119 protein-coding genes and 1 pseudogene (1 of these 120 only partly in view) are annotated in these 108,882 nt (G+C 68.3%); 63 read left to right on the forward strand and 57 right to left on the reverse strand.

Annotated features, from left to right (window positions below):
- Window positions 1-5 precede the first annotated feature (5 nt).
- The 12 genes from rpsJ to WG902_RS21090 all read left to right on the forward strand — a co-directional run bounded on the left by rpsJ (window position 6) and on the right by WG902_RS21090 (window position 6,125).
- Window positions 6-317 carry a 30S ribosomal protein S10 gene (gene rpsJ / locus WG902_RS21035; protein ID WP_340062389.1) on the forward strand — a complete coding sequence of 104 codons (312 nt, stop codon included), beginning with the start codon at window positions 6-8 and terminating at the stop codon, window positions 315-317.
- Window positions 318-516: 199 nt separating this feature from the next.
- Window positions 517-1,218 (forward strand): 50S ribosomal protein L3, encoded by a 702-nt coding sequence (gene rplC, locus WG902_RS21040; RefSeq protein WP_340062180.1) that lies wholly within the window; start codon window positions 517-519, stop codon window positions 1,216-1,218.
- On the forward strand, window positions 1,219-1,839 hold the full coding sequence (gene rplD / locus WG902_RS21045) for a 50S ribosomal protein L4 (RefSeq protein WP_340062181.1): 621 nt from the start codon (window positions 1,219-1,221) through the stop codon (window positions 1,837-1,839).
- The gene (gene rplW / locus WG902_RS21050; protein ID WP_445263716.1) at window positions 1,836-2,174 is read left to right on the forward strand and encodes a 50S ribosomal protein L23; all 339 of its coding nucleotides are present in this window, start codon (window positions 1,836-1,838) and stop codon (window positions 2,172-2,174) included. The genes rplD and rplW overlap by 4 nt, the downstream gene beginning before the upstream one ends.
- Before the next feature lie 2 nt (window positions 2,175-2,176).
- Window positions 2,177-3,001, forward strand: a complete 825-nt coding sequence (gene rplB / locus WG902_RS21055; RefSeq protein WP_340062182.1) for a 50S ribosomal protein L2 — start codon at window positions 2,177-2,179, stop codon at window positions 2,999-3,001.
- Window positions 3,002-3,015: 14 nt separating this feature from the next.
- Complete coding sequence (gene rpsS / locus WG902_RS21060) at window positions 3,016-3,294, forward strand: 30S ribosomal protein S19 (RefSeq protein ID WP_340062183.1); 279 nt, start codon at window positions 3,016-3,018, stop codon at window positions 3,292-3,294.
- 9 nt (window positions 3,295-3,303) lie between these two features.
- Window positions 3,304-3,636 carry a 50S ribosomal protein L22 gene (gene rplV, locus WG902_RS21065; RefSeq protein WP_340062184.1) on the forward strand — a complete coding sequence of 111 codons (333 nt, stop codon included), beginning with the start codon at window positions 3,304-3,306 and terminating at the stop codon, window positions 3,634-3,636.
- Window positions 3,637-3,644: 8 nt separating this feature from the next.
- Entirely contained in the window at window positions 3,645-4,616 is a 972-nt protein-coding gene (gene rpsC / locus WG902_RS21070) for a 30S ribosomal protein S3 (protein ID WP_340062185.1), read from the forward strand.
- 2 nt (window positions 4,617-4,618) lie between these two features.
- Entirely contained in the window at window positions 4,619-5,035 is a 417-nt protein-coding gene (gene rplP, locus WG902_RS21075) for a 50S ribosomal protein L16 (protein ID WP_340062186.1), read from the forward strand.
- 12 nt (window positions 5,036-5,047) lie between these two features.
- A complete protein-coding gene (gene rpmC, locus WG902_RS21080; RefSeq protein ID WP_340062187.1) occupies window positions 5,048-5,260 on the forward strand; it encodes a 50S ribosomal protein L29 in 213 nt (70 codons plus the stop codon).
- Between the two features lie 5 nt (window positions 5,261-5,265).
- Window positions 5,266-5,535, forward strand: a complete 270-nt coding sequence (gene rpsQ, locus WG902_RS21085; RefSeq protein WP_340062188.1) for a 30S ribosomal protein S17 — start codon at window positions 5,266-5,268, stop codon at window positions 5,533-5,535.
- An 83-nt stretch (window positions 5,536-5,618) separates the two neighbouring features.
- Window positions 5,619-6,125, forward strand: a complete 507-nt coding sequence (locus WG902_RS21090; protein ID WP_340062189.1) for a peroxiredoxin — start codon at window positions 5,619-5,621, stop codon at window positions 6,123-6,125.
- A gap of 107 nt (window positions 6,126-6,232) precedes the next feature.
- On the opposite strand, the gene WG902_RS21095 is transcribed toward WG902_RS21090, so the two are convergent.
- Window positions 6,233-6,763, reverse strand: coding sequence for a GNAT family N-acetyltransferase (locus WG902_RS21095; RefSeq protein WP_340062190.1), 531 nt, complete (start codon window positions 6,761-6,763; stop codon window positions 6,233-6,235).
- Between the two features lie 54 nt (window positions 6,764-6,817).
- Window positions 6,818-7,489, reverse strand: a complete 672-nt coding sequence (locus tag WG902_RS21100; RefSeq protein WP_340062191.1) for a cytochrome b/b6 domain-containing protein — start codon at window positions 7,487-7,489, stop codon at window positions 6,818-6,820.
- Window positions 7,490-7,642: 153 nt separating this feature from the next.
- Here WG902_RS21100 and WG902_RS21105 point away from each other — a divergent pair, with 153 nt between their 5' ends.
- Window positions 7,643-8,098 carry a c-type cytochrome gene (locus tag WG902_RS21105; protein WP_340062192.1) on the forward strand — a complete coding sequence of 152 codons (456 nt, stop codon included), beginning with the start codon at window positions 7,643-7,645 and terminating at the stop codon, window positions 8,096-8,098.
- Window positions 8,099-8,208: 110 nt separating this feature from the next.
- Window positions 8,209-9,348 (forward strand): YceI family protein, encoded by a 1,140-nt coding sequence (locus tag WG902_RS21110; protein WP_340062193.1) that lies wholly within the window; start codon window positions 8,209-8,211, stop codon window positions 9,346-9,348.
- Window positions 9,349-9,373: 25 nt separating this feature from the next.
- On the opposite strand, the gene WG902_RS21115 is transcribed toward WG902_RS21110, so the two are convergent.
- From WG902_RS21115 to WG902_RS21125, 3 genes are all read right to left on the reverse strand, one after another.
- Entirely contained in the window at window positions 9,374-9,856 is a 483-nt protein-coding gene (locus tag WG902_RS21115) for a TlpA family protein disulfide reductase (protein WP_340062194.1), read from the reverse strand.
- Window positions 9,857-9,971: 115 nt separating this feature from the next.
- The gene (locus tag WG902_RS21120; RefSeq protein WP_340062195.1) at window positions 9,972-10,706 is read right to left on the reverse strand and encodes an alpha/beta hydrolase; all 735 of its coding nucleotides are present in this window, start codon (window positions 10,704-10,706) and stop codon (window positions 9,972-9,974) included.
- Window positions 10,706-11,941 carry a CaiB/BaiF CoA transferase family protein gene (locus tag WG902_RS21125; protein ID WP_340062196.1) on the reverse strand — a complete coding sequence of 412 codons (1,236 nt, stop codon included), beginning with the start codon at window positions 11,939-11,941 and terminating at the stop codon, window positions 10,706-10,708. The genes WG902_RS21120 and WG902_RS21125 overlap by 1 nt, the downstream gene beginning before the upstream one ends.
- Window positions 11,942-12,015: 74 nt before the next feature.
- Between WG902_RS21125 and WG902_RS21130 the strand changes: the two genes are divergently transcribed.
- From WG902_RS21130 to ptsP, 4 genes are all read left to right on the forward strand, one after another.
- On the forward strand, window positions 12,016-13,239 hold the full coding sequence (locus tag WG902_RS21130) for an MFS transporter (RefSeq protein ID WP_340062197.1): 1,224 nt from the start codon (window positions 12,016-12,018) through the stop codon (window positions 13,237-13,239).
- Window positions 13,236-13,691, forward strand: a complete 456-nt coding sequence (locus tag WG902_RS21135) for a PTS sugar transporter subunit IIA (protein ID WP_340062198.1) — start codon at window positions 13,236-13,238, stop codon at window positions 13,689-13,691. Before WG902_RS21130 ends, WG902_RS21135 begins: the two co-directional genes overlap by 4 nt.
- Window positions 13,660-13,929, forward strand: coding sequence for an HPr family phosphocarrier protein (locus WG902_RS21140; protein WP_340062199.1), 270 nt, complete (start codon window positions 13,660-13,662; stop codon window positions 13,927-13,929). Before WG902_RS21135 ends, WG902_RS21140 begins: the two co-directional genes overlap by 32 nt.
- Window positions 13,930-14,033: 104 nt before the next feature.
- Entirely contained in the window at window positions 14,034-15,800 is a 1,767-nt protein-coding gene (gene ptsP / locus WG902_RS21145; RefSeq protein WP_340062200.1) for a phosphoenolpyruvate--protein phosphotransferase, read from the forward strand.
- Window positions 15,801-15,892: 92 nt separating this feature from the next.
- Here ptsP and WG902_RS21150 read toward each other — a convergent pair whose 3' ends face one another.
- The 6 genes from WG902_RS21150 to WG902_RS21175 all read right to left on the reverse strand — a co-directional run bounded on the left by WG902_RS21150 (window position 15,893) and on the right by WG902_RS21175 (window position 20,382).
- Window positions 15,893-16,714: a DMT family transporter gene (locus WG902_RS21150; RefSeq protein WP_340062201.1), complete on the reverse strand. Its 822-nt coding sequence runs from the start codon at window positions 16,712-16,714 to the stop codon at window positions 15,893-15,895.
- A gap of 96 nt (window positions 16,715-16,810) precedes the next feature.
- The gene (gene lipA / locus WG902_RS21155) at window positions 16,811-17,797 is read right to left on the reverse strand and encodes a lipoyl synthase (RefSeq protein WP_340062202.1); all 987 of its coding nucleotides are present in this window, start codon (window positions 17,795-17,797) and stop codon (window positions 16,811-16,813) included.
- A gap of 99 nt (window positions 17,798-17,896) precedes the next feature.
- Window positions 17,897-18,631 carry a lipoyl(octanoyl) transferase LipB gene (lipB, locus tag WG902_RS21160; RefSeq protein ID WP_340062203.1) on the reverse strand — a complete coding sequence of 245 codons (735 nt, stop codon included), beginning with the start codon at window positions 18,629-18,631 and terminating at the stop codon, window positions 17,897-17,899.
- Between the two features lie 2 nt (window positions 18,632-18,633).
- On the reverse strand, window positions 18,634-18,936 hold the full coding sequence (locus WG902_RS21165) for a YbeD family protein (RefSeq protein ID WP_340062204.1): 303 nt from the start codon (window positions 18,934-18,936) through the stop codon (window positions 18,634-18,636).
- A gap of 5 nt (window positions 18,937-18,941) precedes the next feature.
- The gene (locus WG902_RS21170; RefSeq protein ID WP_340062205.1) at window positions 18,942-19,823 is read right to left on the reverse strand and encodes an aminotransferase class IV; all 882 of its coding nucleotides are present in this window, start codon (window positions 19,821-19,823) and stop codon (window positions 18,942-18,944) included.
- Window positions 19,824-19,935: 112 nt separating this feature from the next.
- The gene (locus tag WG902_RS21175) at window positions 19,936-20,382 is read right to left on the reverse strand and encodes a CopD family protein (RefSeq protein ID WP_340062206.1); all 447 of its coding nucleotides are present in this window, start codon (window positions 20,380-20,382) and stop codon (window positions 19,936-19,938) included.
- A 162-nt stretch (window positions 20,383-20,544) separates the two neighbouring features.
- Between WG902_RS21175 and WG902_RS21180 the strand changes: the two genes are divergently transcribed.
- The 11 genes from WG902_RS21180 to WG902_RS21230 all read left to right on the forward strand — a co-directional run bounded on the left by WG902_RS21180 (window position 20,545) and on the right by WG902_RS21230 (window position 29,259).
- Window positions 20,545-21,027, forward strand: coding sequence for an ATP synthase subunit I (locus WG902_RS21180; RefSeq protein ID WP_340062207.1), 483 nt, complete (start codon window positions 20,545-20,547; stop codon window positions 21,025-21,027).
- Window positions 21,028-21,036: 9 nt separating this feature from the next.
- On the forward strand, window positions 21,037-21,909 hold the full coding sequence (atpB, locus tag WG902_RS21185) for a F0F1 ATP synthase subunit A (protein WP_340062208.1): 873 nt from the start codon (window positions 21,037-21,039) through the stop codon (window positions 21,907-21,909).
- A gap of 72 nt (window positions 21,910-21,981) precedes the next feature.
- Window positions 21,982-22,242, forward strand: a complete 261-nt coding sequence (atpE, locus tag WG902_RS21190; RefSeq protein WP_332827796.1) for a F0F1 ATP synthase subunit C — start codon at window positions 21,982-21,984, stop codon at window positions 22,240-22,242.
- A gap of 63 nt (window positions 22,243-22,305) precedes the next feature.
- Window positions 22,306-22,776, forward strand: coding sequence for a F0F1 ATP synthase subunit B (locus tag WG902_RS21195; protein ID WP_340062209.1), 471 nt, complete (start codon window positions 22,306-22,308; stop codon window positions 22,774-22,776).
- A gap of 1 nt (window position 22,777) precedes the next feature.
- Window positions 22,778-23,308, forward strand: coding sequence for a F0F1 ATP synthase subunit delta (locus tag WG902_RS21200; RefSeq protein ID WP_340062210.1), 531 nt, complete (start codon window positions 22,778-22,780; stop codon window positions 23,306-23,308).
- Between the two features lie 39 nt (window positions 23,309-23,347).
- Window positions 23,348-24,901: a F0F1 ATP synthase subunit alpha gene (atpA, locus tag WG902_RS21205; RefSeq protein WP_340062211.1), complete on the forward strand. Its 1,554-nt coding sequence runs from the start codon at window positions 23,348-23,350 to the stop codon at window positions 24,899-24,901.
- A 71-nt stretch (window positions 24,902-24,972) separates the two neighbouring features.
- Complete coding sequence (gene atpG, locus WG902_RS21210) at window positions 24,973-25,854, forward strand: F0F1 ATP synthase subunit gamma (protein ID WP_340062212.1); 882 nt, start codon at window positions 24,973-24,975, stop codon at window positions 25,852-25,854.
- 43 nt (window positions 25,855-25,897) lie between these two features.
- Window positions 25,898-27,307 (forward strand): F0F1 ATP synthase subunit beta, encoded by a 1,410-nt coding sequence (gene atpD / locus WG902_RS21215; RefSeq protein ID WP_340062213.1) that lies wholly within the window; start codon window positions 25,898-25,900, stop codon window positions 27,305-27,307.
- 22 nt (window positions 27,308-27,329) lie between these two features.
- Complete coding sequence (locus WG902_RS21220) at window positions 27,330-27,758, forward strand: F0F1 ATP synthase subunit epsilon (protein WP_340062214.1); 429 nt, start codon at window positions 27,330-27,332, stop codon at window positions 27,756-27,758.
- A gap of 185 nt (window positions 27,759-27,943) precedes the next feature.
- Entirely contained in the window at window positions 27,944-28,285 is a 342-nt protein-coding gene (locus WG902_RS21225) for a hypothetical protein (protein WP_340062215.1), read from the forward strand.
- Window positions 28,282-29,259: a DUF6910 family protein gene (locus WG902_RS21230; protein WP_340062216.1), complete on the forward strand. Its 978-nt coding sequence runs from the start codon at window positions 28,282-28,284 to the stop codon at window positions 29,257-29,259. Before WG902_RS21225 ends, WG902_RS21230 begins: the two co-directional genes overlap by 4 nt.
- A gap of 33 nt (window positions 29,260-29,292) precedes the next feature.
- Here the strand turns inward: WG902_RS21230 and WG902_RS21235 are convergent, their stop codons facing one another.
- Window positions 29,293-30,171 (reverse strand): NAD(P)H-hydrate dehydratase, encoded by an 879-nt coding sequence (locus WG902_RS21235; RefSeq protein WP_340062217.1) that lies wholly within the window; start codon window positions 30,169-30,171, stop codon window positions 29,293-29,295.
- A complete protein-coding gene (locus tag WG902_RS21240) occupies window positions 30,168-30,947 on the reverse strand; it encodes a histidine phosphatase family protein (protein WP_340062218.1) in 780 nt (259 codons plus the stop codon). Before WG902_RS21240 ends, WG902_RS21235 begins: the two co-directional genes overlap by 4 nt.
- A gap of 177 nt (window positions 30,948-31,124) precedes the next feature.
- Here WG902_RS21240 and WG902_RS21245 point away from each other — a divergent pair, with 177 nt between their 5' ends.
- A complete protein-coding gene (locus WG902_RS21245) occupies window positions 31,125-32,222 on the forward strand; it encodes an ABC transporter substrate-binding protein (RefSeq protein ID WP_340062219.1) in 1,098 nt (365 codons plus the stop codon).
- A 15-nt stretch (window positions 32,223-32,237) separates the two neighbouring features.
- Here the strand turns inward: WG902_RS21245 and WG902_RS21250 are convergent, their stop codons facing one another.
- Genes WG902_RS21250 through WG902_RS21260 form a run of 3 tightly spaced genes read right to left on the reverse strand, consistent with a single transcriptional unit; the run spans window position 32,238 to window position 34,309 of the window.
- Window positions 32,238-32,726: a TPM domain-containing protein gene (locus tag WG902_RS21250; RefSeq protein ID WP_340062220.1), complete on the reverse strand. Its 489-nt coding sequence runs from the start codon at window positions 32,724-32,726 to the stop codon at window positions 32,238-32,240.
- Between the two features lie 20 nt (window positions 32,727-32,746).
- Window positions 32,747-33,628, reverse strand: a complete 882-nt coding sequence (locus WG902_RS21255; protein ID WP_445263722.1) for a TPM domain-containing protein — start codon at window positions 33,626-33,628, stop codon at window positions 32,747-32,749.
- A gap of 15 nt (window positions 33,629-33,643) precedes the next feature.
- Window positions 33,644-34,309 (reverse strand): LemA family protein, encoded by a 666-nt coding sequence (locus WG902_RS21260; protein ID WP_340062222.1) that lies wholly within the window; start codon window positions 34,307-34,309, stop codon window positions 33,644-33,646.
- Between the two features lie 45 nt (window positions 34,310-34,354).
- Between WG902_RS21260 and WG902_RS21265 the strand changes: the two genes are divergently transcribed.
- The 3 genes from WG902_RS21265 to WG902_RS21275 are packed head-to-tail and all read left to right on the forward strand — an operon-like array spanning window position 34,355 to window position 36,597.
- Complete coding sequence (locus tag WG902_RS21265) at window positions 34,355-35,101, forward strand: hypothetical protein (RefSeq protein WP_340062223.1); 747 nt, start codon at window positions 34,355-34,357, stop codon at window positions 35,099-35,101.
- Window positions 35,102-35,134: 33 nt separating this feature from the next.
- On the forward strand, window positions 35,135-35,590 hold the full coding sequence (locus tag WG902_RS21270; protein WP_340062224.1) for a YybH family protein: 456 nt from the start codon (window positions 35,135-35,137) through the stop codon (window positions 35,588-35,590).
- Window positions 35,587-36,597 carry a YheT family hydrolase gene (locus tag WG902_RS21275; protein ID WP_340062225.1) on the forward strand — a complete coding sequence of 337 codons (1,011 nt, stop codon included), beginning with the start codon at window positions 35,587-35,589 and terminating at the stop codon, window positions 36,595-36,597. The genes WG902_RS21270 and WG902_RS21275 overlap by 4 nt, the downstream gene beginning before the upstream one ends.
- Here the strand turns inward: WG902_RS21275 and mrdA are convergent.
- The 4 genes from mrdA to WG902_RS21295 form a co-directional block, all read right to left on the reverse strand.
- Window positions 36,586-38,727 carry a penicillin-binding protein 2 gene (gene mrdA, locus WG902_RS21280; RefSeq protein WP_340062391.1) on the reverse strand — a complete coding sequence of 714 codons (2,142 nt, stop codon included), beginning with the start codon at window positions 38,725-38,727 and terminating at the stop codon, window positions 36,586-36,588. The two genes, WG902_RS21275 and mrdA, sit on opposite strands and share 12 nt — an antisense overlap.
- A gap of 150 nt (window positions 38,728-38,877) precedes the next feature.
- The gene (gene mreD / locus WG902_RS21285; RefSeq protein WP_340062226.1) at window positions 38,878-39,396 is read right to left on the reverse strand and encodes a rod shape-determining protein MreD; all 519 of its coding nucleotides are present in this window, start codon (window positions 39,394-39,396) and stop codon (window positions 38,878-38,880) included.
- A gap of 13 nt (window positions 39,397-39,409) precedes the next feature.
- Window positions 39,410-40,333 carry a rod shape-determining protein MreC gene (gene mreC / locus WG902_RS21290; protein WP_340062227.1) on the reverse strand — a complete coding sequence of 308 codons (924 nt, stop codon included), beginning with the start codon at window positions 40,331-40,333 and terminating at the stop codon, window positions 39,410-39,412.
- Window positions 40,334-40,356: 23 nt separating this feature from the next.
- Entirely contained in the window at window positions 40,357-41,400 is a 1,044-nt protein-coding gene (locus WG902_RS21295; RefSeq protein WP_340062228.1) for a rod shape-determining protein, read from the reverse strand.
- Window positions 41,401-41,570: 170 nt separating this feature from the next.
- On the opposite strand from WG902_RS21295, the gene gatC reads away from it, so the two are divergent.
- The 3 genes from gatC (at window position 41,571) to gatB (ending at window position 44,867) form a co-directional block, all read left to right on the forward strand.
- On the forward strand, window positions 41,571-41,870 hold the full coding sequence (gene gatC, locus WG902_RS21300; RefSeq protein WP_340062229.1) for an Asp-tRNA(Asn)/Glu-tRNA(Gln) amidotransferase subunit GatC: 300 nt from the start codon (window positions 41,571-41,573) through the stop codon (window positions 41,868-41,870).
- Window positions 41,867-43,333 carry an Asp-tRNA(Asn)/Glu-tRNA(Gln) amidotransferase subunit GatA gene (gatA, locus tag WG902_RS21305; protein WP_340062230.1) on the forward strand — a complete coding sequence of 489 codons (1,467 nt, stop codon included), beginning with the start codon at window positions 41,867-41,869 and terminating at the stop codon, window positions 43,331-43,333. Before gatC ends, gatA begins: the two co-directional genes overlap by 4 nt.
- A gap of 82 nt (window positions 43,334-43,415) precedes the next feature.
- Window positions 43,416-44,867 (forward strand): Asp-tRNA(Asn)/Glu-tRNA(Gln) amidotransferase subunit GatB, encoded by a 1,452-nt coding sequence (gene gatB / locus WG902_RS21310; RefSeq protein ID WP_340062231.1) that lies wholly within the window; start codon window positions 43,416-43,418, stop codon window positions 44,865-44,867.
- Here the strand turns inward: gatB and WG902_RS21315 are convergent.
- Entirely contained in the window at window positions 44,864-45,529 is a 666-nt protein-coding gene (locus WG902_RS21315) for a DUF4124 domain-containing protein (RefSeq protein ID WP_340062232.1), read from the reverse strand. The genes gatB and WG902_RS21315 overlap by 4 nt on opposite strands.
- Before the next feature lie 11 nt (window positions 45,530-45,540).
- Window positions 45,541-46,221 (reverse strand): orotate phosphoribosyltransferase, encoded by a 681-nt coding sequence (gene pyrE, locus WG902_RS21320; RefSeq protein ID WP_340062233.1) that lies wholly within the window; start codon window positions 46,219-46,221, stop codon window positions 45,541-45,543.
- Between the two features lie 10 nt (window positions 46,222-46,231).
- Between pyrE and WG902_RS21325 the strand changes: the two genes are divergently transcribed.
- Together WG902_RS21325 and WG902_RS21330 are read left to right on the forward strand one after the other, a co-directional pair.
- Window positions 46,232-47,023 carry an exodeoxyribonuclease III gene (locus WG902_RS21325; protein ID WP_340062234.1) on the forward strand — a complete coding sequence of 264 codons (792 nt, stop codon included), beginning with the start codon at window positions 46,232-46,234 and terminating at the stop codon, window positions 47,021-47,023.
- Between the two features lie 185 nt (window positions 47,024-47,208).
- Window positions 47,209-47,358, forward strand: coding sequence for a lmo0937 family membrane protein (locus WG902_RS21330; RefSeq protein WP_340062235.1), 150 nt, complete (start codon window positions 47,209-47,211; stop codon window positions 47,356-47,358).
- Between the two features lie 78 nt (window positions 47,359-47,436).
- Here WG902_RS21330 and WG902_RS21335 read toward each other — a convergent pair whose 3' ends face one another.
- From WG902_RS21335 to WG902_RS21345, 3 genes are read right to left on the reverse strand one after another with little or no spacing between them, the layout of a single operon-like run.
- Window positions 47,437-48,225, reverse strand: a complete 789-nt coding sequence (locus WG902_RS21335; protein ID WP_340062236.1) for a class I SAM-dependent methyltransferase — start codon at window positions 48,223-48,225, stop codon at window positions 47,437-47,439.
- 9 nt (window positions 48,226-48,234) lie between these two features.
- The gene (locus WG902_RS21340; RefSeq protein WP_340062237.1) at window positions 48,235-48,636 is read right to left on the reverse strand and encodes a hypothetical protein; all 402 of its coding nucleotides are present in this window, start codon (window positions 48,634-48,636) and stop codon (window positions 48,235-48,237) included.
- Entirely contained in the window at window positions 48,633-50,708 is a 2,076-nt protein-coding gene (locus WG902_RS21345; RefSeq protein WP_340062238.1) for an ATP-dependent helicase, read from the reverse strand. The genes WG902_RS21340 and WG902_RS21345 overlap by 4 nt, the downstream gene beginning before the upstream one ends.
- A gap of 78 nt (window positions 50,709-50,786) precedes the next feature.
- Between WG902_RS21345 and WG902_RS21350 the strand changes: the two genes are divergently transcribed.
- Window positions 50,787-51,752 carry an AEC family transporter gene (locus tag WG902_RS21350; RefSeq protein ID WP_340062239.1) on the forward strand — a complete coding sequence of 322 codons (966 nt, stop codon included), beginning with the start codon at window positions 50,787-50,789 and terminating at the stop codon, window positions 51,750-51,752.
- Window positions 51,753-51,808: 56 nt separating this feature from the next.
- Here the strand turns inward: WG902_RS21350 and cls are convergent, their stop codons facing one another.
- Window positions 51,809-53,068, reverse strand: coding sequence for a cardiolipin synthase (cls, locus tag WG902_RS21355; protein ID WP_340062240.1), 1,260 nt, complete (start codon window positions 53,066-53,068; stop codon window positions 51,809-51,811).
- Between the two features lie 63 nt (window positions 53,069-53,131).
- Window positions 53,132-55,000 (reverse strand): carboxyl transferase domain-containing protein, encoded by a 1,869-nt coding sequence (locus WG902_RS21360; protein WP_445263717.1) that lies wholly within the window; start codon window positions 54,998-55,000, stop codon window positions 53,132-53,134.
- Window positions 55,001-55,034: 34 nt separating this feature from the next.
- Here WG902_RS21360 and WG902_RS21365 point away from each other — a divergent pair, with 34 nt between their 5' ends.
- Entirely contained in the window at window positions 55,035-56,045 is a 1,011-nt protein-coding gene (locus WG902_RS21365; RefSeq protein WP_340062241.1) for an asparaginase, read from the forward strand.
- Between the two features lie 9 nt (window positions 56,046-56,054).
- Here the strand turns inward: WG902_RS21365 and WG902_RS21370 are convergent, their stop codons facing one another.
- Both WG902_RS21370 and WG902_RS21375 read right to left on the reverse strand, forming a co-directional pair.
- Window positions 56,055-56,594 carry a hypothetical protein gene (locus WG902_RS21370; protein ID WP_340062242.1) on the reverse strand — a complete coding sequence of 180 codons (540 nt, stop codon included), beginning with the start codon at window positions 56,592-56,594 and terminating at the stop codon, window positions 56,055-56,057.
- 11 nt (window positions 56,595-56,605) lie between these two features.
- Window positions 56,606-57,772, reverse strand: a complete 1,167-nt coding sequence (locus WG902_RS21375) for a zinc-dependent alcohol dehydrogenase (protein WP_340062243.1) — start codon at window positions 57,770-57,772, stop codon at window positions 56,606-56,608.
- A gap of 141 nt (window positions 57,773-57,913) precedes the next feature.
- On the opposite strand from WG902_RS21375, the gene rocF reads away from it, so the two are divergent.
- Together rocF and WG902_RS21385 are read left to right on the forward strand one after the other, a co-directional pair.
- Complete coding sequence (rocF, locus tag WG902_RS21380) at window positions 57,914-58,822, forward strand: arginase (RefSeq protein WP_340062244.1); 909 nt, start codon at window positions 57,914-57,916, stop codon at window positions 58,820-58,822.
- 16 nt (window positions 58,823-58,838) lie between these two features.
- On the forward strand, window positions 58,839-61,109 hold the full coding sequence (locus WG902_RS21385; protein ID WP_340062245.1) for an ATP-binding protein: 2,271 nt from the start codon (window positions 58,839-58,841) through the stop codon (window positions 61,107-61,109).
- An 11-nt stretch (window positions 61,110-61,120) separates the two neighbouring features.
- On the opposite strand, the gene WG902_RS21390 is transcribed toward WG902_RS21385, so the two are convergent.
- The 3 genes from WG902_RS21390 to WG902_RS21400 are packed head-to-tail and all read right to left on the reverse strand — an operon-like array spanning window position 61,121 to window position 64,292.
- Window positions 61,121-62,107: a Bug family tripartite tricarboxylate transporter substrate binding protein gene (locus WG902_RS21390; RefSeq protein ID WP_340062246.1), complete on the reverse strand. Its 987-nt coding sequence runs from the start codon at window positions 62,105-62,107 to the stop codon at window positions 61,121-61,123.
- Window positions 62,108-62,149: 42 nt separating this feature from the next.
- A complete protein-coding gene (locus WG902_RS21395; protein WP_340062247.1) occupies window positions 62,150-63,343 on the reverse strand; it encodes a CaiB/BaiF CoA transferase family protein in 1,194 nt (397 codons plus the stop codon).
- The gene (locus WG902_RS21400) at window positions 63,336-64,292 is read right to left on the reverse strand and encodes a hydroxymethylglutaryl-CoA lyase (RefSeq protein WP_340062248.1); all 957 of its coding nucleotides are present in this window, start codon (window positions 64,290-64,292) and stop codon (window positions 63,336-63,338) included. Before WG902_RS21400 ends, WG902_RS21395 begins: the two co-directional genes overlap by 8 nt.
- A gap of 73 nt (window positions 64,293-64,365) precedes the next feature.
- On the opposite strand from WG902_RS21400, the gene WG902_RS21405 reads away from it, so the two are divergent.
- The gene (locus tag WG902_RS21405) at window positions 64,366-65,271 is read left to right on the forward strand and encodes a LysR family transcriptional regulator (RefSeq protein WP_340062249.1); all 906 of its coding nucleotides are present in this window, start codon (window positions 64,366-64,368) and stop codon (window positions 65,269-65,271) included.
- Window positions 65,268-67,241, forward strand: a complete 1,974-nt coding sequence (locus tag WG902_RS21410; protein WP_340062250.1) for an aconitase family protein — start codon at window positions 65,268-65,270, stop codon at window positions 67,239-67,241. Before WG902_RS21405 ends, WG902_RS21410 begins: the two co-directional genes overlap by 4 nt.
- Here the strand turns inward: WG902_RS21410 and WG902_RS21415 are convergent.
- The gene (locus tag WG902_RS21415; protein WP_340062251.1) at window positions 67,238-67,870 is read right to left on the reverse strand and encodes an HAD family hydrolase; all 633 of its coding nucleotides are present in this window, start codon (window positions 67,868-67,870) and stop codon (window positions 67,238-67,240) included. The two genes, WG902_RS21410 and WG902_RS21415, sit on opposite strands and share 4 nt — an antisense overlap.
- A gap of 181 nt (window positions 67,871-68,051) precedes the next feature.
- On the opposite strand from WG902_RS21415, the gene WG902_RS21420 reads away from it, so the two are divergent.
- Both WG902_RS21420 and WG902_RS21425 read left to right on the forward strand, forming a co-directional pair.
- The gene (locus WG902_RS21420; RefSeq protein ID WP_340062252.1) at window positions 68,052-68,342 is read left to right on the forward strand and encodes a hypothetical protein; all 291 of its coding nucleotides are present in this window, start codon (window positions 68,052-68,054) and stop codon (window positions 68,340-68,342) included.
- 134 nt (window positions 68,343-68,476) lie between these two features.
- On the forward strand, window positions 68,477-68,977 hold the full coding sequence (locus WG902_RS21425; RefSeq protein WP_340062253.1) for a pyridoxamine 5'-phosphate oxidase family protein: 501 nt from the start codon (window positions 68,477-68,479) through the stop codon (window positions 68,975-68,977).
- A gap of 78 nt (window positions 68,978-69,055) precedes the next feature.
- Here the strand turns inward: WG902_RS21425 and WG902_RS21430 are convergent, their stop codons facing one another.
- The 3 genes from WG902_RS21430 to WG902_RS21440 form a co-directional block, all read right to left on the reverse strand.
- Window positions 69,056-69,610 carry a D-Ala-D-Ala carboxypeptidase family metallohydrolase gene (locus tag WG902_RS21430; protein ID WP_340062254.1) on the reverse strand — a complete coding sequence of 185 codons (555 nt, stop codon included), beginning with the start codon at window positions 69,608-69,610 and terminating at the stop codon, window positions 69,056-69,058.
- 210 nt (window positions 69,611-69,820) lie between these two features.
- The gene (locus WG902_RS21435) at window positions 69,821-71,563 is read right to left on the reverse strand and encodes a RecQ family ATP-dependent DNA helicase (protein ID WP_445263718.1); all 1,743 of its coding nucleotides are present in this window, start codon (window positions 71,561-71,563) and stop codon (window positions 69,821-69,823) included.
- 8 nt (window positions 71,564-71,571) lie between these two features.
- The gene (locus WG902_RS21440) at window positions 71,572-71,919 is read right to left on the reverse strand and encodes a hypothetical protein (RefSeq protein WP_340062256.1); all 348 of its coding nucleotides are present in this window, start codon (window positions 71,917-71,919) and stop codon (window positions 71,572-71,574) included.
- A gap of 181 nt (window positions 71,920-72,100) precedes the next feature.
- Here WG902_RS21440 and WG902_RS21445 point away from each other — a divergent pair, with 181 nt between their 5' ends.
- Both WG902_RS21445 and WG902_RS21450 read left to right on the forward strand, forming a co-directional pair.
- Complete coding sequence (locus WG902_RS21445; RefSeq protein ID WP_340062257.1) at window positions 72,101-73,579, forward strand: class I adenylate-forming enzyme family protein; 1,479 nt, start codon at window positions 72,101-72,103, stop codon at window positions 73,577-73,579.
- Window positions 73,580-73,760: 181 nt separating this feature from the next.
- Window positions 73,761-74,021, forward strand: coding sequence for a hypothetical protein (locus WG902_RS21450; RefSeq protein WP_340062258.1), 261 nt, complete (start codon window positions 73,761-73,763; stop codon window positions 74,019-74,021).
- Here WG902_RS21450 and WG902_RS21455 read toward each other — a convergent pair.
- On the reverse strand, window positions 74,018-76,999 hold the full coding sequence (locus tag WG902_RS21455) for an L-glutamate gamma-semialdehyde dehydrogenase (protein WP_340062259.1): 2,982 nt from the start codon (window positions 76,997-76,999) through the stop codon (window positions 74,018-74,020). The two genes, WG902_RS21450 and WG902_RS21455, sit on opposite strands and share 4 nt — an antisense overlap.
- Window positions 77,000-77,073: 74 nt before the next feature.
- Between WG902_RS21455 and WG902_RS21460 the strand changes: the two genes are divergently transcribed.
- Together WG902_RS21460 and WG902_RS21465 are read left to right on the forward strand one after the other, a co-directional pair.
- Window positions 77,074-77,547, forward strand: coding sequence for an Lrp/AsnC ligand binding domain-containing protein (locus tag WG902_RS21460; protein WP_340062260.1), 474 nt, complete (start codon window positions 77,074-77,076; stop codon window positions 77,545-77,547).
- Window positions 77,548-77,575: 28 nt separating this feature from the next.
- On the forward strand, window positions 77,576-78,148 hold the full coding sequence (locus WG902_RS21465; protein WP_340062261.1) for a DUF3617 domain-containing protein: 573 nt from the start codon (window positions 77,576-77,578) through the stop codon (window positions 78,146-78,148).
- Here the strand turns inward: WG902_RS21465 and WG902_RS21470 are convergent.
- On the reverse strand, window positions 78,129-78,830 hold the full coding sequence (locus tag WG902_RS21470) for a YggS family pyridoxal phosphate-dependent enzyme (protein ID WP_340062262.1): 702 nt from the start codon (window positions 78,828-78,830) through the stop codon (window positions 78,129-78,131). The two genes, WG902_RS21465 and WG902_RS21470, sit on opposite strands and share 20 nt — an antisense overlap.
- A 59-nt stretch (window positions 78,831-78,889) precedes the next feature.
- Between WG902_RS21470 and WG902_RS21475 the strand changes: the two genes are divergently transcribed.
- The 3 genes from WG902_RS21475 (at window position 78,890) to WG902_RS21485 (ending at window position 82,178) form a co-directional block, all read left to right on the forward strand.
- Window positions 78,890-79,933, forward strand: coding sequence for a type IV pilus twitching motility protein PilT (locus WG902_RS21475; RefSeq protein WP_340062263.1), 1,044 nt, complete (start codon window positions 78,890-78,892; stop codon window positions 79,931-79,933).
- A gap of 39 nt (window positions 79,934-79,972) precedes the next feature.
- The gene (locus tag WG902_RS21480; RefSeq protein ID WP_340062264.1) at window positions 79,973-81,109 is read left to right on the forward strand and encodes a PilT/PilU family type 4a pilus ATPase; all 1,137 of its coding nucleotides are present in this window, start codon (window positions 79,973-79,975) and stop codon (window positions 81,107-81,109) included.
- A 166-nt stretch (window positions 81,110-81,275) separates the two neighbouring features.
- Window positions 81,276-82,178 (forward strand): NAD(P)-dependent oxidoreductase, encoded by a 903-nt coding sequence (locus WG902_RS21485; RefSeq protein WP_340062265.1) that lies wholly within the window; start codon window positions 81,276-81,278, stop codon window positions 82,176-82,178.
- Window positions 82,179-82,184: 6 nt separating this feature from the next.
- Here WG902_RS21485 and WG902_RS21490 read toward each other — a convergent pair whose 3' ends face one another.
- Window positions 82,185-82,910 carry a BON domain-containing protein gene (locus tag WG902_RS21490; protein WP_340062266.1) on the reverse strand — a complete coding sequence of 242 codons (726 nt, stop codon included), beginning with the start codon at window positions 82,908-82,910 and terminating at the stop codon, window positions 82,185-82,187.
- On the reverse strand, window positions 82,907-83,506 hold the full coding sequence (locus tag WG902_RS21495; RefSeq protein WP_340062392.1) for a phosphoheptose isomerase: 600 nt from the start codon (window positions 83,504-83,506) through the stop codon (window positions 82,907-82,909). Before WG902_RS21495 ends, WG902_RS21490 begins: the two co-directional genes overlap by 4 nt.
- A gap of 284 nt (window positions 83,507-83,790) precedes the next feature.
- Between WG902_RS21495 and WG902_RS21500 the strand changes: the two genes are divergently transcribed.
- On the forward strand, window positions 83,791-84,159 hold the full coding sequence (locus WG902_RS21500) for a hypothetical protein (protein WP_340062267.1): 369 nt from the start codon (window positions 83,791-83,793) through the stop codon (window positions 84,157-84,159).
- A gap of 41 nt (window positions 84,160-84,200) precedes the next feature.
- On the opposite strand, the gene WG902_RS21505 is transcribed toward WG902_RS21500, so the two are convergent.
- On the reverse strand, window positions 84,201-84,557 hold the full coding sequence (locus WG902_RS21505) for a YraN family protein (RefSeq protein WP_340062268.1): 357 nt from the start codon (window positions 84,555-84,557) through the stop codon (window positions 84,201-84,203).
- A gap of 24 nt (window positions 84,558-84,581) precedes the next feature.
- Between WG902_RS21505 and rsmI the strand changes: the two genes are divergently transcribed.
- Entirely contained in the window at window positions 84,582-85,478 is an 897-nt protein-coding gene (gene rsmI / locus WG902_RS21510; protein ID WP_340062269.1) for a 16S rRNA (cytidine(1402)-2'-O)-methyltransferase, read from the forward strand.
- Window positions 85,479-85,571: 93 nt separating this feature from the next.
- On the opposite strand, the gene WG902_RS21515 is transcribed toward rsmI, so the two are convergent.
- Together WG902_RS21515 and hemE are read right to left on the reverse strand one after the other, a co-directional pair.
- On the reverse strand, window positions 85,572-87,614 hold the full coding sequence (locus WG902_RS21515; protein ID WP_340062270.1) for a primosomal protein N': 2,043 nt from the start codon (window positions 87,612-87,614) through the stop codon (window positions 85,572-85,574).
- A gap of 366 nt (window positions 87,615-87,980) precedes the next feature.
- Complete coding sequence (hemE, locus tag WG902_RS21520; RefSeq protein ID WP_340062271.1) at window positions 87,981-89,078, reverse strand: uroporphyrinogen decarboxylase; 1,098 nt, start codon at window positions 89,076-89,078, stop codon at window positions 87,981-87,983.
- A gap of 47 nt (window positions 89,079-89,125) precedes the next feature.
- Between hemE and WG902_RS21525 the strand changes: the two genes are divergently transcribed.
- A complete protein-coding gene (locus tag WG902_RS21525) occupies window positions 89,126-90,217 on the forward strand; it encodes a tetratricopeptide repeat protein (RefSeq protein ID WP_340062272.1) in 1,092 nt (363 codons plus the stop codon).
- A gap of 45 nt (window positions 90,218-90,262) precedes the next feature.
- Here the strand turns inward: WG902_RS21525 and WG902_RS21530 are convergent, their stop codons facing one another.
- The 5 genes from WG902_RS21530 to WG902_RS21550 are packed head-to-tail and all read right to left on the reverse strand — an operon-like array spanning window position 90,263 to window position 95,211.
- The gene (locus WG902_RS21530; protein WP_340062273.1) at window positions 90,263-91,588 is read right to left on the reverse strand and encodes an O-acetylhomoserine aminocarboxypropyltransferase/cysteine synthase family protein; all 1,326 of its coding nucleotides are present in this window, start codon (window positions 91,586-91,588) and stop codon (window positions 90,263-90,265) included.
- 1 nt (window position 91,589) lies between these two features.
- Window positions 91,590-92,069 carry a CoA-binding protein gene (locus WG902_RS21535; protein WP_340062274.1) on the reverse strand — a complete coding sequence of 160 codons (480 nt, stop codon included), beginning with the start codon at window positions 92,067-92,069 and terminating at the stop codon, window positions 91,590-91,592.
- A gap of 32 nt (window positions 92,070-92,101) precedes the next feature.
- Window positions 92,102-94,234, reverse strand: a complete 2,133-nt coding sequence (locus tag WG902_RS21540) for a protein-disulfide reductase DsbD family protein (protein WP_340062275.1) — start codon at window positions 94,232-94,234, stop codon at window positions 92,102-92,104.
- Window positions 94,235-94,277: 43 nt separating this feature from the next.
- Entirely contained in the window at window positions 94,278-95,012 is a 735-nt protein-coding gene (locus WG902_RS21545; protein ID WP_340062276.1) for an alanyl-tRNA editing protein, read from the reverse strand.
- 43 nt (window positions 95,013-95,055) lie between these two features.
- Window positions 95,056-95,211, reverse strand: coding sequence for a hypothetical protein (locus WG902_RS21550; RefSeq protein WP_340062277.1), 156 nt, complete (start codon window positions 95,209-95,211; stop codon window positions 95,056-95,058).
- 181 nt (window positions 95,212-95,392) lie between these two features.
- Here WG902_RS21550 and mdeB point away from each other — a divergent pair, with 181 nt between their 5' ends.
- From mdeB to WG902_RS21575, 5 genes and pseudogenes are all read left to right on the forward strand, one after another.
- Complete coding sequence (mdeB, locus tag WG902_RS21555; RefSeq protein ID WP_340062278.1) at window positions 95,393-98,005, forward strand: alpha-ketoglutarate dehydrogenase; 2,613 nt, start codon at window positions 95,393-95,395, stop codon at window positions 98,003-98,005.
- Window positions 98,006-98,047: 42 nt separating this feature from the next.
- Entirely contained in the window at window positions 98,048-98,866 is an 819-nt protein-coding gene (locus WG902_RS21560; RefSeq protein ID WP_340062279.1) for a creatininase family protein, read from the forward strand.
- 222 nt (window positions 98,867-99,088) lie between these two features.
- A complete protein-coding gene (locus WG902_RS21565) occupies window positions 99,089-99,412 on the forward strand; it encodes a plasmid stabilization protein (protein WP_340062280.1) in 324 nt (107 codons plus the stop codon).
- Between the two features lie 111 nt (window positions 99,413-99,523).
- Window positions 99,524-99,724, forward strand: a complete 201-nt coding sequence (locus WG902_RS21570; protein ID WP_340062281.1) for a hypothetical protein — start codon at window positions 99,524-99,526, stop codon at window positions 99,722-99,724.
- Window positions 99,725-99,860: 136 nt separating this feature from the next.
- Window positions 99,861-100,064: pseudogene (locus WG902_RS21575) on the forward strand (cyanase); the annotation flags it as partial.
- Window positions 100,065-100,131: 67 nt separating this feature from the next.
- On the opposite strand, the gene WG902_RS21580 reads toward WG902_RS21575, so the two are convergent.
- The 4 genes from WG902_RS21580 to WG902_RS21595 form a co-directional block, all read right to left on the reverse strand.
- Window positions 100,132-100,383: a KGG domain-containing protein gene (locus WG902_RS21580; RefSeq protein WP_340062282.1), complete on the reverse strand. Its 252-nt coding sequence runs from the start codon at window positions 100,381-100,383 to the stop codon at window positions 100,132-100,134.
- Window positions 100,384-100,522: 139 nt separating this feature from the next.
- The gene (locus WG902_RS21585; protein WP_340062283.1) at window positions 100,523-100,903 is read right to left on the reverse strand and encodes a thioredoxin family protein; all 381 of its coding nucleotides are present in this window, start codon (window positions 100,901-100,903) and stop codon (window positions 100,523-100,525) included.
- A 20-nt stretch (window positions 100,904-100,923) separates the two neighbouring features.
- A complete protein-coding gene (locus WG902_RS21590) occupies window positions 100,924-102,642 on the reverse strand; it encodes a phosphoethanolamine transferase (protein ID WP_340062284.1) in 1,719 nt (572 codons plus the stop codon).
- Entirely contained in the window at window positions 102,561-103,244 is a 684-nt protein-coding gene (locus WG902_RS21595) for a phosphatase PAP2 family protein (RefSeq protein WP_340062285.1), read from the reverse strand. Before WG902_RS21595 ends, WG902_RS21590 begins: the two co-directional genes overlap by 82 nt.
- 53 nt (window positions 103,245-103,297) lie before the next feature.
- Between WG902_RS21595 and WG902_RS21600 the strand changes: the two genes are divergently transcribed.
- The gene (locus WG902_RS21600; RefSeq protein ID WP_340062286.1) at window positions 103,298-103,984 is read left to right on the forward strand and encodes a response regulator transcription factor; all 687 of its coding nucleotides are present in this window, start codon (window positions 103,298-103,300) and stop codon (window positions 103,982-103,984) included.
- Complete coding sequence (locus WG902_RS21605) at window positions 103,981-105,345, forward strand: ATP-binding protein (protein WP_340062287.1); 1,365 nt, start codon at window positions 103,981-103,983, stop codon at window positions 105,343-105,345. The genes WG902_RS21600 and WG902_RS21605 overlap by 4 nt, the downstream gene beginning before the upstream one ends.
- On the opposite strand, the gene WG902_RS21610 is transcribed toward WG902_RS21605, so the two are convergent.
- The 5 genes in view from WG902_RS21610 to WG902_RS21630 are tightly spaced (at most 49 nt apart) and all read right to left on the reverse strand, a layout consistent with a single transcriptional unit that may run on beyond the window.
- Window positions 105,336-106,007, reverse strand: a complete 672-nt coding sequence (locus WG902_RS21610; RefSeq protein ID WP_340062288.1) for a histidine phosphatase family protein — start codon at window positions 106,005-106,007, stop codon at window positions 105,336-105,338. The two genes, WG902_RS21605 and WG902_RS21610, sit on opposite strands and share 10 nt — an antisense overlap.
- 49 nt (window positions 106,008-106,056) lie before the next feature.
- Window positions 106,057-107,034 (reverse strand): threonine dehydratase, encoded by a 978-nt coding sequence (locus tag WG902_RS21615; protein ID WP_340062289.1) that lies wholly within the window; start codon window positions 107,032-107,034, stop codon window positions 106,057-106,059.
- 20 nt (window positions 107,035-107,054) lie between these two features.
- The gene (locus WG902_RS21620; protein WP_340062290.1) at window positions 107,055-107,732 is read right to left on the reverse strand and encodes a VOC family protein; all 678 of its coding nucleotides are present in this window, start codon (window positions 107,730-107,732) and stop codon (window positions 107,055-107,057) included.
- Between the two features lies 1 nt (window position 107,733).
- A complete protein-coding gene (locus WG902_RS21625; protein ID WP_340062291.1) occupies window positions 107,734-108,600 on the reverse strand; it encodes a PhzF family phenazine biosynthesis protein in 867 nt (288 codons plus the stop codon).
- A 2-nt stretch (window positions 108,601-108,602) separates the two neighbouring features.
- Window positions 108,603-108,882: the end of a glutathione S-transferase family protein gene (locus tag WG902_RS21630; protein ID WP_340062292.1), read on the reverse strand. It continues 344 nt past the right edge of the window; the window shows 280 of its 624 coding nt (coding positions 345-624); its start codon lies off the right edge, out of view; the stop codon is at window positions 108,603-108,605.

The raw sequence follows: 108,882 nt of genomic DNA on the forward strand, positions 1-108,882 counted from the left end.
CGACCATGGCCCAGCAAAAGATCCGCATCCGCCTGAAGGCGTTCGATTACAAGCTGATCGACCAGTCCGCCGCCGAAATCGTCGACACCGCCAAGCGCACCGGCGCCATCGTCAAGGGCCCCGTGCCCCTGCCGACGCGCATGAAGCGCTTCGACATCCTGCGTTCGCCCCACGTCAACAAGACGAGCCGCGACCAGTTCGAGATCCGCACGCACCAGCGCCTGATGGACATCGTCGACCCGACCGACAAGACGGTCGACGCCCTGATGAAGCTGGACCTGCCGGCCGGCGTGGACGTCGAGATCAAGCTGCAGTAAGTCCCTGCACCTGCTCTTCCGACAGGCCGCCTTCGGGCGGCCTTTTCGTCTCTTTGCAGGCTTGTAGGAAGACTGCTACAATTGCGGGCTTCGCTCGACTTCGGCCGGGCGGAGCTTTTATCAACCCTCTTTCGACCGCCCCCGGGCGGAACGCAGAAGCCAATTGCAGCGGCTGCGGCGAAAGCAACGGAGTAACAACATGAGTCTGAGCAGCCTCGGGTTGCTGGGCCGCAAGGTGGGCATGATGCGCCTGTTCACGGATGAAGGGGACGCAGTCCCGGTCACCGTGATCGACGTGTCGAACAACCGCGTCACCCAGGTCAAGTCCCAAGACACAGACGGCTACGTGGCCCTGCAGGTCACGTTCGGTTCGCGCAAGGCCTCTCGCGTGACCAAGCCGCAAGCCGGCCACCTCGCCAAGGCGGGTGTGGAAGCCGGTGAAATCATCCGTGAATTCCGTGTCGCAACCGACATCGCCGGCAAGTACGCCGCCGGTGCGACCGTGCCGGTCCAGGACCTCTTCAAGGTCGGCCAGCTGGTCGACGTGCAGGGCACGACCATCGGCAAGGGCTTCACGGGCACGATCAAGCGCCACCACTTCAAGTCGCAGCGCGCCTCGCACGGCAACTCCCGCTCGCACAACGTCCCCGGCTCCATCTCGATGGCGCAGGACCCGGGCCGCGTGTTCCCGGGCAAGCGCATGTCCGGCCACCTGGGCGACGACACCGTCACCACCCAGAACCTCGACGTCGTCCGCATCGACGAGGCCCGCGGCCTGCTGCTGGTCAGGGGCGCCGTTCCCGGTTCGAAGAACGGTTTCGTGACCGTCGTGTCGGCCGTCAAGGGGCAGCCGAAGCCGGTCGCCGCCAAGCCGGTCGCCGCCGAGAAGGGGAAGAAGTAAATGCAACTCGAACTCCTGAACGAGCAGGGCCAGGCCGCGTCGAAGTTTGACGCCCCCGAGACCGTGTTCGGACGCGAATACAACGAAGCGCTGATCCACCAGATCGTGGTGGCCTTCCAGGCGAATGCCCGTCAAGGCACCCGCGCCCAGAAGGACCGCGAGATGGTCAAGCACTCGACCAAGAAGCCGTTCCGCCAGAAGGGCACGGGCCGCGCCCGCGCCGGCATGACCTCCTCCCCGCTGTGGCGTGGGGGCGGCCGCATCTTCCCGAACAGCCCGGACGAGAACTTCACCCAGAAGATCAACAAGAAGATGTACCGCGCCGGCATGGCGTCCATCTTCTCCCAGCTGGCCCGCGACGGCCGCCTGGCCGTCGTCGAGTCCCTGACCGTCGACAGCCCGAAGACCAAGCAGCTGGCCGACAAATTCAAGAGGATGAACCTCGAGTCCGTGATGGTGATCGCCGACGAAGTCGACGAGAACCTGTACCTGGCTTCGCGGAACCTGGCCAACGTGCTCATCGTCGAGCCGCGTTACGCCGATCCGCTGTCCCTGGTGCACTACAAGAAGGTGCTCGTCACCAAGGGTGCCATGGACAAGCTCAAGGAGATGTTCGCATGAGCCGTACCAATCCCACCCCCCTGTCGCGCAGCCGGATGGACGAAGGCCGCCTGATGCAAGTGCTGGTCGCCCCCATCGTCTCCGAGAAGGCGACGCACGTGGCCGACAAGAGCAATGCCGTCACGTTCAAGGTCCTCCAGGACGCCACCAAGCCCGAGATCAAGGCCGCCGTCGAACTGATGTTCAAGGTGCAGGTCAAGGGCGTGTCCGTGCTCAACACCAAGGGCAAGCAGAAGAAATTCGGCCGTTCCATCGGCCGTCGCGACAACGTCCGCAAGGCCTATGTCACGCTGCAGCCCGGGCAGGAGCTGAACTTCTCCGGGGAGACCGCTTAATCATGGCAGTCATCAAGATCAAACCCACCTCGCCGGGCAACCGCGGCACGGTGAAGATTTCGCGGGACCACCTGCACAAGGGCGAGCCGTACGCGCCCCTGCTGGAACCGCAGATCCAGAAGGCCGGCCGCAACAACAACGGCCACATCACCACCCGGCACAAGGGCGGTGGCCACAAGCACCACTACCGCGTGGTCGATTTCGTCCGCAACAAGGACGGCATCCCGGCGAAGGTCGAGCGCATCGAGTACGACCCGAACCGTTCGGCCCACATCGCCCTGGTGGTGTATGCCGACGGCGAGCGCCGCTACGTGATCGCCCCGCGCGGCCTGGAAGTGGGCTCCACGATGCTCAGCGGCGCCGAAGCGCCGATCCGTGCCGGCAACACCCTGCCGATCCGGAACATCCCCGTGGGCTCCACCATCCACTGCATCGAACTGCAGCCCGGCAAGGGCGCGCAGATCGCGCGTTCCGCGGGCACCTCCGCGACGCTGCTGGCGCGCGAAGGCGTCTACGCGCAGGTCCGCATGCGCTCCGGTGAGGTCCGCAAGATCCACATCGAATGCCGCGCGACGATCGGCGAAGTCGCCAACGAGGAGCACAGCTTGCGTCAACTGGGCAAGGCCGGCGTCAAGCGCCACATGGGCATCCGCCCGACCGTTCGCGGTGTGGTGATGAACCCGGTGGACCACCCGCACGGCGGTGGCGAGGGCAAGACTGGCGAAGGCCGCCATCCTGTCGATCCGTGGGGCAACCTGACCAAGGGTTACCGCACGCGTAACAACAAGCGGACGCAGACGTTCATCGTCGCGCGCCGCAAGAAGTAAGGGGTCCGCACCAAATGACGCGTTCTCTCAAGAAGGGTCCTTTCGTGGACCACCACCTGGTGGCGAAGGTCGAGAAGGCCGTTGCCGTCAAGGACAAGAAGCCGATCAAGACCTGGTCGCGCCGCTCCATGGTCCTGCCCGATTTCATCGGCCTGACCATCGCCGTGCACAACGGCAAGCAGCACGTGCCGGTCTATGTCACCGACCAGATGGTGGGCCACAAGCTGGGCGAATTCGCCCAGACGCGCACCTTCAAGGGTCACCCCGCCGACAAAAAAGTCGTGAAGAAGTGAGGATCACAAATGGCTGAAACCAAGGCAATCCTCCGCGGCGTGCGCCTGTCTGTCGACAAGGGCCGCCTCGTCGCCGACCTGATCCGCGGCAAGAAAGTGGACCAGGCGCTCAACGTCCTGAACTTCACCCAGAAGAAGGGTGCCGTCATCATCAAGAAGGTGCTGGAGTCCGCGATCGCGAACGCCGAGCACAACGACGGTGTCGACATTGACGAGCTGAAGGTCAAGACGATTTACGTCGAGCAAGGCACCGTGCTCAAGCGCTTCACCGCGCGCGCCAAGGGCCGCGGCAACCGCATCAGCAAGGGTACGTGCCATGTGTACGTGACCGTCGGGAACTAAGGAAGAACATGGGACAGAAGATCCACCCGACCGGCTTCCGCCTGGCCGTCACCCGCAACTGGAACAGCCGCTGGTACGCGAACAACCGTGACTTCGCCGACATGCTCGGCGAGGACATCAAGGTCCGCGACTACCTGAAGACCAAGCTCAAGAACGCCGCGGTCTCCCGCGTGCTGATCGAGCGGCCCGCCAAGAACGCCCGCATCACCATCTTCTCGGCGCGTCCGGGCGTGGTGATCGGCAAGAAGGGCGAGGACATCGAGAACCTCAAGAGGGAACTCGCGCAGCGCCTGGGCGTGCCGGTGGCGGTGAACATCGAGGAAGTGCGCAAGCCCGAAGTCGATGCCCAGCTGATCGCCGACTCGATCACCCAGCAGCTCGAAAAGCGCATCATGTTCCGCCGCGCGATGAAGCGCGCCATGCAGAACGCGATGCGCCTGGGCGCGCAGGGCATCAAGATCATGTCCGCCGGCCGCCTGAACGGCATCGAGATCGCCCGCACCGAGTGGTACCGCGAAGGCCGCGTGCCGCTGCACACGCTGCGCGCCGACATCGACTACGGTTTCTCCGAAGCCAAGACCACCTACGGCGTCATCGGCGTCAAGGTTTGGGTCTACAAGGGCGACACCCTCGGCCAGCGCGATGCGCCGTCCCTGGACAGCACGCCGCGCCCCGAAGGCGAAGAGCGCCGTGGCCCGCGTGGCCCGCGCCGTGACGGCGACCGCCGTCCCGGTGGCGGTGCTCCCGGCCGTGGCGGCCCGCGCGGCCCCGGCGGCGGCACCGGTGGACCTGGCGGTCCCGGCGGCGCAGGCCGTTCGATGTCCGGCACCACCAACGTGGCACCGGCCGATGGCAGCGACAAACCTGCTGAAGCAACCCAAGGCGCTGCCGAAACGGCGCCGAAATCTACCGTTAAGCGCGTGCCCCGTAAGACGGGCACCGCGCCGGCAGCACCCGCCGCCGACGGTAAAGGAGAGTAAACATGCTGCAACCCGCTCGCCGCAAATACCGCAAAGAGCAAAAAGGCCGCAACACCGGCATCGCCACGACGGGCAACTCCGTGGCATTCGGTGACTTCGGCCTAAAGTGCACCGACCGCGGCCGCCTGACGGCCCGCCAGATCGAGGCCGCGCGTCGCGCGATCTCCCGCCACGTCAAGCGCGGCGGCCGCATCTGGATCCGCGTGTTCCCGGACAAGCCGATCTCGCAGAAGCCCGCCGAAGTGCGGATGGGCAACGGCAAGGGCAACCCCGAGTACTACGTGGCCGAAATCCAGCCGGGCAAGGTCGTGTTCGAGATCGTCGGCGTGCCCGAGGAACTCGCGCGCGAAGCGTTCAAGCTGGCTGCGGCCAAGCTGCCGCTGCGCACCACGTTCGTCAGCCGCATGATCGGCCAATAAGGAGGAGATGCAATGACCCGAGCCAATGATCTCCGCCAGAAGGACGCCGACGGCGTGCAAGCCGAAGTGAAGTCCCTGCAGAAGGCCCATTTCGGCCTGCGCATGCAGAAGGCGACGCAACAGCTGACCAACACTTCCACGCTGCGTTCCACGCGCCGTGACATCGCCCGCGCCAAGACCATCCTGGCCCAGAAGCGCGCCACTGCAACCAAGACCAAGGAGTGACCCAAATGACGGAAGCCAAGACGTCTCTGAAGCGCACCCTCGTCGGCAAGGTGGTCAGCGACAAGCGTGCCAAGACCGTGACCGTGCTGGTGGAGCGCCGCGTCAAGCACGCGCTGTACGGCAAGATCGTGATCAAGTCGAGCAAGTACCACGCCCATGACGAAAAGGGCGAGTTCCACACCGGCGACGTGATCGAGATCCAGGAAAGCAAGCCGATCTCCAAGACCAAGAACTGGGTCGTGACCCGGCTGGTCGAGAAGGCTGCCGAGGTCTAAGACCCCGCTGCCAAGCAGGCAACAATGATTCGGCCCACAATCGTGGGCCGTTTTCTTTTCCCCAACCCAACGAGGAGCACCCCATGATCAAAGTCGGCGACGCCCTGCCTGATGCCACCCTGATGGAATATTCGGAAGTCGAGGGCAACGGCTGCAGCATCGGTCCCAACCCGGTGAAGGTGCGCGATGCGGCCAAGGGCAAGACCATCGCGCTGTTCGCGCTGCCCGGGGCCTTCACGCCGACCTGCTCGGCCAAGCATGTCCCCGGGTATGTCGAGAAATTCAACGACCTCAAGTCCAGCGGCGTGGACGAGATCTGGTGCGTGAGCGTCAACGACGCCTTCGTGATGGGCGCCTGGGCGCGCGAGCAGAAGACCGCCGGCAAGGTGCGCATGCTGGCCGACGGCAGCGGCGACTTCGCCAAGGCCACCGGCCTCACGCTGGACCTCACCGCGCGCGGCATGGGCCTGCGCAGCAACCGCTATTCGATGCTGGTCAAGGACGGGAAGGTCACGAGCCTCAACGTCGAGGCACCGGGCAAGTTCGAAGTGAGCGACGCGCAGACGCTGCTGGCGCAAGCCAAGAACTGAACTGGATGGCTCCCTCTCCCCGCTGGGGAGAGGGCTGGGGTGAGGGGCCTGCGCGCGAGGCCCTCACCCCGACCCTCTCCCGCAAGCGGGAGAGGGAGTGATTCGGCTCAATATCGACTGCTCAGCGGCGCTGGACTGCTGTTCCAGAGATCCGCCTTCAGGTAGTGCGCCCCGGCGATGGGGTTGTGATAGTAGGGCGGGATCTCCTCGAAGCCCAGCTCCTCGTACAGCGCGCGGGCGGCTTCCATGTCGTCCAGCGTGTCGAGCAGCACCGTGTCGTAGCCGGCGCGGCGGGCGGCATCCAGCGCCGCCTCGGCGAGCTGGCGTCCCAGGCCGAAGCCGCGGAACGGCTTGCGCACGTACAGGCGCTTCATCTCCGCCGCGTTCGGATAGTCCGCGGTGTCCAGCGGGCGCAGCGCGCAGCAACCTGCCAGTTCCCCATCCACGCGCGCAATCAGCAAGGCGCCGCGCGGGGCGGCATAGTCACCCGGCAGGCCGGCCAGTTCCTGCTCGAAATTCTGGAAGCAGAGGTCCACGCCCAGCCCGGCGGCGTATTCGCGAAAGATCGCGCGGACCGCGTCGTGGTCGCGCTCGGCGGGTGAGCTCAGTTCGATCAGGTGGGAGGTGGCTGTGTCCAAGATCCGGGAGGGGAGCCTACGGACGGTCGATTTTAAACGCTGGCCACCGTCGAGCTAACCGGGGGGCAGGGAACCCAGCCGGACGATCCACCAGACCAGCGCCGAGCAGGCGGCCAGCACCGCCGCGGCCACCAGGCGCGAGGAGGCGTCGTCGCGCGACGGGGTCGCCGGCGTGGCGAGGTCCTTGTCGCCCACCACCATCGGCCGCACCAGCACCTGCCGCTTCTTCACGACGTAATAGGCAATGGCGGCCACGTGCAGCAGCACCAGCGAGATCACGAGCCATTGGCCGATCTGGCGGTGATACCACGTGGCCGCCACGCCTCGGTGGATCGACACGAAACGGTTCAGCGGTCCCTGGAAGCCGATTTCGTCGTCGCCGACCAGCCCCGTGACCACCTGCGCGAGCAGGACCACGAGCATCGCGAACACGGAGCCGGCGCCCAGCGGGTTGTGGCCCACCAGGTGGTCGGGATGGGCGCGACCTCGCAGGTAGGCCGCCACCGAGCGCGGTGCATACAGGAAGCTCGCGAAGCGTGACCACCGCCCGCCGATGAAGCCCCAGACGATGCGAAACAGCAGGAGTGCGAGCACCACATAGCCCGCGCGCGCGTGCCACTGCATCGCGCCGGCATAGGCGGTGGCGACCAGGAACACGACGCAGATCGCGAGTAACCAATGGAATAAACGCGTGGGCAAGTCCCACACCCGAATTCGATGCAACATGGTCTATTCTGTTGTCGGAGCCAGGCGACAGGCCCCTATTCGGCGCGGCTGGAACTCAGTAAATTCCCGCAGTGGCGTCGCGAAGGCCGAATTTTTTGCACGGACCGCACTCAGCCGCTCTGGCCCGCCACTTTAACCACCGGAGAAGAACTCATGAAGCTTGCCGCCACTCTGGCTATCGCAGCGTCCGCTTGCGCACTGTCCTCCCCCGCTTCCGCGCAGTTCGCAAAACCGGAAGATGCGGTCAAGTACCGCCAGAGCGCGATGTTCCTCATGTCGCAGCACTTCGGCCGGATCGGCGGCATGGCCAACGGGCGCATCGCGTTCGATGCCAAGGGCGCGACCGAGAATGCGGAAGTGGTGAGCGAAATGTCCAAGATGCCGTGGCAAGCCTATGTCGTCGGCACGGACAAGGTCGCGAATACGCGAGCCAAGCCCGAGATCTGGAGCGAACAGGCCAAGTTCAACGAGTACAACCAGAGATTGATGAGCGATACCACCAAGCTCGTGGCAGCCGCGAAAACCAACAACCTGGACAACCTGAAGAAGGCCTTCGGCGACACCGCTGCCACCTGCAAGGCCTGCCACGACAACTTCCGCAGGGATTGAGCCCTGCCGGTGGATGAATTCCTGAGCAATCCCGCCGTGCAGGCCGGCGTCGCGCCCTTCGTCGCCGGCCTGGCGGTCGCAGTCCCCTTGCGCAATACGCGCTGGCTGGCATGGGCCGTCGGCGCAGCGTTCCTGGTGGTCGTGTGGCTCACGATGGGTTTCGCACTGGAGCCGATGACATCGTCGCGCAAGCTGGTGCTGGCCACTCTGGGCGCGCTGCTGCTCGTCCCGCTGATCGAATACAGCTTTCCTGCCCGCCACGACGCGCGGCTTGCACTGCTTGTCGTGGCCGGCGTCGCCATCACGGCCTGGGTGCTCTCGCGGTTGCTGCTGCAACAGGAGACGCTGCCGGCGCTGGTCGCCGGGGCAGGCTCTGCGCTGTTCCTCGCGGCGCTTCTCGATGGCATGCAACGCGGCCCGTCTGGCACCCCGGTGCAGCCCGCGGCGGTGGCGGTGGTCCTGGGCCTGGGGACCGGCGCGCTCGCAGTGCTGGGAGCGTCCGCGCAGCTGGCCCAGATAGCCATCGGCATCGCCGCCGGCGCCGGTGCCGCGGTGCTGGCCCTGTCGTGGGCGCAACCTCCCCACGGGCGCGGCAGCCTTGGACTGGTCGCCGCCCTGGCCACCGGGTTGGCCGGCCTTTTGTCCGTCTTCACCGGCTCGCTGCCCTGGTACTGCTTGCTGCCCGTGTTGGCGGCGCCCTGGGCGGCCAGGCTGGTGCCAGCGAACGCAGCCCGCGCGCGTCTGCTCACGGCGTTCTTCACCTCGTGCGCGGCGGCCGTCCCCATGTTGCTCGCGGCGGCCCTGGCCTGGACCGCTGGCCGCTCATCCACCCAAGTGGCCCTTCCCAGCTTACCCGCTCTCTCGAAGTCAAGATCGCGACCGCCTCGGTCTCCACCGGCGATGCCAAGCGCACCGATGGCGTTCGCTCGCGCGATGAGCACTTGCGATCGGCGGATTTCTTCAACACCGCTGAATTCCCGGAGATGGTCTACAAGTCGACCCGCATGAACTTCAACGGCGATACGCTGGAGAGCATCGACGGCACCCTCACGCTGCTTGGCGTGACGAAGCCGGTGAAACTGGCGGTCACCACGTTCAAGTGCGGGCCCCACCCCTTCAACAAGAAGCCGATGTGCGGCGCCTACGTGGAAGGGGTGATCAAGCGCACCGACTTCGGCATGAAGTACGGCGTGCCGGGGGTCTCGGACGACGTGAAGCTGGCGATCAGCGTCGAAGCGTACCCCGAGTAGGCCCCGGGGTCCTCGCGGCGGAGGGTCAGCCCTCCGCCAGCAGCTTCTCGATCAACCGCTGCATCTCCGCGAAGTTCGGCTCGCCCACATAGCGCTTCACGATCTCGCCCTTCTTGTTGACGATGAACGAGGTGGGCGTGAGCTGGACCTCGCCCCAGGCGCGGGCGACCGCGCCGGTGTTGTCGATGGCCACGTCGAACGGCAGCTTGCGCGTCTGCGCATAGTTCACGACATAGCTCGGGGGGTCGTAGCTCATGGCGACGGCCATGTGCTGGTACCCCTTGGCGCGGTACTTCTCGTACGTGGACACCATCTTCGGCATCTCGGCGACGCAGGTCACGCAACTGGTCGCCCAGAAGTTCACCAGCGTCACCTTGCCCTTCATGTCGGCGGTGGTCTTCTTCGATCCGTCCAGCAGCACGAACGTGCTCTCCGGAGCGGCGGTCGCGCCGCCCATGGCGAGGAACGCGCCCGCGGCAGCCACCACCAAGGCGGCCACACCCATCATCCAACGCTTGCCTGCCGACATCCTGTTCACCCCATGGCCGCAGGACGCGGCCGCAATAGAGAGGGATTTTCCTCCAAGCCGGGAGTTCCCGCCCGGCGCGCGGCGGGAAGCCCTGTCAGGCGCATTCGGCCAGCACGGCCACCAGTTCCGCGGGTTCGCTGACCATCGGGTCGTGCCCCGTGGCAAGCTCCACGACCCGCACGCCGGCGCCGCCAGCCCACGCGCCGTCCCAGAAGCGCGGGTCCCGCACGCGCGGGCGGATCGCGTCGATGGTGGCCAGCTTCGGCTGGGTGCAGTCCACGAAAGTGCGAGGCACGTTTGCCACCCGCTGCGGATCGAACTGCAGCGGCGCCTGGTAGGTGTGGCCGGGATGCGGCGTCTGCCGCCGCTTCACCCAGGCATGGTCGTCCGCGGCCAGCCCGAACACGGCCGGATCGGGTGGCGGGAAGCTGTAGTCCGCAGAGGCCTGCGCTGCCGCCAGCCGCGCCTCGCGCGCAGCGCTCGCCTGCGTGCTGCTCCAGCTTTCGCCCGGCTTGGGCACCACCGCGTCCACGTACACCAGGTGCTTCAGGCGCTGCGGCATGCGGTCGGCCACGGCAGTGCCGATCATTCCGGCGTAAGAGTGCACCACCAGCACGGCGCCCTGCAGTTCCTCGGCCTCGATCAGGCCGGTGACGTCGGCGATGTGCGTCTCCAGCGTGATGAGCGAGGACATCAGGTGCGCGCGCTCGCCGACGCCGGTGAGCGTGGCCGCATGGGCGCGGTGGCCCTGCGCATGCAGGCGGTCCACCACGCGGCGCCAGCACCAGCCGCCGTGCCACGCGCCGTGAACGAGAACAAAGTCAGTCATCAGATCACCTCCTGGTCGCGCAGCGCCGCGATGCGTTCGTCATCCCATCCCAGCACGCTGGTCAGCACCTCCTGCGTGTGCTCGCCCAGCAGCGGCGGCGGCAGCTCGGTGCGCACCGGCGTCGCGCTCAACTTGATCGGGCTGGCCACCAGGTCCAGCGCCCCGGACAGCGGATGCTGCCACTGGTGGACCATGCCACGTTCGCGCACGTGCGGGTCGGCGAAGACTTCGCCCAGGTTGTTGATCGCGCCGCACGGCACCTTGGCCTGTTCCAGCGCCGACAGCCAGTCGGCCTTGCCGCGCGACGCCATGATCGCCTCCAGCATCGGCACCAGCTCGGCGCGATTGCGCACGCGGTCCTGGTTGCGGGCGAAGCGCGGGTCGGTGGCGAGGTCGGGCCGGCCGGCCACCTGGCAGTACTTGGCGAACTGGCCATCGTTGCCGACGGCGATGATCACGTGGTCCTTGCTGCCGTCCGCGGCGGGAGCGACTTCGAACACCTGGTACGGAACGATGTTCTGGTGCGCGTTGCCGGCACGGCCGGGCACCTTGCCGCTGACCAGGTAGTTGGCGCCCAGATTGGCGAGCATCGCCACCTGCGTGTCGAGCAACGCCATGTCCAGGTGCTGGCCAACGCCCGTGCGCTCCGCGTGGCGCAGGGCGGCCAGGATCCCGACGGTCGCGTACATCCCGGTGAACAGGTCGGCGACCGCCACGCCCACCTTCTGCGGCCCGCCGCCGATGTCGTCGCGTTCCCCGGTGATGCTCATCAGCCCGCCCATGCCCTGGATCGCATAGTCGTAGCCCGCGCGCTCGCGATACGGGCCGGTCTGCCCGAAGCCGGTCACGCTGCAATACACGATGCGCGGATTGATCGCCTTCAAGCTCGCGTAGTCGAGGCCGTAGCGCGCCATGTCGCCGACCTTGAAGTTCTCCACGAACACCTGGCAGTGCTGCGCCAGTTCGCGGATCAGCGCCTGGCCTTCGGGGCGTGCGATGTCGCAGGTCACCGATTGCTTGTTGCGGTTGGTGCCGAGGTAGTACGCCGCCTCGGCCGTGTCCCGGCCCTCGCGGTCCTTCAGGAACGGGGGGCCCCAGCTGCGCGTGTCGTCGCCGCCCGTGGGGCGCTCGATCTTGATGACGTCGGCGCCGAGGTCGGCCAGGGTCTGCGTGCACCAGGGGCCGGCCAGCACGCGTGACAGGTCCAGCACGCGGATTCCATCGAGGGCATTCATCCGTCCATTATCGGGAAACCGATAATGCGTGCAGCCACCCGACCGCAGAGGTGGCCTCCCTCATCCAGGAATCGATGTCGTTGCTCGCACGCCGCCAGGCGATGGTGGTCTTCTTCGCCTTCGCGTTCGCCTATTTCTTCTCCGCCCTGGTGCGCGCGATCACGGCGACGCTGTCGCCGACGCTCACGCGCGAGTTCCGGCTGGATGCCGGCGACCTCGGCCTGCTGGCCGGTGGCTATTTCCTGGGGTTCTCGGCCATCCAGTTGCCGCTGGGGAGCTTGCTCGACCGGCACGGCCCGAAGAAGGTGATCCTCGGCTTCCTGTCGGTGGCCGTGCTGGGCTGTGCGGTGTTTGCCATGGCCACCAGCTTTCCGGTGCTGCTCGCGGCGCGCGTGCTGTGCGGCGCAGGGGTCGGCGCATGCCTGATGGCGCCCCTGACCGGTTACCGGCGCTGGTTCACGCCCGCCGTGCAGCTGCGCACCAACTCCTGGATGCTGATGACCGGCTCCTTCGGCATGCTGGCGTCGACGCTGCCGGTGCAGTGGCTGGCGCCGGTGTACGGCTGGCGCCCGCTGTTCTGGGGCCTGGCGGCGCTGATCGCGCTGTCGATGCTGGTGATCGCGTGGCAAGTCCCGCACTGGGAGCATGCCAGCGACGGCACGCCGGCGCGCAAGGCCAGCTACCGCGAGGTCTGGCGCAACCGCTACTTCCGCCAGATGGCGCCGCTGGGCTTCTTCACCTATGGCGGCATGATCGCCGTGCAGACGCTGTGGGCCGGGCCCTGGATGGTGCGCGTGGCCGGGTACGACCCGCTCGCGGCCGCCGCCGGCCTGTTCACGATCAACCTGGCGATGCTGGCCACCTTCTGGACCTGGGGACTGGTGACGCCTTCGCTGGAGCGCCGCGGCATCAGGACCGACGCCGTGATCGCCTGGGGCACGCCCCTGAGCTTCGTGGCGCTCGCCGCGCTCGTCGTCGCCGGGCCGGCCGCCGGCGCCTGGACGCTGGCGCTGTTCTGCATGGCCAGCACCTTCGTCGCGCTGGCGCAGCCTGCGGTCGGACTGGTCTTCCCGGCCTCGCTCGCGGGGCGGGCCCTCTCGGCCTACAACCTGGTGATCTTCTTCGGCGTGTTCGTCGTGCAGTGGGGCATCGGCCTGGCGATCGACGGCTTCCGGGCCGGGGGATTCAGCGAGCTCGCCGCCTTCCGGGGCGCCTTCAGTGTGTTCCTCGCCACGAGCATGGTGTCCTATGGCTGGTTCCTGTGGAGCAGAAGCCATAATCGACAGGCAAGCCCATGAACGCCATCCTGCTGATCGCCCACGCACCGCTGGCCAATGCCTTGCGGCAATGCGCCTTGCACGTCTTCCCCGAATGCGGCGGCAGCGTGATGGCCGTGGACGTGCAGCCGAACCTGTCGCCCGAGGAAACCCTGGCCACTGCGCGCATCGCGATGGACCAGCTGGTGCAGCCGCCCCACATCCAGGGCGTGCTGGTGCTCACCGACATCTTCGGCGCCACGCCGAGCAACGTGGCGCAAAAGCTGGTGGACGGGGTGACTTCGCGCCTGATCACCGGCGTGAACCTGCCCATGCTGCTGCGGGCGGTGAGCTATCGCCACGAGCCGCTGGAGACACTGGTGTCCCGGGCCATGGTTGGCGGCACGCAGGGCGTGATGCAGGTGGCCATCACCGCGCCGCAGAACCAGCGCCGACGCAACCATGATCAAGAAGAACACGACCATCAGCAATAAGCTGGGCCTGCACGCCCGCGCCTCGGCCAAGCTGACCAAGCTGGCCGGCAGCTATCCGTGCGAGGTCTGGCTCAGCCGCGGCGAGCGCCGCGTCAACGCCAAGAGCATCATGGGCGTCATGATGCTGGCTGCCGGCATGGGCACCGAAGTGACCGTGGAGACCAGCGGCGAGCGCGAGGAGCAGGCCATGGAAGCCCTGCTGGCGCTGATCGCCGACAAGTTCGGGGAAGGCGAGTGAGGGTCGGCGCGAGCACCGCCGGGCTGCCCCAAGGTGCGAAGGCCCCCTCGGGGGGCAGCGCCCGTGTTCGCGCGCCGGCGCGGACTCACTAGCGTGGAGGCCCTGTGACCTTCGCGATCCACGGCATCGCAGTTGCGCGGGGCATCGCCATCGGGCGGGCCGTTGTCATGGGGTCGGGGCGCGCCGACGTCGCGCACTACTTCATCGAGCCGTCGCAGGTGGAAAGCGAAATCGAGCGCGTGCGCGTCGGGCGCGACGCGGTCAGCGACGAGATCCACCGCCTGCAGGCCACCATCGCCGGCATGGGGCCCAAGGAAGCGCCGCACGAGCTGACGGCCTTGCTCGACGTGCACCTGATGCTGCTGCAGGACGAGGACCTGATCGCCGGCGTCAAGCACTGGATCACGGACCGCCTGTACAACGCCGAATGGGCGCTGATCACGCAGCTCGAAGTGCTGTCGCGCCAGTTCGACGACATGGAGGACGAGTACCTGCGCGAGCGCAAGGCAGACCTCGAGCAGGTTGCCGAGCGCATCCTGCGCTACATGAAGGGCATGGGCTCGCCGGTGGCGCAGCCGCCCGCTCCCAAGCGCAAGACGCAGCAGGACCTGCTGCTCGACGACAGCGTCGACGTGCCGCTGGTGCTGGTTGCGCACGACCTGTCGCCGGCCGACATGCTGCAGTTCAAGCAGAGCGTCTTCGCCGGCTTCGTCACCGACGTCGGCGGCAAGACGTCGCATACCGCCATCGTGGCGCGCAGCCTGGACATCCCGGCGGTGGTGGGCGCGCGCAGCGCCAGCAACCTGGTGCGGCAGGACGACTGGGTGATCATCGACGGCGACAGCGGCGTGATGATCGTCGACCCGTCGCCGATCATCCTGGCCGAGTACGGCTTCAAGCAGCGCCAGGCAGAGCTGGAGCGCAGCCGACTGGGCCGGCTGCGCCACACGCCGGCGATGACGCTGGATTCGCAGAAGATCGAACTGCTCGCCAATATCGAGATGCCGGACGACACGGCCGCCGCACTGCGCGCGGGCGCGGTCGGCGTGGGCCTGTTCCGCAGCGAGTTCCTCTTCATGGGCCGCGAGGGCAACCTGCCGAACGAGGAGGAGCAGTACCTGGCCTACCGGGCTGCGGTGGAAGGCATGCACGGCCTGCCCGTGACGATTCGCACCGTCGACGTCGGGGCCGACAAGCCGCTGGACGAATCGCGCCGCGACGAGGCGCACCTGAACCCGGCGCTGGGCCTGCGGGCGATCCGCTGGAGCCTGTCGGAGCCGGAGATGTTCCGCACCCAGCTGCGCGCCATCCTGCGGGCCGCCGCGCACGGCAAGGTGAACCTGCTGGTGCCGATGCTGGCGCACGCCACCGAGATCCGGCAGACGCTGTCGCTGATCGACTTCGCGCGCGCCGAACTGGACAACCGCGGCATCCCGTATGGACACGTCGACATCGGCGCGATGATCGAGATCCCGGCCGCCGCGCTGTCGCTGCGCACCTTCCTCAAGTACTTCGACTTCCTGTCGATCGGCACCAACGACCTGATCCAGTACACGCTGGCGATCGACCGCGCCGACGAATCGGTCGCGCACCTGTACGACCCCTGCCATCCGGCGGTGCTTCGGCTGGTGGCCGACACCATCACCGAATGCCGGCGGCAGGGCAAGGGCGTCAGCGTGTGCGGGGAGATGGCGGGCGACACGCAGTTCACCCGCCTGTTGCTCGGGCTGGGCCTGCGCAGCTTTTCGATGCACCCGGCGCAGATCCTGGCGGTCAAGCAGGAGGTGCTGCGGGCCGACGCGAAACGCCTCGAGCCTTGGGCGCAGCAGGTGGTGGATTCCGAAGATCCCGGCCGGGCGCTGGAGGCGTGACGGATGCCGGGGTGCCTGCGGCAAGCCGGCCTGCGTGACGTCGCAATTCATTCCTCGCAGGTCGGGTTGCGCGCAGCGCACCCCGACGCCGCTCAGCGCGCGCGGGTCCCGACCACCGCCGCGCCGATGATCAGTGCGGCGGCCAGCGCAATGCTGGCGCTCATTTCACGCCCCGTCACCAGCACCAGCAGCGCGGTGGACGCCAGCGGCGTGAGGTAGCTGAGGATGCCGATGTGACGCGCGTCGCCGCCCTTGAGCGCCTTGTCCCAGAGGAAGAACGCCGCGCCCAGGGGGCCGAAACCCAGCACCGCGACCAGCAGCCAGTCGCGCTGCGACAAGTCCACGGGCTGTTCCAGCAGCGCATGGCAACCGAGCGACAGCAGGCCCGAGACCAGCCCGAACAGGCCGATCGCGGCGGTGGGAAATGCTGCAACACGGCGGGTCCAGAGCGAGTAGCTCGCCCAGATGAAGGCGGAGGCCAGAGCGGGCAGGTAGCCCCACGACCATGCGCCCTTGGCGTCACCGCCGCCGAGGATCGCGATCGCGGCACCCGCAAAGCCCGCCAGCGCGGCCAGCACGTGCGCGGCCTTCAGCCGCAGGCCCGGCAGGAACACGGGCGCCAGCACCACGATGAACAGCGGCCACAGGTAGTTGACCAGGTTCGCTTCCACCGCGGGCGCCATGCGCAACGCGATGAACAGCAGGAAGTGGTACAGGAACAGGCCGTAGATGCCGAGGGCCAGCGTGCGCGCCGGCACCTTCCACTGGCGCACCAGCGGCCATGCCGGAATGCTGCCGATCACGAGCGCCAGGCCGGTCAGCAGGAACGGCGGCACGTGGCGCAGCGCGACGCCCAGGGAGGCCAAGGAGGCCCACAGCGCGATGGCGCCAAGGGCGTAGACATTGGGATGCATGGGCGCGATGCTAACGGCGGGGTCGCTGGCGCGAACCCGCCCTACGCCGATACCGCGACTCTCGTAGGGCGGGTTCGCGCAGCGACCCCGCCATGCCTATCGAACGCCGGCCGCATGCGCCTGCTCGTCTGCGTGATACGAGCTGCGCACCATCGCGCCGACGGCGGCGTGGGTGAAGCCCATTTCGTACGCCTTCGCTTCGAACATCTTGAAGGTGTCCGGGTGCACGTAGCGGCGCACCGGCAGGTGCGAGGTGCTCGGCGAAAGGTACTGGCCGATGGTGAGCATGTCGATGTCGTGCCCGCGCATGTCGCGCATCGTCGCCAGGATCTCGTCGTCGTTCTCGCCCAGGCCCACCATCAGCCCGCTCTTGGTCGGCACGCCGGGATGCAGCGCCTTGAATTTCTTCAGCAGGTTCAGGCTGAACTGGTAGTCCGAGCCGGGCCGCGCTTCCTTGTACAGACGCGGGATCGTCTCCAGGTTGTGGTTCATCACGTCCGGCGGCGCGGCCTTCAGGATCTCCAGCGCGCGGTCGTCGCGGCCGCGGAAGTCCGGCACCAGCACTTCGATGGTGGTGCCGGGGGAGAGCTCGCGCGTCTGCCGGATGCAGTCGACGAAGTGGCCGGCACCGCCGTCGCGCAGGTCGTCGCGGTCGACGCTGGTGATCACCACGTACTTCAGCTTCAGCCGCGCGATCGTCTCCGCCAGCTTGCGCGGCTCCGCCGCGTCCAGCGGATCCGGCCGGCCGTGGCCCACGTCGCAGAACGGGCAGCGCCGGGTGCACTTGTCGCCCATGATCATGAAGGTGGCCGTGCCCTTGCCGAAGCACTCGCCGATGTTCGGGCAGGACGCTTCCTCGCACACCGTGTGCAGGTTCTGCTCGCGCAGGATCTGCTTGATCTCGTAGAAGCGCGAGCTGGCCGACCCGGCCTTCACGCGGATCCATTCCGGCTTCTTCAGGATCTCGAAACCGGCCTCCACCTTCACCGGGATGCGCGAGAGCTTGGCCGCCGCCTTCTGCTTGGCGCTGGCCTGGTACGTCTCGACGGTTTGCGCCTCGCGCACGACGGGGTTGGAGCTCATGATCGAACCTTTCGCAGAGCCGCCTCAAGGAAGGTTCGCGCCCCCTCGGGGGGCAGAGAGCGATAGCGAACGTGGGGGCTCATTTTTTTCTCTTGGGGGTCACGGGGCCAGCAGCGCCTGCAGCTTGTGGCCCAGCAGCGCGGCGGCTTCGTTCCATGGGGTGGAAACGCCGATTGTAGAAAGGTCGACCGTGCGCAGCCCGGCATGGCCACATGGGTTGATCCGCGAGAAGGGTTCCAGGTCCATCGCGACGTTCAGCGCCACCCCGTGGTAGGTGCAATTGCGACTGACCTTGATGCCGAGGGCGGCGATCTTGGCGAGGCCGGTGAAGTCGGGGCCACCCTCACCCCCGCCCACTCCCGCAAGCGGGAGAGGGAGTTTCGAGCCCCCTCTCCCGCTTGCGGGAGAGGGTTGGGGTGAGGGCAGCCGCGCATGACCAAACGGATCCTCCACCCGCACATAGATCCCCGGCGCCCCGGCGACCCGGTGTCCCGTCACGCCGTAGTCAGCCAGCGTGCGGATCACCGCCTCCTCCACGCGGTACACGTATTCCTTGACGAAGTAGCCGGCCCGCCGCAGGTCGACCAGCGGATAGGCCACCACCTGCCCGGGGCCGTGGTACGTGACCTGTCCACCGCGGTTGGTGGCCACGACCGGGATGGCGCCGGCATCGAGGACATGGTCGGCCTTGCCGGCCAGGCCCTGGGTGAACACCGGCAGGTGCTCGCAAAGCCAGAGTTCGTCGGGCGTGTCGGCGGTGCGCCCCTGCGTGAAGGCCGCCATGGCCTGGTACGTGGGCAGGTAGTCGACCTGTCCCAGCACCTTGGCCATCATGATTACAGGACGACCTTCACCATCGGGTGCGAGGACAGCGCCCGGTACAAATCGTCCAGCTGCTCCCGGCTGGTCGCGGTCACCGTGATCGTGATGCCGAGGTAATTGCCCTTGCTGCTGTCGCGCAGTTCCACCGTCGACGCGTCGAAGGCCGGGTCGAACTGGCGCGCCACCGTGGTGATCGCGTTCACGAAACCCTCCACCTTCGGGCCCATCACCTTGATGGGGAAGAGCGACGGGTATTCGATCAGCGATTCCTGGCGGGAATCGACAGCGGACTTGGGCGGGAACATCGAGGCGGACATTTTCGTCAGGAGTGTTTGGCTTGCTGGTAGCCGGCGAACAGCTTGTCGTAGATGGGGCCCGGGCGCCCGTTTCCAACTGGCTGTCCGTCCAGCAGGGTGCACGGGACCACCTCCTTGGTGGCCGAGGACACGATGATCTCGTCGGCCGCAAGCACTTCTTCACGGCTCACCGGACGCAGCTCGAACGGGATGCCGGCCTTGCGGCAGATCTCCTCGATCAGGCCGTAGCGGATGCCTTCCAGCACCAGGTTGTCCTTGAGCGGCCCCAGGACCTTGCCCCCCTTGACGACCCACACGTTCGACGCCGCCGCCTCGCTGAGCCAGCCGTCGCGAAACATGATGGTCTCGTTGGCGCCCACGTCCGCGCTCATCTGCCGGGACAGCACGGCGCCGGCCAGGCTCAGGCTCTTGATGTGCGCCTTCTTCCAGCGGAAGTCGTCCGCGGTCACGCAGGCCACGCCTTTGGCGCGTTCCTCGGGGGTATAGATATAGAGACGGTTCACCATGGCGAACACCGTGGGCTCGATGTCGGGCGGCATGATGTGGTCGCGCATCGCCACGCCGCGCGTGACCTGCAGGTACACCAGCTGGTTGGTCTCTTCGGGCTTCTTGCCGGCGTACTGCGCGTAGGCGCCGATCAGCTGGTCGACCACCTTGCGCCAGCCGGCGCGGTCCTTCGGGTTGCGGATGCGCATCTCCCCCAGGCTGCGGTCGAGCCGGGTCATGTGGTCGTCGAAGCGGAACGGCCGGCCAGCATAGGCGGGCACCACTTCGTAGACGCCGTCACCGAAGATGAAGCCGCGGTCGAGGACGCTCACCTTGGCGTCGCGCACGGTGCTCATTTCACCGTTGAGGTAGCAGGGCAGGGCGGGAATGGGTTCGCTCATGCCCTGATTGTCTCCGTTCGCGGCCGGTGGGGGCGCTGTCGCGAACCCACCCTGCCGCACGCGGCTCGTCGGCCGTAGGGCGGGTTCGCGCCAGCGACCCCGCCATGCAACATCACCGCCACAACAGCACAGCCGCGATCGCCACCCAGCCCAGCGTGAGGTTCACCTTCACCAGCAGCGTGATCTGGTTCATGCGCTTGCCGCCTTCCGGCCAGGCCTGCTGCGCCACGGCCGCCTTCAGCCGCCGCCAGGGCCCGAAATAGATGTGGCCGAACACCAGCATCATCACGACGCCGAGTCCGGCCATCGCATGCCAGCCGGCCGGCGCCTGGCCCCCGGGCACCTGCAGCAGCAGCGGCACGCCGGTGCCGAGCAGCAGGGCGATGCTGGCGATCACCAGGACGAAGAAGCGCCGCAGCACCTCCACCACCAGTGGCAGCCGCACCGGCGGCTCCTGCCGCGCATGCAGCGCGGGGCGCAACGCCAACACCATGAAGACCATGCCGCCCATCCAGAAGATGGTGCCGGCGATATGCAGGAACAGCAGCAGGTTGCGCATCGGTTTCCCCGGTTCGGACCGCTGCATTGTGTCCCCACGGGACGCACCGGCCCCGTCCATGCACGCGGCCGCACGCGGGCTGGCGAAGTGCATGGGTTTCTACTTATAATGGGAGGCTTTCCAAAATTTCCAGGCATCTGAAGCGCGGTTACATCGGCAGGTATGCCATCCAACAACATCGCCCCGCTGCCAGAAGACCTGGACGAAGTTTCCCCTGTCCGACCGCTGAGCGCCGAAGAGGCGCGCCGAGTTCGTGAGCAGAACCCCCAGGTTTCCCTGTGGTGGGTCGTGGCGGGGCAGGCAGGGGTGGGGTTGGTCGCGGCCTTGGTTGCGTGGGTCCTGACCGGGAAGCAAAACGTGGGGTGGTCCGTCGCGTATGGGGCTTTGGCCGTGGTTGTCCCCGCGGCCGTGTTCGCGCGGGGGCTCACCGGAAGGTTCGCGTCACTCAACGCGGGAACCGCGGCAGTCGGGTTCCTGTTGTGGGAGATGGTCAAGATTGCCTTGACGTTCGCCATGTTGGCGATGGCGTCGAGGCTGGTGGCGGGACTGAGCTGGCCGGCATTGCTGGTCGGCCTGGTCCTCGCGATGAAGGTTTACTGGGTGGCGCTGGCGTTCGCGCGGCGGCCCAAGACGACATCGAGCTGAAAAGAAAACATGGCTGCTGAAAACGTTGCTGCGGGGCACGGCCCCACCGCCGGCGAGTACATCGTTCACCACCTGACGTTCCTGCAGAACAAGCAGCCGTCCAACGTCGTCGACTTCTCGGTGTTCAACTGGGACTCGCTGTTCTGGTCGATCCTGCTCGGCGCGGTCACCTGCCTGCTGCTGTGGAAGGCCGCGCGCAAGGCCACCTCCGGCGTGCCGGGCCGCTTCCAGGCCGCCGTCGAGATCCTGGTGGAAATGGTCGACTCGCAGGCCAAGGGCATCGTGCACAACGCCACGAGCCGCAAGTTCGTGGCGCCCATGGCGCTGACCGTGTTCATCTGGATCTTCCTGATGAACGCGATGGACCTGCTGCCGGTGGACCTGATCCCGTACGTCTGGGAGCGCATCTACGGCGCCGCCGGCGGCGACCCGCACCATGCCTACATGCGCGTCGTGCCCACGGCCGACCTCTCCATCACCATGGGCCTGTCGCTCGGCGTGCTGCTGACCTGCCTGTTCTACAACATCAAGATCAAGGGCGCGGGCGGCTGGGCGCACGAGCTGTTCACCGCCCCGTTCGGCTCGCACCCGCTGCTGTGGCCGTTCAACTTCCTGATGCAGATGATCGAGTTCGTCGCCAAGACCGTGTCGCACGGCATGCGACTGTTCGGCAACATGTACGCCGGCGAACTGATCTTCCTGCTGATCGCCATGATGGGCGGCGCCTTTGCGCTCACCGGCACGGGCATCGGCCTGGCCATCGGCCATGTCATCGCGGGCTTCGTGTGGGCCGCCTTCCACCTGATCATCATCACCCTGCAGGCCTTCGTGTTCATGATGCTCACGCTCGTCTACATCGGCCAAGCGCACGACGCGCACTAGGCGGCGTCACCGGCACAACGCGTTTCCCTTTCCCCTTTCACGTCAACCAAAAGTCCACTAGGAGTAGAAACAATGGAACAAGTCATCAGCTTCGTCGCACTGGCCGCCGGCCTGATCATCGGCCTGGGCGCCATCGGCGCCTGCATCGGTATCGGCATCATGGGCAGCAAGTACCTCGAAGCCGCCGCCCGTCAGCCCGAGCTGATGAACGAGCTGCAGACCAAGATGTTCCTGCTGGCCGGCCTGATCGACGCTGCGTTCATTATCGGCACCGGTATCGCGCTGTGGTTCGCCACCGCCAACCCGTTCCTGGGCCAGCTGGCCGCACGCTAAGCCATCCTGTCCGCCCCAACATTTCCCGGCGCGCAATGAGCCGCCGGGAGCAAGGATGAAAAAGTGAGCATCACCGGTACCCTCATCATTCAGGTGATCGTGTTCCTGCTGCTGGTCGGGTTCACGATGAAGTTCGTGTGGCCGCCGATCGCGACCGCGCTGGACGAGCGCGCCCGCAAGATCGCCGAAGGCCTGGCTGCCGCCGACAAGGCGAAGTCCGAGCTGGCCAGCGCCAACCGTCGCGTCGAGGAGGAGCTGGCCAAGTCGCGCAACGAGACCGCCGTGCTGCTGGCCGATGCCCAGCGCCGCGGCCAGGCGATCGTCGATGAAGCCAAGGTTCGCGCCACCGAAGAGGCCAACAAGATCATCGCCGCCGCCCGTGCCGAGGCCGAGCAGCAGACGGTGAAGGCACGCGATGCCCTGCGCGAGCAGGTCGCCGCGCTGGCCGTCAAGGGCGCCGAGCAGATCCTCCGCAAGGAAGTCAACGCCGGCGTGCACGCAGAGCTGCTCAACCGCCTGCAGACCGAGCTGTAACATGGCCGAACTCGCCACCATCGCCCGCCCCTATGCCGAGGCGCTGTTCCAGAGCTCCTCGAGCGACCTGAACGGCACCATGCAGTGGCTCGACGCCCTTGCGGGCGTGGCGGGCAACCCCCAGTTGCTGCAGTTCGCAGGCAACCCCAAGGTGCAAAACCGGCAGGTGTTCGACGTCGTCAGCGACGTCGCGCGCGTGCAGTTGCCGACGGCGGGCCAGAACTTCCTGCGCCTGATCATCGACAACGGCCGCCTGGCGGCGGTCCCCGAGGTCGCACGGCAGTTCCGCGAGATGAAGAACGCGCAATCGGGCTCGTCCGATGCCGTGGTCTACAGCGCATTCCCGATCGCGGCGCAGCAACTCGGCGCCGTGGCCCAGGCGCTGGAAATGCGGTTCGGCCGCAAGCTCAATGTCACCGTGCAGGAGGACCCGTCCCTCATCGGCGGCGTTCGCGTGGTGGTGGGCGACGAGGTGCTGGACACCTCCGTGAAGGCCCGCCTGGAACAAATGAAAGTCGCCCTCACCGCGTGATTCGCGGCGTGATGCGTATAGCCAACCTAGGACAGAGTCATGCAGCTCAATCCCGCTGAAATTTCCGAACTGATCAAGAGCCGGATCGAAGGCCTCGACACCACCGCCGACATCCGCAACCAGGGCACCGTGCTGTCCGTGACCGACGGCATCGTCCGCGTGCACGGCCTGTCCGATGCCATGGCCGGCGAAATGCTGGAATTCCCGCCCACCCCCGATGGCGCCCCCACGTTCGGCCTGGCGCTGAACCTGGAGCGCGACTCCGTCGGCGCGGTGATCCTGGGTGAGTACGAGCACATCTCCGAGGGCGACACCGTCAAGTGCACGGGCCGCATCCTCGAAGTGCCGGTCGGCCCCGAGCTGATCGGCCGCGTCGTCAACGCCCTGGGCCATCCGATCGACGGCAAGGGCCCGATCAACGCCAAGATGACGGACGTGATCGAGAAGGTCGCTCCCGGCGTGATCGCGCGCCAACCGGTCGACCAGCCGGTGCAGACCGGCCTGAAGGCCATCGACTCCATGGTGCCGATCGGCCGCGGCCAGCGCGAGCTGATCATCGGCGACCGCCAGACCGGCAAGTCCGCGGTGGCGATCGACACGATCATCAACCAGAAGGGTCAGAACATGACCTGCGTGTACGTCGCCATCGGGCAGAAGGCGTCCACGATCAAGAACATCGTGCGCGCCCTGGAAGCCAACGGCGCGATGGAGTACACCATCGTCGTGGCCGCTTCGGCGTCCGAGTCGGCCGCCATGCAGTACGTGTCCGCGTACTCGGGCTGCACGATGGGCGAGTACTTCCGCGACCGCGGGCAAGACGCGCTGATCATCTATGACGACCTGTCCAAGCAGGCCGTCGCCTACCGCCAGGTCTCGCTGCTGCTGCGCCGCCCCCCGGGCCGCGAAGCGTATCCGGGCGACGTGTTCTATCTCCACAGCCGCCTGCTGGAGCGCGCCGCACGCGTGAACGTGAAGTACGTCGAGGACTTCACCAAGGGCGCCGTGAAGGGCAAGACCGGTTCGCTGACCGCGCTGCCGATCATCGAGACGCAGGCCGGCGACGTTTCCGCCTTCGTGCCGACCAACGTGATCTCGATCACCGACGGCCAGATCTTCCTGGAAACCAGCCTGTTCAACGCCGGCGTCCGTCCCGCCATCAACGCCGGTATCTCGGTGTCGCGCGTCGGTGGCGCTGCCCAGACCAAGCTGATCAAGTCGCTGTCCGGCGGTATCCGGACCGACCTGGCGCAGTACCGTGAACTGGCCGCCTTCGCGCAGTTCGCCTCCGACCTGGATGCCGCCACCCGCAAGCAGCTGGATCGCGGCGCCCGCGTGACGGAACTGCTCAAGCAGCCGCAGTACAGCCCGCTGTCCATCTCCATGATGGCCGCCTCGCTGTTCGCGGTGAACAAGGGCTACTTCGACGACATCGACGTCACGCGCGTCTTGGCGTTCGAAAGCGGCCTGCATGGCTGGCTGAAGGGCAAGAACGCGGCGCTGATCGGCCGGCTCGAGAGCGAGAAGGCGATGTCCAAGGAATCGGAAGCCGAGCTCACCGCGGCGATCGAAGCGTTCAAGAAGACCTTCGCATAGCCAATGACTTTGCGGGACAGGCCAGACAGCGAAGCGGCTGCTCTGTCCCCAACTGACCAGGACATATAGCAATGGCTGCAGGCAAGGAAATTCGCGGCAAGATCAAATCGGTGGAAAGCACCAGGAAGATCACCAAGGCCATGGAGATGGTGGCCGCGAGCAAGATGCGCAAGGCGCAGGAGCGGATGCGTTCCGCCCGCCCCTACAGCGAGAAGATCCGCAACATCGCGGCCAACCTCGGCAAGGCCAACCCCGAGTACACGCACGCGTTCATGAAGACGAACGACGCGAAGGCCGCGGGGGTCATCGTGGTCACGACCGACAAGGGCCTGTGCGGCGGCCTCAACACCAACGTGCTGCGCGCGGTGACGCAGAGGCTGCGCGAAGCGAAGGCCGCCGGCATCGACACGCAGGCGGTGGCGATCGGCAGCAAGGGCCTCGGCTTCCTGAACCGGATCGGCGCCAAGGTCGTGTCGCACGTGACCCAGCTCGGTGACGTCCCTCACCTCGACCGCCTGATCGGGCCGGTGAAGGTGCTGCTGGACCAGTATGCCGAGGGCAAGCTGAGCGCCGTGTTCATCTCGTACACGAAGTTCATCAACACCATGCGGCAGGAGCCGGTGGTGGAGCAGTTGCTGCCCCTGTCCGCCGCCAAGATGCAGGCGGACTCCCACGCCAGCGGCAGCCAGGAGCACGGCTGGGACTACATCTACGAGCCGGATGCACAGACCGTCATCGACGAGCTGCTGCTGCGTTACCTCGAGGCGCTGGTCTACCAGGCCGTGGCGGAGAACATGGCTTCCGAACAGTCTGCGCGGATGGTGGCCATGAAGGCCGCCACCGACAACGCGGGCAACCTCATCGGCGAACTCAAGCTGGTCTACAACAAGACGCGCCAGGCCGCGATCACGAAAGAGCTCTCGGAGATCGTGTCGGGTGCCGCCGCCGTTTGACGGCGGCTCCGAGCCTTCTGTTTAAATTTATCGGAGCAACCATATGGCTCAAGTCCAAGGAAAAATTGTCCAGTGCATCGGCGCCGTCGTCGACGTCGAGTTCCCGCGCGAGCAGATGCCGCGCGTGTACGACGCACTGAAGATGGAAGGCAGCGACCTGACGCTGGAGGTGCAGCAGCAGCTGGGTGACGGCGTGGTCCGCACCATTGCGCTGGGCTCGTCCGACGGCCTGCGCCGCGGCTCGATGGTCTACAACACGAAGGCGGCCATCACGGTGCCCGTGGGCAAGGCCACGCTGGGCCGCATCATGGACGTGCTCGGCAACCCGATCGACGAGCGCGGCCCGGTCGACCAGGCCCTCACGGCCCCGATCCACCGCAAGGCTCCCGCGTACGAGGAACTGTCCCCGTCGCAGGAACTGCTGGAAACCGGCATCAAGGTGATCGACCTGATGTGCCCGTTCTCCAAGGGCGGCAAGGTCGGCCTGTTCGGCGGCGCCGGCGTGGGCAAGACCGTCAACATGATGGAGTTGATCAACAACATCGCCAAGGCGCACTCGGGCCTGTCGGTGTTCGCCGGCGTCGGTGAGCGCACCCGCGAAGGCAACGACTTCTATCACGAGATGGCGGACTCCGGCGTCGTCAACCTGGAGAACCTGGGCGAGTCGAAAGTGGCCATGGTGTACGGCCAGATGAACGAGCCTCCGGGCAACCGCCTGCGCGTGGCGCTGACCGGCCTGACCATCGCCGAGTCGTTCCGCGACGAAGGCCGCGACGTGCTGTTCTTCGTGGACAACATCTACCGCTACACGCTGGCCGGCACGGAAGTGTCCGCGCTCCTGGGCCGCATGCCTTCCGCCGTGGGCTACCAGCCGACACTGGCCGAGGAGATGGGGCGCCTGCAGGAACGCATCACGTCGACCAAGGTCGGCTCGATCACCTCGATCCAGGCCGTGTACGTGCCTGCGGACGACCTGACCGACCCGTCGCCCGCCACCACCTTCGCCCACCTGGACGCCACCGTGGTGCTGTCGCGCGACATCGCCTCGCTGGGCATCTATCCGGCCATCGACCCGCTGGACTCCACCAGCCGCCAGGTCGACCCGAACGTGGTCGGCGAGGAGCACTACGGGACGACGCGTGCCGTCCAGTCCACGCTGCAGCGCTACAAGGAACTGCGCGACATCATCGCCATCCTTGGGATGGACGAACTGTCGCCGGAAGACAAGCTGGCCGTGGCCCGCGCCCGCAGGATCCAGCGTTTCCTGTCGCAGCCGTTCCACGTCGCCGAAGTGTTCACGGGCTCGCCCGGCAAGTACGTGACGCTGTCGGAAACCATCCGCGGCTTCAAGATGATCCTGGCCGGCGAATGCGACCACATGCCCGAGCAGGCTTTCTACATGGTCGGCACCATCGACGAGGCCTTCGAGAAGGCCAAGAAGATGGCTGCATAATTTGCGGGACAGACCGGACAGCATGGCCGATACCCCCCACACCATCCACGTCGACGTCGTGAGCGCCGAAGAGCTGATCTTCTCCGGCGAGGCCCGCTTCGTGGCGTTGCCGGGCGAAGCCGGCGAACTTGGCATCTACCCGCGCCACACGCCGCTGATCACGCGCGTGAAGCCCGGCTCGGTGCGCATCGAGAAGGCCGATGGCGGCGAGGAATTCGTCTTCGTCGCCGGCGGCATCCTCGAAGTGCAGCCCAATCGCGTCACCGTCCTGTCCGACACCGCCATCCGCGGCAGGGACCTGGACGAAGAGAAGGCCAACATGGCCAAGGCCGCCGCCGAAGAAGCGTTGAAGAATGCCAAGACCGACATCGACCTGGCCAAGGCCACGTCGGAGCTCGCCGTCATGGCCGCGCAGCTCGCTGCCATGCGGAAGTACACGCAGAGAAAGTAAGTCTCCTTTGCGGGACAGACCGGAAAGCGAAAGCGACCGCTCTGTCCGCAACCCAACAGAACAATAAGCGCTAAAAACCAGCGCACTCCAAGCCCCCCGCCGCAAGTCGGGGGGCTTTTTTACTTTTCCGGCAATACTGGCGCATGCTGGAGCGCGTCGTTGATCTGTTGTGGTGGCCCCGAAGAGTGGCCGCGGTCCTCTTGTTGCTCTGGGTCGCATGGAACCTGCGCGCAAGTTGGGTTCCTTCGTGGTGGGTGATCGGCATGGCGGCGGTGCACGTGATCGCCGCCATCGGCCTGTGGTATCGCCGGCGCTGGGCCTGGGGCACGGCGCTCCTGCTGCAGGTGGCGCTGCCCCTGCTCGGGTTGCTGGTCTCCGCCCGTTTGATCGGCGACGCGCGATGGTGGTTGCAGCAACTGCCGCACGTTGTCATCGCGGTGCTGCTGCTGCTGCCCGAAGGACGCCGCAGCCGCGCCACCTTGCGCGAGCCCGGGTTCGAACCGGGCGACACGACGCCGGTGAAGTGAGCCATGCTGCGGCCCGTTGTCGTCCGCGACCTGCGGTTGAAGCCGGAAATGCATTCCGGCGAGCAGTTCCATCTCAGCGCCGCGAGCGGCCTCGTGCGTGCGGGCGGTACCTGCATGTCGTCGCGGACGACGAGCATCACCTCGGCACGCTGGACCTGCAAGCGCCGGACGGCGAGCTCCAGCTGTTTCGCTTCCGTGCCGGCGACCTGCCGGCCGACCGGCACGAACGCAAGCGGTCGAAGCCGGACCTGGAGGCGCTGGCCATGCTGCCGCCGGAACCCGGCTGGCCCCAGGGTGCGCTGCTCGCATTCGGGTCGGGCTCCAGGCCGCAGCGGCAACACGCGTTCCTGCTTGCGCTGGATGCTGACGGCCGCATCGCCGGACCGCCCCGCGCGCTGGACCTGGGTCCTCTCTACGCACCACTGCGCGAGCGGTTCACCGACCTGAACATCGAAGGCGCGTTCGTGGCCGGGGGCCGCATGCACCTGCTGCAACGCGCCCATCGGCGGCAGCCGCGCAATGCTTGCGTCAGCTACGACCTGGTCGAGATGCTTTCCTGGATCGGCGTGGAGGCGTGCAGGACGGCCGCACCGTCACCGGTGCAGTGCACCGACTTCGCCCTCGGAACGGCCGCAGGTGTCCCTTACGGTTTCACCGACGGCGCGGCATGGCCGGGCGGGGGCTGGGTCTTCACCGCAGTGGCCGAAGACACCGAGGACAGCTATGCGGACGGCCGCTGCGCAGGCTCCGCGGTGGGTTGGGTGTCGGGGGTGGGAGCTCTGCTGGACCTGCAGGTGCTGGCGGGCGCCCCCAAGGTGGAGGGTGTTGCTGTCACCGAGGATTCGGGCTTGCTGCTGGTGACGGATGCGGACGATCCGCAAGTCGCCTCCCGGTTGTACGCGTTGCGCGCCGGTGCCGGGGTGCGGCTGCGCGCGCAGCCCGGCCCACGAGCGGACGGTGGCGGCGATTCGTAGGCCGGGTTTCGCGCAGCGAACCCCGGCGCCGCCTCACGCCAGCGCGTGCATGAGTGCCGGAATCTCCGCCGGGAGTTCGCGCGCGAGATAACCTAGCGTCCCGTAGCGCGCCGCCAGCACATCGCCGGCCCGCGCATGCAAGGCCACTCCCCACACCGCCGCTTGTTCCGGCGAGGCCCCGCGCGCAGCCAGGCCGGCGATGACACCGGCCAGCACGTCGCCGGAGCCTGACATCCCCAGGCCTGGCGTGTGGCACGCGTGCAGCCACGCCTCGCCGTCTGGCCGGGCCACGATGGTGGTGGCCCCCTTCAGCGCCAGCACCACCTGCCAGCGCTCGGCATGGCGGCTTGCGGCGTGCAACGGCTCTTCGCGCAGGTCGTCCTTTTCACCGCCGGTCAGGTGCGCCATCTCCCCGGCGTGCGGGGTCAGGATCACCGGCTGTGCGAGGCGGCGCGCCGTCATCACCGCATCCATCGCGATCGCGTCGAGCAGCACCGTCGCCTGCTTGAACACCGGCAACAGCCCCTGCACGAACGTCAGCGTCGATTCGCGCCCGATCATGCCCGGCCCGATCAGCAACGCCGAGGTGCTCGCGCCGAGCGCTTGCAGCAACGGCAAGCCGTGAAACGAGGGCCCGCCGTCGGATGCCTCGGGCAGCGCGATCACGCGCGCCTCCGGTACGCAGGCGGCCACCGATTGCGCGGCGGACTGCGGCGTGGCGATCACCAGCTTGCCGGCGCCGGCGCGCATCGCGGCGGTGGCGGCCAGCACCGCGGCGCCGGGCATCTCGCGGCTGCCGGCGACCACCACCACGCGGCCGCGGTCCTCCTTGTCGCCATCGGCTTGCGGCGTGGGCAGCGGCCAGGCGTGCAGCAGCGCGTCGTCGACCTCGACGGCGGCAAGCACCTTCATGGCTTGGCCGCCACCGCAGCGTCGGGCTCCACCGTCACCGGCGTGCCTGCGCGCACCAGCGGAGCGACCAGGTCCGTGAGGTCCGGCACCAATGTGCATCCGTCCTCGGAGATCCGCCACGACGTGACCCCGCAGTTGGGCACGTCACCAAGCTTGTCGATGCCCAGGATCTGCGCCTCGTCGAGGTTGTCCACCAGGTAGCGCATGCAGTTGACGATGACCTGGTGCGCCACCACCAGCACCCGCTGGCCGGCGTACTCGCGCGACATCATCTCCGTCAGGCTGCGCAGGCGCAGGATCACGTCGCACCAGCTTTCGCCGCCGGGGGGACGGAAATAGAACTTGCCCACGTGGCTGCGCTGCTCGTGCAGTTCGGGGTACTTCTGGCGGATGCCGTGCACCGTGAGCCGGTCGAGGATGCCGAACTCCTTTTCGCGCAGGCGTTCGTCCACGCGCATCTTCAGGTCCGGCCCCGGGCGCATGTCCGCTTCCTCCAGCACCAGCCGCGCCGTCTCGCGCGCGCGCACATACGGAGAGCACAGCACCACCTGCGGCCGCTGCGGCGCGGGCAGCTGCGCGAACCAGCGGCCCAGGGCGCGCGACTGCTCGACGCCAAGGTCCGACAGCGGTACGTCGATGTCGCGGTATTCCACGTCGATCAGCACCAGGCCCTCGGCCTCGGCGCGGTCGCGCGCGACGTTGCCGGCGCTCTGCCCGTGCCGCGCGATCCACAGCATCGAGGGCCACAGGGGGCGTGGGGCTTGGGGAGTGGCCATGCCCGGGAGTGTTCGGCATGGCTCGGCCTTGCCCTGTGGCAGGACAGCGCGAGGACCTGTAGGACGGAAGAAATTTCCCGCGCTCCGTAGGGGTCAGTCCGGAGTCCGGAAAGCTCTGCCGCCGATTAGGCTCGGGCGCAGACGGCGCAAAGCCGCAACAGATCGTTGGAGACTCCCATGCGCAAACTCGCTTGCATGCTGCTGGCCGCGGCCGGACCGGCACTCGCACAGGACATCGTCGTCGGCCAGTCGACGCCGCTCACCGGCGGCAATGCCGAGCTCGGCAACGACATCCGCAACGGCGCCCTGGCGTATTTCAAGAAAATCAACGACGCCGGAGGCCTGCCGCAAGGCAAGCTGAAACTGGTGACACTCGACGACCGCAACGAGACCAAGCTGTCCGCCGAGAACACCGGCAAGCTGATCAACGAGCTCAACGTGGTGGCGCTGTTCGGCTATGCGTCGTCCACCCTCAGCGTGCCCGCGATGCCGGCCGTCGCCGAGCACCGCGTGCCCTTCTTCGCGCCGTTCACCGGCGCGGACACCATCCGCAAGCAGAACGACTTCGTGTACACGGTGCGCGCGACGTATGCGGACGAGATCGTGAAGATCATCAACTTCTGGGGCAACCTGGGGAGCACCCAGGTCACGGTGCTGCATTACGACGACACCGTGGGCAAGCAGAACTTCGAGACCGTCGCCACCGTGCTGAAGAAGTTCGACCGCCAACCGGTGTCGGTCGCGATCAAGCGGAACGCGGACATCACGGAGGCCAACGTCGCGGAAGTGGTCGCGTCGAATCCCAACGTGCTGGTGGTGACCACGCTCTACGCGCCCGCAGCGCAGATGATCAAGAAGCTGAGGGCGGCCAACCGCGCGACGATGGTCACCAGCCTTTCCTTCGCCGGCGCCAGCCAGCTGGCCAAGGCGCTGGGCAAGGACGCCACCGGCGTTTCGGTGGCGATCACGGTGCCCACGCCGCGCTCCAACGGCGTTCCGGTCGTCAAGGAGTGCAACGAAGCCTGGAAAACCTCGGGCCAGCAGGAGGCCATGTCGGTGACGGCACTGGAGTCCTGCATCGCCGCCAAGGTTCTGGTCGAAGGCATGAAGCGTGCGGGCCGCGAAATCACGCGGGCGTCGCTGCACAAGTCGCTGTCCGCCCTGGGTCGCTTCGACGCCGGCGGCTATGTCGTCGACTTCAAGCCCAACTTCCGCCATGGCGGCAGCTACGTCGGCATGGCGCTGTTGAAGCCGAACGGCGAAGTGCGGGACTGACGCCGGGCTTGGCGCTCACCCCAGGATCGGCTCGTCCGGCAGTTCGTTGGGGTTCGCGGAACCTGCCGTCGCGGGGAAATGCCGCACCAGCTCCGCCGTGACCGCATCGATGGCATCGACCAGGCCTTCCTCGTGGCGCCCGGCGCGGAACGAGGCGGCCATCCGTTGCACGATCTGCTGCCAGTGCGCGGGCGCCACGTGCCGGCTGATGCCGCGGTCGGCCACGATCTCGATGGCGTGTTCGGCCAGCAGCAGGTAGATCAGCACGCCGTTGTTCTGCTCCGTGTCCCACACGCCGAGCTTGCCGAACATGGAGATCGCGCGTTCGCGCGGCGTGGCGTCCCGCCACAGGTAGCTCATGGGAAGCCCGGCTTCCACGTAGATGCGGATCTCCCCGGTGTGGCGGCGCTCGCTGTCGGCCACGCGCGCCGCGAGCTTTTGCACCAGCGCCGGCGGGATGGCGCGGCGGGTGTCCGCGTCGTCGAGCCAGCGGTGTCGGAACATGCGTTGCGCTCGCGCCATCATCACCAGTCTCCCGAGGCGCCACCGCCGCCGAAGTCGCCACCGCCACCGGAGCTGAAGCCGCCGCCACCGCCTCCGCCCCAACCGCCGCCACCGCCGCCCCCGAAGCCGCCGGGGAAGATCACCGGCCCGCGGCCGCGCCGGCCGCCCAGACCGCTGCCGCCGGACAGCATGGTGAACAGCAGCGCCAGGATGCCGGCAACACCGGCCACCGCCAGGCTGGAGGTGATCAGCATCGCGATGGCGCCGACGCCCCCGCCCGTGACCAGCGAGCCGAGCTTGCGGCCGAAGATGCCGCGCAGCATGGCCCCCGCGATCGGCACGGCGAAGAACAGGAAGATGGCCAGGTCGAACCAGTCGAAGCCGCCGCTGCCGGCGCGCTGCTGCGACGCCGGTTGGCGCGGCGCGGGCAATGCCTCGCCGCTCACGCGCGCGATCAGCTGGTCGGCCGCTGCGTTCAGCCCGCCGGCGAAGTCGTTCTGCCGGAAGCGCGGCGTGATCGCGTCGTCGATGATCTGCTTGGCGGCGAGGTCCGGCACCGCGCCCTCCAGCGTCTTCGCCACCTCGATGCGGACCTTGCGGTCCTCCTTGGCCACGATGACGAGGATGCCGTCACCCACCTCCTTGCGGCCGATCTTCCAGGCGTTGCCCACGCGGTTGGCATAGCTGGCAATGTCTTCCGGCAGCGTCGTCGGCACCAGCAGCATCACGATCTGCGTGCCCTTGGACTGCTCGAAGGCCGCCAGCTTGTCGTCCAGGCCCTTGCGCTGGATGGCGTCGAGCGTGCCCGTCTGGTCGATCACCCGTGCGGTCAGCTCCGGCACGGGCAGCACGCCCTGCGCGGCCGCGAGGGACGCGCAGAACGCCAGCAGCCAGGCGAGCAGGGCTCTCAAGTCAGCTCAGCGCGTGGGGGTGCCCGTGGCCGGTGCAGTGGTCGCCGGAGCGGCAGGGGCCGCAGGCGCCGCGGGAGCACCCGGCGCCGGCCGGCTGAAGTCCACCGTCGGCGGCACCGAGATCTGCGCTTCGTTCTGCACCGTGAAGGTGGCCTTCGGGTCGTAGTTGAAGATCATCGCCGTCAGGTTGGTCGGGAAGCTGCGCGCGAGCACGTTGTACTCCTGCACCGTCTGGATGTAGCGGTTGCGCGCCACGGTGATCCGGTTCTCGGTGCCTTCGAGCTGCACGCGCAGGTCGCGGAAGCCCTGGTTGGCCTTCAGGTCCGGGTAGCGCTCGCTCACCACCAGCAGCCGCGACAAGGCGCCGGACAGCTCGCCCTGCGCCTGCTGGAAGCGCTGCATCGCTTGCGGGTCGTTCAGCGTTTCGGGCGTCACCTGCACCGAGGTCGCCTTGGCGCGGGCTTCGACCACGCGCGTGAGCGTTTCCTGCTCGAAGTTGGCCTCGCCCTTGACGGTGGCCACGATGTTGGGCACCAGGTCCGCGCGTCGCTGGTACTGGTTGAGCACCTCGCTCCAGGCGGACTTGCTCGCCTCGTCTAGTCGCTGGAAGTCGTTGTATCCGCAGCCGGCCAGCAGCAGCGGGAAAGCCAGGATCAGCAGCCACCGTTTCATCTCTTGTTCCCTTTGGCAATGAGCGTCGAAGGTAGCATATGTGGGATGTATCAGGACGCGGTTCAAGTGCTGCAAGGCTCGATGCTTCGCAGCCCGACAGTCGGCCTGCCCCGGCTGCTCATCGCCGGCGCGACCGGCGTGCTTGGCAACGAAGTGTTGCGGCGGCTCGTGGGCGGCGGCGCCTTCTCGACGGCGCAGGTCCTGGCCCGCGAGCCCATCACCACCGGTCTGCGCGGCGTGCGGGTGACGCTGGTCCCGCCCGGCGAACCGGCCGATTGGCCGGCCGCGCAGGCCGACGTGGGCATCGTCATGTTCGAACCGCCGCGCCTGTTCCACGACCGCGAGCGTGCGCTGTGGACGCCGTCGCCGCAGCAACTCCCCGCGCTGGCGCGATGGCTGCGCGCGAGCGGTGTGCGGACGCTGGCGGTGGTGCTGCCCCATGCGCCGGGGCGCCTGCCGGACGCGCTCAAGCGCGGGCTGGCCAGCCTGGACGAGCATGCCGTGGCAAGCGCGGGATTCGATCGCCTGCTGATCCTGCGATCCGCGCAAAAGCCGGTCGAGGCAACGCAGGCCAGCGCCCCCGCGCGGTTGGCGCACTGGATGCTTTCGACCCTCAAGTACATGATCCCGAGCAGCGAGCAACCGGTGCGCGCGGCCAAGGTGGCGGAACTGCTCGCCATCGCGTTGCGCATCGCGCCGCCCGGCACCCACGTGGCTGCGCCGGAAATCGTGTGGGAGGCGGCGCAGGGCGACGGGCCGAAGGTGGCGGCGCGCTGGCTCGGGAGCCGCTGAAAACTTGGGCACAATCGGCGCGAAAGCCTTCCCATGCGCAAGAAGTCCAAGCTCCAGGCCGCCCAGCTCGATGGGGACGCCGATGACATCGAAGCCGCGTTCTACGACGCGCTGCAGAGCGGCGACATCGAAAAGCTCATGGCGTGCTGGGCCGACGAGGACGACATCTTCTGCATCCACCCCGGCGGCCCCCGCGTGATCGGCGCCACCGCCATCCGGGCGACCTTCGAGTCGATGTTCTCGGAAGGCGGCTCGGTGCGGGCCTGGCCGGAGCGGGTGCGCAAGACCGTGGCCATCGGCAGCAGCGTGCACAACGTGCTGGAGCGGGTGGAAGTGCTGTCGCCCGGCGGCCCAACCAACGCCTGGGTCATCGCAACCAACGTCTACCACCGCACCGCGCAGGGCTGGCGGCTGGTGGCGCACCACGCCAGCCCCGGCACCACGAGCGAGATCCAGGAAGTCTCGGACGCGCCGTCGATCCTCCATTGAACGCCTACCGCGCGCCCTGGTGGCTGCCCGGCGGCAACCTGCAGACGATCTGGCCCGCGCTCATGGCGCGCCGCACGCGCGGCCCGTCGCCGCATTACCGGCGCGAGCGCTGGACCACGCCGGATGGCGACTTCGTGGATGTGGACTGGCAGGTGGCGGCAAGTCCCCCGCCGGACCCCGCCTTGCAGCCGCTGCTCGTGCTGTTCCACGGACTCGAAGGTTCGTCCCGCAGCCACTATGCCGAAGCCTTCGCGGAGGTCGCCGCGCGCAGCGGCATCGCCTTCGCGGTGCCGCACTTTCGCGGCTGCAGCGGGGAGCTGAACCTGGCGCCGCGGGCCTACCACTCGGGCGACCACGAGGAGATCGGCTGGATCCTGCAGCGGCTGCGCGAGCACCATGCCGGCCCGCTGCTGGCCGTTGGCGTGTCCCTGGGCGGCAACGCCTTGATGCGCTGGGCCGGCGAACATGGAGAGTCGGCCTCGCGCCGGGTCGCCGCGGTGGCCAGCGTCTGCTCGCCGCTCGACCTGGCCGCCGGCGGCCATGCCATCGGGCGCGGCTTCAACCGGCTGGTCTACACCACGATGTTCCTGCGCTCGATGAAGCCCAAGGCGCTGCGCAAATGGGCGCAGCACCCGGGCCTGTTCGATCGCGAGGCCCTGCTCGCGGCGCGGGACCTCTACGAGTTCGACGACGTGTTCACCGCGCCGCTGCACGGCTTTCGGGGTACCGAAGATTACTGGGCGCGCGCCTCGGCCAAGCCGCACCTGGCGCGCATCCGCATCCCCGCGCTGGCGCTGAATGCGCGCAACGATCCCTTCGTGCCGGCGGCCAGCCTGCCGCTGCCGCACGAAGCCGGCGGCCACGTGACGCTGTGGCAGCCGGGGCAGGGCGGCCACGTCGGCTTTCCGGCGGGCAGGTGGCCGGGGCAGGTCTGGGCGATGCCGGAGGCGGTGACCGCATGGCTGCTGCGGTCGGCGGGACTCGGTGCGTCCGGCCTAGGGGCTTGAATTGGCGTGCGGCGCCGTGTAGCGGCGCCGGGGCACCCACGTGGTACCGGCAGTGGGGATGCCGGTTGCCGCGGTATGCGCGCCGCTGAAGGCCGCAGCGATCGTCTGGGTGGTGGTCACGGTGGCCTGCGGCGCGGTGCCGCCGGTCGACGCCGGGGCCATGCCCGCCGCGCCGCTGCTGGCTGGCGGCCAGCCGGCCTCGCTGGCCAGCCGCGGCGTGCCGACGGGGTTGGCCGCCTTGCCCTCGCGGACGGCCACCATGTCTTCCTCGCTCGGGTATTGGTTCAACAGGACAAAGTCGAAGACACGGCGGGCGATGGGCGCCGCGGCGGCCGCGCCGAACCCCGCGTTCTCCACGATCATGGCGATGGCGATCTGCGGTGCATCCGCCGGCGCGAACGCGATGTACAGCGAGTGGTCGCGCTGGTGCTCCTCCAGCTTGGAAGCGTTGTACTTCGCGCCTTGCGCCACGCCCACGGCCTGCGCGGTGCCGGTCTTGCCGCCGGACAGGTAGCTGGCGCCCTGGAACACACGGGTCGAGGTGCCTTGCTGCGTCACCGCGACCATGGCCTTGCGCACCACGGCCAGGTGCTCGGGCTTGTAGCCGAGGTTCACACCCGGTTCCCGGGGGATGGGTTTGAGCTGCTTGCTGCCGGCGTCCTGCGTCGCGACCACCAGGTGGGGCTTGTGCTTCACGCCGTCGTTGAGCATCGCGCCCAGCGCATGCGCCATCTGCAGCATCGTGAAGCTGTTGTAGCCCTGGCCGATGCCCAGCGAGATGGTCTCGCCGGCGAACCACTTCTTCTGCTCGGGACGCCGGTAATAGGTGCGCTTCCATTCCTGGCTGGGAAGCACGCCCCGGACCTCGCCGAAGATGTCGATGCCGGTGATCTGCCCGAAGCCCAGCGGCTTCATGAAGTCATGCATCAGGTCCACGCCCATGTCGTTGGCCAGCGAGTAGTAGTACACGTTGCTGGACTTCACGATGCTGGCATGCATGTCCACCGGGCCGAGCCCGTGGTCGCCGTGGCTGCGGAACACGTGGCCGCCGAAGCTCCACGAGCCGTTGTCCTGGATCACCTGGGTGGCGCTGCGCTTGCCGGTGTGCAGCGCGCCCAGGGCCATGAAGGGCTTGTACGTCGACCCCGGCGGGTAGGTGCCGCGCAGCGCGCGATTGAGCAGCGGCTTGTCGATGGACTCGTTCAGCGCGGCCCAGTTTTCCTGGTCGATGCCGTCGACGAACAGGTTGGGGTCGAAGGTCGGCTTGGAGACGAAGGCCAGGATCTCGCCGTTGCGCGGATCCAGCGCCACCATCGCGCCGCGGCGGTCGCCGTACAGGTCTTCCACCAGCTTTTGCAGCTTGATGTCGATGGACAGCATCACGGTGTTGCCGGAGGTGGCGGGGCTGCTGGCCAGCTTGCGCACCGCGCGGCCGCCGGCCGAAGTCTCCACCTGCTCGGTGCCGGTGGTGCCGTGCAATTCCTTTTCGTAGCTCTGCTCCACGCCCAGCTTGCCGATGTATTCCGTGCCCCGGTAGTTGGCCTGCTCCTCCTCGGGCCACTCGCCGATCTGCTCCTTCTCCTTCTGGTTGATGCGGCCGATGTAGCCGATGGCGTGGCTGGCCAGTTCGCCCCAGGGATAGCTGCGGAACAGGCGGGCGTTGATCTCGACACCGGGGAAGCGGTAACGCTGCACGGTGAAGCGGGCGACTTCCTCGTCGGTGAGCTTGGTGCGGATCGGCAGCGAGTCGATGCTCTTGCTTTCCTCCAGCAGCTTCTTGAAGCGGCGGCGGTCGCGCTGCTGGATGTCGATGACCTGCGCGAGCTCGTCGATGACGGTCTCCAGCGGGCGCGTCAGGCGCGAGCGCGTGATCTCCAGCGTGTAGGCGGAATAGTTGGTTGCCAGGACGATGCCGTTGCGGTCCAGGATCAGGCCGCGGTTCGGCACGATCGGCACGATGGCGGTGCGGTTGGCTTCGGCCAGTTCGTCGAACTGCGCATGCTGGATCACCTGCAGGTACAACAGGCGCGCGACCAGCAAGGCGAAGCAGACCAGCACCACGGCACTGGCCACGAGAATGCGGATGCGGAAGCGCGAGAGGTCGGCCTCGACGTTCTTCAGCTCGGTCATGGAACCCAGAATGATCATCTGACCCGCAAATTTAATCAGTTGGGGTCAGAGCACAATTTGCTGCGCAAATTCGTGATCTGACCCACAAGGTATCAGGCTTCGTGATCTGACCCACAAGGTATCAAGCTTCGTGATCTGACCCACAAGGTATCAGAGAGGCCTATTCTCGTCCGGATCCGGCGCCCTGCGCTGCGGCAGCAACATCAGGACACTCACTACGGGCCAGAGCACGGCTTCCAGCACGGGGGCGAGCAGGACGCTGGGGCCGGGAAAAGCCCCGCCGGCCAGCATGCGGATGGCCAGCTCGATGGCGTGGGCGGCGGCGAACAGGGGCAGCACCTGCACGGCCTGCGACGGGACGGTGAACCACAGCAAGCGCCGGTGGATGGTGATGGCGAAGTAGCTGAGCGTCGTGTAGGCCAGCGCATGCTGTCCGAGCAGCGACGTCTGGTGCACGTCCACCGCCAGCCCGAACATGAAGGCCGCCACCACGCCGATGCGCAAGGGCTGGTGCACGCTCCAGAACACCAGCACCACCGCGAGCACGTCCGGCATCCAGGGCAGGCGCCCGAGCGGCAGCATGGTGACCATCAGGGCCACGATCAGCGTGAACCAGATGAAGAAGGGGTTGGCCGGCAGCAGCAGCGGCTGGCCGGGACGCATGATCATGCCAAAGCGCTCCTCATTTGCGGGCCGAACGCTTCAGCGCGGGGGCTGCGTCTTCGGGCGCGGGCCGCGGCGGCATCTGCGCCAGCAGCGACTTCAGCACCATCACGTGCCGGGCGCCGTCGACCAGCGCCGCCGGCACGCAGACGATGCGGGCAAAGGCCGAGTCGGGGCGGCGCTCCACCTTGCTGACCTTGCCCACGGGGATGCCCGCGGGGTACACGCCGTCCACGCCGCTGGTGGTGAGCAGGTCGCCCGGCTGCACGTCGGCGTTGGCGGCCATGTAGCGCAGCTCCAGGCCGCCGCTGCCGTGCCGGCCGGCGTCGCCGTAGGTGATGCCACGCGCGCCCGTGCGGGTGTTCAGCACGGGGATGGCCTGGTCGCTGTCGGTCACCAGCGTCACCTCGCTGATGAGGGGGTGGACCCGCGTGACCTGGCCCAGCACGCCGGACTCGTCGATCACCGGCGAGCCGGCCGACACGCCCTGCGCCAGGCCGCGGTCGATGATCACCTTGCGGCTGTACGGGTCGGCCGCGTCGTACAGCACCTCCGCCGGCACCGCCGGGGTGTTCAGCCGCTCGCGCAGGCCGAGCAGCTTGCGCAGCTGCGCGTTCTCGTTGGCGAGCTGCTCCACCTGGGTGGCGCGCTGGGACTGCAGCACCAGCTTGCGGCGCGCAGCCTCCTCGTTGGTGATGGCGGTGTTGAGGGTGACGAAATAGTCCTGCGCACCGCGCACGGCCAGCACCGGCCGCATCGCCGTCCACTGGATCGGGAACAGCGCGGTGGCCATCGCCGCGCGCACCGGCTGCGTGATCTTGAAGCGCGTGTCCGCCACCATCAGGAACAGCGCCAGCGCGCTGCAGACCATCAGCTTGGAAAGCGCGGAGGGTCCCTGCTTGAAGAATGGCGGAGGGGTGCGGTCGAGGGTGCCTAAGGGCATGGGCGGATTGTGCCCGGGGGGCCTTACTCGCTAGTGAAGATCGAGCCCAGCCGTTCCATGCGCTCCAGCGCGATGCCGCAGCCCCGCACCACGCAGGTCAGCGGGTCTTCCGCCACCAGCACCGGCAGGCCGGTTTCCTCGGCCAGCAGGCGGTCGAGGTCGCGCAGCAGCGCGCCGCCACCGGTGAGCATCATGCCGCGCTCGGCGATGTCGGCGCCCAGTTCCGGCGGCGTCTGCTCCAGCGCGTTCTTGACCGCCGACACGATATTGTTCAGCGGGTCCGTCAACGCTTCCAGGATCTCGTTGGAGCTGATGGTGAAGCTGCGCGGAACGCCCTCGGAAAGGTTGCGGCCCTTGACCTCCATCTCCTTCACCTCGCTGCCGGGGAAGGCGGAGCCGATCTGCTTCTTGATGGCTTCGGCCGTGGGCTCGCCGATCAGCATGCCGTAGTTGCGGCGGATGTAGCTGATGATGGCCTCGTCGAACTTGTCGCCGCCGACGCGCACGCTGCCCTTGTAGACCATGCCGCCCAGGGAGATCACGCCGACTTCCGTGGTGCCGCCGCCGATGTCCACGACCATCGAGCCGGAGGCTTCGGACACCGGCAGGCCGGCGCCGATGGCCGCGGCCATGGGTTCCTCGATCAGGTAGACCTCGCTGGCGCCGGCGCCCAGCGCCGATTCACGGATGGCCCGGCGCTCGACCTGGGTGGAGCCGCAGGGCACGCAGATGATGATGCGGGGGCTGGGCCTCAGGAGGGACCGGGGATGGACCATCTTGATGAACTGCTTGAGCATCTGCTCCGTGACGGTGAAGTCGGCGATCACGCCGTCCTTCATCGGCCGGATGGCCTCGATGTTGCCGGGCACCTTGCCCAGCATGGCCTTGGCTTCGTGGCCGACGGCCTGGATCGACTTCTTGCCCTGCGGGCCGCCTTCGTGACGGATCGCCACCACGGAAGGTTCGTCGAGCACGATGCCCTTGTCGCGGACGAAGATCAGGGTGTTGGCCGTGCCGAGGTCGATGGCAAGGTCCGTGGACAAGTAGCGTCGGAAAACTCCGAACATGGGGGAAATCCTCGTTTCTTCTGTGAAAGCGGCCGCTTTGCGCGGCCGTTGCACCAATGGCGGAGCTCCGCTCGCCGAAGGCGGGATAATACCTGATCCCCTGTGCCGGACCCCCGTGCGCGGCCCTGCGCGCGGTTACATGTCGTTATCGCGCACATGCGTATTCCACCATGTCCCTGAACTCCCAAGATATCGCCCGCATCGCGAACCTCGCGCGGCTGGAACTGCAACCCGACGAGAGCGAGCGCATGCTCGCCAGGCTCAACGGCTTCTTCGACCTGGTCGAGAAGATGCGCGGCGTCGACACGTCCGGCGTCGAGCCGCTGACGCACCCGGTCGCCACCGTCCAGGCCGTGGCCTTGCGGCTGCGCGACGACGTGCCCAGCGAGCCGAACCAGCGCGAGGCCAACCAGCGCAGCGCACCGGCCGTGGAGCGCGGCCTGTTCCTGGTGCCCAAGGTGATCGAATGACGCTGTTGCATGACCTGACGGTTGCGCAGCTCGCGACCAAGCTGCGGCAAAAGGAGGTGTCGGCCGTCGAGGCGGCGCGGCACTTCCTGGGGCGCGGCAGGAGCCATCGCGAACTGGGCGCCTACCTGGCAACCGACGAAGACGTGACGCTGGCGCAAGCCGGCGCGGCCGACCGGCGCATCGCTGCCGGGGACACGGCGCCCCTGCTGGGCGTGCCCATTGCGCACAAGGACATCTTCGTCACCAAGGACTTTCCCAGCACGGCCGGCTCGAAGATGCTGGAGGGTTACCGCTCGCCCTTCGACGCCACGGTGGTCCGGCGGCTGGCCGAGGCCGGCACCGTGACGCTGGGCAAGCTGAATTGCGACGAGTTCGCCATGGGCTCGTCGAACGAAAACTCCGCCTACGGGGTGGTGAAGAACCCGTGGGACCGGGCGCGCATCCCCGGCGGCTCCTCCGGCGGCAGCGCCGTGGCGGTCGCCGCGCGGCTGGCGCCAGCGGCCACCGGCACCGACACCGGCGGCTCGATCCGCCAACCGGCGTCGTTCTGCGGCATCACCGGCATCAAGCCGACCTATGGGCGCGCATCGCGCTACGGGATGATCGCGTACGCCTCCAGCCTGGACCAGGCGGGGCCGATGGCGCGCACCGCCGAAGATTGCGCGCTGCTGCTGTCGGCGATCTGCGGGCCGGACCCGGACCGCGACTCGACCTCGCTCGACGTGCCGGCGGAGGACTTCACGCGCGCGCTCGGCGGCTCCATCGAAGGCCTGCGCATCGGCGTGCCGAAGGAGTTCCTGGCCGAAGGCGTCTCGGCCGACGTGCGGGCCGCCGTCGACGCGGCGCTGGCGCAGTACGAGAAGCTGGGCGCGAAGCGGGTGGCGATCTCGCTGCCGCGCACCGAGCTGTCCATCCCGGTCTACTACATCATCGCGCCGGCCGAGGCGAGCTCGAACCTGTCGCGCTTCGACGGCGTCAAGTTCGGCCACCGTGCCAAGCAGTACGGCGACCTGCTGGACATGTACCGGAAGACGCGCACCGAAGCGTTCGGCCTGGAAGTGCAGCGCCGCATCATGATCGGCACCTACGTGCTTTCCCACGGTTACTACGATGCGTACTACCTGCAGGCGCAGAAGATCCGCCGGATGATCGCCGACGACTTCCAGCAGGCTTTCACCCAGTGCGACGTCATCGCCGGGCCGGTGGCGCCCACGGTGGCGTGGAAGCTGGGCGAGCACGGCGACGACCCGCTGGCCGACTACCTGGCCGACATCTTCACGCTGCCGGGTTCCTTGGCCGGCCTGCCGGGCATGAGCATCCCCTGCGGCTTCGGCCATGCCGGCATGCCCGTGGGGCTGCAGTTGATCGGCAACTACTTCCAGGAAGGGCGGCTGCTGAACGCGGCGCACCGCTTCCAGCAGGCCACCGATTTCCACCTGCGCAAGCCGGAGGGCGTGCTGTGAGCCCCCACGTTCGTCACTTCGTGTACTCACTGCCCCCCGAGGGGGCTGGCCTCCCTTGGGGCGGCCCGGCGGGAGGCCTTTGATGACCGCGGGAAAACTCATTCATGGCTGGGAAGTCGTCATCGGCTTCGAGACGCACGCCCAGCTTTCGACGCAGAGCAAGATCTTCAGCCGCAGCCCGACGCAGTTCGGCGCGGAACCGAACACGCAGGCCTCGCCGGTGGACCTGGCGCTGCCGGGCACGCTGCCGGTGATGAACGTGGGGGCGGTCGAACGCGCCATCCGCTTCGCCCTGGCGATCGGCGCGCAGGTCGCGCCGCGCAGCATCTTCGCGCGCAAGAACTACTTCTATCCGGACCTGCCCAAGGGCTACCAGATCTCGCAGTTCGAGATCCCCGTGGTGCAAGGCGGCAGCGTCGAGTTCTTCCTCGGCCAGGAAAAGAAGTCCGTGCGCCTGGTGCGCGCGCACCTGGAAGAAGACGCGGGCAAGTCGCTCCATGAAGACTTCGTCGGCCAGTCCGGCATCGACCTGAACCGCGCCGGCACGCCGCTGCTGGAAATCGTGACGGAGCCGGACATGGGCTCGTCCGACGAGGCGGTCGCTTACGCCAAGGAGCTGCACAAGATCGTCACCTGGATCGGCATCTGCGACGGCAACATGCAGGAAGGCAGCTTCCGCTGCGACGCGAACGTGTCGGTGCGCAAGCCCGGCCAGCCGCTGGGCACCCGGCGCGAGATCAAGAACCTCAACTCCTTCAAGTTCATGAAAGAGGCGATCGACTTCGAGGTGCGCTGGCAGATCGAGCAGCTCGAGGACGGCATCCCGATCCAGCAGGCCACCGTGCTGTTCGATCCGGACACGGGCGAGACGCGGTCGATGCGAACCAAGGAAGATGCGGCGGACTACCGCTATTTCCCCGATCCGGACCTGCCGCCGCTGGTGATCGCGCCCGAGTGGGTGGAGCGGGTGAAGCGCGAGATGCCCGAGTTGCCACGCCTCATGGCCGCCCGTTTCGTCGACGACTACGGGCTGCCGGAGTACGACGCGACCACGCTGACCCAGAGCAAGGCGATGGCGGCCTACTTCGAGGCGGCGGCCAAGGCCAGCGGCCAGGCCAAGCTGGCCAGCAACTGGATCATGGGCGAGGTGTCGCGGCGGCTCAATGCGCAGGACATGGCCATCGAATCCGCGCCCGTGCAGGCCGCGACGCTGGCCCGCCTGGTCCAGCGCATCGCGGACGGCACGGTGTCGAACAATGCCGCCCGGCAGGTCTTCGAGGCCTTGTGGACGCAGGAGGGAACGGACGTCGACACGGTGATCGAGGCGAAGGGCCTCAAGCAGGTGAACGACACCGGCGCGCTGGAGAAGATCGTCGACGACGTCATCGCCGCGAACGCCGCCAACGTGGAGCAGATCCGTGCCGGCAAGGACAAGGCGTTCAATGCCCTGGTCGGCCAGGCGATGAAGGCGTCCAAGGGCAAGGCGAACCCGCAGCAGGTGGGTGACCTGCTGCGCAAGAAACTCGGGATCTAGCGTTTCACCGGCGCGGGCGGCGGGTCGGCGGCGGCAGTGCTGCGCTGCGCCCACAGGGGCCGCAGCCGCGCCAGTTCCTCGTCGTAGCGCGCATTGATGCGCGCCCTTTCCTCGTCCTGCGAGGCCATGAACCGCTGCTGCGCGGCGAGTTGCTGGGCGTTCTCGTCGAACTGCCGCTTCAGCAGGCTGGGCCATTGGCCCACGTCCTTGTAGAACTCGGTCTCCACCGTCAACAGCTTGCGCTGGTCGTTCAGCTCCTCGATGCGGCGTTGCCCGGTGCTGATCACCTCCTGTTGCGCCTGCAGCGCCCTGCTGCGTTCGGCGTCATGGGCTGCGCGGTTCGGATAGCGACTGACCAGGGCACGCACCGCGCGCCGCTCGTCGGCCAGGCGCTGCTTTTCGTCGGCCGCCTTGCGCTCCCGCTCCTCGATCAGCGCCCGCTCTTGCGCGGTGGGCGTCGGCGGGACGGTGCGGCGCACGGTGCCGGAGCCGCTCAATTCCTTTTGTTCGCGGTCGATGCAGTCGACGATGGGGCGGTCGGACGTCAGCTTTCGCCCCTTGGCGTCCACGCAGGTATAGATGCGCGACCCTTGCGCCGATGCCATCGCTGCCGCCGACGTGAGCAGGGTGCCCAGGAGCAGGTGGCGCAGCGAACGGATCATCGGCTCTCCTCTCAGCCAGCCCCGTAACGGTCCCGGTATGCCAGCACCCGGTCGTGGTGCTGTCCGAGCTCTTCCTTGGAATGGCTGGACAGATAGTGCAAGAGGTCGGCCAGAGTTGCAATCGAACAAACGGAAAGTTGTAGTCTTTCCCGGACGTATTGCACGGCGCTCCATGCCACGTCCTGGCCGTTTTCGGTGGCTTTCTCCTGCCGGTCCAGCGCAATAGCCACCGCGTGGGGGGTGGCGCCGGCGGCCTGGATCAGGGCGATCGACTCCCGCGCGGCGGTGCCGGCGGACATCACGTCGTCGACGATCAGGACCTTCCCCCGGACCGGCGCCCCGACCAGGGTGCCGCCCTCACCGTGGTCCTTGGCTTCCTTGCGGTTGTAGGCGTAAGGGACGTTCCGCCCGAGCCGCGCCAGCTCGATGGCCACCGCCGCTGCCAGCGGGATGCCCTTGTAGGCGGGGCCGAACAACATGTCGAATTCGATGCCGGAGGACAGGATGCGCTGTGCATAGAATTGCGCCAGCCGGCCGAGCTTGGCACCGTCGTCGAACAGCCCCGCGTTGAAGAAGTAGGGGGAAAGGCGGCCTGCCTTGGTCTTGAAGTCGCCGAAACGCAGGACCCCCGACTGCACGGCGAACCCGACGAAATCCTGCGCCAGGGCATCCTGGCCGCTCACCGCCACCATGGGAAATTCCTTGTTCAAACTGACCAGCCTCAACCTCAATGGCATCCGCTCGGCCGCCAGCAAGGGTGTGGAGGCCTGGATCGCGCAAACCAGCCCGGATTGTATTTGCGTGCAGGAGGTCAAGGCCCAGGCTGCCGACGTGGACGGCAAGCACGACCGCCTGGCGGGCCTGCGCGGCCACTTCCATTTCGCGCAGAAGAAGGGTTATTCCGGCGTCGGCGCTTTCAGCCGGCACGAGCCGAGCGACGTGGTCACCGGCTTCGGCTGCGAGGAGTTCGACGCCGAGGGCCGGTACGTCGAACTGCGCTTCGACACACCGCAGCGCCGCATGTCCATCATCAGCTGCTACTTCCCCTCGGGCTCCTCCGGGGAGGAACGCCAGCAGGCCAAGTTCCGCTTCCTGGACCTGCTCGATCCGCACCTCGCCGCGCTGAAAAAGACGCGCGAGTTCGTGTTGTGCGGCGACGTCAACATCGCCCACAAGGAACAGGACCTGAAGAACTGGAAGGGCAACTTGAAGAACAGCGGCTTCCTGCCCGAGGAGCGCGCGTGGATGACCAAGCTGCTGTCGGAGACCGGGCTGGTGGACGTCTACCGGCACCTGCATCCCGACGCCACCGATACCTCGTACACGTGGTGGAGCAACCGGGGCCAGGCCCGGGCCAAGAATGTCGGCTGGCGGCTGGACTACCAGATCGCGACGGCAGGCATTGCGCAGACGGCACGGGAGGCCGCGATCTACACCCAGACGCGCTTCAGCGATCACGCGCCGCTGACGATCGCGTACGACTTGCCGCTGTAACGGCGGCCTCATGGCTGAGGTACTGACGCTGGCCCGGGCGTATCGCCTACAGACGAGCTGGTGCCTCAGCCTTAACGTCCAGCCATTGAACAGTTCACCTTGCAGGGCAGCGATGCCGTATCGCCTGGAGCACTTTCGATCATGCACACGGCCATGCCAAGCCGATCGACTCGCAAGGAACTCCCATGCTCTACACCATCGCCATCGTCCTCCTGATCCTGTGGGCCCTCGGCCTCGTCACCTCGGTTACCGCAGGAGGCCTCGTGCATGCCCTGGTGGTGATCGCGGTGGTCATCGTGATCGTGCAACTGCTGCGCGGCCGCAAGGTCTTGTGACCGGGGCGAAACCACGCCGCTGACAAAGGGAGCTGCGGCTCCCTTTTCTTCGTCCGCCCAACCCTTTGCCCTGGAGCTTCAGCGGGCCTGGACGACCAGGGCTTGCGCATGTCCGTGGTACGGGTCGCCGCCCTGGCGCGTGAGCGCGGCGGCGACGTCATCGATCATCGGGTCCAGGGGAACGCCGCGCTGCACGAGCAACGCCGCCCGCGGCGTGCCGCGGATCTGTCCGGCGGCGATCTTGCGCGGATCGGCGCCGTCGATGGCGATGCGGCGGGTTTCGATGGTGACGTCCTGGAAACCTGCCTGGGCGAGCAGCGATCGCAGCACGGCCGGATCGTGCAGCTCGTAGGGCGTGCGGAACTTCATTTCGGCATCGCCCGGGAACCGTGATTCCACGGTCTGCGCGTTGGCCAGCGCGTGCAGGTTTTCCTCGATGCGGTCCCACACGTTGAACAGGAGCAGCCCGCCGGGAGCGAGCACGCGGCGCGCCTCGGCGAACGCCTTGGCGCGGTCCGGCGGGAACATCATGCCGAAGCCGCACACCACCGCGGCGAACTCGCCATCGGCGAACGGCAGGTCCTGCGCGTCGGCCTGCCGCCAGGTGATGCCGCCCGCGGTGACCCGCAGCTTCGCGTAGTCCAGCATCGCGCTTCCGAGGTCGGTCGCGACGATGTCGACCGAGGGCAGCAGCCGCCGCCGCAGCTCTCGCGTCACCAGCCCGGTGCCGCAGGCGATCTCCAGCACCTTGCCGCGCAGGTCCACCGGGATGCGGTCCGCCAGGTCCGCGGCGAAAGGGGCGAACTGGACCGGGCCCATGAACTCGTCGTAGAACTGCGGGCCCGTGAAGTGGGAGTTCGTGGCCATGGGTCTGCCTTATTGCTTGCGCAGCACGAACGCGCGCGCGTCCTTGCCTTCTCCGTCGACGCTCCAGGTGCCGCGGATCTCGCGACCGCACGAGCCTTCCACCACTTCGCCGAGCCACGTGCCGGAGATGCGCACGCCGTCGGCCGACTCTTCGAGGGTGAATTCGCCGTCCTCCACCTCGCCGGATACCGGGCGCCGCACGGTGCCGCGCTCGATGGTGCCGCTCAAGCTGTCGGCGTACGTGGCGTGCTTTTCCAGCACCAGCGTGCCGGACAGCTTCGCGTCCTCGAATTCGGCATGCCACAGGCCCAGCATCTCGGCCTGGCGCACTTCGCTGGCATGCGGACACACGTTCTGCGCCGATGCGGCTCCGGCAGCGGCTGCCCATGCCAACAACCACAGCCGTCTCATGCAGCCCCCGAAGCCGCCGCCGCCGCGGCCGCGGCGTCGGCGCTCTTCTTGGCGAACTCCGCGCGCAAGGCTTTGAGCTTCTCGCGGGGATCCTCTTTCACGGTCGTCTTGTCCAATGCCATCTCCGCGATGAAGCGGCTGGGTTGGGCGGGAACCAGTTCGCGGCCCTTCTTGCGCTTCCTGCTCCAGCTCACGGCCAGCGAGCGCTGGGCCCGCGTGATGCCCACGTACATGAGGCGGCGTTCCTCCTGCAGGCGCTGGATGAACGATTCGCTGACCACGGCGCCTTCCCCGTCCTCGGGCTTGAAAGGCAGCATGCCCTCCACGCAGCCGGCCAGCACCACGTGCGGCCACTCCAGGCCCTTGGACGCGTGCAATGTCGAAAGTGTCACCACGTTCTGGTCCTTCTCGCGCTCGCTGATGGTGGACAGCAGCGCGATCGTCTGCGCCACCTCCAGCAGGCTCTTGCGCTCGGCCGCCAGGCTGACGCCCGCGCTGTCGTCGATCTCGCCGCCGCAGCGCGCCGCCATCCAGTCGATGAAGTCCAGCACGTTGGTCCAGCGGGCAGCCGCCACCTTCTCGTTGTCCTCGCCGTCGTACAGGTGTTTCTCGTAGCCGATGTCCTTGAGCCAGTCGAGCAGGAAGACTTTCGCATCCTCGGCGCCCATCGTGCGGCGGGCGCGAAACTCCAGGTCGTTCACGTAGCGGCCGAATTCGTGCAGGCTGCCGACGGCGCGCGCGTTCAGCACGGCGGCCAGCGAGGGCGAGAAGAGGGCGGCGAACAGGCTCAACTTGTACTGGCTGGCGAAGGTGCCCAGGCTTTGCAGCGTCTGGTGGCCGATGCCGCGCTTGGGCGTGGTGACGGAGCGCAGGAAAGCCGGGTCGTCGTCGTTGTTGACCCACAGCCTCAGCCACCCGCACAGGTCGCGGATCTCGGCGCGGTCGAAGAAGCTCTGCCCGCCGGAGACCTTGTAGGGGATCTGCGCCTTGCGCAAGGACTGCTCGAACACGCGGGCCTGGTGGTTGGCGCGGTACAGCACCGCGAAGTCCTTCCAGTCCTTGCCGCCACCGTTGGCGCGAATGGACTGGATGCGCGCAACGATCCGCTCGGCTTCATGTTCCTCGCTGTCGCAGTCGACCACGCGGACGGGCTCGCCCTCGCCCAGCTCGGAGAACAGGGTCTTGGGGTACAGCTTGGGGTTCGGCTGGATCACGTTGTTGGCCGCGCGCAGGATGGCGCTGGTGGAGCGGTAGTTCTGCTCCAGCTTCACCACCTTCAAGGTGGGGTAGTCCTGCGGCAGGCGGCGCAGGTTGTCGAGCGTGGCGCCGCGCCAGCCGTAGATGGACTGGTCGTCGTCGCCGACCGCCGTGATGCGTCCGCGCTCGCCCACCAGCAGCTTGAGCAACTCGTACTGCGTGGCGTTGGTGTCCTGGTATTCGTCCACCAGCACGTGTCCCAGCGCCGCCTGCCACTTGTCCCGCACGTCGGGGAAGTCGCGCAGCAGTTTCAGCGGCAGCCCGATCAGGTCGTCGAAATCCACGCTCTGGTAGGCCGTCAGGCGTTCCTCGTAGCGCGCCATGATGGTGGCGGTGATGCGCTCGTTGTCGTCCTTCGCCTGCGCCAGCGCCTGCGCGGCGTTCAGCCCCGCATTCTTCCAGGCGCTGATGGCCCATTGCCACTGGCGCGCGCTCGCCGCGTCGGTGGAGCCGCCGGCGTCCTTGAGGATGCTGGTGACGTCGTCGGAATCGAGGATGGAGAACTGCGGCTTCAGGCCCAGCGCGGCTCCATCCTGCCGCATCATCCGCACGCCGAGCGCGTGGAAGGTGCAGATCAGGACTTCCTTGGCCTGGCGACCCACCAGGGCCTTGGCGCGTTCGCGCATTTCGGCAGCGGCCTTGTTGGTGAACGTGATGGCGGCGATGCGCCTGGGTTCCAGGCCGGCCTGGATCAGGCGCGCGATCTTGTGGGTGATCACGCGCGTCTTGCCGGAGCCGGCGCCGGCCAGCACCAGGCAGGGACCATGCATGTAGTTGACCGCTTCTTGCTGGGCGAGGTTCAGGCCGGCGGACATCGGGGGGAGGTGGGTACTGCGGGAGAGGACAACGGCAAATCATAAGCGCCGCAGGCTGTTGCGATGACAATACCAGCCGTGCCAAGCGTCCTTGCGGTCACCTTCCCGTTCTTCGCGCTGGTCCTGGCCGGTTACATCGCGGCGCGCCGCCGCATGCTGCCGCTGGAGGCGATCGGCGGACTGAACACTTTCGTGCTGTACTTCGCGCTGCCGTGCATGCTGTACCGCTTCGGCGCAAATACGCCGATCGCCCAGATGCTGGACCCGACCGCGGGGGCGCTGTGGCTGGCGTGTGCGCTGCTGGTGGTGGCCGGAACCGTGAAATACAGCATGAATGCGCGCATCCGCTGGAACGATGCTTCGTTCGGCGCGCTGGTGGCCGCGTTCCCGAACACCGGCTTCATGGGCGTGCCGCTGCTGGTGGCCCTGCTCGGCGCACAGGCCGCGGGCCCCTCCATCCTGACGATCATGATCGACCTGGTGATCACCACGTCGCTGTGCATCGCGCTGTCGCGGCTGGACAGCGCCGACCAGCACGGCGCCCGCGACGCGGCCAGGAAGGCGCTGAAAGGCGTGGCGCTGAATCCCATGCCCTGGGCCATCCTGCTGGGTGGCCTGTCGTCGGCCATGGGCTGGAAGCCGGTGGCTCCGATCATGGACACGATCGGCCTGCTCGCGGATGCCGCGTCGCCCGTGGCGCTGTTCACCATCGGCGCGGTGCTGGCGCGCTCCCAGTTCCTGGCGGCGCAGGGCGAGCGCGGCCCGATGCCGGCGCGCGACTTCGTCCCCGTGTCCCTGATCAAGCTGTTCGTGCATCCGTTGCTGGTGTGGGGCGCGGGCATGGGCGCGCGCGCCGCAGGCCTGCCGTTGGACGACTTCACGCTCAAGGTGATGGTGCTGGTGGCGGCGCTCCCGAGCGCCAGCAACGTGTCGCTGCTGGCCGAGCGCTTCGGCGCGGACACCGGGCGCATCGCGCGGATCATCCTGCTGACCACGGCGGCGGCTTTCCTGACCTTCTCCGGCGCCGTGGCCCTGCTGACGTGAGCCGGACGCTGCGAGCGGTAGCTGGCCGCCGGGGTCGGCTGATCGCCGAACCCGGGCTACAGGATCGGCGCCAGCAGGGCGGCCGCGCGCTCGCGGATTTTTTCCGAGGTGGGGCGCGACTGCCATTCCTGCAGCGTGACGCGCTTGCAGCGCGTCAGGTCGTTCTCGAACACGCGCGTCAGCTCGCCCGCGAACTCCCGGTCATAGACGTTGAGGTTCGCCTCGTCGTTGAGGTAGAACGAGCGCGGATCGAAGTTGGTGGAACCGACCGATGACAGCAGGCCGTCCACGATCACCAGCTTGCAGTGGTACATGGTAGGTTGGTACACGTGGAGCTCGGCGCCCGCCTCGAGCAGGTCGCCCCATAGCGCGCGCGAAGCGTGCCGCACCGTTTGCTGGTCGGTCTTGCGGCCCGGCGTGATGACGCGCACCCGCACGCCCCGCTTGAGCGCCGACACCAGCGCGATGCGCGCCGTCTCGTCCGGCACGAAGTAGGCGCTGGAGATGTCGATCGTCTTCACCGCCGCCGTGATGGCGATCAGGTACATCAGCTGCATGCTCTCGCCGCCGCCGCTGGGCGAGCTGTGGAACATCTGGGCGGCCTGGCGGCCCGCCTCGCGGGGTTCCGGGAAGTAGTCCTCGCCATGCAGGATGCGGCCGGTGGCCTTGCTCCAGTTGGACAGCATCACGCTCTGCATCTGTGCGACCACCGGTCCTTCGACCCTGAAGTGCGAGTCGCGCCAATGGTCCTCGTCCTGCGCGTCGCCGGTCCACGGAGGCGCGATCCCCACGCCGCCCGTGAAGCCGATGCGGCCGTCCACGATCAGCAGCTTGCGGTGCGTGCGGTTGTTGATGCGGCCCAGGTTGTACCAGCGCAGGGGGTGGAAGTGCCAGACCTCCACGCCGGCCTCCTTCATCTCGTCCACCAGCCGGTCATCCACCTTCAGGCTGCCCAGCCAGTCCAGCAGCACGTGCACCTTCACCCCGGCCCGCGCGCGCTCGGACAGCGCGTCCGCGAACTGGTCGCCTATCTCACCCGACCAGTAGATGAAGGTTTCGAACAGCACCGTCTCCCGCGCGCCGCGGATCGCCTCCAGCATCGCCGGGAAGATGTTGTCGCCGTTGTGCAGGGCGTCCACGCGGTTGCCCTTCACGATGTCCGGCCCCAGCAGCATGCCCATCGCGCGAAAGAACTGCGGATCGTCGACCGGGTAGAGGTGCTCGATCTCGTGGGTGACGCCTTGTTCCCCCGTGCCCAGGTTCACGTAGATGAGCGCGGCGAGAAGCGCAAGGACAACGCCGAGGGCGATCAGCATGGGTGGCTCGGCAATGTGGAACCCGAGATGCTAGCGGCTCCGCGCAGTTCCGTGGGGCGCGCGTTACCAGGTGTCGCTCGCGCGATGCCCGCTTTCGGTCGACACGCGGCCGGCGGCGAGTCCCCGCGCCAGCCAGTTCCGCGTCTGCGCGGGGTCGATGACGGCGTCGATCTCCAACGTGGCGGCCATGTTCGCGGCCTGGCCGGCCGCGTACTGCCGCGCCACCAGTTGCTCGAACAGGGCGTCGCGCCGCGGGCCTTCCGGTGTCGCCTCCAGCTCCTTGCGGTAACCCAGCCGCACGGCGCCTTCCAGGCCCATGCCGCCGAACTCGCCGCTCGGCCACGACACGGTGAACTCCGGCGCATGGAAGCCCCCGGCAGCCATCGCCATGGCGCCCAGGCCATACCCCTTGCGCAGCACGACGCTGAAGAACGGCACCCGCAGGTGGGCCGCGGCGACGAACATGCGGCTGACGTGGCGCACCTGCGCCTGCTCCTCGATCGCGGGCCCGACCATGAAGCCCGGTGTATCCACCAGGCTCACCAGCGGCAAGCCGTGCGCATCGCACAGTTGCATGAAGCGCGCGGCCTTGTCGGCCGCGTCGGCGTCGATGGCGCCGCCCAGGTGCAGGGGATTGCTGGCGAGCAGTCCGACCGGCCGGCCCTCGATCCGCGCGAGCGCGGTGTGGATGCCCAGGCCGAAGCCGGTGCGCAAATGCAGCACCGAGCCGGCATCGGCAAGACCTTCCATGGCGGCGCGGCTGTCGTACACGCGCAGCCGGTTTTCCGGCACCACGTTGCGCAAGGCCGCGGTGTCGGGCGCTTCGAAGGAGGGCAGGGCGCCCTGGAAATAGGAGAGGTACTGGCGGGCCGTGGCGACAGCCTGCGCTTCATCTTCCACCAGGACGTCGATCACGCCGTTGGCATGCTGCACCGGCGCCGGGCCGATCTGTTCGGGGCGGAACACGCCGAGCCCGCCGCCTTCCACCATGGCCGGTCCTCCCATGCCGATGTTGCTGCCGCGGGTGGCGATGATCACGTCGCAGCATCCCAGCAGCGCCGCGTTGCCCGCAAAGCAGCGTCCGGCGGCGATGCCGACGACGGGCACCCGGCCGTTCAGCCGCGCGAAGCTGGCGAACGTGGGCACGTGCAGGCCGGCAACGATGGGCATGTCGACGTCACCCGGCCGGCCGCCGCCGCCCTCGGCGAACAGCACCACCGGCAGCCGGTTCTTCAGCGCCACGCCGAGCAGGCGATCGGTCTTCTGGTGGTTGCGAAAGCCTTGCGTGCCGGCCAGCACGGTGGCGTCGTAGGCCAGCACCGCGGCGCTCGCGCGTTCGGGCGGGAACAGGTCGCCGTTGATGCGCGCGATGCCGGTGACCATGCCGTCGGCCGGCGTGTTGCGCGCCAGGTCGTCCTGGCTGCGGCGGCTGCTTTGCGCGGCGACGGCGAGCGCGCCGTATTCCAGGAACGACCCCGGGTCGCAGAGGTCGGCGATGTTCTCGCGCGCGCTGCGCAGGCCCAGGGCGTGCCGCTTGGCCATGGCGTCGGGGCGGGCCGCGTCGAGCGTGAGAGCGTGGCGGTCGAGGATGGATTGAAGGTCCGGACGCGCGGGCCCCCACCCCGGCCCTTCCCCGGAGGGGGAGGGAGCGTTTCCTTCTCCCTCCCTCCCGCTCCGGGGGAGGGTGGGGGTGGGGGCGTTCCGTGGGGCGTCGACCAGTTCGTCCAATGCCATCAGGACATCCCCCTCCTGCACCGCCTCCCCCTCCTTGAACAGGCACTCCCGCACCCTCCCATCCCCCGGGCTGCGCACCTCGTGCTCCATCTTCATCGCTTCCAGGATCACGACCACGTCGCCCGCGCGCACCGCATCGCCGGGGGCGGCGAGCCACTGGACGACCTGGGCCTGGAGCGGAGAGCGGAGTTCGGTCATGCGCCGGATTGTGCCGCCGGGGCAGAATCCACCCATGCCCGATCTCGTCCCCCTCGTCGAAACCACCCGCGGCGGCACGCGCGAGTGCGTGCACTTCGGCGCGCTTGCCGTCACCGATACGACAGGCCGCGTGCTCGCGCATGCCGGCGACCCGCATTGGGTCAGCTTCACGCGCTCCACGCTCAAGCCGCTGCAGGCACTGCCGCTGCTGCAGGGCGGCGGCGTGCAGCACTTTCGCCTGACCCGTTCGAATCTCGCGCTGCTGTGCGCCAGCCACAATGGCGAGCCGATGCATGTGCGCGAGGTGGAAGACATCCTCGGCAAGGCCGGCGTGGGCTACCAGCGCTTGCAGTGCGGCTGCCATCCGGCCATGGCGGGCGAACTCGGGCCCGCCCCGCCGGCGGACCTGCGGGTCGACGAGCGCAACCACAACTGCAGCGGCAAGCACAGCGGCTTCCTCGCCTGGTGCGTGCAGCATGGGGCGCCGCTGGAGACGTATCTCGCCCCGGCCCACCCGCTGCAGCAGGCCGTGCGGGACCACGTCGCCGAGGCCGTCGGCCTGCAACCGCACCAGATGCCGATGGGCATCGACGGTTGCTCGGCCCCGAACTACGCCATGCCGCTGGCGAACCTCGCGCGCGGCTTCGCCCGCCTGGCCTCCGGCACGCAGGACGCGCGCTTCGGCGAAAGCTTCGCCGCGATGGCCGAAGCCATGACGGCCCACCCCGAGCTCGTGTCGGGCACCGGCCGCAGCGACGTCGCTTTCATGCAGGCAGGGCGTGGCGACTGGGTCACCAAGGTGGGCGCGGATGGCGTCCAGTTGGTGGCCAGCCGCAGCCGCGGCGAGGCCCTCGCATTGAAGATCAGCGACGGCAGCAAGGTCGCCCTCTACGCGGCGACGGTGGAAGCGCTCGACCAGCTCGGCTGGCTGGATGCGGATCAGCGCGAAGCACTGCGCCCCTGGCGCTGGGCAACGATCTCCAGCGTCAAGGGCGCGACCGTCGGCGAACGCAAGGCAGTGTTCCGCCTGGCGCCACCCGCCTGAGCAGCGGCTTCAGCGCCGGCGACGCCGGCTGTTCAGGTAGACGAGCAGGCCGACGACGCCGCCGGCGATCACGGCCTTGCGGATGAATCCCTGGCGGTTGTATTTCCATTCGGCCGGTCCGCCGATCTCGCGGAACACGTTCGGCACATGGCCGTGCGCCAGGTCGTCGATGACGCCCTCCACCACGTTCACGCGATCGGCGAACAGCAGCATCAACCAGTGGCGCAGGTCGTTCTCGCTGTGCCGGAAAGCCGCGCGCCGGATCAGCCCGGACAGGCCGCTGGGCGGCTGCGCCGTGCCGTAGACCGGTGTCAGGCCGGGCCGCTCGGTCGAGTGCAGGACTTTCACGCCGCGGTCACGCTGCGGCGCGATGTCGTCCCAATGCGCGTCCACGAATCGTTGCGGCGTGCGCTCCTTCGGCACCGCGGGGCGCATGGCGGGGTCGAGGTCCGCGCCCCAGCCCTGGATGCCGGAGGGCGGTCTGCGCTGGTGCGCCTCGGGTTCGGTGCGCTCGACGTAAGTGATGTCGTCTTCCGGATGGTTGCTCATGGTTGCTCCGTTCAGTGCACGTTCGCTTGCCGGGCCGAGGGCGGCAGCAGCACCGGCTTGATGCAGTTGTCCAGCTTGCTCGAGAACATGTGGTACGCGTCCGCCACGTCCTCGAGCGGGATGCGATGGGTGATGATTTCGCTGGGCTTGAGCCGCCCGGCCTGGATGTGTTCGATCAGCCGCGGCAGGTGGCGCTTCACGCTCGCCTGGTTGGCGCGGATCGTCAGGCCCTTGTTCACGACGTTGCCGATCGGGACCATGTTGCCCGTGGGACCGTACACACCCACGATGGAGACCGTGCCGCCCTTGCGGACGCAGTTGATGCACCAGTGCAGCACGGTGGCCGCGCCGGCCTGCAGCTTGAGGTAGCGGCCGGTCAGGTGCTGCAGCATGCTGCCCACCGCCTCACCGCCGACGGCGTCGATGCAGACGTCCGCGCCCAGCCAGTCCGTCATCTTCTTGATGTGCATCGCCATGTCGCCCACCTCCTTGAGGTTGACGATCTCGCACTGCGCGAACTTGCGGGCGAACTCCAGCCGGTACTCGAGGTGGTCCACCACGATCACGCGGCCGGCGCCCATGAGCCACGAGGACTTGGCCGCGAACAGGCCCACCGGCCCCGCGCCGAACACCACCACCGTGTCGCCTTCCTTGATGCCGCCCATCTCGGCAGCCTGGTAGCCGGTCGGGCAGGCATCCGTCAACAGCACCGCGTCGTCCTCGTCCATGTCGGCGGGAATGATGGTCGGGCCCGCATCGGCCATCGGCACCCGCACGTACTCCGCCTGGCCGCCGTCGTAGCCACCGGTGGTGTGGGAGTAGCCATAGATGCCGCCGACGGCCGTCGCTGCCGGATTCACGTTGTGGCAGTTGGAGTAGAGCTCCTTCTTGCAGAAAAAGCACGTACCGCAGAAGATGTTGAAAGGCATCAGGACGTGATCGCCCTTCTTCAGGTTCTGCACGGAGTCGCCAACTTCCTCGACGATGCCGGTGAACTCGTGCCCGAACGTATGGCCGACCCGGGTGTCGGGCACCAGGCCGTGATACAGGTGCAGGTCGGAGCCGCAGATGCACGAGCGCGTCACGCGCACGATCGCGTCGCCGGGGTGCTCGATCTCCGGCTCCGCCTTCTGGGTGGCGCGAACCCGGTACGGTCCGCGGTATTGCATCGCCAGCATGTTTCGTTTCTCCTTTGGATGGGTTGAATTCATTCTCCCGATCGAACCCCAGCCTTGGTGCGCTCGGATGCAACCTGTAGCAACATCCCTGCTTCCCGGGCTTGCGACACAATGCAAGGTGCCCGGCAGGAGAAGCAACGCATGACCACAGTCAGCCTCATCGGCGCCCCGACCGACGTCGGCGCCAGCGTTCGCGGCGCCGGCATGGGCCCGGACGCCTTGCGCGTTGCGGGGCTCGCGGAAGCCTTGCGGGCGCATGGCTTCGATGTCATCGACCGTGGCAATCTTTCCGGACCCCCCAATCCCTGGCACCCGTCGTCCCCCGGCATCCGTCACTTGCCGGAAGTGGTGGCGTGGAATCGCGCGGTGTTCGAGGCCGTGTCGACCACGCTGGCGATGGAACAGGTTCCGCTGCTCATGGGCGGGGACCACTGCCTGGCCATCGGTTCCATCAGCGCGGTGGCGCGGCATTGCCGCCAGCACCGCCGCAACCTGCGCGTCGTCTGGCTGGACGCGCACACCGACGTCAACACGGAGCAGATCAGCCCCAGCGGGAACATCCATGGCATGCCGGTGTCCTGCCTGCTCGGTCACGGGCCGGCGGACCTGGTCGGCTGGAGCGGCCAGACGGCGGCGCTGGACCCCGGCAGCATCGACTTCATCGGCATCCGCAGCGTCGACGCCGAGGAGAAACAGGCGATCCGGCGGCTGGGCCTGCAGGTGTTCGACATGCGCCATATCGACGAGCACGGCATGCGCAACACGATGACCGAGGTGCTGCAGGACGTGGACGAGGACACGCACGTCCACGTGAGCTTCGACCTGGACTGCCTGGACCCGATGGAGGCGCCCGGCGTGGGCACCGGCGTGCGCGGCGGTCCCACCTACCGCGAGATGCAGCTGTGCATGGAGATGATCGCGGACACGGGGCGGCTCGGGTCGGTTGACGTGGTCGAGATCAACCCGGCGCTCGACGTGCGCAACCGCACCGCGGAGCTTGCAGTGGAGTTCGTGCAGAGCATGTTCGGCGCCTCGACGCTGGCGCGCTGATCGCACCATGCGCAACATGGCAACACCGGATCCGGCCGATGATGGGGCGCTGCTGGACAGCCTGGTCCGCGCAGCGGCGACGGCTTGCGCGGCGCCGGTGGCGCTGCTCACGTGGATCGACGACGGCCGGGAAAGGGTGGCGGCGTCCCTGGGTTTCGACGGCACGCCGGAGAACGCGGGTGCCGGCATGCGTTCATCGGCTGCGTTCCACGCGGCAGCTCCGCTGCAGGCCACCGACGGGCAAGTCATCGGCACGCTCTGCGTCATGGATCACGTTGCCCGCCCCGCGCTCGGGCGCGTGCAGCAAGAGGTCCTGCACGCGCTCGCCCAGGCCGCGCTGCAGGCCCTGCTGCTGCGACAGGCCGCGCAACGCGCGCCCGACGTCGCTGACGCCAGCAAGGCGCGCGCCGCGCTGGAGCAGAGCCAGGAGCGCCTGCACCGCGCGCTGGAGGGCTCGGGCCTCGCGCTGTGGGACCTCGACGTGCCGGGCGAGACGGTGTTCCTGTCCGAGCAGTGGTCCGTGATCCTCGGCGGCCCGCCGCAGCCCACCGAGTGCACTGCGCAGGAGCTGCTGGAACTGGTGCCGATGGAGGACCTGCTGCGCATCCAGGCGGCACTGGAGCCCGTGCTGGATGGCAGGTCGGCCCGCTACGCGGTGGAGCACCGCGTCCGGCGCCTGGACGGCAGCCTGGTCTGGGTGCACAGCGAGGGCCGCGTCGCGGACCGCACGTCCAGCGGAATGCCGTTGCGGATGGTGGGGACCAACCGCGACATCACGCAAGGCAAGACGGCCGAGCAGGAGCTGCGGCTCGCGCGCGATGCGGCCGATGCTGCGAGCCTCGCCAAGAGCCAGTTCCTCGCGACGATGAGCCACGAGATCCGCACACCGTTGAACGGCATCATCGGGATGACCAAGCTGCTCCTGGACGAGAAGCTGCCGTCGCAGGTGCGCCAGCATGCGGACCTGATCGACCGCAGCGCGCATTCGCTGCTCGCGCTGGTCAACGACATCCTGGACGTTTCCAAGATCGAGGCGGGACAGATGGAGATCGAGACCGTCCCGTTCGACCTGCATGAACTGCTGGAAGACCTGGCCACGCTGTACCGCCTGCGCGCCACCGAAAAGAGCCTGCTGTTCCGCGTCCACGTCGACCCCCACGTGCCGCGCTTCGTGCAGGCCGACCCGACGCGCATCCGCCAGGTGCTGGTCAACCTGCTGGGCAACGCCCTGAAGTTCACGCACTCGGGATGGATCGGGCTGGACGTCAAAGGCAAGCCGGATGCCGACGGTTGCGAGCTGGACTTCATCATCGGCGACACCGGCATCGGCATTCCCGAGGACGTCCAGCCGCAGCTGTTCAAGCGCTTCACGCAGGCCGACAGCTCCACCTCCCGGCAGTTCGGCGGCTCCGGCCTGGGACTGGCGATCGTGCGGCAGCTGGTGGACCTGATGGGTGGCGCGGTGCGCGTGACGAGCACCCCGGCCCAAGGCTCGCGCTTTACCGTCACGCTGCCGGTCATGCCGGCGGAGCCTCCGCCCGCGGCGTCGATCTGGCAGGAGCTGCCGGCGTCGGTGGCGGGCGTCCGCGTGCTGGTGGCGGAGGACAACACGACCAACCAGGTGGTCGCCTTCGGCATGCTGCGCAAGCTCGGCTACCAGGACGTGAGCCTGGCCAACGACGGCATCGAGGCTTGCCGGCTGGCGCTGTCGGAGGATTTCGACCTGATCCTGATGGACTGCCAGATGCCGGAAATGGATGGCTACGAAGCAACGCGGCGCTTGCGCGAGGTCGGCTGCACCGCGGCCATCGTGGCCATGACCGCCAACGCGCTCAAGGGCGACCGTGAACGGTGCATCGACGCCGGGATGAACGACTACATCACCAAGCCCATCGACCTGAAAGTGCTGCGGGCCGTGCTGGCGCGCTGGACCGTCGCGCAGCCGTCGCGGCTGGGCGAGCTGCCGATCTTCCACGCCGAATCCATGCGCTCGCGCTTCGGCGGCGACCTCCAGCTGGAACAGGTGGCGCTGTCCACGTTCCGGCAGACCACGCCGGCGCTGCTCACCAACATGCGTGCAGCGCTGACAGCGGCCAACCGGGCGCAGCTGCGGCTGCTGGCCCACTCGGCCAAGGGCTCGGGCGCCATGATCTGTGCCGAGCGTTACGCGGCGATCGCAGCCACGCTGGAAGACCGGGCGGCCCACGCCCTGCCGGAAGAACTGGGCCGCCTGATGGAAGACCTGCAGCGCGCCTACGCCGACTTCGCCGCCGTCGCGCCGATCTAGCGCAGCCTTCGTTACTGGGGCTCCAGCCCCACCTTCTTCACCAGCGACGCATATTTCGCCAGCTCGCTGCGGAACGCGGACTGCGCCTGCTCCGTCGTGCCGATCTGGATGGTGTTGCCTTGCTTGGCCATCGTCTCCGCCACGGCGGGATCGTTGAAAGCGGCCACCACGGCGTCGTGCGCCTTCTTCACACTGGCCGCGCTCATGCCCTTGGGGCCGATGACGGCGAACCATGCTTCCACGGAGAAGTTCGCCAGGCCCTGCTCGGCCATCGTCGGGACATCGGGCGCAGCGGGCGTGCGCTGCGGCGCCAGCACACCGATGACACGCAGCGCCCCGGTCTTGATGTGCTGCTGCACGCTGGGCAGCGCCACCGTGCCGAAGTCGACCTGGCCGCCGATAAGGTCCGTCACCATGGGACCGACGCCCTTGTACGGGATGTGCTTGGCGCTGGCGCCGGCGGCATCGAGGTACAGCTCGGTGGCGAGGTGCAGGATGGTGCCATTGCCACCGGAGGCGAAGTTCAGGGCGCCCGGCTTGCTCTTGAGCAAGGCGATGAACTCGCGGCTGTTGGTCGCGGAGACCTTGGCGGGGTTGACCACCAGCACCATCGGCGTGGATCCCACCACGGCGATGGGCGTGAAGTCGCCGGGCATGTCGAAGGGCAGCGACTTGAGCACGCTGGGGAAGATCACGACGTTGTTCGACACCACGGCCAGCGTGTTGCCGTCCGGCGCGGAGCGCGCCAGGGCCTGCAGGCCCACCACGCCGCCGGCGCCGGGCTGGTTCTCGACCACGACGGAGGCGTTCAACGCGCGGCCGAGCGCCGGAGCGGCGGCGCGGGTGATGGCGTCCACGCCGGAGCCCGTGGCGTTGGGAAGGATGAACTTCACGGTGCCCGACTGGGCGAAGCCGGCGAGCGGCAGGCCCGCCGCGGCGGCGGCAAGGGCTGCGCCGAGCACGGTGCGGCGGCGAAGGGCGTGGTGGGATGGCGTCATGTTGTTGTCTCCTGGAAAGCGGGGGATGCGGGGGCGGCGTGGTCAGCGCACGATCGCCCGGTTCTGCAGATCGTCGATCTGGTCGTCACTGTACCCTGCGGATGCCAGCAATTCGCGCGTGTGGGAGCCGAGCCGCGGCGGGTCCAGGCGCACGCCGAGCCGCTCGCCCGCCAGCGTGAAAGGCAGCAAGGTGGTCTTGACCGTCTCGCCGGCCCTGGGGCCATCGGGCAGCGTGACATCGGCGAGGCCACCGGTGGCCAGCAAGTGCTCGTCGGCGTAGAGCTCTTCGGGCCGGCGGATCGGGGCGAAGGGCAGCCCGGCCTTCTCCATGATGGCCGACAGCTCCGCGGCGTTGCGGTCGGCCAGCCGCTCGCGCAGTGCGGCCAGCAGGCGCGGGCGCTGCTCGACGCGCTGGTTGTTGGTGGCGTAGCCGGGCTCGTTGCGCAGGTCGGCGAAGCCGAGGGCGTCGCAGAACTTCAGCCACTGGGCATCGCTCACCGCGGCCAGGAAGATCTGCTCGCCCTGCGCAACGGTGAACACGTCGTACACCGCCCACGGGTTGTCGCGCGCCGGCATCGGCGCCGCCGGCTTGCCCGTGATCGCGTACTGCAGCATGTGCTGGCCGACCAGGAACACGTTGTTCTCGTACAGCGCCGACTGCACTTCCATGCCGCGGCCGGTGATGCCGCGCTGGATCAGCGCGCCGAGCACGCCGATCGCCGCGAACAGGCCGCCCATGATGTCGTTGACGCTCGTGCCCGCGCGCAGCGGGTCGCCGGGACGGCCCGTCATGTACGCCAGGCCGCCCATCATCTGCACGACTTCGTCGAGCGCGGTGCGATGGTCGTAGGGGCCGGGCAGGAAGCCCTTGCAGGTCGCGTAGATCAGCTTGGGATGGACCTTGGCGAGCGAGGCGTAGTCCAGGCCGTACTTCTCCATGGTGCCGGGCTTGAAGTTCTCCGCCACCACGTCGGCGCCCGCGCACAGCTTGCGGGCGAGCGCCGCGCCCTCCGGTTGGCGCAGGTCGATCGCGATGCTCTTCTTGTTGCGGTTGAACATCGGGAAGAAGCCGATCCCCGCGCCGAGGAGGCGGCGCGAGTGGTCGCCCTCGACCGGCTCGAGCTTGATCACTTCCGCGCCCAGGTCCGCGAGCACCATGCCGCAGGTCGGGCCCATCACCATGTGGGTGAACTCGACGACCCGCAGGCCCTTCAGGGGTTGGGCGACTTCATGCATGGGCGCCTGCCTTCATGGTCTTCGGCAGGCCGGTCTTCCAGATCGTGCCGTGCGTGGGCTCGCCTTCGAGCCAGCGCGCGACCTTCGCTCGCAGCGCGAGCATCCGGTCGAAGTCCAGCCCGGTTTCGATGCCCATGCTGTGCAGCATGTACGCGAGGTCTTCGGTGGCGACGTTGCCGCTGGCGCCGGGCGCATGCGGGCAGCCACCGATGCCGGCGGTGCAGGCGTCCAGGCGCGCGATGCCCAGTTGCATTGCCGCGTAGCAGTTGGCCAGGCCGAGGCCACGCGTGTCGTGGAAGTGCGCCGCCGCGAGCTTGTCGCCCGCCACGCGCAGCACGCGCTCGAACAGCGACGACACCATGGCCGGGTCCGCGTAGCCGACGGTGTCGGCCAGGCTCACCGCATCCACGCCTTCGTCGAGCACCGCCTGCACCAGGCGCACCACTTCGTCCGGCTCGACGCGGCCCTGGATGGTGCAGCCGAATGCCGTGCTGATCCCGACTTCGATGCGGGTGCGCTTGCCCGAAGCATCGCGCTCCGCGCGGATGTTGGCGATCTCCGCGACCACGTCGGCCGGCGCCTTGCGCAGGTTCGCCAGGCTGTGCGCATGGCTGGCCGACAGGGGGATCAGCATCATCTCGGCGTCGGCCTCCAGCGCGCGCAGCGCGCCCTTCAGGTTGGGCGCCAGCACGGTGGCGCGCAGTCCGGGCAGCGTCTGCGCGAACGCCAGGACTTCGGCGGTGTCGGCCAGTTGCGGCAGCAGCTTCGGCGGGACGAAGGAGCCGACCTCGATCTCGCGCTCGCCGGCGTCATAGGCGTCGCGGATCCATTCCATCTTGGCGGCCGTCGGCACGACGGTCTTCACGCTCTGCAGGCCGTCGCGCAGCCCCATCTCGCGAATGACCACATGGCGCGGCAGGGACGCCGCGGAAAAGGTGGAAGCTTGCATGGCGGGAGTTTAGAATTTCCCGAATCTCCCTTCTGTGCAAATTTGGAACCGTTGCGTTCCAATCCGGAACTTCTTGCGCGACCTCGACCTCACCACCCTGCGCCTGTTCGTCTCCGTCTGCGAGACGGGCAACATCGCGCGCGCCGGGGAAAAGGCCAGCATCGTCGGCTCGGCCATCAGCAAGCGCCTGGCCCAGCTGGAAGACCAGGTCGGCACGCCGCTGCTGGTGCGCAAGCGCCACGGCGTGCTGCCGACCGCGGCCGGGCAAACGCTGCTGGAGCACGCGCGCGGGATGCTCGACGGCGCCGCCCGCATCGAGCGCGACATGCAGGCCTACGCGGCCGGTGGGCGCGGCCAGGTTCGCATCTTCGCGTCGGTGTCCGCCATGACCGAGTCGCTGGCCGATGACGTCGCGGGCTTCCTGCACAAGCCCGCGCATCGCAGCATCCGCGTCGACCTGGAGGAACGGGTGAGCCCGGAGATCGTGCGCGGGGTGCGCGAGGGCCTGGCGTCCATCGGCGTGTGCTGGGATGCGACCGACCATGCGGGGCTGCAGACCCGCCCGTACCGCAAGGACACCTTGTGCGTGGCGGTCCCGGCGCGGCATCCCCTGGCCGCACGCAAGAGCGTGCGTTTCGAGCACACGCTGGACTACGAGCACGTGAGCCTGCCCGTGAACAGCGCCGTGCAGCTGCTGCTTCAGCGGCATGCGGGCCAGCTCGGGCGCACCGTCAACCACCGCATCGTCGTCACCAACTTCGAAGCGGCGCTGCGGGTCGTGCGCGCGGGCCTGGCCGTCAGCCTGGTGCCGCGCCAGGTGGCGGAGCCGGCCGGTGGCGCCATCGACGGCATCCGCCTCATTCCCCTGGCCGAGCCTTGGGCGGACCGCCGCTTCATCGTCTGCTATCGCGACGCCGCGTCGCTGAGCCCGGCCGCGCAGTCCCTCGTCCACCACCTCACCGCGCTGGCGCCGCCATGAACGACACCCTCGACCTCGGGCCGAGCCCGCGCATTCTCTTCCTGTGCGACCACGCGCAAACGGTGCGCGCGCAGCTGGCCGGCGCTTCGCTGTCCCGCGCCGAAGCGGGCGCATTGCGCGACGACATCTCGACCGACGAGATCACGCCGGTGAGCATCATGTCGCATTACGACGAAAGCCTGGCCCGCTTTCCCTATACAGGTTTCGTGGCGCAAGGCGAGCGGCCGATCCCGGCAGGCGCCGTCCAGTCGGCTGGCTTCCGGGTCACGGTGGGCGGCAGCCGCTACGGCAAGGGCTCATCGCGCGAACACAGCCCGGCGGCGGAGAAGCTGGCCGGCATCCGGCTGGTGATCGCCGAAAGCTTCGAGCGCATCTACCGGCAGAACGCCGACAACATCGGGCTCTTCACGTCCACCGACCTCGGGCTGGTCCAGCGACTCCAGCGCGGCGAGGCGATCGCGGTGGACGAACTCGTCGCGGGTCGCGATGCGCTGGCGGCCGCGATCGTCAGGAGCGACGGACTGCTGCGCTTCGGCCAGCAGCACCTGCTGGGCGCCGAGCCGGTGGCACTGGATCACGGCGAGTGTCCGCGCACCCTGTTCGAAAAGATCGTGCAGCGCCACCTGCTGCGAACGCCCGTCACGCCGGATGCCCCGCGTGCCGGAGAGGGCTGCTTCGTACGGGCCGACTGGCGCTTCATCCACGAGTACTACACCGGCATGGCGGCGCACATGCTGCATGCCACGTTGGGGCGGCCGCTGGTCCTGCGCGAACAAGAGACGGTCGTGGTGTTCGAGGACCACACCTCCTACGTGGATGAAAGTCCGGCGCACAGGGGATCACCGCTGCTGCCCAACATGCACGCCATGCAGCAAGCGCAGCGCACCTTCGCGCGGGACTACGGATTGCGGCAGCACCGCACTCTCACGGAGGCCGAGGCGCAAGCCGACGACGGCAGCAACGTGGCCGGCATCTCGCACGCGATGATGGCCGAGCTCTACGCCCTGCCGGGGCAGCTCGTCGCCGGCACAGATTCGCACACGCCGCACAGCGGGGCGCTCGGCTGCGTGGCTTTCGGCGTCGGCACCACCGACATGGCCAATGCTTTCGTCACCGGCGCAGTGCGGCTGACGGTGCCAGCCGTGTTGCGGGTCGAGCTCGAGGGCCCGTTGCCCGCCGGCGTCGCCGCCAAGGACATCGCGCTGCATCTGCTGCAACTGCCCGGCATCCGTGCTGGCGGCGGCGTGGGCAAGGTTTTCGAATTCGGCGGCCCGGCGCTGCGGGCGTTGTCCACGGATGAACGCGCCACGCTCACCAACATGACGGCCGAGCTCGGCGGCCTGACGGGCATCGTCGAGCCCGATGCCGAGACCGTGCGTTTCCTGCGCGAGCGACGCGGCGTCCATTTCGTGCTGGAGCCCTGGATGAAGAGCGACGCCGGGGCGACGTACCACGACGTGATCCGCGTCGATTGCGGCAGCTTGTCGCCGATGGTGGCCCGGCCCGGCGACCCGGGCAACGGCTTGCCGGTCGACGCCTTGCCCGAGGCGGTCACCGTCGACATCGCCTATGGCGGTTCGTGCACCGCCGGCAAGCGCGAAGACTTCGACCAGTACCACGCGGTGCTGGCCTGGGGGCTCGCCAACGGCCTGACGGTGCCGCCACGCGTGCAGCTGTTCCTGCAATACGGCACGACGGCGGTGCGGGACTACTGCGTGGCGCAGGGGTACGACCGCACTTTCGCGGCGGCCGGTGCGCGCATCCTGCAGCCGTCCTGCGGCGCCTGCGCCAACTGCGGGCCCGGGTCGTCCACCGATGCCGGCCAGGTGACGGTGAGTGCGATCAACCGCAACTTCCCCGGACGCTCGGGGCCCGGCCAGGTGTGGCTTGCCAGTCCGGCCACGGTGATGGCCAGTGCGCTGGCCGGCCAGTTGACGTCGTTCTCCGGGCTGCAGCGCGCACGCGGCTAGGTTTGCAGCAGCCCGCGCAGGGCGAGCGCGTTGCGCACGTCGTCCGGGCTGCGCACCAGCACCGCCTGCAATCCGATCGCCCGTGCACCGTCCACATTGACCGGCAGGTCGTCGAACAGCAGCACGTCGGGCGCGGACAGGCCGATTTCGCGCAACACGTGCTGGAACGCCGCGGGTTGCGGCTTGCGGTGCCCGATCTCGTGCGAGGCAAACACGCGGTCGAACCTCGGCAGCAGTGCGGGAAAGGCGCGCCGCATCTGTTCCATGTGTGCTTCATTCGTGTTCGAGATCGCGTAGCAGGGGACGCGCCGGCGCACTTGCTCGACCAACCGCGTGGTCTCCTCGATCTCGGCCACCAGGATGGCGTTGAAGCCGGCCTCGACCGTGGCGGCGTCGCAGTCCAGCTCCAGCGCCTGTCGCACGTGCGCGAAATAGCCTTCGTTCGACAGCCCGCCGGTTTCGTGCTGCAGGAACGGCTCGTCCCAGCGAAAGGCAGCGCGCAGGCGCTCGGCGGGCAGGCGCGAGTGCGGCGCCCAGGCTGCCAGCGCGCGGTCGAAGTCGATGGTGAGGATCACGCCGCCGAGATCGAAGAGAACGGCGCGCACGGCAGGGGAGGTATCCAGGGACATGGCCCGATTCTCCGTAATCCGGTGGCGCGTCCGCACGATGTTGACGACAGGGTTGCAAGATGGACACGCGGCCTTTACATGGCTCCCGCACCCTTCCTACACCGGCTCGCGCCTGCAGCTTGTTGCAACCGCCCCTGTTGCCGAGCACAGTCGTGGCAAATCCCATGAACAGGAGCTTCCCATGAAACGTATTCTTCTCTCCCTCGCTGCGGCGGCCACGCTCGGCGCGCTGGGTGGCTGCGCCGCCTACGCCGATCCCTACGGCGGCTACGGCCCTGGCTACGGCTACGGCTATGGCGAGCCCGCCGTGAGCGTCGGCGTTGGTGTCGGCTACTACGGCGGCGGCTATTACAACGGCTACTACGGCCGCGATCGGGACGGCGACGGCGTCTCGAACCGCTACGACCGCGACCGCGATGGCGACGGCGTGCGCAACGCCCGCGATCCGCGCCCCAACAACCCCCGGCGCTGAGCGCCCGCACCGGCCCGCGCTCGCGGGCCGGTATCGCAAGCGTAGGCCATCCCGCACAAGCACAAGCACGCCCGCCTGATGCTTGTTCTACGACAAGCGCGCCAGCATGGATCCATCCAGAACAAGGAGCATCCATGAACGACACCAAGCACCACGAAATCCTCTGGGGCCTGATCAAGGACCAGCGCTTTGCCATGCTGTCCCACCGTCACTCGGACGGGACACTGCATTCCCACCCCCTCACGACCCAGAACAAGGACCTCGGCGAAGACGGCTGCCTGTACTTCTTCGTCTCTCGCGCCAGCGAGGTCGGCCAGCGCTTGCAGGCCGACGGCAATGTCAACCTCGCTTATGCCAACCCGGGCAAGGACACCTGGGTGTCGGTCACCGGCACCGCGCGCGTGCTGGAGGACATGGCCAAGAAGAAGGAACTGTTCAATGTCATCGCCAAGGCCTGGTTCCCCGGCGGCGCCGAAGACCCGGACCTGGAGCTGGTCGAAGTGCGCATCGATGAGGCGGAATACTGGAACGTCAAGGAAAACAAGTTGCTGCAGCTGCTGAAGATGGGCAAGGCAGCACTCACCGAGACGCGCCCGAAGATGGGCGAGCACAAGGAAGTGCAGTTCAACAACTGACGGCCGCGAGCAGCGCGCTGGCTGCGCGCTGCGATGGGCGAGAGAGCGCGCCCGACTCGCGGCACTGGCGTGAGTCCCTCAACGGTCGGCGGGGGCGAGGCAGTGGCTGCTCACCCGTTGGTGGCTTGCGCCCCACGTGCGAAAGCCGTTGCGATCGATGTGGACGCGGCCGCTCGGATAGCGGCTGACGCCCATGTCCCATTGCTGTCCGTGCTCGCGCCAGAAGCCGCACAGGCGCGCGCCTTCCGAGTCGGCAATCGGCGCAATGTCGACCGCGAAAAGCTGGTGCGAACTCCCCGGCGCGCCGCCGGCGCAGCGGTTCAGTGCGGGTCCGCGGTAGCCGGAGACCACTTCGAAAACGTGCAGCACCTGCTGCTGGCGCAGCTCCCGCAGCAGCACGAGCAGGTCGCGCACCTTGGGCCACACCTCCTTCGGCGGCACTTCGAAAGGAGCGGCCTTGCACTCCTTCCACATCGACGCGGTGCGCAGCAACTGGTACGTGGGCACGATGTCCGCCAGCTGCTCCCGCGCAAGAAACTGCTCGAACCCGTCCACCTGGGCCGCGTTCGAGGTGCGCCAGACGGCAAAGAGCACGGGACCGCGCTCCCCGTCGGCCAGTTTCGGTTCGGGCACGGATGGCGGAGGCGTGAGCGGCGCCGGCGGGACAGGGGTGTCCGCCGGTGGCCTTGCCGGACCGGGAATGGTGGCGGATGGAGGGGGCGACTGGACGCGAGGCTGGCAGGCGACGAGGCCGGCCAGTGCCAGGACGCAGCCCATGGCGGCTGCCAGGCGCGCCGGGCCGGGTCGCCAGGGGCAAGACTGCTGCACGCGCCCCCCGCTGCCTCACGCCGCTGCCGCGGGCTGCGCGGGGTTGGCAGCTGCGCGGCCGCGCGGGACCCTGGCGCGGCGCACGTACTCCGGCAGGAACGTGCGCCGTGACCGGTCCGCAAACGCGACGGTGACCTGCATCGTGCTCGCCGCTTCCACCACGCCGCGGCCATAGCGCCGCACCTCCACCAGGTCGCCGCGCTGGAACGACGCCTCACGGGGCTCCTCGCGCGATGGCGCGTTGCCGGCGGGTTCCCGCCGCAGCAGTTCCTCCACCACCGCCTCGTGCGCCTTGATGCGGCGACAGTTGTCGCAATGGTCGCAACGCTCCGGGGCGCCTTCGCCTTCCAGGTGCTCCAGCAACACATGCCAGCGGCACTGGCCCGTCTGGGCATAGAACACCATGCGTTCCAGCGCTTCGCGATCGAGGTCGCGCTTCTTGCCGTAGCCCTGCGTCAGCTCGCGCATGCGGGTTGGGGAAGCAGCCTGGGCCGCCAGCCGCAGGGACCCGTCCGGCGCCTGGGTCACCAGCTTGTCCTTGCGCAGCAGGCCCAGCGCCACTTGCAGTTTCGACTTCGGCCGGCCGATCCTCGCCTGCAGCAGGGGCAGCGTCCACGTTCCGGCTTCCACCGGGTCGTCCTGCAACGCCTGCACGATGGCACGGGCATCCTCCTCGCCCGGGTAGCGGCCGGCCATGAAGAACTGCTGGATCGCCTTGTCGCCGCGCAGGAACAGCAGGGTGCAGCGCGCAACTTCGCCGTCGCGCCCCGCGCGTCCCGCTTCCTGGTAGTACGCCTCCAGTGTGGCCGGCAGCTGGTAATGCAGCACGAAGCGGATGTCCGGCTTGTCGATGCCCAGTCCGAAAGCGTTGGTGGCGACCATGACGCGGATCTCGCCCGCCATGAAAGCCTCCTGGGTGGCGGCCCGTTCGGCCGCCGGCAATTTGCCGTGATACAGCGCGACCGACTCGTCCGCTGCGCGCAGCGCCTCGAATACGGCTTGTGCGGCCTTGATGGTGGCCGCGTAGACGATGCCGCTGCCTTGCGTGGCGCGCACCGCCTTCAGCACCTGCGCGGGCTTGTCGGCTTCGGTGGCGACCGGCACCACCCGCAGGTCGAGGTTCGGTCGGTAGGCGCTGGTGTTGACGATGCCGCCGGCCGGGATGCCGAGCTGCGCGCAGATGTCCTGTGCGATCTCGTCGGTCGCCGTTGCCGTCAGCCCGAGCACGACCGGCCTGCCCAAGCGCGTCACCAGCTGGCCGATCTCCAGGAAAGCCGGCCGGAAATCGTGGCCCCAATGCGAAATGCAGTGCGCCTCGTCGACGGCCAGCAGCGACACGGGATGGGCCAGCAACTTTTCCAGGAACGCAGGCTCGGCCAGGCGCTCCGGCGTGGTCATGATGATCTTCGCGCTGCCGTCCACCACGGCGGCCTCGGCCGCCTTTGCCTCCTCGCCGTCGATGGCGCTGTTGACCTGCACGGCCTGGATACCGAGGTCGCGCAGTGACTCGCACTGGTCCTTCATCAGGGCGATCAACGGGGACACGACGACGGTCCGGCCCTCGAGCAGCAGCGCCGGCAATTGGTAGCACAGCGACTTGCCGGCGCCGGTGGGCATGACGGCCAGCGTGGAAACGCCCGCCAGCACGCGGTCGATCACGGCGGATTGGCCGGTGCGCAGGCGCGACAGGCCGAAAGTGTCGCGCAGCACGGCGCGCACGCGCCGCGCCTGCGCGGCGGGTGGAACTCGCAATCCCATCGCCTCTTTCAGCGCTCGTCGCCCGGCGCGTCGCCTTCTGCGATGGCCCGCACTTCTTCGTCGTCGAGATCCGTCAGGTCCGTCAGCTCCGTGCTGTCGAGGTCGGCTTCGGACTCTTCCTCGCTGGCCAGGTTCACCACCCGGTCGGGCAGGATGTCCGAGCCTTCGCGCGAATCCCGCCCGGCCACCACGCCGCGCTCGCCGGTTCCCGCGGCGTCGCTGTCCTCATGGGCCTCGGTGGTGCCGACAGTGTCGCTGCCGGAATCCGAGTTGTCGCTGGGCCCCAGCAGTTCCGATTCGCGGCCGCTGGGGTGGGTCGGGGCGTTGTCCGCGCCGACGATGCTGCTGTACGCCATGTGTTCTCCTTCGCATCGGTGACTGGCAAGTCTGGCCGGGCATCCACCAGCCCGGCGTCGGCACCCGCGCCCGGGCGGTGTCGGACGCAACCGTCCTGGCCGATGCGTGACGTACAGTGCGGCCAACAGGACACCCGTGACTGCCGTGCCAGCACCCGCAGGATTGCCTCCCTTTCGCACCTTGCCCGAACTGATCCGCGAACATGCGCGTGGGCAGCCCGGAAAGCTCGCCGTGCGGCAGGGCGACAGCCGCCTGTCCTGGGGCGAGCTGGACGCACGGGTGGACCGGATCGCCGCCGCATTGCAGCGCGACGGCGTGAAGCCGCGCGACAGCATTGCCATCTGCGGCGCCAACTCGATCGCCTATCTGGCCTTGTTCCTCGGTGGCCTGCGCGCCGGCGCCGCCGTCGCGCCGCTGCCGACCGGGACCACGACCGAACAGCTGGCCGGCATGGTGCGCGACTCGGGGGCGCGGCTGTTCTTCACCGATGCGTCCGTGCCCATGTTCGAGACGCAAGCCCATCGCGTCCGCATGGACTTGCCGGACGCGCTCGCAGCGTGGCTCGGCACGGGGGGCGGTGCGCCGCGTCCAGTCGACATCCAGCCGGACTGGGCGTTCAACATCATCTATTCCTCGGGCACCACCGGCACACCGAAGGGCATCGTGCAGCCGCACGCCATGCGGTGGGCGCACGTGGCGCGCGGCGAGAACTACGGCTTCGGCCCGGATGCCGTCGCGATGGTCGCGACCTCGCTGTGCTCCAACACGACGCTGGTGTCGGTGTTCCCGTGCCTGGCCAAGGGTGGGGCGGTGGTGATGACCGAGGGCAGATTCGATCCGTCCGGCTACCTGTCCCTCGCCGCGCAGGCCCGCGCCACGCACGCCATGCTGGTGCCGGTGCAGTACCACCGCTTGATGGCGGTGCCGGATTTCGGCCGGCACGACCTGTCGGCCTTCCACATGAAGTTCTCCACCAGCGCACCGTTCGCCGCGAAGCTCAAGGCCGACGTGCTGGCGCGCTGGCCCGGCGGCCTGGTGGAGTACTACGGCATGACCGAAGGCGGCGGCACCTGCATCCTGGAGGCGCACCTGTTTGCCGACAAGCTGCACACCGTCGGCAAGCCCGCGGAAGGACATGACATCCGCCTGATCGACGAAGAGGGCCGCGAGCTGCCGCGCGGCGAGATCGGCGAAGTGGTCGGGCGCTCCGTTTCGATGATGACGGGGTACCACAACCAGCCGCAGAAGACGCGGGAGGCGGAGTGGTATGACACCGAGGGGAACCGCTTCATCCGCACAGGCGATGTCGGTCGCTTCGACGAGGACGGTTTCCTCACGCTGATGGACCGGCGCAAGGACATGGTCATCAGCGGGGGCTTCAACATCTACCCGAGCGACCTCGAGGCGGTGCTGCGCCAGCACGCGACGGTGGCGGACGTCGCGGTGGTGGGCGTGCCTTCCGCTGAATGGGGCGAGTCGCCGGTGGCCTTCGTCGTGCCGCATGCCGGCGCGCCCGAGCCGGGCGTGCTGCGGGTATGGGCCAACGAGCGCCTGGGCAAGACGCAGCGGCTGGTCGACTTGCGCTACCTGCCGGAGCTTCCGCGCAGCGACATCGGCAAGGTGCTCAAGCGCCAGCTGCGCGACAGCTGGGCTGCGTGACTCGCGGGCCCGGCCGGTGTTGGATGTCCGCTGACACGCCATTGCCGAAGGTTCGACGCCTACGGTAGTGCTGCGGACTGACGCCAGGCGTGCCTGAGCGCTGTCTCCAACTCACCCGCGCCGCGTACAGGCGCAGCGCGGACGGCCAAGCATTCTGGAGCCCTACACGGAGATGCTCCAAATGAAATACATGCACAAGGCCATCTGGCAGTCCGACGGCAACCTGGTGATTCGCGGCAACACCCGCGCGCTGTTGTTCCGCGCGCTGGAAGACGTGAAGGCCCAGCTGGCCCAGCGTCCGGAGGCCGACCAGCAACTGGCGCGCACGCTGGCCGCCCTGCAGGATGTGCTGGGCAAATTCGACGGCAAGCTGCCCTCGGCGACCGAGCTGCTCGGTGACCCGGCCAAGGAACGCGTCGCTCGCAACTTGCTGGTTGGCTAAGCCAGCAACGCGACGTTGCCGCCGGCGGCGGTGGTGTTGATGGTGACGGTCTGCTCGGCGCAAAAGCGGGCCAGGTAGTGCGGTCCGCCGGCCTTCGGACCGGTGCCCGACAGGCCTTCCCCGCCGAAAGGCTGCACGCCCACCACCGCGCCGATCATGTTCCGGTTGATGTAGACATTGCCGATGCGTGCTTCGCGCGCAAGCGTTTCCGCGCGGCTGTCGATGCGGGTCTGGATCCCCAGCGTGAGCCCATAGCCCATCCGGTTGACGGCCTCGATCACGTCCCGCGGATCCCCGCCCCAGCGCACGATGTGCAGCACGGGCCCGAAGATTTCCTGTCGCACTTCTTCCACGCGGGCGAGCTCGAAAGCCTGCGGTGGGAGCATGCGCGTGCGGGCGTCCCAGGAGGGTGCGGGCAGCAGGGGCCTGGCCGTGGCGTGCAGCCGTTCGACCTGGCGCATCAGGCTGCCATACGCCTCCTCGTCGATCACCGGCCCGACGTCGCTCGCCCACTGCGCGGCATCGCCGGTGACCAGCTCCCGCGCCGCGCCCTGGATCATCGCGATGACGCCGTCCGCGATCGCCTCGTGCACCAGCAGCAGCCGCAGGGCCGAGCAACGCTGGCCAGCGGAGCGGAAGGCGCTTTGCACCACCGCATCGGCCACCTGTTCGGGCAAGGCGGTGGAGTCGACCAGCATGGCGTTGATGCCACCGGTCTCGGCAATCAGCGGGACGATGGGTCCGTCCTTGGCCGCGAGCGCGCGCTGGATGATCTTGGCCACCTGCGTCGAACCGGTGAACACCACCCCGGCGATGCGGGGCTCCGCCACCAGGGCCGCGCCGACCGTGTCCCCGGGGCCGTGCAGCAGCTGGAGCACGTCGGCGGGCACGCCGGCGGCGTGCAGCAGGCGAACCGCTTGCGCCGCGACGGCGGGCGTCTGCTCTGCCGGCTTCGCCAGCACGGTGTTGCCGGTGACCAGCGCCGCGGCGACCTGGCCGGTAAAGATGGCGAGCGGAAAGTTCCAGGGGCTGATGCAGGCCCACGGCCCGCGCGCGGTGAGGCGCAGCACATTGCTTTCGCCGGTCGGGCCGGGCAGGCTGTGCGGCTGCAGCAACCGCTGCGCCTCCATGGCGTAGTAGCGCAGGAAGTCGATGGCCTCGCGCACCTCCGACACGGCGTCGCCCCAGGTCTTGAAGCCTTCCTTCACGAGCAATGCGCACAGCCGCGGCAGCTGCTGCTGCATGGCGTCCGCGGCGCTGCGCAGGATGTCGCAGCGCGTTGCGGGCGGCAGGCGCGCCCAGGCCCGGCCGGCGGCGACGGACCGGTCGACCGCATCCTGGACGGCTTGCGCATTCGCCTGCGGGATCGCCGGGACGGTGGTGGCGGCCAGCGCCTGCAGCAGCGGCTCGCGCAGTGCGGGAACGGCAAGGTCGAGCCCGGTGCTGTTGGCCCGCTGCGCGCCGTACAGGGCGGGCGGCAACGGCAACGATGGCTCGGCCGACAGGCGCAGCGGCGACTCCAGCAAGGCATCCATCCCCACCGATTCATCGGCCAGCTGGTGGACGAAGGACGAGTTCGCGCCGTTCTCCAGCAAGCGGCGAACGAGGTACGCCAGCAGGTCACGGTGCTGGCCGACCGGCGCATAGACGCGGCAGGCGATCAACGGGTTCTGCAGCACTTCCCGGTAGATCCCTTCGCCCATGCCATGCAGGCGCTGCAGCTCGAACCTGGCGCCCGTGCGGTTTGCCATCTGGACGATCGCGGCGATGGTGCCGGCGTTGTGCGTGGCGAATTGCGGGTAGATCACGTCCTGTGCGTCGAGCATTGCGCGCGCACAGGCCAGATAGGAGATGTCGGTGTGGTGCTTGTGCGTGAACACCGGGTAGTGCGGCAAGCCCATCTCCTGCGCGCGCTTGATCTCCGCGTCCCAGTACGCTCCCTTGACGAGCCGGCACATGAGGCGGATGCCGTGCCGGCGGCCCACCGCCGCGACGTGTGCGATCAGTTCCAGCGCGCGCGACTGGTAGGCCTGCAACGCCAGGCCGAAGCCTTGCCACTGCGGCTGGTGCCGGGCCACCCGTTCCACGAGCGCTTCGAACACGTCGAGCGACAGCTCCAGGCGATCCACCTCCTCGGCATCGACGGTCAGGTTGATGTTGGCGCGAGCCGCCTGTTCACACAGCGCCCACACCCGGGGGACCAGCTCGCGCATCACGCGCGCCTCCTGCAACGCTTCGTAACGCGGATGCAGCGCGCTCAGCTTGATGGAGATGCCGTCGTTCTGCTGCGCCGGCTGCGCCGGGTCGGCGCGCGTTGCGATGTGGGCGATGGCGGCCTGGTAGTGGGCCAGGTAGCGCTGCGCATCCTCCGCGGTGCGCGCGCCCTCGCCGAGCATGTCGTAGGAAAACCGCAGGTTGGCCTGGCGCCTGCGTGCGGCCAGCGCTTCATCGGTGGCTTCGCCGATCGTCTGCCCCAGCACGAACTGGCGTCCGAGCAACTGCACGGCGCGCAGCGTGGCGGCAACCACGGTGCGCGCCCCGACCCGTGCGAACAGGCCGCCTTGCGGCGTGGCGCCGTCGCCCGGCAGGAAGCGCTTGGACAGCGCGATGGCGCTGTGCGACAGCCGCGAAAGCGCGGAATCGGGCGAGCCGTCGAAGTCGGCGCGGGAGAGCTGGTCGGCCGTCAGCGCGATGGCGGTTTCGGCATCGGGAACACGCAGCAATGCTTCGGCCAGCCGCATCAGGGCCAGCCCCTCCGCGCTGGAGATCGGATATTCCTTCAGCAGGCTTTCCATCGCCCAGAACGGCGGAGGGTTGCGGCGGACTGCCGCCACCCAAGGTGCCGCGGCCTGCGCGGCAGCCGCCCAGTCCAGGGCGCCCTGCAGCGACTGCAAGCGGCCCGCGACCACGTCGGCTTCCGGGCGATAGGGCGAGGGCAGGCGCTGCCCGTTGGCGAGGGAGGGCGTGTCGGAGTGCATGTTCCGCATGTTCCCGTGTTCCCTCATGAATTTTTAGCTAAAGTCAGCGGAATTCACCGAAGAAAATTCGTCGAATGGACGCTGCCGACCTCGATCGCATCGACCTGAGGATCCTGCAGGTGCTGCAGGCCGATGGCCGCATCGCCAACCTGAAGCTGGCCGAGGCCGTGGCCCTGTCCCCCACGGCAGTGCTGGCGCGCGTGCAGCGCCTCACGCGTGACGGCTACATCCTCGGCTACGAAGCCAGGCTCGACCCGTTGAAGCTGGGCGCCGGGATGATGGTGTTCGTCGAGGTGCTGCTGGACCGGACCACGCCCAACGTCTTCGACGCTTTCAAGGCGGCGGTGCAGGTGCAGCCCCAGATCATGGAATGCCACATGGTGGCCGGCGGCTTCGACTACCTGCTCAAGACGCGCATGGCCGACATGCAGGCGTATCGCGACTTCGCCGGCACCGTGCTGTGGCAGCTGCCGGGCGTGCGCGAAACGCGCACCTATGCGGTGATGGAGGAGGTGAAGAACACCACGCGGCTGCCGCTGCGCGCGTAGCTTGTGGGGAGGGGGGACCCTTGGCAGAATGCCTCGCATTCACATGGAGACCTCGATGCGCACCTGCCTGCTCGCCGCCACCGCGGCGCTTTCCATCGTCGCTTTTCCCGCCGGCGCCCAGTCCTTGAAGCCCGGTCTGTGGGAAATCAACAACAAGATGGGCGGCGGCCAGATGGACCAGGCGATGGCGGACATGCAGAAGCAGATGGCCCAGATGTCGCCGGCCGAGCGCAAGCAGATGGAGGAGATGATGGGCAAGCAGGGCGTGCGCATGGCGCCCGCTGCCGGCGGCGGCATGACGGTGCAGATGTGCATGACCAAGGAGATGGTCGAGCGCAACGACATGCCGATGCAGGACGGCTGCCGCATGACCCAGAACACGCGCAGCGGCAATACGATGAAGATGGCGTTCACCTGCACCAACCCGCCCTCCAGCGGCGAAGGCCAGGTCACCTTCGCCAGCCCCGAGGCCTACACCAGCAAGATGACGATGCGGATGCAGGAGAAGGGCAAGACCGAGACCATGACGATGGACACGAGCGGCAAGTGGCTCAAGGCCGACTGCGGCAACGTCAAGCCCGTCACGCCGCCGAAGAAATAGGTTTCCTGGTTCCGAAGATCGCGGTTCCCACCCGCACCATCGTGCTGCCGGCATGGATGGCCGCTTCGAGGTCCGCGGTCATGCCCATGGACAGGGTGTCCAGGGGCAGTCCCGCCTCCCGCAATTGCTCGTAGAGGCTGCGCGCATGGCGATGCACGGCGAGCTGCGCGTCGAAGCCGTCGGCGGGCTCGGGGATCGTCATCAGGCCGCGCAGGCGCAGGCGCGGCAGCGCTGCCACTTCGCGGGCCAGCGCCAGCGCCTCGCCCGGAGCTATGCCGGACTTGCCGGGACCGCCATCGATGTTCACCTGAATGCAGACCGACAAGGGCGGCAGGTCCGCGGCGCGCTGGTCCGACAGGCGCTGCGCGGTCTTGAGCCGGTCCACCGTGTGTGCCCATGCGAAATGCGCCGCCACCAGCCGGGTCTTGTTGCTCTGGATCGGGCCGATGCAGTGCCATTGCAACGGCAGGTCGGCCAGCAGCGCCTGCTTCTCGATCGCTTCCTGGATGTAGTTCTCGCCGAAGGCCGTTGCGCCCGCGGCATGCGCGGCGCGCACGGCGTCGGGGCCGAACGTCTTGGACACGGCAAGCAGCGTGACTTCGTTCACGTCGCGTCTGGCGTCCGCGCACGCGGCGGCAATCCGCTGTCGCACGCTCTGGAGGTTCGAAGCAATCGTCGTCATAATGGACCAGCTACCCGTGCCCCTGCGCGCCGGGCAGGACCATAAAGAAGAGGGGATCCGTGGATATTACCCAGCTGCTCGCTTTCAGCGTCAAGAACAAGGCGTCGGACCTGCACCTGTCGGCCGGCCTGCCGCCCATGATCCGCGTGCACGGCGACGTGCGCCGCATCAACGTCGACCCCATGGACCACAAGCAGGTCCACGCCATGGTGTACGACATCATGAACGACACCCAGCGCAAGAACTACGAAGAGTTCCTGGAGTGCGACTTCTCGTTCGAGATCGAGGGCCTGGCGCGCTTCCGGGTCAACGCCTTCAACCAGAACCGCGGCGCCGGCGCCGTGTTCCGGACCATTCCCTCCAAGATCCTGACGCTGGAGCAGCTGAACGCCCCCAAGATCTTCCAGGACCTGGCCCTCAAGCCGCGCGGCATGGTGCTGGTGACCGGCCCCACCGGCTCGGGAAAGTCCACCACGCTGGCGGCGATGGTGAACCACCTGAACGAAACCGAATACGGCCACATCCTGACGGTGGAAGACCCGATCGAGTTCGTGCACGAGTCCAAGAAGTGCCTGGTCAACCAGCGCGAAGTGGGACCGATGACGCTGTCCTTCGCCAATGCGCTGCGCTCGGCGCTGCGGGAGGACCCGGACTGCATCCTGGTGGGCGAAATGCGGGACCTGGAAACCATCCGCCTGGCCATGACCGCGGCGGAAACCGGCCACCTGGTGTTCGGCACGCTGCACACCTCCAGCGCCGCCAAGACCATCGACCGCGTGATCGACGTGTTCCCGGCGGACGAGAAGGAGATGGTCCGCGCCATGCTGTCGGAGTCGCTGCAGGCCGTGATCTCGCAGACGCTGTGCAAGACCAAGGACGGCAGCGGCCGCGTGGCGGCGCACGAGATCATGCTGGCCACCTCGGCCATCCGCAACCTGATCCGCGAAGCCAAGGTGGCGCAGATGTACTCTTCGATCCAGACCGGCAACAGCGTCGGCATGCAGACGCTCGACCAGAACCTCACGGACCTCGTCAAGCGCAACCAGATCAGCGCGGCCGAAGCGCGGAGCAAGGCCAAGATTCCCGAGAACTTTCCGGGCTGATCGAAGCAGCCCACCAGCAGTCTTAAGGAGAGCGCCACCATGGAACGCGATCAGGCGACAAAATTCATCAACGACCTGTTGAAGCTGATGGTCGGCCGCAACGGCAGCGACCTGTTCATCACGTCCGATTTCCCGCCGGCCATCAAGGTCGACGGCAAGATCACCAAGGTCTCGCCGCAACCGCTGAACGCATCGCACACGCTGGCGCTGGCGCGGTCGATCATGAACGACAAGCAGGCCGCGGAGTTCGAACGCACCAAGGAATGCAACTTCGCCATCTCGCCGCCGGGCGTCGGCCGCTTCCGCGTCAACGCCTTCGTGCAGCAGTCCAAGGTGGGCATGGTGCTGCGGGTGATCCCGCAGGTCCTGCCGACCATCGACGGGCTGGGCGTGCCGCAAGTGCTCAAGGAAGTGGTGATGTCCAAGCGCGGCCTGGTCATCCTGGTCGGCTCCACCGGCTCGGGCAAGTCGACGACGCTGGCGGCGATGGTCGACTGGCGCAACGAACAGAGCTACGGCCACATCATCACCATCGAGGACCCGGTGGAATTCGTGCACCCGCACAAGAACTGCGTGGTGACGCAGCGCGAAGTGGGCCTGGACACCGACAGCTGGGAGGCGGCCCTGAAGAACACGTTGCGGCAGGCGCCGGACGTGATCCTGATGGGCGAAATCCGCGACCGCGAGACGATGGAACACGCCATCGCCTTCGCCGAAACCGGCCACCTGTGCATGGCCACGCTGCACGCCAACAGCACCAACCAGGCGCTGGACCGGGTGATCAACTTCTTCCCCGAGGAGCGCCGGCCGCAGCTGTTGATGGACCTGTCGCTGAACCTGAAGTCCTTCGTGTCCCAGCGCCTCGTGCCCAAGCAGGACGGCAAGGGCCGCGGCGCCGCAGTGGAGGTGCTGCTGAACACTCCGCTGATCTCCGACCTGATCTTCAAGGGCGAGGTCTCCGAGATCAAGGAGATCATGAAGAAGAGCCGCAACCTGGGCATGCAGACCTTCGACCAGGCGCTGTTCGACCTGTACGAGAACAACGTCATCACGTACGAGGACGCGCTGCGCAACGCCGATTCGGTGAACGACCTGCGGCTGCAGATCAAGCTGAATTCGCAACGCGCGAAGTCCCAGGACTTGTCGGCGGGTACGGAGCACCTCGCCATCGTGTGAAAGCGGGAGCGGACAACCGGGCGCAGAAGGCGCAGAAGTTACGCAGAAGACGCAAAAGGAACCCATTTTTTATGGGCTGTTCATCTGCGATTTCTGCGTAACTTCTGCGCCTTCTGCGTCCGGTGGTTGGCTTTCAGGTGTTTGGCCATCGCTGATAAAGTAAGGCATGGCCAGCACCAACCCCAAAACCTACGAATCCACCCCTGCCCGCAAGGTCGCGTTCCTCGGCCTTGGCGTGATGGGTTTTCCCATGGCCGGGCACCTGGCACTGGCCGGGCACCGCGTCACGGTCTACAACCGCAGCGCCGAAAAACGGCAGGCCTGGTGCAAGGAATTCACCGGCAGTGCCGCGCCGACTCCGCGTGAAGCGGTGGCCGACTGCGACATCGTGTTCAGCTGCGTCGGCAACGACGACGACCTGCGGTCGATCACTCTCGGCGACCAGGGCGCATTCGGTGCGATGAAGCCAGGCACCGTCTTCGTGGACCATACCACCGCTTCGGCCAACGTCGCCCGCGAGCTGTCCGCCGAAGCGGCCCGCCGCGGCTTGCAGTTCGTCGATGCGCCGGTGTCCGGCGGCCAGGGCGGCGCGCAGAACGGCCTGCTCACCGTGATGTGCGGCGGCGAGCCGGCGCCGTTCGAAGCCGTGAAGCCGGTCGCGATGGCCTACGCGCGCGCGTTCGCGCTGCTCGGCCCGAGCGGCGCGGGCCAGCTCGCCAAGATGGTCAACCAGGTGGCCATCGCGGGCTTGGTGCAAGGACTGTCGGAGGCCATCGCCTTCGGCATGAAGGCCGGGCTGGACATGGAACAGGTGCTCGAGGTCATCGGCAAGGGCGCGGCGCAGAGCTGGCAGATGGACAACCGTGGCAAGACGATGATCGCCGGCAAGTTCGAGTTCGGCTTCGCCGTCGACTGGATGCGCAAGGACCTCGGCCTGGTGCTCGAGGAAGCCAAGCGCAACGGCGCCCGGCTGCCCGTCACGGCGCTGGTCGACCAGTTCTATGCGGACATCCAGGCGCAGGGCGGCAACCGCTGGGACACGTCCAGCCTGATCCGCCGCATCCGGTAGGGATCCTCAGCGCACCGGCGTGGAGACGGCGCCCGCGGGAGCAGGCTGCGGCGCAGGGGCGGGTGCCGCAAGGGGCGCGGGGGCAGGGGCCGGCGTCACCGTGTTGACCGGCGCGGGCGCGGGCGCGAGGTGCAGTTCCTCCGGGGACACCACTTCGAAAACGCGCACGACCCGTTGCACGCCATTGATCTGCCGGGCGATCTGCGTGGCCCGATCAGCCTCGCGAGCGGTCACCCGGCCCATCAGGTAGACCGTGGAGCGCTCGGTCACCACCTTGAAGTGGATGGACTGCAGGTCCGAAGCATCGACGATGGACGCACGCACCTTGCCGGTGATCAGCACGTCCCCGGAACGCTGCGCCAGCGTCGTCGGGGCCCTCACCGCCAGTTCGTTGACCACGCCGCGCACGGCGTTGACCCGGCTGACGACCTGCTCGGCCTGCTGCTTCTCCGCCTCCGTCGCCACTTCACCGGTCAGGAGCACCTGGCGGTTGTAGCTGGTGATGTTGAAGTGCGAGAGGTCCCCCGCGATTTCATTGAGCCGGCGGGCGCCGTGGAATTCGATGGACTCGTCGTCGACCTGCGCGCCGGAACTCCGCCGCTCGGACGTCATGATCATGCTGCTGACGGCGGCGCCTCCGACGACCAGCTGCGCGCAGCCGGCAAGCGACGCGGCCAGCAGTGCCGCCACGATCGACGCGACGGGAAAGGAGAAAGGGGACTTGCGTTTCATGTCGGGTTGTCCTGGTCGCCGAGGAGCTGGGCATCGACGCCGTCGCAGATGCAATGCAGCGCCAGGATGTGCACTTCCTGGATGCGGGCGGTGCGCTCGTGCGGAATGCAGATGTGCACGTCGGTCTCGCGCAGCACGCCGCCCATCTTGCCGCCGCCCCGCCCGGTGAGGGCCACCACCGTCATCTCCCGTTCGTGCGCCGCCTCGATGGCTGCCAGCACGTTGCCGGAGTTGCCGCTGGTGGACAGCGCCAGCAGCACGTCGCCGGCCTGGCCCAGCGCGCGCACCTGCTTGGAAAAGATCCGGTTGTAGTCGTAGTCGTTGGCGATGGCGGTCAGGATGGAGCTGTCCGTCGTGAGTGCGATCGCGCCCAGCTCGGGCCGCTCGCGTTCGAAACGCCCGACGAACTCCGCGGAGAAGTGCTGCGCGTCGGCCGCGGAGCCGCCGTTGCCGCACGCGAGCACCTTGCCGCCGCTGGTGACGCAAGCCAGGATGGCCTGCACCGCCTGCGCGATGGGTTTGCTCAGGGTCTGCGCGGACTGGTACTTCAGGTCCGCGCTGTCGATGAAGTTCTGCTGTATGCGTTGCTCGAGCATGGTCTTGATGATACCGCCCCAGCCCATGGCAACGAATGTCTGCTTCATTGCGTGCGCGTGAAGCTTGTTACGCGCGTGATGCGGATGTTGCGCATCCAATGGCGCTGTAGTCCTGCTCGGACGGCCGCGGGAAAAAATGGCCGACGCCATGCCGGACGCGGCCCCACAAGCGGTGCCGAGCACAACCGACTGCGCCGCGATGCGAGTTCACTATTCTGAACACCGCTGGCTTCGATGCCCGCCGTCTTCAAGTTTTCAACAAATCAAGTTCTAGGAGAGTTGCAATGGCTGTTCTGAAAAAAATCGCTGGCCTGGCTGCCGGCCTGTCCGCTGTGGCCGTGATCGGCGTCGCCGTGGCCCAGGGTGTTCCCCCCAACCCCTTCGTCGCCAACCCCGCCCTGGCCGCCGGCCAGCAAAGCACGCACCTGACCTCCATGGGGGAAACCGGCGTGCCGGCCCTGCTGGACCAGGTCCAGACCGCCCAGGTCACCACGGTGCGGGAAGTTGCGCGCGTGGAGCCCGCTCCCGCCCCGGCCCCGGTCGCGGTGGCCCAGGCGCCCGCCCCGGCCCCGGTGGTGGAACAGCAGCAGATGGGCGCCGCCCCGGCACCGGCCGAGCCGGCCCCGATGGCTCCCAAGGCCGACCGCAACTAAGCACTGCGGTACTCCAGCTGGGGCGCGTCTGAAGGCGGGCCTCAGCCGGCATCGAAGGCGGCGCGCATCCACTGGATGCCGCCGCCTTCCATGCTGATGACGTCGAACCGGCATGGCGGCGGCTGCGCCACCCGCATCAGGTAATGGCGCGCGGCGAAAACGATCCGCCGCTGCTTCATGAATCCCACGCTTGCCGCGGCGCCGCCGTGCGATGCGCTGGCGCGCTTGCGGACCTCCACGAACACCAGCGTCCCGTCGGCATCGCGCATCACCAGGTCGATCTCTCCGCCCCCGCGGCCCGGCGTCCGATAATTGCGCGTGACGAGCCGCAGCCCGCGGCCGCGCAGGTAGGTGAGCGCGCGGTGTTCGGCCGCGTCGCCTTCGGCTTTGGTCGTCATGCCTGCCCCCTCGAAGGAGTCCGATTGACCGCTTCCTTTGCCCCTGCGCTGGCCGCGGCCCGCGATGCAGCGGCTGCGCAGCATTATCCGCAGCCGGGGCTGTATGTGGTGGCCACGCCGATCGGGAACCTGGCGGATATCACGCTGCGCGCCCTGCACGTCCTGCAACTGGTGGATGCCGTGGCCTGCGAGGACACCCGGCACACGCAGGCCCTGCTGCGCGCCTACGGGATCGACAAGCCGACGCTTGCCGTGCACCAGCACAACGAGGCGGAAGCGGCGCAGGAGGTCGTGCGCCGGCTGCAGTCCGGCCAGCGCATCGCGTACGCCAGCGACGCGGGCACCCCGGGCGTCAGCGATCCGGGGGCACGGCTGGTGGCCGCGGCGCGCGCGGCGGGTTGCGTCGTGGTGCCGGTGCCGGGCGTGAGCAGTGTCACGGCGATCGTCAGCGCGGGCGGGGCCGGCGGCGACGGGCAGGGTTTCGTGTTCCACGGCTTCCTGCCCACCAAGGCAGGAGAGCGCCAGCAAGCCGTCGAATCGTTGCGGCAGGAAAGCCGTCCGATCGTGCTGCTGGAGGCCCCGCATCGCATCGCGGCCGTCGCTCAGGCGCTGGCGGTGCTGGGCGAGCGGGAGGTCACGATCGGGCGCGAACTGACCAAGCAGTTCGAGGAAATCGCCACCGTCCCGTGCTCGGGGCTGACCGCCTGGGTTCAGGGTTCGCCGCAGCGCCTTCGGGGGGAGTTCGCGCTCCTGCTGCACGGAACGCCGGTGGTGGCCGATGAAGCAGCACCCCGGCGGGTGCTGCAGCTGCTGCTGGCGGAGTTGCCGGTGAAGACGGCGGTGAAGCTCGCATCGGAGATCACGGGGGCGCCGCGCAATGGGTTGTATGAGGCGGCGTTGGCGATGAAGGACGATGCGTAAGTCGCTGCCGGGGTTCGGCTTCGCGCGAAACCCGGCCTGCCTGGTGCGCCGTTCCGCATCGCAGGTCGGGTTTCGCGACAGCGAACCCCGACATCACACCGCCAGCGGATCCACGTCCACCGCCCACCGGATCAACCCCTTCGTCCTGAGGTCCTGCAGCACCGGCTGCCATGCGGACAGGAAGGCCTGCAGCGCCGGCCGCGAGCCGCTTTCCAGCAGCAGCTGCGCGCGTTCCACGTTCGCCACCCGCTGCACTGCCATGGGGACGGGCGCGTAGACGACGACGTGCCCCCCGCCCTCCAGCCCGGCGCTCGCATCCGCGGCCGCCTGCAGGAATGCTTGCGCCACCTCCTGGGTGCGGGCTTCGGCCCGCAGCAACGCCTGGAAAGCGAACGGCGGCATGGCGGCCTGGCGCCGCTCCCGCAATTGCTGCGCGGCGAACGCGGGGAAGTCGTGCTTCTTCAGCGCCACGAACAGGGGATGGTCGGGGTTGAACGTCTGCACCCACATCTCGCTGGCTGCGGCGTGTGCGGCATCGCGGCCGGCGCGGCCGGCCGCCTGCATCAGCAGGCTGAACAGCCGCTCCGGCGCGCGGAAGTCGCTCGAGAACAGCGCCGAGTCCGGGTTCACGGCGGCCACCAGCGTGATGCTTCGGAAGTCGTGCCCCTTGGTCACCATCTGGGTGCCGACCAGCACGTCCACCTCGCCGGAATGCACCTGCGCCAGCTGCTGCTCCAGGGCGCCCTTGAGCCGGGTGCTGTCCGCATCCATGCGCGCGATGCGCACCGGCGTGCCATCCTGCCGCCGTGCGTCCGCCAGCAATTCGGCCAGCTGCTCCTCCAGCCGCTCGGTCCCGCGGCCCAGCGGTGCGACGTCCACGTTGCCGCACTTGGGGCAGGCGCGCGGCACCCGTTCGGTGTAGCCGCAGTGGTGGCAGCGCAGCGTGCGGTCGATCTTGTGGAAGACGCGGAACGCGCTGCAATGGCTGCATTCGCTGCGCCAGTCGCAGGAGCCACAGGCCAGCACCGGCGCGTAGCCCCGGCGGTTGAGGAACACCAGCGACTGCTCGCCGCGGGCGATGCGCGCCTGGATCGCGGCCAGCAGCGGCGGCGAGAACAGCGTGCCCCGCGGCTGGTGGTTCATGTTGACCACGCGCACGGCGGGCAGGGCGCCGGCGCCCACGCGGTCCGGCATCTCCAGGCAGCGGTAGCGGCCGCGGTCGCAGGCCTGCCAGCTTTCCAGCGACGGCGTGGCCGATCCCAGCACCACCTTCACGCCCTCGGTGCGGCCGCGGTAGATGGCGAGGTCGCGTGCCGAATAGCGCGCGCCCTCCTGCTGCTTGTAGCTGGGGTCGTGCTCCTCGTCGACGATGACCAGGCCCAGCCGCGGCAGCGACGCGAAGACCGCCATCCGGGTGCCCAGGACGATGCGGGCCGTGCCGGAGTGCGCCGAGATCCAGCTGCGCAGGCGCTGCGGGTTGGTCATGCCGCTGTGCAGCGGCACCACCGCGTCGGCGCCGAAGCGCTCGACGAAGCGCGCCTGGAGTTGCGGCGTCAGGTTGATCTCCGGGACCAGCACCAGGCCCTGCGCCTGCGCATCGCGCGCCAGCAAGGTTTCCATGGCCCGCAGGTACACCTCGGTCTTGCCACTGCCGGTGGCGCCGAAGAGAAGGAAGGGGCCGTCTTGCGCCGCAATCGCGTCCAGCGCGCGCTGCTGGTCGGCCGTCAGGTCCGGCCGGGTTGCTTGCGCTGGCGCGCCCGCGGCGGCGGCTGCGCGCTTGAGGCGGCGGGCGAGTTGGCCGGCGTCCAGCTCCCGCAGCTGGGGCGGCAACGCGGCGAGGGCCACCTCGCCGAGACTGCGCTGGTAGTACCCGGCTGCAAAACCGACGAGCTGGCGCCAGTGCGCGGACAAAGGCGGCAGCCCATCCAGGACACCGCCCACGCGCTTGAGCTGGGCAGGAGGCGGGGCCGACGGTTCCGCCGGCGCGTCCCAGACCACGCCGCAAACTTCGCGTTTGCCGAGAGGCACGCGCACCAAGCTGCCCGGCGAAAGTGGCAACTCACTGGCATAGGTGAGGGGCTCGCTCAGGGAACTGTGGGCCGGCGTCGGGACCACGACATGGACGATCTCGCTCATCCGTTCGTGAGCTTAGGAGCAGTGCTTAAGCAAACATCGCGAAAACCCGGGTAAGTCGTTGATTCCACAGTCGTTTGTCCTGGGGTGCATTTTCTTGTGGATAAGTTTGGGGATAGACCCCCTCGGGAGCGCCCGCAGGCCTGACAGATCAATGGCTTGCGGCGTCGGGGCGGGAATCTGCATCCAAACGCATCTTCAACAAAATCAAGCACTTACGTGCGCTACTGTTTTTGAAGCGGCGAAATGGCCCCCATCCCGCCGTCCGGACCCCGCAACACAGTTTTTGTGCATAAGTCAAGGCGCGAGCCCATTTTCCTGTCATGTGTCAGCTAGGGAACTCCCTAATGCAAACCGCGGAGTGTGCGTTCAACGCGCTCGCATGTGCTTCGAATGAGAATGCACCGCTTCGACCAGTGCATGCACGTTTTCGGGCGGCGTGAACTGGCTGATGCCGTGTCCCAGGTTGAAGATGTGCGTGGGCCCGGGGCCGTTGCCCTCGTGCGGCGCGCCGAACTCCTCGAGCACGCGGCGGGCCTCGGCGCCGACCTGCTCGGGCGGCGCGAACAGCACGGCGGGATCGAGGTTGCCCTGCAACGCCTTCGAGGCGCCCACCAGCGCGCGCGCCTTGGCGAGGCTCACCGTCCAGTCGACACCCAGCACGTCGCAGTCGAGCCGCTCCATCTGGTCGAGCCACAGGCCCCCACCCTTGGTGAAGACGATGCGCGGAACCACCTGGCCGTCGGCGCCATGGCGTTTCAGCCTGGCAAGCACCGATGCCGTGTACGCGAGGCTGAATTCCGGGAAAGCGCGGGCGGCCAGCGCGCCGCCCCAGCTGTCGAACACCATCACGGCTTGCGCACCGGCATCGATCTGGGCGTTCAGGTACGCGGCCACCGCCTCGGCGTTGATGGCGAGGATGCGGTGCATCAGGTCCGGCCGGCTGTACAGCATGCTCTTGACGCCGCGCCAGTCGTCCCTGGAACCGCTGCCTTCCACCATGTAGCAGGCCAGTGTCCATGGGCTGCCGGAAAAACCGATGAGGGGCACGCGGCCCTGCAGTGCACCGCGGATCGACGTGACCGCGTCGAACACGTAGCGCAGCTGGTCCAGGTCCGGAACACGCAACGCGGCGACGGCAGCCTCGTCGCGCAGCGGGCGCGCCAGCTTCGGGCCTTCGCCCTCGGCGAAGCTCAGACCCAGCCCCATGGCATCGGGCACGGTGAGGATGTCCGAGAACAGGATGGCAGCGTCGAGGTCGAACCGCTCCAGCGGCTGCAGCGTGACCTCGGTGGCGTACTGCACGTTGGTGGCCAGCCCCATGAAGCTGCCGGCGCGGGCGCGCGTGGCCTTGTATTCGGGCAGGTAGCGGCCGGCCTGGCGCATCAACCACAACGGCGTGTACGGCGTGGCCTGGCGCAGGCATGCGCGCAGGAATGTGTCGTTGGTGAGCGGGGGAAATGCCATCGGAGGGTGATTGTCGCAGGCCCTATGATCTTGCTTCAGGAGTGGGCATGGACAGTACTTTCGAGCAGGCACGGTTGTTGTTCCTCGAGGGCGTGGGCCATTACGAGGCCGGCCGCTGGCTGGAGGCGGAGCGCAAATTCACCGAGGCGCTGGCGCTCACCCCGGGCCGGCCTTCGGTGCTGACCAATCTCGGCGCCGTGCGGATCAAGCTCGGCCGCCCCGACGAGGCGCTCACCCTGTTGCAGGAGGCGGTGACGCTGGAGCCCGACAACGCGGAGGCGCTGGGGCACTGCGGCACCGCGCTGGCCGAAATCGGCGTGCCGGCGCAAGCGCTGCAGATGTTCGACCGCGCGCTCGCCCGCGACTCCGGCAGTGCCACGATCTGGCGCTTGCGCGGCACGGTGCTCAAGGAACTCGGCCTGCTTGACGATGCGGCCGAGTCTTTTCGCGAAGCGCTCGGGCGTGGTGGCGATCCGGAACTGCTGCACTATTACCTGGCGGGCCTGGACGCCGGGCAGCCGCCCCGCAAGGCGCCGCGCAGCTATGTCGAAACCCTGTTCGACAACTATGCGGCGCACTTCGAATCGCACCTCGTGGCGGCCTTGCGCTACGACGCGCCGCCCGTGCTGGCGGACCGGCTGGCGGCGACCGGCCGCCGCTATCACAACGCACTGGACCTGGGTTGCGGCACCGGCCTGTGCGCCCGCTACCTGCGGCCGCTGGCCGACCGGCTGACGGGCGTGGATCTCTCGGCCAACATGGTGGAAAAGGCGCGGGAGCTGGGCCTGTACGACGGCCTGCAGCAAGGCGACATCGTCGAATTCCTGGCACGCAGCCCCGACATCTACGACCTGGTGGTCGCCGCGGACGTGTTCGTCTACGTCGGGGCGCTCGACGATGTGTTCGCCCAGGTCGCGAACGTCATGCTGCCAGGCGGCCGCTTCTCGTTCACGGTGGAGGAAGCGCTGGGCGAAGAGTTCGAGCTGCGGCCCAGCCTGCGGTATGCACACTCGGAGGCCGGGCTGCGGCGGCTGGCGGACACCCACGGCTTTCGCTTCGCGGCGCTCGAGCGTCGGCCGGTGCGGGAAGACCAGCGGCAGCCGATTTCGGGGTTGTTCGTGTGGCTGGAGAGGGTATAGGGGGTCGGGGTGCGCTTTGCGCAACCCGACCTGCAACGCCAGGCGTTACGAGACCGCCTTGCGCAGCGCCTGGTCGACGTCCCACAGGATGTCCTCGACATCCTCGATGCCCACCGAGAGGCGCACCATGTCCGGCCGTACGCCGGCGCGGGCCAGTTCCGCTTCGTCGAGTTGCCGGTGCGTGGTGGAGGCCGGGTGGATCACCAGCGTCTTGGCGTCGCCGATGTTGGCCAGGTGGCTCAGGAACTCGCAGGCATCGATGAAGCGCTCGCCCGCCTTCACCGGGTCCGCGGCGCGGATGCCGAAGGTCAGGATGCCGGAGGAGCCCGGCTTGCCGTCGATGGCGCGGAACTGCTTTTTTGCCAGCGCGTGGTGCGCGGAAGTTTCCAGCCCCGGATAGTTCACCCAGCCCACCAGCGGGTGGTCGCTCAGGAATTCAGCGACGCGCAGCGCATTGCGGCAGTGGGCCTGCATGCGCAGGTGCAGGGTTTCGATGCCCTGCAGGATCAGCCACGCGTTCAGCGGTGACAGCGACGCGCCGAAGGTGCGGTTGACTTCCATCCGGGCCTTCATGGTGTAGCCGAAGTCGCCGAAGGTCTCGTAGAACTTCACGCCGTGGTACGCGCGGCTGGGCGCCAGCATCTCCGGGAATTTTTCGCGCGCCAGGCCGCTGCCCCAGTCGAACTTCCCGGATTCCACGACCACGCCGGCCATGGTCGTCCCGTGCCCGCCCAGGTACTTGGTCGCGCTGTGCACCACGATGTCAGCCCCGAAGGCGAAGGGGTTGCAAAGGTACGGGCTGGCAACGGTGTTGTCGATGATCAGCGGCAGCCCGTGCTCGTGGGCGATGCGCGCCACCGGTTCGATGTCGAACACGTTGACCAGCGGGTTGCCGAGGGTTTCGCCGTACACCGCCCGCGTGTTCGGACGGATGGCGCGGCGAAAGTTGTCCGGGTCTTCCGGATCGACGAAGGTGGTCTCGATGCCGAGCCGGCCGAAACCGATGCCGAGTTGTCCCACCGTGCCGCCGTACAGCGTGGATGCGGCCACGATGTGGTCGCCGGCTTTCAGGATCGCGAGGATCGCCGTCATCTGCGCCGCCATCCCGGTGGCGCAGGCCAGGGCCGCGCGGCCGCCTTCGAGCGAGGCCACGCGTTCTTCCAGCACCGCCACGGTGGGGTTGCTGATGCGGCTGTAGACGTTGCCGAAGGTCTGCAGGTTGAACAGGCTGGCGGCGTGCTCGGCGGAGTCGAAGACGAAGCTGGTGGTCTGGTGGATGGGCGTGGCACGCGCGCCCGTCACCGGGTCCGGAATGGCGCCCGAGTGGATCGCGCGGGTGCCGAAGCCGTAGGCGTGGTCTTTTTCGTCCATGTCAATAAAACAGCTGCTGCGGCCGCCGCGCCGAGATCACCTTGGTATCCACGCCGGCCCAGTTGAGGCCGCCGAAGAGCCGGGCGTGCTCGATCTTGACGCAGCGGTCCATCACCACGTCCAGGCCAGCGGCCCGCGCCCTGGCCGCGGATGTTTCGTCGATCACGCCGATCTGCATCCACAAGCATTTCGCCCCGATGGCGATCGCCTCGTCGGCCAGCGGCGGGATGTCCGCGCTCTTGCGGAAGCAGTCGACCATGTCGATCTTCTCGCCGGCCTCGACCGCGGCCGCGACGCTGGGGTAGCTGCGCTGGCCGAGGATCTCGGGTGCCGACGGGTTGATCGGGACGATGCGGTAACCGTGCTCCAGCATGTACTTGGCCGCGAAGAAGCTCGGGCGATGCCACTGCGGCGACAGTCCGACCACGGCGATCGTGCGGCAGGTGGCCAGGATCCGGCGCAGCGCGTGGATGGTGCTCATGAGGCCAGTGTACGCAGTGGCCCCGGGCGCAACTACAGGGCTATCGCGGAGCGCACTTCGTCGGCGCTCAGCACTTCGGACAGCACCACGGGCGGCTTGCCCGGCTTGTAGATGACGTAGACGGGGACGCCGTTGCGCCCCAATTGCGCCAGCGCACGGGTGATCGCCGGGTCGCGGCGCGTCCAGTCCGCGCGCAGCAGTGCGAAATTGGCGGCCTGGAAGCCGGCCATCACGTCCTGCCGGGCGAGCGTGGTGCGCTTGTTGTATTGGCAGGTCACGCACCAGGCGGCGGTGAAATCCACGAACACTGGCTGCCCGCCGGCGACCAGCTGCTCGACGCGCTCCGCCGCCCAGGGCTGCCAGCGGTCCTGCGTTGCAGCAGCTGTAACCGGCCCGGCCCGCGTGATGGCGGAGCCCGTACTCCAGGCCACGGTGCCGAGGCCCAGCAGCGCCAGGACGGCCAGGATCGCCCGGGCGCGGCCGCGCAGTGCCAGCGTCCATACCACCATGCTCAGGGCCACCAGGATGGCGAGCAGCGCGCCGGCGCCGTCGATGCCGCTCTGCTGGCCGAGCACCCACACCAGCCAGGCGACGGTGGCGAACATCGGGAAGGCCATCAACCGGCGGAAGATGTCCATCCACGCGCCCGGACGCGGCAGCCAGCGGGCCACTGCCGGGATCCAGCTCGCGGCGAGATAAGGCAAGGCCATGCCGAGGCCCAGCACGATGAAGATGGCCAGCGCCTGCGCGGCGGGCAGGCCGATGGCCAGGCCGAGGGACGCGCCCATGAAGGGCGCGGTGCACGGGGAAGCGATCGCCACCGCCAGCACGCCGGTGAGGAAGGCATTGGTGACCGGATGGCGGGCTTCCAGCGTGGCCACGCGGCTCGGCAGGAAAGAGCGGAACTCGAACACGCCGGCCAGGTTCAGGCCGATCAACGTGAACAGGGCAGCGAGCGCAGCGACCACGATCGGCGACTGCAGCTGGAACCCCCACCCCAATTGCTCGCCGGCGGCGCGCAACCCGAGCATGGCCGCACCGAGCGCCGCAAAAGATGTGACCACACCGGCGGTGTAGGCGAGTCCGCTCGCGCGATGACCGCGCCGGTCGTCCGCGTGGCGCGTGAACCCGACGACCTTGATGGCAAGCACTGGGAACACGCAAGGCATCAGGTTCAGGATCAGGCCGCCGAGCAGTGCGCCCAGCAGCGCGGCCGCGAAGCTGATGGGAGCCGACGCGGGACGCGCAGCAGCATCGCGCAGTGCAGCTTCCAGCCGCGGAGACACGGCCGTGGGGGCTGCGACCGGGGGCCAGGGCCCGGCGACCTTCAGTTCGGCGCGCCAGCCCGCCCCGTCCGCGGTGACGACGACGGGCATGAGCGTGGGGCTCGCGCTGCGGTGTGGCGACAGAGGGACCCGTGCAGACCACGTGGCGCCATTCCATTGCTGGGTCCACGCGCCGCCCGGCTCGATCACTTCGGCCGTCTCGGGAAAGAATTCCAGCTTCTTGCCGCGGAGGGCAACCGGCAGGCCTTGAACGGTGACGGCGAGCGCGGACCCGTCGACCCGCGCCGAGCTGCCGGCAAGGATGCTGTCGACAGAGGTGAGCACCGGCCGGGGTTGCGCAGCCACCGCGGCGTCGAACGCAGCGCCGTGGAACGCCGTCGTGCTGCGCGCCGGCAGCTTCAGCATGAAGCTGCCCTCTTCAGGGATGCATTCCTGCTTGCACACCAGCCAGCTCGCCTTGAGCCGGATCTCGGCGTCGCCGAACAGGGACGGCTTGAAGGACTGCGTCACCGTCACGGGAACGGGCAGCAGCACGGTGCCCTCGTAGCCGTAGTTCGCCAGCGGCCCGATGAACATCTTTTTCGGGGCCGGCCAGGCGATGTCCGCGGGGTCCATGCCCGCCGGCAATTCCCACTGGAGCTGGGTCGGCAACCCGGAATCCCCGGGGTTCTTCCAGTACGAATGCCAGCCGGGCTGGTGGGTGAGGCGCAAGCCCAGCCAGAGCGGCTTGCCTGCGGCGATCCCTTCCGGCGCATGGGCGAGCAGTTCGGCGCGAGTCCGGTCCGTCGACGCGACCGACTTGTCCTGCGCAAAGGCACTTGGAGCCAGCAGGGCGGCAGCCGCGACCAGCAGGACTGCGTACAGGCGCGAAGGTGTCATGGGTGGACGGTGGAGCTCAGCAGCGGCCGCGAAGTTCCGCCCCTCATGCGAAACCCAGCACCACCCGGCGGGTCGTGGCGCTCTTCTTCTCGATCTTGGTCACCACCACGCGGCCGATCTCGGACGTGTTGGCCACGTGCGTGCCGCCGCAGGGCTGGAAGTCGATGGCGTCGCCGACGCGGATGGTCCGGATGCTGCCGGTGCCGCGCGGCGGCTGCACGGACATGCTCTTGACCAGCGCCGGATTGGCGTCGAGTTCGTCGTCGCTGATGGCTCCGACTTCGACGGTGTGGGCCGCCGCGACCAAGCGTGCGATGCCTTCCGTCAGGACGTCCTTGTCGAGCGGATCGGTCATGTTGAAGTCCAGGCGGGCGGAGTCCGGCGTGATGGAGCAGCCGTTCACCAGTTGCGGCACCAGGTGGCAGAGCAAATGCGTCGTGGTATGGAAGCGCATCAGCCTGTGCCGGCGCTCCCAGTCGATCCGGGCCACGACGGAGTCGCCAGGACGAAGCTGCGCCAGCAGCGCCTCCTGGCCTGGCGCAGGCACGTGGGCGACGCCCGGGACCGGTTTGCCCTCGGGATCCTTGCACTTGCGGGCGTCAGCCACGAGCAGTTCCTGGCCGTCCGCCAGCACCAGCACTCCGGCGTCCCCAGCCTGGCCGCCCCCCAGAGGATAGAACACCGTCCGGTCCAGCACCACGCCCTGTTCCCCGATGGCGACCACGATGGCGGGGGTCTCCCGCAGGTAAGCGTCCTGCCGAAACAACTCTTGGGTCATGTCCGGATTGTCCCGCTTTCCGCCGGCACGGCCGGCGGCGGGGTCAACCCAGGAAGTAGGTCAGCAGCATGGCGCTGATGGAGGGGCCGCGGGTGTACTGGTCCAGCGCGATCGCGGCGCTCAGCACCATCGACGGCCACATGGCGCGCATCCAGGCGGCCTTGGCGGTGTTCACGGTGGCGGTGCGAATCGTTTCCATGGCTCCATGGTGCTAATCCGCGAGGCTCCTGTCGTTCGGCGAAATACCCGTCGTGCGCGGCCATGGTGGCTGCCCGGCAGTCAGCGTGAGTCCGACAGCGGCGTGGGCCCGTGGACATCCGGTGGCCCGGAATGACCTACGGGTTTCTGCGCATCCGCCGCGGAATGTCTACAGTGCAGGCATGGCCGACGACAGCATCACCCGTTACCTCACCGGCCAGGCCGGCGACATCGACCCCTCGGAAACCGCGGAGTGGCGCGACGCCTTCCTGGCGTTGGTGGCCACGCATGGCCCGGCGCGGGCCCGCTTTATCCTGGATGAGCTGGCCGTGCTGGCCCGAGGGCCCCGGGTCGCCTGGTCGCCGGAATTGGTGACGCCTTACGTCAACACCGTGCCGGTCGAGCGCCAGCCGGTGTTTCCCGGCGACCTCGCCATCGAGGAGAAACTCGCGTCGATCATGCGCTGGAACGCGCTGGCCATGGTGGTGCGGGCGAACAGCGCGTACGGCGAACTCGGTGGCCACATCGCCAGCTATGCCAGCGCGGCCGACCTGTTCGAGGCGGGTTTCAACCACTTCTTTCGCGCCCGCAACGAGCAGCACGGCGGCGACCTGGTGTTCTTCCAGCCGCACAGCGCCCCCGGCGTCTATGCGCGGGCCTACCTGGAAGGACGCCTCACCGCGGAAGACCTGGCGCACTACCGGCAGGAGATCACCGCGCCGCAACAGGGCGCGCGCGGCCTTTCCAGCTACCCGCATCCCTGGCTGATGCCGGACTTCTGGCAGTTTCCCACCGGTTCGATGGGGATCGGGCCGATCAGCTCGATCTACCACGCGCGCTTCATGCGCTACCTCACGCACCGCCAACTGGTGGACTGCGCCGACCGGAAGGTCTGGGGGGTGTTCGGCGACGGCGAAATGGACGAGCCGGAGAGCATGAGCGCGCTGACGCTGGCTTCCCGCGAGAAACTCGACAACCTGGTGTGGGTGGTCAACTGCAACCTGCAGCGCCTGGACGGCCCGGTGCGCGGCAACGGCCGCATCGTCGACGAACTCGAAAAGCTGTTCCGCGGCGCCGGCTGGAACGTGATCAAGCTGCTGTGGGGCAGCGACTGGGACGGACTGTTCGCGCGCGACACCACGAATGCGCTGGTCCGCGCCTTCGCGCACACGGTGGACGGCCAGATGCAGACCTTTGCGGCGAAGGATGGCCGCTTCAACCGGGAACATTTCTTCGGCCAGGACGTGGAGCTGGCGCGCCTGGCGCAAGGCATGACCGACGAGCAGATCGACCGGCTCAAGCGCGGCGGCCACGACCTGGTGAAGGTCCACGCTGCCTACGACGCCGCCGCGAAGCACCGCGGCCAGCCCACCGTGATCCTGGCGCACACCAAGAAGGGTTACGGCATGGGTGCCGCGGGGCAGGGCCGGATGACGACCCACAGCCAGAAAAAGCTGGACGACGCGGCGCTGCTGGAATTCCGCAACCGGTTCAACCTGCCGCTGTCCGACGAAGAGGCCAAGGGGCTTGCATTCCACCGGCCGGCCGAAGACAGCCCCGAAATGCGCTACCTCCATGCGCGGCGGGCGGCGCTGGGCGGCTACCTGCCCAGGCGGCTGACCACCTGCGACATCGTGCCGGTGCCCGACGCGGGCAGCTACGCCCAGTTCGCACTGCAGGCCGGCGGCAAGGAGATGTCCACCACCATGGCCTTCGTGCGGCTGCTGGGCGGCCTGCTGAAGGACCCGCGGCTCGGCCCGCGCATCGTGCCCATCGTGGCCGACGAGGCGCGCACCTTCGGCATGGCCAACCTGTTCAAGCAGGTGGGCATCTACTCCAGCGCCGGCCAGAGCTACGAGCCGGAGGACATCGGCTCGGTGTTGTCCTATCGCGAAGCGCTCGACGGCCAGATCCTGGAGGAGGGCATCAGCGAAGCGGGCGCGATAGCCAGCTGGACGGCCGCGGCAACCAGCTACAGCGTCCATGGCTACGCCATGCTGCCGTTCTACATCTACTACTCGATGTTCGGCTTCCAGCGCGTGGGCGACGCCATCTGGGCGGCGGCCGACCAGCGCTCGCGCGGTTTCCTGCTGGGCGCCACTTCCGGGCGCACCACGCTGGGCGGCGAGGGCCTGCAGCACCAGGACGGCAGCAGCCACCTGGTGGCGGCCACCATTCCCAATTGCAAGGCCTACGACCCCGCCTTCGCCGGCGAGATGGCGGTGATCGTGGATCGGGGCATGCGCGAGATGCTGGTGGAGCAGCGCGACGTCTTCTATTACGTCACGCTGATGAACGAGAACTACGCGCAGCCGGACTTGCCGCCGGACGCCGGCGAAGGCGTGATCCGTGGCTGTTACCGGTACGCGCGCTACGGCGACGCCACCGCCCGCCAGCCCGTCACCCTGCTGGGCTCGGGCGCCATCCTCATGGAGGTGATCCAGGCGGCGCAGCAGCTCGCAGCCGACGGCATCCCCACGGAAGTGTTCAGCGTGACGAGCTGGAGCGAGCTGGCGCGCGACGGCATGGCCTGCGAGCAGCACGCGAACGCGGGAACGCGCGACGCCATTGCCTACGTGACGGCGCAACTGGCCGGCAAGGGCCCGGTGATCGCCGCCAGCGACTACGTGCGGGCGGTGCCGGAGAGCATCCGCGCCTTCGTCCCCCAGGGCCGCCGGTACGTGACCCTGGGCACCGACGGCTTCGGGCGCAGCGACACCCGGGCTGCCTTGCGCGACTTCTTCGGCGTGGACGCGGCAAGCATCGTGAAGGCGGCGCAGCACGCGCTGTCCTGAGGCCCGGCGTGCACACGTCGGCGCTCTCGTAAGATGCCGCCCATGGCACTCCCTTCCCGCTTCTGGGCCGACCTGGGCACCACCGATTTCGCGGGGATCGACCCGGCGCGGACGGTGGCCGTCCTGCCGGTGGGCGCCACCGAGCAGCACGGGCCGCATTTGCCCTTGTCCGTGGACCGGGCGATCGTCGACGGCATCGTCGCCCGGGCCTTGCCGCAGTTGCCGGCCGATCTGCCGGTGCTGGTGCTCCCGACCCAGCAAGTCGGCTACAGCCCGGAGCACGCGGACTTCCCCGGCACCCTGACCCTGCCGATCGAAACGGTCATCGCCACCTGGGTCGCGCTGGGTGAGTCGGTCGCACGCGCGGGGGTGAAGAAGCTCCTGCTGTTCAACGGCCACGGGGGCCAGGCCAGCTTGCTGGACATCGTGGCGCGCGAGTTGCGCGTGCGCTGCGACCTCATCGTGTACGGCTGCAATTGGTGGAACCTGCCGCTCGGCGAAGCCGTCGACGGCCTCTTCAGCGCCGGGGAGCACCGCTTCGGCGTGCATGCGGGTGACATCGAAACCTCGCTGATGCTGGCGTTGCAGGCGCCTGGCGTGCGCATGGCGCAGGCGCGTGACTTCCCGTCGACTTCACGGCAGCGCGCGGCGGCCTATCCCGTGCTGGGCAACGGCCGCAGCGCCAAGCTGGGCTGGGCCATGCGGGACTACAACACCGAGGGCGCCGCCGGCAATGCGGCCGCGGCGACAGCGCAGAAGGGCGCGGCGGTCCTCGACGCAGCCGCCGCGCAGCTGGCCGCCCTGCTGCAGGAGATGGCCGCGCTGCCGCTTTCCACCCTGGTGGCTTCCGGCACGCCGTGACCGCCGGCCCGCGGCCGATCAAGCCTGCGGCGCGTCCTACGCGAGGTTCCGAGCCTTCCGACACGCCGGAGCAACGTCATCGCTAGATTTGAAAAGGAGTGGCGGCATCCTCAAGTGGACGTGGCCGTGTCGCTGGGCGACATCTCGTCCCCGGCCGAGCCCGATCGGTCCGAGTCCGCATCGGCGCCTGTCCATTCTCGTAACCAGCACCAGGAGACCAACATGCCCAAGACGTGGAGCGACAAGCGCGAACGCCAGTACGAGCACATCAAGGACGGCCTGAAGGGCCGCGGCAAGAGCGAAAAGGTGGCCGAGGAAATCGCGGCCCGTACCGTCAACAAGGAGCGCGCGCAGCACGGCGAAGCCAAGCACGCGAGTGCGCAATCCCTGCGCGACATGCCGGCGTCGAAACGCGGCGGGCAGCGCTCGCACAGCGGTGAAGGCGGCCGCACCCGGGACCAGCTGTACGAAGAGGCCAAGCGCAAGGGCATCGCCGGCCGGTCGACGATGTCGAAGGCGCAGCTCGAACGCGCGGTGGAGCGCTGAGCGTACCTCGCGTTGGCGCGTGCCCACAGCGCGCGCAAATAGGCGCGGCCCGTGCGGTCCGTCACAGCGGTGTCACGCACTCTTGCCTAGACTGGGGGCAAGGTCCAGCTCATGCGTTTCTCCGCCGTCTTCCAGCTCCCCTTGCCGCTGCCCCGCGCTGCGCAGGAAGGCGCAGCCGCGGGCCTCGAGGCGACGGCGATCATTCCGGTGTCGGCGGCAGCGCCCGAGCCCTCGCGCTTGCCGCTGGACCTGCCGGAAGACCTGGATGCCCGCGTGCGCCTGGTCGGCGAGTGGCAGCTGGGCGACGGCTGAGGCGCCCTGCGGCTGGGCACAGCCGTTGCTAGTCCTGGGAAGGGGCGTCCGGCGGCCGCCCGAGGACCAAGCATGAACCGCAACGACATCACCGAAAAGATCATTGGCGCCAAGGTGTCCCAGGGCATCGGCTGGACCGAGGGATCCGCTGATCTATCGGTGGTACGAGATCGTCAACGTGTACGGCAGCACGATCAAGGAGTAGATCCACGAGGAGTTCGGCGACGGCATCATGAGCGCGATCGACTTTTCCATGGACATCACGCGGCAGGCGGACCCGCAGGGCGATCGCGTGCAAGTGGTGCTGTCGGGCAGGTTCCTGCCGTACAAGGCGCACTGAAAAAAACAAGACCGCTTGCGCGGTCTTGAGTCGCGGGACGGGCGCCGTTGCGGGCGCCCTGCCAGTGTCAGCTGTTGCTGCCGCCGCCGCTGTGCGAGCCGCTCTCGCTCTTCATCGCGTTACGGCGATTGGCGCTGCGAGCCATGCCGCCCTTGCGGCCGGCCTCGCGGGCCTCTTCGGACGTGAACTCGTGGGCGGTGCCCTTCTCGTGGGCGGCACGGCCGCCTTCGCTGGCAATTTCGCGCTGGCGCTGCGGGTCCATGGAAGCAAAACCACGGTTGGATTTGCCGCCCTGGTTGCCCTGATTATTGGAAGCCATTTGGGGATCTCCTTGCAAGAACAAAAATGTTGGAACTGCATGTCCGGTCTTTGCCGTCCATGGTTCCGATTGAGCTTGCAAGCGCGCACTCCGCTCGTCAGGCGCGAATGCTGCTGGGTGTAGGAGTGCCCCTACCTCGTCAGAACAGGTTGCGGGGCAGGACTTCGGCCCGAAGCCGATGCAGCAGCGCATTCGCGTCGTCAGGGAGCCCCGGAGCGGGCACCGGCTGAGCTTCAAGCGTGGCGAGGAGGCGGGTGAATTGCGTCGCCGAGGGCGGGATGGGTGCGAGGTAGAGGACTTCGGAACCGCGAGCGACCAGCAACGTGGGAAAGGTTTCGATATCGACCTCGCCCATCGCGTCGTCTTCGTCCTCCACGTCCACCCACGCGAAACGCATGTGCGGATGCGCGCGCGCCTGGTCGGCGAACAGGGGTTGCCATTCGCGGCATACGCCGCACCACGCGGCGCACAGGCACGCCACCCACCACGTGGCTGGCTCGGAGGCGCCGGTGCTGTCCATGGCCGCAGTGTAGCGGCGACTCAGTGAGGACCGCAGCCTGCGTACGCGTCCAGTGGCAGGCGGTATGCGGAGGTGGCAACCTGCATCAGGCCCAGCACGGAGTGAAACAGGTGGTCGTGCGTGACCCGAAGGTCCGCCTGGCGTTGCAGGCAGGGCAGCGTCACGCCGGTGCGCTGCTGGAACGACGGGGACAACCAGGTGATCCACGGCACGTGCTTCTGTACGTCGGGTGCCAGCGCGTACGGCAACCCATGGAGATAGAGGTTGTTTTCGCCGAGCGACTCCCCGTGGTCGGCGACGTAAAGCAGGGCCCCGTCGTAGTCGGCGCGCTGCCGCAACCAGCCGATGGCCGACCCCAGCACATGGTCGGTGTACGCGATGGTGTTGTCGTATGCGTTGCGCAGGCCCTCGCGGCTGCAATCCGGCAGGTGGCTGCTGGCGCACTCCGGCATGAACCGCTTGAATGCGGGCGGGCTGCGTTGCGCGTAGTCGGGGCCATGGCTCCCCATCTGGTGCAACACCACGACCACGCCCAGGCGCCGCCGTGCCTCGGGCAGGGCGGCGATGCGTTCCTCCAGCCCGGCCAACAGGATTTCGTCGTGGCATTCGCCGCGTGCGCAGAAGCGAGGATCCCGCGCGCCGGAAGTGTCGGCGGTGGGGATGCGGGCGCAGACCCCTTTGCAGCCCCCGGGTTGGTTGTCGATCCACAGCACCGCCAGGCCGGCGTGCTGCAGCACGTCCAGCAGGTTCTCGGAATCCCGTTCGCGGGCGGAGAAGCCCGCGCGGCCGAGGTTCGAGAACATGCAGGGCACGGACGCGGCGGTGCTGGTGCCGCAAGACCATGCGTTGCGGAAGGTCGCGACGCCAGCGCGGGCCAGCTCCGGTGTGGTCTCGCGCGCATAGCCATTGATGCCGAAGTTTGCGCTGCGGCCGGTCTCGCCCAGCACCAGCAGCAGCAAGCGGGGCTTGGCGCCTGCGGCGGGCGGTGCGACGCGCGCATCGAGGCCGAGGCGCGCCACGTCGGCCTGCGTGCGCTTGCCGCTGTATGCGGCCTGGCCTGCCGCATACAACGTATTGAAGGGATTCATGAGGTAGCGCAGGTCCTTGTGGTTGCGCATGGTCGATGCCAGGGGCTGGAAGCTGAGCAGCAGCAGTCCGCCCAGAACCGCGAGGCCGCCCAGTGCGCCGATGGCGTTGCGCAGCGCCTGCCGTTGCCAGGGCCGGCGCGCGACGGGGAGTCGCCACACCGGCCAGGACGGAAGTGCCCCGGTCAGCAGGACCACGGCGAACAGGCGCGGCGACAACAGCGCCCGCACCTCGTGCCAGTCGGTCTGCAGCGTGTTGGCCGCCATGCTGCTGTCGATGACGATGTGGTAGGTCCACATGAAATGAGCCGCCAGCGCGGAGGAGAACAGCAGCAGGACCAGGGTCGGCTTGAGGACCGGACGCCATGCCAGCAGGCTCAGGAGCGCGAAGAGTCCGGCCGCGAGCATGCCGGCCAGGGTGCCCGCCAGCAGCCATCCGCTTTTCGCCTCCAGCAGGCCGCGCACCTGCAACTCGCGCCACAACGGCGCGTTTCCGGCCAGCACGATCCAGAGTGTCGTCCAGGCCACCAGGGTGGACAGCGCAATGGCGCGGGGGTCCTGCGGCCGCAAGGTCATGCCCTTGCCGCTTTCGCGCCGCGCGGCCAGCCGGCGTCGATGGCGATAGCAACGATCCAGCAGATCGCTGCGGTCCACAGGGTGTGGCTCATGAAATGCGCGCCGCGCCATTGCTGCGCCAGCCCCAGGACGAGGCCGGCGCCGACCGCCGCCGCCAGCCAGTGGCGCGCCGCTGCACGGTCGAAGGGCCGGAAAGCAAAGTAAGCCGCCACGAAGCTGAACCCCGATGCCGCGTGCCCGGCGGGGAAGCAGCGCCCCGTGCCGCCGTCCCTCCGCAGGGTCCAGTGCGTGGCGTAGCGTGCGACGCTTCCGAACTCGTTGAGCTCCCAAGGACAGCTGGTGTGGCTGCCGACCTTCAGCATCGACACGACCAGCGCGGCAAGCAAGGTGGTGATGGCCAGTTGAAGCCGCCGTCCCTGCGGCAGCTGCTTCAGGACGCCGAGCGGCCACCATACGGACAAGCAAAGGGCCAGCGCCAACAGCCAGGACAGGCGTCGCGCACCGTCGTGCAGCACTGCGGCCAGCAGCCAGTGGTCCCGCCATGGAAAGCCTGCGGCCGATCCGGCCAGGCGCGCGAGCGGCAGGTCCAGCCCGGCTGCGTCCCAGGCCATTGCCAGCACCACGAAGCCCACTGTCAGCCAGGTCGCTTCGGTCCTGGCGCTGTCCATTCCAAGTTTCATGGGCCGGATGCTGAACGGCCACCCTTAAGTCATCCTTAACGCACAATGTCCGCATGCGCGTGCTGGTGGTCGAGGACGATGAAGGCATCGCGGCCGGCCTGGCCGCGCACTTGGGGCGTGCGGGCCATGCCGTGGACTGCACCGCCACCGTTGCCGAAGGTTGGCGCGCCCTGGCCGGCGAACCCTACGACGTGGTGCTGCTCGACCTGGGTTTGCCGGACGGCGACGGCAGCACGCTGCTGCGCCGGCTGCGGGACACGTTGCCCGGCCGCCTGCCCGATCCCGCCACGCCCATCCTGATCATGACCGCGAGGGACCAGGTCGCCTCGCGCATCGCCGGGCTCGACCTCGGCGCGGACGACTACCTGACCAAGCCATTCGACCCCGACGAACTCGCGGCCCGGATGCGCGCGCTGCGTCGCCGCACGACGGGGCGTCCCCAGGCGACCATCCGTTACGGTGAGCTGGAGATCGATCCTGCCGCCCGCACCGTATCGCGGTCCGGGGTGCCGGTTGAACTGGCCTCGCGCGAATTCTCGGTGCTGCTTGCGCTGGTCGAAGCGCGGCCGCGGGTGTTGTCGCGCGCGCAGATGGAAACGCAGCTGTACAACTGGGACGGCGGGCTGGAAAGCAATGCCATCGAAGTGCACGTCCATCATCTGCGGCGCAAGCTCGGCGAATCCTTGATCCGCACGGTGCGTGGCGTGGGTTACTACGTGCCGGCGGAGCCCACCCGATGAACCTGCGTGCCGCCACCGGCCCGACGTTGACGCGCCACTTGCTCGCGTGGGCACTGGGCGCGCTGACGCTGGTGTGGGCCGCGTTCATCGGCTTTGCCTACATGACCGGCGAGCACGAGGCCGATGAACTCACCGACGGCCATCTTGCCAGCGTCAGCTCCCTGTTGCTGCCCTTGGCGGCGGGCGGGCTGCGCGAAGCCGAGGGCGCCCGGGGCCTGACGGATGGCCGCGACCTGCGGGCGCACGACTACCAGCGCTCGCTGACCGTGGTCGTGTGGGATGCGCAGGGCCGGCTGATCTCGCGCAGCGGTGACGCCCCCGCCCCCGCGTTCGATGCGGGCGAAGGTTTTGCCACACTGCAGGTCGGGGCACCGGCACGGGCGTGGCGGTCCTTTTCACGCTGGGACTCGGGGCATGCCCACCGGGTGACCGTGATGCTGTCGCAGGCGGAGCGTGACGACCTGGCCGACGACATCGCCGAACAAGTGGTGGCACCCGGCCTGTGGCTCCTGCCGGCCGTCGCGCTGGTGCTCGGAATGGCGATCCATCGCGGCCTGAGGCCGCTGCGGCGACTGGCCGAGCAGGTGCATGCACTGGACACCCGGGATGCGCGGAAGCTGCAGGCGCCGGTGCGCTACGAGGAGTTGTCGGCCACCGTCGATGCGATCAACCGGCTGGTGGAGCGGTACCACGCCGCGCTGACCCGGGAACGGGCGCTGGCCAACGAATTCGCGCACGAACTGCGCACGCCGCTGGCGTCGCTGGCGCTGCAGGCGCGCAGCGTGCGGGACACGGCGCCGGGCCGGGCGCAGCAGGAGGCGCTGCGGCTGCTGGAGCAGGACGCCGGGCGCGCAGGGGAGGTGCTGCACCACCTGCTGGCGCTGGCCCGTGCCAGCCGGGCGGAGCTGCACGAGTCGGCGCAGCCCGTCGACCTGGACGGCGTTGCGCGGCGGGTGGTTTCGGATTTCGCCCCCGACGCCCATGCCGGGGGCCGTGAACTGGGTCTCACGAGTCCCGGCAGCTTTGCGCTAGCGGGCCATCCGGTGCTGCTGGAATTGGCGCTGCGCAATCTCGTGCAGAACGCGCTGGCCCACACCGCCCGCGGCACGCAGGTCGAAGTGGAGCTGGATCCGCAGCGCGGGTGGCTGCAAGTGTGTGACGACGGGCCGCGACGCGAGGGGGAACCGGGAGAGGCCGCATCGCAGCGCGTGCAACCGCTCGGGCTGGGTCTCGGCCATCGCGTGGTCGAAAAGGTTGCGGCCTTGCACGGGGCGAGCTTCGAGCCTGACATCGCGCTGCCGGATGGCCGCCGCTGCTGGCGGCTGTGTTTTCCGTCGCCGCCGGAAAGCGGTCAGGCGTAAGTGACCCAGTCCTTGTATTCCGGCCCATCGAGGTGCGGGACGGCGTTGTAGCTCACCAGCATGTGCCGTTTGGGCGTGAAGGCGAACTCCGTGATCGAGGTGTTGCGGATGCGCAGGTTCAGCTCGATGGTGGTTTCCGGCGGCGTCTGCAGCACTTGCCCGACGGCCGTGGAGATCGGGCCGCCGCTGCTGACCACCAGCACGCTCTGCCCGTAGTGGCTGGCGCGCACGTGGTCCAGCGCCCCCGTCACGCCGGCCACGAACTGCGGATAGGTCGGCATGCCGGCAGGGCTTGCGTCGCCGGCCATCCACCGCGCCAACCCGTCGCGCAGCAGGCGAAAGTGATGCCGGTACGTCTCCGGCGATGTCGGCTTCTCCAGCTTGTGCGGATGCACGGTGGCGATGACGGCGGCGCTGTCGTATTCGTTGAGGCCTTCCCATGACAGGTGTTCGCCCGCATGGTTCATGCCTTTGAGGATGCCCTCCAGCGTCTGCTTGTGCCGCCGCAACGTGCCGGCAATCAAGGCATCGAAGCGGATGCCCCGTTCCGCGAAATATTCGCCCAGGCGGACGCTCTGGCGCCGGCCGAGCTCGCTGAGCTGGTCGTAGTCGTCCGCACCGAAGGAGGCCTGGCCGTGGCGAACGAGGTAGAGGGTGCCCATGCAGCCATTCTGGCAAACAAGCGGTGGCGGATGCGGTCCCCGCGGTGACTCACGCGGGCCAGCGATCGGCCAGCACGCGGGCGAACACGTCGCTGTCCACGTTGCCGCCGGTCAGGGCAAAGCCGACGGCCCGGCCTGCGTAGCGGTCCCGCTGCTGGATGGCGGCCGCGAGTCCCGCGGCGCCTGCGCCTTCGGCCACGTTGTGCGTGTCGGAAAAAAGGATGCGCATGGCCTGCGCGACCTCGGCGTCGCTGACCGCAACGATGTCCTCGGCCTCCCGCCGCACGATCTCCAGGGCTTCCGGTTCGGCGATGCGGCAGGCCATGCCGTCGGCCAGGATGGTGGTGACGGGCGCCTCGACGACGCGGCCCTGCCGCCATGAATCGAGGAAGGTGGTTGCATGGGCCGAGACGACGCCCACCAGCTTGCTGCGAGCGCCGGTCGCGGCGCGGGCTGCGGCCGCCGCGCAAAATCCGGAGCCCTGCCCGAGGGGCACGTAGACCACGGCGGGTGCTTGGCCGTCCGCGAAGCTCTCGAAGAATTCCATCCAGTACGTGGCGACGCCTCGCACCAGGTCCGCATGGAAGGACGGCACCATGTGCAGCCCTTCGGCCTGCGCCAGCGCGATCGCGTGTTCGCGCGCTGCCTGGAAGTCGTCGCCATGCTCGATGAGCGTCGCGCCCAGCGCACGCATGGCCGCGTTCTTCTCGACCGAGTTGCCGTGCGGTACCACGATGGTGGCCTGCAAGCCGAACCGGCGTGCGGCCCAGCCGACCGACTGGCCATGGTTGCCACGCGTGGCGCAGGCGACGCCGCGCACCCCGGGCTGGCTGCGCGCGAGATGCTCGAAGTAGGTCATGCCGCCGCGCACCTTGAACGCGCCGGCGGGCGTGTGGTTCTCGTGCTTGACCCACACCGGCATGCCCAGCCGCTGCCGCAGCAGCGGCCAGGCGAACTGCGGCGTCGGGGGAACGAACTCGCGCACGGTGGCGCGCGCTGCATCGAGCTGCTCTCGGGTGAAGTTCATGGGGCTCCGTACGTTGGGGCTCAGAGGCCCTTCGATTCCAGCTTGACGCGGCCGCGCGGGGTGTCGAGCACCGCGCACAGGTTGGTGGCGCCGGTTTTCACGGTCACTCCTTGCAAGCCGATGGTGCGGTACGCATGTTCCAGCGCAGCCGGCTGGGGCGCATAGGCGCACAGCGCCTGCAAGGTGACACCGGATTCCGGCATGGCGGACGCCGGGTGGGTTGCGCCCCACTGGATCAACGTCGGCAGCAGGCCGTGCAGCAGCCGTTGGCCGTCCTCGCGCAAGGTGATCTGCCACTCGAGCAAGCCGCGTGGCGTCATGCGCGACGCGGGCAAGGGCGGGCCGCGGTCATGTCCGGCGTCCTTCAGCGCGCCGACCGCGGCGGCCACGTCGGGGACGCTGGCCACGTAGTGCAGCAGCCGCGGCCCGTGCCGTCGCAATGCATCGCGAACCGCCTCGTCGTCCATGTCGAACCAGCGCCGCGCACGCTGGGGTGCGCGGCCGGGCTGGATCGCCAGGATCTCCAGGTAGGCGCGCGGGTAGTTGACCGTGGCGACGCGCAGCAGCAGGTTGTGCGTGCCCATGAGCGGGTGCTCGCCGCCGGGTCCGGGCTGCACGCCCAGGGTGGCCTCGCACCACGCCGCACCTTCCGCCAGGTCGGCCGCCGCCACCACCAGGTGATCGATGCGTGCTTGCATATCAGAGCGTCACCCGGCCGTCGACGCAGGTCACCGAGGCGCCGCCGATCCAGATCTCGCCGCCGGCGTCCTGCACGACGTGCACGCGCCCGGCGCGCTCCAGCGCCGTGCCCTGCGCGGCGACGTAGCGCGTGGGAGCCAGCCCGGCCCCGATCAGCCATTGCGCCAGGGCGGCGTTGAGGCTGCCGGTGACCGGGTCTTCCACCATGCCGTTGTTGCCGGGAAAGAAGGCGCGCACTTCGAAGGCAACCTCTTCGCCTGCACCGTGCGGTGCGACCACCCCCACCTTGCCTCGCGGGCCGACGACGCCGATGTCGAGACCGGCCAGCACGGCCGCATCCGGCTGGAGGGAGAGCACCTGGTCGGCTGAACGCAGCAGGACGCCGCGCCAGTTCGGCCCGTTGTCGCACCAGGAATGGCCGACGATGTCGCCGCGCGAGATGCGAAGGCCGCGTGCGATCAGGGCCAGGTCTTCCTCCGGCAGGGGGCCGCTCTTGCGCAGCGGCGGCGCCGCGAACGCCAGGCGCGCGCCATCCCGACGCAGCCTGACCAGGCCGATGCCGCATTCCTGCACCACGTGTTCGCCGCGGGGCTTGCCTCCCGCTTCGAGCCACGCGTGGCAACTGCCCAGCGTGGGGTGTCCCGCGAACGGAAGTTCCCGGCCCGGGCAGAAGATCCGCACGCGGTAGTCGGCGTCGGGGTGCGTGGGCGGCAGCAGGAAGGTGGCTTCCGACAGGTTGGTCCAGTGGGTGAAGTGCTGCATCTCCTGCGTGCTCAATCCGGATCCGTCCAGCACGACGGCCAGCGGGTTGCCGCGGTACGGCGTCTCGGTGAACACATCGACCTGCTTGAATGGGCGCCGGTTCATGGTCAGCTCAGCGGAACGTCGAGGGCGCCGCTGGCGGCGGGCAGGCTGCGAATGCTGTCGTACCAGCGCCGCAGGTTGGGATGCTGCGCATGTTCGAGAGGCAGCCCCCACCAGCGATGCATTTCGCAGGCGATCGGAATGTCTGCCATCGTCAGCGTGTCGCCCGCCATGAAGCGACGGCTGGCCAGGCGCGCGTCGAGCATGGCCAGCAGCGGCTGTGTCGCGGCAACGGAAGCCGCAAGGGCCTGCGCATTGCGCTGCTCCGCGGGAGTGCGGATCAGC

The organism is Ramlibacter sp. PS3R-8 (genome assembly GCF_037572435.1).
Taxonomy (GTDB): domain Bacteria; phylum Pseudomonadota; class Gammaproteobacteria; order Burkholderiales; family Burkholderiaceae_C; genus Ramlibacter.

Bases quoted from the DNA above. Each gene is read 5' to 3' on its own strand.
- gatC (WP_340062229.1), top strand. From the start codon at position 41,571: ATGTCCCTGAACTCCCAAGATATCGCCCGCATCGCGAACCTCGCGCGG.
- rplB (WP_340062182.1), top strand. From the start codon at position 2,177: ATGGCAGTCATCAAGATCAAACCCACCTCGCCGGGCAACCGCGGCACG.
- WG902_RS21490 (WP_340062266.1), bottom strand. From the start codon at position 82,910: ATGAAACGCAAGTCCCCTTTCTCCTTTCCCGTCGCGTCGATCGTGGCG.
- WG902_RS21130 (WP_340062197.1), top strand. From the start codon at position 12,016: ATGTCGTTGCTCGCACGCCGCCAGGCGATGGTGGTCTTCTTCGCCTTC.
- gatB (WP_340062231.1), top strand. From the start codon at position 43,416: ATGACCGCGGGAAAACTCATTCATGGCTGGGAAGTCGTCATCGGCTTC.
- WG902_RS21385 (WP_340062245.1), top strand. From the start codon at position 58,839: ATGGCAACACCGGATCCGGCCGATGATGGGGCGCTGCTGGACAGCCTG.
- mrdA (WP_340062391.1), bottom strand. From the start codon at position 38,727: ATGACCGAGCTGAAGAACGTCGAGGCCGACCTCTCGCGCTTCCGCATC.
- WG902_RS21535 (WP_340062274.1), bottom strand. From the start codon at position 92,069: ATGAGCACCATCCACGCGCTGCGCCGGATCCTGGCCACCTGCCGCACG.
- WG902_RS21530 (WP_340062273.1), bottom strand. From the start codon at position 91,588: ATGGACGAAAAAGACCACGCCTACGGCTTCGGCACCCGCGCGATCCAC.
- WG902_RS21345 (WP_340062238.1), bottom strand. From the start codon at position 50,708: ATGTCCGCCGGCCTGAACCTCGCCCAGCAAGAAGCGGTCAACTACATG.
- WG902_RS21570 (WP_340062281.1), top strand. From the start codon at position 99,524: ATGCGTTTCTCCGCCGTCTTCCAGCTCCCCTTGCCGCTGCCCCGCGCT.
- rplD (WP_340062181.1), top strand. From the start codon at position 1,219: ATGCAACTCGAACTCCTGAACGAGCAGGGCCAGGCCGCGTCGAAGTTT.
- WG902_RS21250 (WP_340062220.1), bottom strand. From the start codon at position 32,726: ATGTTCCGACACCGCTGGCTCGACGACGCGGACACCCGCCGCGCCATC.
- WG902_RS21515 (WP_340062270.1), bottom strand. From the start codon at position 87,614: ATGAGCGAGATCGTCCATGTCGTGGTCCCGACGCCGGCCCACAGTTCC.
- WG902_RS21595 (WP_340062285.1), bottom strand. From the start codon at position 103,244: ATGAAACTTGGAATGGACAGCGCCAGGACCGAAGCGACCTGGCTGACA.
- WG902_RS21545 (WP_340062276.1), bottom strand. From the start codon at position 95,012: ATGACCCAAGAGTTGTTTCGGCAGGACGCTTACCTGCGGGAGACCCCC.
- WG902_RS21565 (WP_340062280.1), top strand. From the start codon at position 99,089: ATGCCCAAGACGTGGAGCGACAAGCGCGAACGCCAGTACGAGCACATC.
- WG902_RS21425 (WP_340062253.1), top strand. From the start codon at position 68,477: ATGAACGACACCAAGCACCACGAAATCCTCTGGGGCCTGATCAAGGAC.
- mdeB (WP_340062278.1), top strand. From the start codon at position 95,393: ATGGCCGACGACAGCATCACCCGTTACCTCACCGGCCAGGCCGGCGAC.
- WG902_RS21235 (WP_340062217.1), bottom strand. From the start codon at position 30,171: ATGAAGGTGCTTGCCGCCGTCGAGGTCGACGACGCGCTGCTGCACGCC.
- WG902_RS21480 (WP_340062264.1), top strand. From the start codon at position 79,973: ATGGAACGCGATCAGGCGACAAAATTCATCAACGACCTGTTGAAGCTG.
- atpG (WP_340062212.1), top strand. From the start codon at position 24,973: ATGGCTGCAGGCAAGGAAATTCGCGGCAAGATCAAATCGGTGGAAAGC.
- WG902_RS21375 (WP_340062243.1), bottom strand. From the start codon at position 57,772: ATGCTGGCGATGCAATACCGCGGACCGTACCGGGTTCGCGCCACCCAG.
- rplP (WP_340062186.1), top strand. From the start codon at position 4,619: ATGCTGCAACCCGCTCGCCGCAAATACCGCAAAGAGCAAAAAGGCCGC.
- atpA (WP_340062211.1), top strand. From the start codon at position 23,348: ATGCAGCTCAATCCCGCTGAAATTTCCGAACTGATCAAGAGCCGGATC.
- WG902_RS21370 (WP_340062242.1), bottom strand. From the start codon at position 56,594: ATGAGCAACCATCCGGAAGACGACATCACTTACGTCGAGCGCACCGAA.
- rpmC (WP_340062187.1), top strand. From the start codon at position 5,048: ATGACCCGAGCCAATGATCTCCGCCAGAAGGACGCCGACGGCGTGCAA.
- WG902_RS21360 (WP_445263717.1), bottom strand. From the start codon at position 55,000: ATGACCGAACTCCGCTCTCCGCTCCAGGCCCAGGTCGTCCAGTGGCTC.
- WG902_RS21495 (WP_340062392.1), bottom strand. From the start codon at position 83,506: ATGCTCGAGCAACGCATACAGCAGAACTTCATCGACAGCGCGGACCTG.
- WG902_RS21170 (WP_340062205.1), bottom strand. From the start codon at position 19,823: ATGAGCGAACCCATTCCCGCCCTGCCCTGCTACCTCAACGGTGAAATG.
- WG902_RS21120 (WP_340062195.1), bottom strand. From the start codon at position 10,706: ATGACTGACTTTGTTCTCGTTCACGGCGCGTGGCACGGCGGCTGGTGC.
- WG902_RS21435 (WP_445263718.1), bottom strand. From the start codon at position 71,563: ATGGGATTGCGAGTTCCACCCGCCGCGCAGGCGCGGCGCGTGCGCGCC.
- WG902_RS21460 (WP_340062260.1), top strand. From the start codon at position 77,074: ATGGACGCTGCCGACCTCGATCGCATCGACCTGAGGATCCTGCAGGTG.
- rplW (WP_445263716.1), top strand. From the start codon at position 1,836: ATGAGCCGTACCAATCCCACCCCCCTGTCGCGCAGCCGGATGGACGAA.
- WG902_RS21455 (WP_340062259.1), bottom strand. From the start codon at position 76,999: ATGCACTCCGACACGCCCTCCCTCGCCAACGGGCAGCGCCTGCCCTCG.
- WG902_RS21220 (WP_340062214.1), top strand. From the start codon at position 27,330: ATGGCCGATACCCCCCACACCATCCACGTCGACGTCGTGAGCGCCGAA.
- mreC (WP_340062227.1), bottom strand. From the start codon at position 40,333: ATGCCCTTAGGCACCCTCGACCGCACCCCTCCGCCATTCTTCAAGCAG.
- WG902_RS21115 (WP_340062194.1), bottom strand. From the start codon at position 9,856: ATGATGGGTGTGGCCGCCTTGGTGGTGGCTGCCGCGGGCGCGTTCCTC.
- mreD (WP_340062226.1), bottom strand. From the start codon at position 39,396: ATGATCATGCGTCCCGGCCAGCCGCTGCTGCTGCCGGCCAACCCCTTC.
- WG902_RS21620 (WP_340062290.1), bottom strand. From the start codon at position 107,732: ATGCAAGCACGCATCGATCACCTGGTGGTGGCGGCGGCCGACCTGGCG.
- gatA (WP_340062230.1), top strand. From the start codon at position 41,867: ATGACGCTGTTGCATGACCTGACGGTTGCGCAGCTCGCGACCAAGCTG.
- WG902_RS21605 (WP_340062287.1), top strand. From the start codon at position 103,981: ATGAACCTGCGTGCCGCCACCGGCCCGACGTTGACGCGCCACTTGCTC.
- WG902_RS21260 (WP_340062222.1), bottom strand. From the start codon at position 34,309: ATGAAACGGTGGCTGCTGATCCTGGCTTTCCCGCTGCTGCTGGCCGGC.
- rpsS (WP_340062183.1), top strand. From the start codon at position 3,016: ATGACGCGTTCTCTCAAGAAGGGTCCTTTCGTGGACCACCACCTGGTG.
- WG902_RS21150 (WP_340062201.1), bottom strand. From the start codon at position 16,714: ATGCATCCCAATGTCTACGCCCTTGGCGCCATCGCGCTGTGGGCCTCC.
- lipB (WP_340062203.1), bottom strand. From the start codon at position 18,631: ATGATGGCCAAGGTGCTGGGACAGGTCGACTACCTGCCCACGTACCAG.
- WG902_RS21410 (WP_340062250.1), top strand. From the start codon at position 65,268: ATGAACGACACCCTCGACCTCGGGCCGAGCCCGCGCATTCTCTTCCTG.
- WG902_RS21525 (WP_340062272.1), top strand. From the start codon at position 89,126: ATGGACAGTACTTTCGAGCAGGCACGGTTGTTGTTCCTCGAGGGCGTG.
- WG902_RS21615 (WP_340062289.1), bottom strand. From the start codon at position 107,034: ATGAACTTCACCCGAGAGCAGCTCGATGCAGCGCGCGCCACCGTGCGC.
- atpB (WP_340062208.1), top strand. From the start codon at position 21,037: ATGGCTGCTGAAAACGTTGCTGCGGGGCACGGCCCCACCGCCGGCGAG.
- WG902_RS21600 (WP_340062286.1), top strand. From the start codon at position 103,298: ATGCGCGTGCTGGTGGTCGAGGACGATGAAGGCATCGCGGCCGGCCTG.
- WG902_RS21135 (WP_340062198.1), top strand. From the start codon at position 13,236: ATGAACGCCATCCTGCTGATCGCCCACGCACCGCTGGCCAATGCCTTG.
- cls (WP_340062240.1), bottom strand. From the start codon at position 53,068: ATGCTGATCGCCCTCGGCGTTGTCCTTGCGCTTCTCGCCGCGCTCATC.
- WG902_RS21110 (WP_340062193.1), top strand. From the start codon at position 8,209: ATGGGCCGTCGGCGCAGCGTTCCTGGTGGTCGTGTGGCTCACGATGGG.
- rocF (WP_340062244.1), top strand. From the start codon at position 57,914: ATGACCACAGTCAGCCTCATCGGCGCCCCGACCGACGTCGGCGCCAGC.
- WG902_RS21140 (WP_340062199.1), top strand. From the start codon at position 13,660: ATGATCAAGAAGAACACGACCATCAGCAATAAGCTGGGCCTGCACGCC.
- WG902_RS21420 (WP_340062252.1), top strand. From the start codon at position 68,052: ATGAAACGTATTCTTCTCTCCCTCGCTGCGGCGGCCACGCTCGGCGCG.
- atpE (WP_332827796.1), top strand. From the start codon at position 21,982: ATGGAACAAGTCATCAGCTTCGTCGCACTGGCCGCCGGCCTGATCATC.
- WG902_RS21450 (WP_340062258.1), top strand. From the start codon at position 73,761: ATGAAATACATGCACAAGGCCATCTGGCAGTCCGACGGCAACCTGGTG.
- WG902_RS21365 (WP_340062241.1), top strand. From the start codon at position 55,035: ATGCCCGATCTCGTCCCCCTCGTCGAAACCACCCGCGGCGGCACGCGC.
- WG902_RS21165 (WP_340062204.1), bottom strand. From the start codon at position 18,936: ATGTCCGCCTCGATGTTCCCGCCCAAGTCCGCTGTCGATTCCCGCCAG.
- WG902_RS21395 (WP_340062247.1), bottom strand. From the start codon at position 63,343: ATGCATGAAGTCGCCCAACCCCTGAAGGGCCTGCGGGTCGTCGAGTTC.
- WG902_RS21400 (WP_340062248.1), bottom strand. From the start codon at position 64,292: ATGCAAGCTTCCACCTTTTCCGCGGCGTCCCTGCCGCGCCATGTGGTC.
- rpsQ (WP_340062188.1), top strand. From the start codon at position 5,266: ATGACGGAAGCCAAGACGTCTCTGAAGCGCACCCTCGTCGGCAAGGTG.
- rplC (WP_340062180.1), top strand. From the start codon at position 517: ATGAGTCTGAGCAGCCTCGGGTTGCTGGGCCGCAAGGTGGGCATGATG.
- WG902_RS21200 (WP_340062210.1), top strand. From the start codon at position 22,778: ATGGCCGAACTCGCCACCATCGCCCGCCCCTATGCCGAGGCGCTGTTC.
- WG902_RS21295 (WP_340062228.1), bottom strand. From the start codon at position 41,400: ATGTTCGGAGTTTTCCGACGCTACTTGTCCACGGACCTTGCCATCGAC.
- WG902_RS21440 (WP_340062256.1), bottom strand. From the start codon at position 71,919: ATGGCGTACAGCAGCATCGTCGGCGCGGACAACGCCCCGACCCACCCC.
- lipA (WP_340062202.1), bottom strand. From the start codon at position 17,797: ATGAGCTCCAACCCCGTCGTGCGCGAGGCGCAAACCGTCGAGACGTAC.
- WG902_RS21610 (WP_340062288.1), bottom strand. From the start codon at position 106,007: ATGGGCACCCTCTACCTCGTTCGCCACGGCCAGGCCTCCTTCGGTGCG.
- WG902_RS21550 (WP_340062277.1), bottom strand. From the start codon at position 95,211: ATGGAAACGATTCGCACCGCCACCGTGAACACCGCCAAGGCCGCCTGG.
- WG902_RS21240 (WP_340062218.1), bottom strand. From the start codon at position 30,947: ATGGCCACTCCCCAAGCCCCACGCCCCCTGTGGCCCTCGATGCTGTGG.
- WG902_RS21180 (WP_340062207.1), top strand. From the start codon at position 20,545: ATGCCATCCAACAACATCGCCCCGCTGCCAGAAGACCTGGACGAAGTT.
- WG902_RS21265 (WP_340062223.1), top strand. From the start codon at position 34,355: ATGTATCAGGACGCGGTTCAAGTGCTGCAAGGCTCGATGCTTCGCAGC.
- WG902_RS21105 (WP_340062192.1), top strand. From the start codon at position 7,643: ATGAAGCTTGCCGCCACTCTGGCTATCGCAGCGTCCGCTTGCGCACTG.
- WG902_RS21540 (WP_340062275.1), bottom strand. From the start codon at position 94,234: ATGACACCTTCGCGCCTGTACGCAGTCCTGCTGGTCGCGGCTGCCGCC.
- WG902_RS21500 (WP_340062267.1), top strand. From the start codon at position 83,791: ATGGCTGTTCTGAAAAAAATCGCTGGCCTGGCTGCCGGCCTGTCCGCT.
- WG902_RS21315 (WP_340062232.1), bottom strand. From the start codon at position 45,529: ATGATCCGTTCGCTGCGCCACCTGCTCCTGGGCACCCTGCTCACGTCG.
- WG902_RS21335 (WP_340062236.1), bottom strand. From the start codon at position 48,225: ATGGCCACGAACTCCCACTTCACGGGCCCGCAGTTCTACGACGAGTTC.
- WG902_RS21090 (WP_340062189.1), top strand. From the start codon at position 5,619: ATGATCAAAGTCGGCGACGCCCTGCCTGATGCCACCCTGATGGAATAT.
- rpsC (WP_340062185.1), top strand. From the start codon at position 3,645: ATGGGACAGAAGATCCACCCGACCGGCTTCCGCCTGGCCGTCACCCGC.
- WG902_RS21415 (WP_340062251.1), bottom strand. From the start codon at position 67,870: ATGTCCCTGGATACCTCCCCTGCCGTGCGCGCCGTTCTCTTCGATCTC.
- WG902_RS21175 (WP_340062206.1), bottom strand. From the start codon at position 20,382: ATGCGCAACCTGCTGCTGTTCCTGCATATCGCCGGCACCATCTTCTGG.
- WG902_RS21560 (WP_340062279.1), top strand. From the start codon at position 98,048: ATGGCACTCCCTTCCCGCTTCTGGGCCGACCTGGGCACCACCGATTTC.
- WG902_RS21330 (WP_340062235.1), top strand. From the start codon at position 47,209: ATGCTCTACACCATCGCCATCGTCCTCCTGATCCTGTGGGCCCTCGGC.
- WG902_RS21465 (WP_340062261.1), top strand. From the start codon at position 77,576: ATGCCTCGCATTCACATGGAGACCTCGATGCGCACCTGCCTGCTCGCC.
- WG902_RS21585 (WP_340062283.1), bottom strand. From the start codon at position 100,903: ATGGACAGCACCGGCGCCTCCGAGCCAGCCACGTGGTGGGTGGCGTGC.
- WG902_RS21625 (WP_340062291.1), bottom strand. From the start codon at position 108,600: ATGAACCGGCGCCCATTCAAGCAGGTCGATGTGTTCACCGAGACGCCG.
- WG902_RS21245 (WP_340062219.1), top strand. From the start codon at position 31,125: ATGCGCAAACTCGCTTGCATGCTGCTGGCCGCGGCCGGACCGGCACTC.
- rpsJ (WP_340062389.1), top strand. From the start codon at position 6: ATGGCCCAGCAAAAGATCCGCATCCGCCTGAAGGCGTTCGATTACAAG.
- pyrE (WP_340062233.1), bottom strand. From the start codon at position 46,221: ATGGTGGCGGTGAGCGGCCAGGATGCCCTGGCGCAGGATTTCGTCGGG.
- WG902_RS21470 (WP_340062262.1), bottom strand. From the start codon at position 78,830: ATGACGACGATTGCTTCGAACCTCCAGAGCGTGCGACAGCGGATTGCC.
- WG902_RS21100 (WP_340062191.1), bottom strand. From the start codon at position 7,489: ATGTTGCATCGAATTCGGGTGTGGGACTTGCCCACGCGTTTATTCCAT.
- rplV (WP_340062184.1), top strand. From the start codon at position 3,304: ATGGCTGAAACCAAGGCAATCCTCCGCGGCGTGCGCCTGTCTGTCGAC.
- WG902_RS21505 (WP_340062268.1), bottom strand. From the start codon at position 84,557: ATGACGACCAAAGCCGAAGGCGACGCGGCCGAACACCGCGCGCTCACC.
- WG902_RS21125 (WP_340062196.1), bottom strand. From the start codon at position 11,941: ATGAATGCCCTCGATGGAATCCGCGTGCTGGACCTGTCACGCGTGCTG.
- atpD (WP_340062213.1), top strand. From the start codon at position 25,898: ATGGCTCAAGTCCAAGGAAAAATTGTCCAGTGCATCGGCGCCGTCGTC.
- WG902_RS21340 (WP_340062237.1), bottom strand. From the start codon at position 48,636: ATGAGACGGCTGTGGTTGTTGGCATGGGCAGCCGCTGCCGGAGCCGCA.
- hemE (WP_340062271.1), bottom strand. From the start codon at position 89,078: ATGGCATTTCCCCCGCTCACCAACGACACATTCCTGCGCGCATGCCTG.
- WG902_RS21270 (WP_340062224.1), top strand. From the start codon at position 35,135: ATGCGCAAGAAGTCCAAGCTCCAGGCCGCCCAGCTCGATGGGGACGCC.
- WG902_RS21580 (WP_340062282.1), bottom strand. From the start codon at position 100,383: ATGGCTTCCAATAATCAGGGCAACCAGGGCGGCAAATCCAACCGTGGT.
- WG902_RS21390 (WP_340062246.1), bottom strand. From the start codon at position 62,107: ATGACGCCATCCCACCACGCCCTTCGCCGCCGCACCGTGCTCGGCGCA.
- WG902_RS21485 (WP_340062265.1), top strand. From the start codon at position 81,276: ATGGCCAGCACCAACCCCAAAACCTACGAATCCACCCCTGCCCGCAAG.